The 115,343-nt window shown below is 68.9% G+C and carries 103 protein-coding genes, 5 tRNA genes, 1 pseudogene, 1 CRISPR repeat array and 1 riboswitch (1 of these 111 running past the window's edge); of the genes and pseudogenes, 81 read left to right on the plus strand and 28 right to left on the minus strand.

The window, feature by feature from the left end; translation table 11 throughout:
• The 5 genes from ABD798_RS02015 to ABD798_RS02035 form a co-directional block, all read left to right on the plus strand.
• Positions 1–12,150: amino acid adenylation domain-containing protein (locus ABD798_RS02015; protein ID WP_425549150.1), on the plus strand; the 12,150-nt coding region annotated here is incomplete at its 5' end.
• Positions 12,147–23,132, plus strand: coding sequence for an amino acid adenylation domain-containing protein (locus tag ABD798_RS02020; protein ID WP_344870720.1), 10,986 nt, complete (start codon positions 12,147–12,149; stop codon positions 23,130–23,132). The genes ABD798_RS02015 and ABD798_RS02020, both read left to right, overlap by 4 nt.
• Positions 23,129–23,347 carry an MbtH family protein gene (locus ABD798_RS02025; protein WP_344870721.1) on the plus strand — a complete coding sequence of 73 codons (219 nt, stop codon included), beginning with the start codon at positions 23,129–23,131 and terminating at the stop codon, positions 23,345–23,347. Before ABD798_RS02020 ends, ABD798_RS02025 begins: the two co-directional genes overlap by 4 nt.
• A complete protein-coding gene (locus ABD798_RS02030) occupies positions 23,344–24,288 on the plus strand; it encodes a TauD/TfdA family dioxygenase (protein WP_344870722.1) in 945 nt (314 codons plus the stop codon). The genes ABD798_RS02025 and ABD798_RS02030 overlap by 4 nt, the downstream gene beginning before the upstream one ends.
• A gap of 34 nt (positions 24,289–24,322) precedes the next feature.
• Entirely contained in the window at positions 24,323–25,471 is a 1,149-nt protein-coding gene (locus ABD798_RS02035; RefSeq protein WP_344870723.1) for a cytochrome P450, read from the plus strand.
• Here ABD798_RS02035 and ABD798_RS02040 read toward each other — a convergent pair.
• Entirely contained in the window at positions 25,461–26,483 is a 1,023-nt protein-coding gene (locus ABD798_RS02040) for a helix-turn-helix domain-containing protein (protein WP_344870724.1), read from the minus strand. The two genes, ABD798_RS02035 and ABD798_RS02040, sit on opposite strands and share 11 nt — an antisense overlap.
• A gap of 96 nt (positions 26,484–26,579) precedes the next feature.
• Between ABD798_RS02040 and ABD798_RS02045 the strand changes: the two genes are divergently transcribed.
• From ABD798_RS02045 to ABD798_RS02075, 7 genes are all read left to right on the plus strand, one after another.
• Complete coding sequence (locus tag ABD798_RS02045) at positions 26,580–27,461, plus strand: alpha/beta hydrolase (protein ID WP_344871081.1); 882 nt, start codon at positions 26,580–26,582, stop codon at positions 27,459–27,461.
• Between the two features lie 3 nt (positions 27,462–27,464).
• Entirely contained in the window at positions 27,465–28,607 is a 1,143-nt protein-coding gene (locus ABD798_RS02050) for a serine hydrolase domain-containing protein (RefSeq protein WP_344870725.1), read from the plus strand.
• A gap of 55 nt (positions 28,608–28,662) precedes the next feature.
• Positions 28,663–28,850, plus strand: a riboswitch (cobalamin riboswitch).
• Positions 28,851–28,875: 25 nt separating this feature from the next.
• Positions 28,876–30,375, plus strand: coding sequence for a CoA-acylating methylmalonate-semialdehyde dehydrogenase (locus ABD798_RS02055; RefSeq protein ID WP_344870726.1), 1,500 nt, complete (start codon positions 28,876–28,878; stop codon positions 30,373–30,375).
• Positions 30,376–30,381: 6 nt separating this feature from the next.
• Positions 30,382–31,515: an acyl-CoA dehydrogenase family protein gene (locus ABD798_RS02060; RefSeq protein WP_344870727.1), complete on the plus strand. Its 1,134-nt coding sequence runs from the start codon at positions 30,382–30,384 to the stop codon at positions 31,513–31,515.
• Positions 31,512–32,552, plus strand: coding sequence for an enoyl-CoA hydratase/isomerase family protein (locus tag ABD798_RS02065; RefSeq protein ID WP_425549151.1), 1,041 nt, complete (start codon positions 31,512–31,514; stop codon positions 32,550–32,552). The genes ABD798_RS02060 and ABD798_RS02065 overlap by 4 nt, the downstream gene beginning before the upstream one ends.
• Positions 32,552–33,430 carry a 3-hydroxyisobutyrate dehydrogenase gene (mmsB, locus tag ABD798_RS02070; protein ID WP_344870729.1) on the plus strand — a complete coding sequence of 293 codons (879 nt, stop codon included), beginning with the start codon at positions 32,552–32,554 and terminating at the stop codon, positions 33,428–33,430. Before ABD798_RS02065 ends, mmsB begins: the two co-directional genes overlap by 1 nt.
• The gene (locus ABD798_RS02075; RefSeq protein ID WP_344870730.1) at positions 33,427–34,197 is read left to right on the plus strand and encodes an enoyl-CoA hydratase; all 771 of its coding nucleotides are present in this window, start codon (positions 33,427–33,429) and stop codon (positions 34,195–34,197) included. The genes mmsB and ABD798_RS02075 overlap by 4 nt, the downstream gene beginning before the upstream one ends.
• On the opposite strand, the gene ABD798_RS02080 is transcribed toward ABD798_RS02075, so the two are convergent.
• Positions 34,184–34,816 (minus strand): VOC family protein, encoded by a 633-nt coding sequence (locus ABD798_RS02080; protein WP_344870731.1) that lies wholly within the window; start codon positions 34,814–34,816, stop codon positions 34,184–34,186. The genes ABD798_RS02075 and ABD798_RS02080 overlap by 14 nt on opposite strands.
• Positions 34,817–35,085: 269 nt before the next feature.
• Here ABD798_RS02080 and ABD798_RS02085 point away from each other — a divergent pair, with 269 nt between their 5' ends.
• Entirely contained in the window at positions 35,086–36,207 is a 1,122-nt protein-coding gene (locus tag ABD798_RS02085; protein WP_344870732.1) for an HNH endonuclease signature motif containing protein, read from the plus strand.
• A 208-nt stretch (positions 36,208–36,415) separates the two neighbouring features.
• Positions 36,416–36,807: a CRISPR direct-repeat array (repeat unit 25 nt; unit sequence CTCCCCGCGCAGGCGGGGATGGTCC).
• A 138-nt stretch (positions 36,808–36,945) separates the two neighbouring features.
• Here the strand turns inward: ABD798_RS02085 and ABD798_RS02090 are convergent.
• The gene (locus tag ABD798_RS02090; protein ID WP_344870733.1) at positions 36,946–38,151 is read right to left on the minus strand and encodes an MFS transporter; all 1,206 of its coding nucleotides are present in this window, start codon (positions 38,149–38,151) and stop codon (positions 36,946–36,948) included.
• 69 nt (positions 38,152–38,220) lie between these two features.
• On the opposite strand from ABD798_RS02090, the gene ABD798_RS02095 reads away from it, so the two are divergent.
• The 3 genes and pseudogenes from ABD798_RS02095 to ABD798_RS02105 all read left to right on the plus strand — a co-directional run.
• Positions 38,221–39,222 carry an ArsR/SmtB family transcription factor gene (locus tag ABD798_RS02095; protein ID WP_344870734.1) on the plus strand — a complete coding sequence of 334 codons (1,002 nt, stop codon included), beginning with the start codon at positions 38,221–38,223 and terminating at the stop codon, positions 39,220–39,222.
• A 4-nt stretch (positions 39,223–39,226) separates the two neighbouring features.
• Positions 39,227–39,940 carry a class I SAM-dependent methyltransferase gene (locus tag ABD798_RS02100; RefSeq protein WP_344870735.1) on the plus strand — a complete coding sequence of 238 codons (714 nt, stop codon included), beginning with the start codon at positions 39,227–39,229 and terminating at the stop codon, positions 39,938–39,940.
• A gap of 83 nt (positions 39,941–40,023) precedes the next feature.
• A pseudogene (locus tag ABD798_RS02105) lies at positions 40,024–40,155 on the plus strand (short-chain fatty acyl-CoA regulator family protein); the annotation flags it as partial.
• 62 nt (positions 40,156–40,217) lie between these two features.
• Here ABD798_RS02105 and ABD798_RS02110 read toward each other — a convergent pair.
• Positions 40,218–40,502, minus strand: coding sequence for a hypothetical protein (locus tag ABD798_RS02110; RefSeq protein ID WP_344870736.1), 285 nt, complete (start codon positions 40,500–40,502; stop codon positions 40,218–40,220).
• 3 nt (positions 40,503–40,505) lie between these two features.
• Here ABD798_RS02110 and ABD798_RS02115 point away from each other — a divergent pair, with 3 nt between their 5' ends.
• Together ABD798_RS02115 and ABD798_RS02120 are read left to right on the plus strand one after the other, a co-directional pair.
• The gene (locus tag ABD798_RS02115; protein WP_344870737.1) at positions 40,506–40,862 is read left to right on the plus strand and encodes a hypothetical protein; all 357 of its coding nucleotides are present in this window, start codon (positions 40,506–40,508) and stop codon (positions 40,860–40,862) included.
• Positions 40,853–41,146, plus strand: a complete 294-nt coding sequence (locus tag ABD798_RS02120; protein ID WP_344870738.1) for a hypothetical protein — start codon at positions 40,853–40,855, stop codon at positions 41,144–41,146. Before ABD798_RS02115 ends, ABD798_RS02120 begins: the two co-directional genes overlap by 10 nt.
• Positions 41,147–41,318: 172 nt before the next feature.
• Here ABD798_RS02120 and ABD798_RS02125 read toward each other — a convergent pair whose 3' ends face one another.
• Both ABD798_RS02125 and ABD798_RS02130 read right to left on the minus strand, forming a co-directional pair.
• Complete coding sequence (locus ABD798_RS02125) at positions 41,319–41,516, minus strand: hypothetical protein (RefSeq protein WP_344870739.1); 198 nt, start codon at positions 41,514–41,516, stop codon at positions 41,319–41,321.
• A gap of 27 nt (positions 41,517–41,543) precedes the next feature.
• Positions 41,544–41,726, minus strand: coding sequence for a hypothetical protein (locus ABD798_RS02130; RefSeq protein WP_344870740.1), 183 nt, complete (start codon positions 41,724–41,726; stop codon positions 41,544–41,546).
• Positions 41,727–41,738: 12 nt separating this feature from the next.
• On the opposite strand from ABD798_RS02130, the gene ABD798_RS02135 reads away from it, so the two are divergent.
• Together ABD798_RS02135 and ABD798_RS02140 are read left to right on the plus strand one after the other, a co-directional pair.
• Positions 41,739–42,215 carry a hypothetical protein gene (locus tag ABD798_RS02135; protein WP_344870741.1) on the plus strand — a complete coding sequence of 159 codons (477 nt, stop codon included), beginning with the start codon at positions 41,739–41,741 and terminating at the stop codon, positions 42,213–42,215.
• Between the two features lie 31 nt (positions 42,216–42,246).
• Entirely contained in the window at positions 42,247–43,212 is a 966-nt protein-coding gene (locus tag ABD798_RS02140) for a hypothetical protein (protein WP_344870742.1), read from the plus strand.
• Positions 43,213–43,270: 58 nt separating this feature from the next.
• Here the strand turns inward: ABD798_RS02140 and fusA are convergent, their stop codons facing one another.
• From fusA to ABD798_RS02155, 3 genes are all read right to left on the minus strand, one after another.
• Positions 43,271–45,295: an elongation factor G gene (gene fusA, locus ABD798_RS02145; RefSeq protein WP_344870743.1), complete on the minus strand. Its 2,025-nt coding sequence runs from the start codon at positions 45,293–45,295 to the stop codon at positions 43,271–43,273.
• 200 nt (positions 45,296–45,495) lie between these two features.
• The gene (locus ABD798_RS02150; protein WP_344870744.1) at positions 45,496–46,413 is read right to left on the minus strand and encodes an ABC transporter permease; all 918 of its coding nucleotides are present in this window, start codon (positions 46,411–46,413) and stop codon (positions 45,496–45,498) included.
• On the minus strand, positions 46,410–47,384 hold the full coding sequence (locus ABD798_RS02155) for a substrate-binding domain-containing protein (protein WP_344870745.1): 975 nt from the start codon (positions 47,382–47,384) through the stop codon (positions 46,410–46,412). Before ABD798_RS02155 ends, ABD798_RS02150 begins: the two co-directional genes overlap by 4 nt.
• A gap of 172 nt (positions 47,385–47,556) precedes the next feature.
• Here ABD798_RS02155 and ABD798_RS02160 point away from each other — a divergent pair, with 172 nt between their 5' ends.
• The 7 genes from ABD798_RS02160 (at position 47,557) to ABD798_RS02190 (ending at position 52,090) form a co-directional block, all read left to right on the plus strand.
• The gene (locus ABD798_RS02160) at positions 47,557–47,949 is read left to right on the plus strand and encodes a PAAR domain-containing protein (RefSeq protein WP_344870746.1); all 393 of its coding nucleotides are present in this window, start codon (positions 47,557–47,559) and stop codon (positions 47,947–47,949) included.
• A gap of 255 nt (positions 47,950–48,204) precedes the next feature.
• On the plus strand, positions 48,205–48,828 hold the full coding sequence (locus tag ABD798_RS02165) for a response regulator transcription factor (RefSeq protein WP_344870747.1): 624 nt from the start codon (positions 48,205–48,207) through the stop codon (positions 48,826–48,828).
• A gap of 38 nt (positions 48,829–48,866) precedes the next feature.
• On the plus strand, positions 48,867–49,742 hold the full coding sequence (locus ABD798_RS02170; protein ID WP_344870748.1) for an SDR family oxidoreductase: 876 nt from the start codon (positions 48,867–48,869) through the stop codon (positions 49,740–49,742).
• Between the two features lie 127 nt (positions 49,743–49,869).
• Positions 49,870–50,424, plus strand: a complete 555-nt coding sequence (locus ABD798_RS02175) for an NUDIX hydrolase (protein ID WP_344870749.1) — start codon at positions 49,870–49,872, stop codon at positions 50,422–50,424.
• A gap of 139 nt (positions 50,425–50,563) precedes the next feature.
• A complete protein-coding gene (locus ABD798_RS02180) occupies positions 50,564–50,815 on the plus strand; it encodes a hypothetical protein (RefSeq protein WP_344870750.1) in 252 nt (83 codons plus the stop codon).
• Positions 50,816–50,819: 4 nt separating this feature from the next.
• Entirely contained in the window at positions 50,820–51,665 is an 846-nt protein-coding gene (locus ABD798_RS02185) for a DddA-like double-stranded DNA deaminase toxin (RefSeq protein WP_344870751.1), read from the plus strand.
• Complete coding sequence (locus tag ABD798_RS02190) at positions 51,662–52,090, plus strand: Imm1 family immunity protein (RefSeq protein ID WP_344870752.1); 429 nt, start codon at positions 51,662–51,664, stop codon at positions 52,088–52,090. The genes ABD798_RS02185 and ABD798_RS02190 overlap by 4 nt, the downstream gene beginning before the upstream one ends.
• Here ABD798_RS02190 and ABD798_RS02195 read toward each other — a convergent pair.
• Entirely contained in the window at positions 52,078–52,458 is a 381-nt protein-coding gene (locus ABD798_RS02195; protein ID WP_344870753.1) for a hypothetical protein, read from the minus strand. The two genes, ABD798_RS02190 and ABD798_RS02195, sit on opposite strands and share 13 nt — an antisense overlap.
• Before the next feature lie 26 nt (positions 52,459–52,484).
• On the minus strand, positions 52,485–53,060 hold the full coding sequence (locus tag ABD798_RS02200; RefSeq protein ID WP_344870754.1) for a Pvc16 family protein: 576 nt from the start codon (positions 53,058–53,060) through the stop codon (positions 52,485–52,487).
• 152 nt (positions 53,061–53,212) lie between these two features.
• Here ABD798_RS02200 and ABD798_RS02205 point away from each other — a divergent pair, with 152 nt between their 5' ends.
• The 16 genes from ABD798_RS02205 (at position 53,213) to ABD798_RS02280 (ending at position 67,789) form a co-directional block, all read left to right on the plus strand.
• On the plus strand, positions 53,213–54,706 hold the full coding sequence (locus tag ABD798_RS02205; RefSeq protein ID WP_344870755.1) for a phage tail sheath family protein: 1,494 nt from the start codon (positions 53,213–53,215) through the stop codon (positions 54,704–54,706).
• A 28-nt stretch (positions 54,707–54,734) separates the two neighbouring features.
• Positions 54,735–55,193 carry a phage tail protein gene (locus ABD798_RS02210; RefSeq protein WP_086828364.1) on the plus strand — a complete coding sequence of 153 codons (459 nt, stop codon included), beginning with the start codon at positions 54,735–54,737 and terminating at the stop codon, positions 55,191–55,193.
• Complete coding sequence (locus ABD798_RS02215; RefSeq protein ID WP_344870756.1) at positions 55,190–55,570, plus strand: phage tail assembly protein; 381 nt, start codon at positions 55,190–55,192, stop codon at positions 55,568–55,570. Before ABD798_RS02210 ends, ABD798_RS02215 begins: the two co-directional genes overlap by 4 nt.
• A complete protein-coding gene (locus ABD798_RS02220; protein ID WP_344871082.1) occupies positions 55,567–55,725 on the plus strand; it encodes a DUF6760 family protein in 159 nt (52 codons plus the stop codon). Before ABD798_RS02215 ends, ABD798_RS02220 begins: the two co-directional genes overlap by 4 nt.
• 14 nt (positions 55,726–55,739) lie before the next feature.
• Positions 55,740–57,698 (plus strand): eCIS core domain-containing protein, encoded by a 1,959-nt coding sequence (locus ABD798_RS02225; protein WP_344870757.1) that lies wholly within the window; start codon positions 55,740–55,742, stop codon positions 57,696–57,698.
• 16 nt (positions 57,699–57,714) lie between these two features.
• On the plus strand, positions 57,715–58,167 hold the full coding sequence (locus tag ABD798_RS02230) for a phage tail protein (RefSeq protein ID WP_344870758.1): 453 nt from the start codon (positions 57,715–57,717) through the stop codon (positions 58,165–58,167).
• Positions 58,168–58,176: 9 nt separating this feature from the next.
• The gene (locus ABD798_RS02235) at positions 58,177–58,629 is read left to right on the plus strand and encodes a phage tail protein (protein WP_344870759.1); all 453 of its coding nucleotides are present in this window, start codon (positions 58,177–58,179) and stop codon (positions 58,627–58,629) included.
• A gap of 16 nt (positions 58,630–58,645) precedes the next feature.
• Complete coding sequence (locus tag ABD798_RS02240) at positions 58,646–59,443, plus strand: LysM peptidoglycan-binding domain-containing protein (protein WP_344870760.1); 798 nt, start codon at positions 58,646–58,648, stop codon at positions 59,441–59,443.
• Positions 59,440–61,335 carry a phage baseplate assembly protein V gene (locus ABD798_RS02245; protein WP_344870761.1) on the plus strand — a complete coding sequence of 632 codons (1,896 nt, stop codon included), beginning with the start codon at positions 59,440–59,442 and terminating at the stop codon, positions 61,333–61,335. The genes ABD798_RS02240 and ABD798_RS02245 overlap by 4 nt, the downstream gene beginning before the upstream one ends.
• A gap of 10 nt (positions 61,336–61,345) precedes the next feature.
• Positions 61,346–61,765, plus strand: coding sequence for a GPW/gp25 family protein (locus ABD798_RS02250; RefSeq protein ID WP_344870762.1), 420 nt, complete (start codon positions 61,346–61,348; stop codon positions 61,763–61,765).
• Between the two features lie 37 nt (positions 61,766–61,802).
• A complete protein-coding gene (locus ABD798_RS02255) occupies positions 61,803–63,746 on the plus strand; it encodes a putative baseplate assembly protein (RefSeq protein ID WP_344870763.1) in 1,944 nt (647 codons plus the stop codon).
• Positions 63,743–64,291: a phage tail protein gene (locus ABD798_RS02260; protein WP_344870764.1), complete on the plus strand. Its 549-nt coding sequence runs from the start codon at positions 63,743–63,745 to the stop codon at positions 64,289–64,291. Before ABD798_RS02255 ends, ABD798_RS02260 begins: the two co-directional genes overlap by 4 nt.
• Complete coding sequence (locus ABD798_RS02265; protein ID WP_344870765.1) at positions 64,275–66,020, plus strand: NADase-type glycan-binding domain-containing protein; 1,746 nt, start codon at positions 64,275–64,277, stop codon at positions 66,018–66,020. The genes ABD798_RS02260 and ABD798_RS02265 overlap by 17 nt, the downstream gene beginning before the upstream one ends.
• Before the next feature lie 15 nt (positions 66,021–66,035).
• Entirely contained in the window at positions 66,036–66,782 is a 747-nt protein-coding gene (locus tag ABD798_RS02270) for a hypothetical protein (protein WP_344870766.1), read from the plus strand.
• Positions 66,783–66,808: 26 nt separating this feature from the next.
• Positions 66,809–67,204 (plus strand): hypothetical protein, encoded by a 396-nt coding sequence (locus ABD798_RS02275; RefSeq protein ID WP_344870767.1) that lies wholly within the window; start codon positions 66,809–66,811, stop codon positions 67,202–67,204.
• 174 nt (positions 67,205–67,378) lie between these two features.
• Positions 67,379–67,789, plus strand: a complete 411-nt coding sequence (locus ABD798_RS02280; RefSeq protein ID WP_344870768.1) for an Imm1 family immunity protein — start codon at positions 67,379–67,381, stop codon at positions 67,787–67,789.
• 3 nt (positions 67,790–67,792) lie between these two features.
• Here the strand turns inward: ABD798_RS02280 and ABD798_RS02285 are convergent, their stop codons facing one another.
• Positions 67,793–69,487 (minus strand): cytochrome c biogenesis protein DipZ, encoded by a 1,695-nt coding sequence (locus ABD798_RS02285; RefSeq protein WP_344870769.1) that lies wholly within the window; start codon positions 69,485–69,487, stop codon positions 67,793–67,795.
• Between the two features lie 228 nt (positions 69,488–69,715).
• Here ABD798_RS02285 and ABD798_RS02290 point away from each other — a divergent pair, with 228 nt between their 5' ends.
• Positions 69,716–70,372 carry a fasciclin domain-containing protein gene (locus ABD798_RS02290; protein ID WP_344870770.1) on the plus strand — a complete coding sequence of 219 codons (657 nt, stop codon included), beginning with the start codon at positions 69,716–69,718 and terminating at the stop codon, positions 70,370–70,372.
• A 73-nt stretch (positions 70,373–70,445) separates the two neighbouring features.
• On the opposite strand, the gene ABD798_RS02295 is transcribed toward ABD798_RS02290, so the two are convergent.
• On the minus strand, positions 70,446–71,780 hold the full coding sequence (locus ABD798_RS02295; RefSeq protein WP_344870771.1) for an MFS transporter: 1,335 nt from the start codon (positions 71,778–71,780) through the stop codon (positions 70,446–70,448).
• A 91-nt stretch (positions 71,781–71,871) separates the two neighbouring features.
• On the opposite strand from ABD798_RS02295, the gene ABD798_RS02300 reads away from it, so the two are divergent.
• Entirely contained in the window at positions 71,872–72,813 is a 942-nt protein-coding gene (locus tag ABD798_RS02300) for an Lrp/AsnC family transcriptional regulator (protein ID WP_344870772.1), read from the plus strand.
• Here the strand turns inward: ABD798_RS02300 and ABD798_RS02305 are convergent, their stop codons facing one another.
• The gene (locus tag ABD798_RS02305; protein ID WP_344870773.1) at positions 72,814–75,075 is read right to left on the minus strand and encodes a choice-of-anchor D domain-containing protein; all 2,262 of its coding nucleotides are present in this window, start codon (positions 75,073–75,075) and stop codon (positions 72,814–72,816) included. It abuts the gene before it with no gap.
• Between the two features lie 152 nt (positions 75,076–75,227).
• Here ABD798_RS02305 and ABD798_RS02310 point away from each other — a divergent pair, with 152 nt between their 5' ends.
• The 13 genes from ABD798_RS02310 to ABD798_RS02370 all read left to right on the plus strand — a co-directional run bounded on the left by ABD798_RS02310 (position 75,228) and on the right by ABD798_RS02370 (position 85,499).
• Positions 75,228–76,532 carry a COG1470 family protein gene (locus ABD798_RS02310; protein WP_344870774.1) on the plus strand — a complete coding sequence of 435 codons (1,305 nt, stop codon included), beginning with the start codon at positions 75,228–75,230 and terminating at the stop codon, positions 76,530–76,532.
• Positions 76,533–76,779: 247 nt separating this feature from the next.
• Positions 76,780–79,614 carry a helix-turn-helix transcriptional regulator gene (locus tag ABD798_RS02315; RefSeq protein WP_344870775.1) on the plus strand — a complete coding sequence of 945 codons (2,835 nt, stop codon included), beginning with the start codon at positions 76,780–76,782 and terminating at the stop codon, positions 79,612–79,614.
• Positions 79,615–79,717: 103 nt separating this feature from the next.
• On the plus strand, positions 79,718–79,939 hold the full coding sequence (locus ABD798_RS02320) for a hypothetical protein (protein WP_344870776.1): 222 nt from the start codon (positions 79,718–79,720) through the stop codon (positions 79,937–79,939).
• Positions 79,940–80,140: a hypothetical protein gene (locus ABD798_RS02325; RefSeq protein WP_344870777.1), complete on the plus strand. Its 201-nt coding sequence runs from the start codon at positions 79,940–79,942 to the stop codon at positions 80,138–80,140.
• A 96-nt stretch (positions 80,141–80,236) separates the two neighbouring features.
• Positions 80,237–80,311: transfer RNA gene (locus ABD798_RS02330), tRNA-Ala, on the plus strand.
• 381 nt (positions 80,312–80,692) lie between these two features.
• A complete protein-coding gene (locus ABD798_RS02335; protein WP_344870778.1) occupies positions 80,693–80,920 on the plus strand; it encodes a hypothetical protein in 228 nt (75 codons plus the stop codon).
• 151 nt (positions 80,921–81,071) lie between these two features.
• A complete protein-coding gene (locus ABD798_RS02340; RefSeq protein ID WP_344870779.1) occupies positions 81,072–81,359 on the plus strand; it encodes a hypothetical protein in 288 nt (95 codons plus the stop codon).
• A gap of 26 nt (positions 81,360–81,385) precedes the next feature.
• Positions 81,386–82,132, plus strand: coding sequence for a hypothetical protein (locus ABD798_RS02345; protein ID WP_344870780.1), 747 nt, complete (start codon positions 81,386–81,388; stop codon positions 82,130–82,132).
• 13 nt (positions 82,133–82,145) lie between these two features.
• Positions 82,146–82,568, plus strand: a complete 423-nt coding sequence (locus tag ABD798_RS02350) for a hypothetical protein (RefSeq protein WP_344870781.1) — start codon at positions 82,146–82,148, stop codon at positions 82,566–82,568.
• A gap of 279 nt (positions 82,569–82,847) precedes the next feature.
• Positions 82,848–83,105, plus strand: a complete 258-nt coding sequence (locus tag ABD798_RS02355; protein ID WP_344870782.1) for a hypothetical protein — start codon at positions 82,848–82,850, stop codon at positions 83,103–83,105.
• Positions 83,106–83,114: 9 nt separating this feature from the next.
• Complete coding sequence (locus ABD798_RS02360) at positions 83,115–83,879, plus strand: hypothetical protein (protein ID WP_344870783.1); 765 nt, start codon at positions 83,115–83,117, stop codon at positions 83,877–83,879.
• A gap of 11 nt (positions 83,880–83,890) precedes the next feature.
• A complete protein-coding gene (locus ABD798_RS02365; RefSeq protein WP_344870784.1) occupies positions 83,891–84,313 on the plus strand; it encodes a hypothetical protein in 423 nt (140 codons plus the stop codon).
• 187 nt (positions 84,314–84,500) lie between these two features.
• Positions 84,501–85,499 (plus strand): RNA polymerase subunit sigma-70, encoded by a 999-nt coding sequence (locus ABD798_RS02370; protein WP_344870785.1) that lies wholly within the window; start codon positions 84,501–84,503, stop codon positions 85,497–85,499.
• Here ABD798_RS02370 and ABD798_RS02375 read toward each other — a convergent pair whose 3' ends face one another.
• The gene (locus ABD798_RS02375; protein ID WP_344870786.1) at positions 85,500–86,072 is read right to left on the minus strand and encodes a dihydrofolate reductase family protein; all 573 of its coding nucleotides are present in this window, start codon (positions 86,070–86,072) and stop codon (positions 85,500–85,502) included.
• A 119-nt stretch (positions 86,073–86,191) separates the two neighbouring features.
• On the opposite strand from ABD798_RS02375, the gene ABD798_RS02380 reads away from it, so the two are divergent.
• Positions 86,192–86,263 (plus strand) — tRNA-Asp (locus ABD798_RS02380).
• 6 nt (positions 86,264–86,269) lie between these two features.
• Here the strand turns inward: ABD798_RS02380 and ABD798_RS02385 are convergent.
• Positions 86,270–86,557 carry a hypothetical protein gene (locus ABD798_RS02385; RefSeq protein ID WP_344870787.1) on the minus strand — a complete coding sequence of 96 codons (288 nt, stop codon included), beginning with the start codon at positions 86,555–86,557 and terminating at the stop codon, positions 86,270–86,272.
• A gap of 40 nt (positions 86,558–86,597) precedes the next feature.
• Here ABD798_RS02385 and ABD798_RS02390 point away from each other — a divergent pair.
• The 6 genes from ABD798_RS02390 to ABD798_RS02415 all read left to right on the plus strand — a co-directional run bounded on the left by ABD798_RS02390 (position 86,598) and on the right by ABD798_RS02415 (position 90,236).
• Positions 86,598–86,670, plus strand: a tRNA-Gly gene (locus ABD798_RS02390).
• Between the two features lie 64 nt (positions 86,671–86,734).
• A complete protein-coding gene (locus ABD798_RS02395; protein ID WP_344870788.1) occupies positions 86,735–87,034 on the plus strand; it encodes a hypothetical protein in 300 nt (99 codons plus the stop codon).
• 24 nt (positions 87,035–87,058) lie between these two features.
• Positions 87,059–87,132 (plus strand) — tRNA-Glu (locus tag ABD798_RS02400).
• 15 nt (positions 87,133–87,147) lie between these two features.
• On the plus strand, positions 87,148–88,476 hold the full coding sequence (locus ABD798_RS02405; RefSeq protein WP_344870790.1) for an SDR family NAD(P)-dependent oxidoreductase: 1,329 nt from the start codon (positions 87,148–87,150) through the stop codon (positions 88,474–88,476).
• On the plus strand, positions 88,473–89,654 hold the full coding sequence (locus ABD798_RS02410) for a leucine-rich repeat domain-containing protein (RefSeq protein WP_344870791.1): 1,182 nt from the start codon (positions 88,473–88,475) through the stop codon (positions 89,652–89,654). Before ABD798_RS02405 ends, ABD798_RS02410 begins: the two co-directional genes overlap by 4 nt.
• A gap of 36 nt (positions 89,655–89,690) precedes the next feature.
• Positions 89,691–90,236: a hypothetical protein gene (locus tag ABD798_RS02415; RefSeq protein WP_344870792.1), complete on the plus strand. Its 546-nt coding sequence runs from the start codon at positions 89,691–89,693 to the stop codon at positions 90,234–90,236.
• A gap of 15 nt (positions 90,237–90,251) precedes the next feature.
• Here ABD798_RS02415 and ABD798_RS02420 read toward each other — a convergent pair whose 3' ends face one another.
• On the minus strand, positions 90,252–92,015 hold the full coding sequence (locus tag ABD798_RS02420) for an ATP-binding protein (protein ID WP_344870793.1): 1,764 nt from the start codon (positions 92,013–92,015) through the stop codon (positions 90,252–90,254).
• Positions 92,012–93,418, minus strand: coding sequence for a DUF2201 family putative metallopeptidase (locus ABD798_RS02425; protein WP_344870794.1), 1,407 nt, complete (start codon positions 93,416–93,418; stop codon positions 92,012–92,014). Before ABD798_RS02425 ends, ABD798_RS02420 begins: the two co-directional genes overlap by 4 nt.
• 33 nt (positions 93,419–93,451) lie before the next feature.
• On the opposite strand from ABD798_RS02425, the gene ABD798_RS02430 reads away from it, so the two are divergent.
• A tRNA-Trp gene (locus ABD798_RS02430) sits at positions 93,452–93,525 on the plus strand.
• Between the two features lie 2 nt (positions 93,526–93,527).
• Here the strand turns inward: ABD798_RS02430 and ABD798_RS02435 are convergent.
• Both ABD798_RS02435 and ABD798_RS02440 read right to left on the minus strand, forming a co-directional pair.
• Entirely contained in the window at positions 93,528–94,319 is a 792-nt protein-coding gene (locus ABD798_RS02435; RefSeq protein ID WP_344870795.1) for a hypothetical protein, read from the minus strand.
• A 49-nt stretch (positions 94,320–94,368) separates the two neighbouring features.
• Positions 94,369–94,779, minus strand: a complete 411-nt coding sequence (locus ABD798_RS02440) for a hypothetical protein (protein WP_344870796.1) — start codon at positions 94,777–94,779, stop codon at positions 94,369–94,371.
• Between the two features lie 466 nt (positions 94,780–95,245).
• Here ABD798_RS02440 and ABD798_RS02445 point away from each other — a divergent pair, with 466 nt between their 5' ends.
• Positions 95,246–95,518, plus strand: coding sequence for a hypothetical protein (locus ABD798_RS02445; RefSeq protein ID WP_344870797.1), 273 nt, complete (start codon positions 95,246–95,248; stop codon positions 95,516–95,518).
• A 257-nt stretch (positions 95,519–95,775) separates the two neighbouring features.
• Positions 95,776–96,414, plus strand: coding sequence for a DUF4097 family beta strand repeat-containing protein (locus ABD798_RS02450; protein ID WP_344870798.1), 639 nt, complete (start codon positions 95,776–95,778; stop codon positions 96,412–96,414).
• Here the strand turns inward: ABD798_RS02450 and ABD798_RS02455 are convergent.
• Positions 96,395–97,264 carry an alpha/beta fold hydrolase gene (locus ABD798_RS02455; RefSeq protein WP_344870799.1) on the minus strand — a complete coding sequence of 290 codons (870 nt, stop codon included), beginning with the start codon at positions 97,262–97,264 and terminating at the stop codon, positions 96,395–96,397. The genes ABD798_RS02450 and ABD798_RS02455 overlap by 20 nt on opposite strands.
• 73 nt (positions 97,265–97,337) lie before the next feature.
• On the opposite strand from ABD798_RS02455, the gene ABD798_RS02460 reads away from it, so the two are divergent.
• Positions 97,338–98,630 (plus strand): tetratricopeptide repeat protein, encoded by a 1,293-nt coding sequence (locus tag ABD798_RS02460; RefSeq protein ID WP_344870800.1) that lies wholly within the window; start codon positions 97,338–97,340, stop codon positions 98,628–98,630.
• Here ABD798_RS02460 and ABD798_RS02465 read toward each other — a convergent pair.
• The 4 genes from ABD798_RS02465 to ABD798_RS02480 all read right to left on the minus strand — a co-directional run bounded on the left by ABD798_RS02465 (position 98,627) and on the right by ABD798_RS02480 (position 101,719).
• Positions 98,627–100,009, minus strand: a complete 1,383-nt coding sequence (locus tag ABD798_RS02465; protein WP_344870801.1) for a methyltransferase domain-containing protein — start codon at positions 100,007–100,009, stop codon at positions 98,627–98,629. The genes ABD798_RS02460 and ABD798_RS02465 overlap by 4 nt on opposite strands.
• 66 nt (positions 100,010–100,075) lie before the next feature.
• The gene (locus tag ABD798_RS37170; protein ID WP_425549152.1) at positions 100,076–100,657 is read right to left on the minus strand and encodes a hypothetical protein; all 582 of its coding nucleotides are present in this window, start codon (positions 100,655–100,657) and stop codon (positions 100,076–100,078) included.
• A gap of 184 nt (positions 100,658–100,841) precedes the next feature.
• On the minus strand, positions 100,842–101,333 hold the full coding sequence (locus ABD798_RS02475) for a DUF3237 domain-containing protein (protein WP_344870802.1): 492 nt from the start codon (positions 101,331–101,333) through the stop codon (positions 100,842–100,844).
• Entirely contained in the window at positions 101,330–101,719 is a 390-nt protein-coding gene (locus ABD798_RS02480) for a nuclear transport factor 2 family protein (protein ID WP_344870803.1), read from the minus strand. Before ABD798_RS02480 ends, ABD798_RS02475 begins: the two co-directional genes overlap by 4 nt.
• Positions 101,720–101,815: 96 nt before the next feature.
• Between ABD798_RS02480 and ABD798_RS02485 the strand changes: the two genes are divergently transcribed.
• The 12 genes from ABD798_RS02485 to ABD798_RS02540 all read left to right on the plus strand — a co-directional run bounded on the left by ABD798_RS02485 (position 101,816) and on the right by ABD798_RS02540 (position 112,385).
• Positions 101,816–102,400: a TetR/AcrR family transcriptional regulator gene (locus ABD798_RS02485; RefSeq protein WP_344870804.1), complete on the plus strand. Its 585-nt coding sequence runs from the start codon at positions 101,816–101,818 to the stop codon at positions 102,398–102,400.
• Positions 102,401–102,443: 43 nt separating this feature from the next.
• Complete coding sequence (locus ABD798_RS02490) at positions 102,444–103,484, plus strand: hypothetical protein (protein ID WP_344870805.1); 1,041 nt, start codon at positions 102,444–102,446, stop codon at positions 103,482–103,484.
• Between the two features lie 177 nt (positions 103,485–103,661).
• Complete coding sequence (locus tag ABD798_RS02495) at positions 103,662–104,624, plus strand: terpene synthase family protein (RefSeq protein WP_344870806.1); 963 nt, start codon at positions 103,662–103,664, stop codon at positions 104,622–104,624.
• The gene (locus ABD798_RS02500) at positions 104,621–105,592 is read left to right on the plus strand and encodes a terpene synthase family protein (RefSeq protein ID WP_344870807.1); all 972 of its coding nucleotides are present in this window, start codon (positions 104,621–104,623) and stop codon (positions 105,590–105,592) included. The genes ABD798_RS02495 and ABD798_RS02500 overlap by 4 nt, the downstream gene beginning before the upstream one ends.
• A complete protein-coding gene (locus ABD798_RS02505) occupies positions 105,583–106,188 on the plus strand; it encodes an ABC transporter ATP-binding protein (RefSeq protein ID WP_344870808.1) in 606 nt (201 codons plus the stop codon). Before ABD798_RS02500 ends, ABD798_RS02505 begins: the two co-directional genes overlap by 10 nt.
• On the plus strand, positions 106,185–107,003 hold the full coding sequence (locus ABD798_RS02510) for an ABC transporter permease (protein ID WP_344870809.1): 819 nt from the start codon (positions 106,185–106,187) through the stop codon (positions 107,001–107,003). The genes ABD798_RS02505 and ABD798_RS02510 overlap by 4 nt, the downstream gene beginning before the upstream one ends.
• Before the next feature lie 247 nt (positions 107,004–107,250).
• Positions 107,251–108,765 carry a cytochrome P450 gene (locus ABD798_RS02515; protein ID WP_344870811.1) on the plus strand — a complete coding sequence of 505 codons (1,515 nt, stop codon included), beginning with the start codon at positions 107,251–107,253 and terminating at the stop codon, positions 108,763–108,765.
• On the plus strand, positions 108,752–109,519 hold the full coding sequence (uppS, locus tag ABD798_RS02520) for a polyprenyl diphosphate synthase (RefSeq protein ID WP_344870812.1): 768 nt from the start codon (positions 108,752–108,754) through the stop codon (positions 109,517–109,519). The genes ABD798_RS02515 and uppS overlap by 14 nt, the downstream gene beginning before the upstream one ends.
• Before the next feature lie 11 nt (positions 109,520–109,530).
• The gene (locus ABD798_RS02525) at positions 109,531–110,583 is read left to right on the plus strand and encodes a terpene synthase family protein (RefSeq protein ID WP_344870813.1); all 1,053 of its coding nucleotides are present in this window, start codon (positions 109,531–109,533) and stop codon (positions 110,581–110,583) included.
• Positions 110,584–110,693: 110 nt separating this feature from the next.
• A complete protein-coding gene (locus tag ABD798_RS02530) occupies positions 110,694–111,260 on the plus strand; it encodes a TetR/AcrR family transcriptional regulator (RefSeq protein WP_344870814.1) in 567 nt (188 codons plus the stop codon).
• Positions 111,253–111,834, plus strand: coding sequence for a hypothetical protein (locus tag ABD798_RS02535; protein ID WP_344870815.1), 582 nt, complete (start codon positions 111,253–111,255; stop codon positions 111,832–111,834). Before ABD798_RS02530 ends, ABD798_RS02535 begins: the two co-directional genes overlap by 8 nt.
• A gap of 20 nt (positions 111,835–111,854) precedes the next feature.
• Positions 111,855–112,385: an anthrone oxygenase family protein gene (locus ABD798_RS02540; RefSeq protein ID WP_344871083.1), complete on the plus strand. Its 531-nt coding sequence runs from the start codon at positions 111,855–111,857 to the stop codon at positions 112,383–112,385.
• Here the strand turns inward: ABD798_RS02540 and ABD798_RS02545 are convergent.
• The 3 genes from ABD798_RS02545 to ABD798_RS02555 form a co-directional block, all read right to left on the minus strand.
• The gene (locus ABD798_RS02545) at positions 112,372–113,799 is read right to left on the minus strand and encodes a hypothetical protein (protein WP_344870816.1); all 1,428 of its coding nucleotides are present in this window, start codon (positions 113,797–113,799) and stop codon (positions 112,372–112,374) included. The genes ABD798_RS02540 and ABD798_RS02545 overlap by 14 nt on opposite strands.
• A 282-nt stretch (positions 113,800–114,081) precedes the next feature.
• Positions 114,082–114,906: a lysozyme gene (locus ABD798_RS02550; RefSeq protein ID WP_344870817.1), complete on the minus strand. Its 825-nt coding sequence runs from the start codon at positions 114,904–114,906 to the stop codon at positions 114,082–114,084.
• A 3-nt stretch (positions 114,907–114,909) separates the two neighbouring features.
• Positions 114,910–115,343, minus strand: the 3' portion of a protein-coding gene (locus tag ABD798_RS02555; protein WP_344870818.1) for a hypothetical protein. 34 nt of this gene lie beyond the right edge of the window; 434 of the gene's 468 nt are visible here — the last part of the coding sequence; its start codon lies beyond the right edge, outside the window; the stop codon is at positions 114,910–114,912.

The following is a 115,343-nucleotide window of genomic DNA, read 5'->3' on the forward strand; positions in this document are numbered from 1 at the left end:
CCGTCGGTGATCGTGTCGTTGGATGCGATTCCGTTGAACACCAGCGGAAAGCTCGATCGGTCCGCGCTTCCTGCGCCGGTGTTCGATGTTGTCGGACGTGCGCCGAGGAACGAGACCGAGACCGTCCTGTGTGGACTGTTCAGCGATGTTCTCGGGCTCGGTGAAGTCGGGATCGACGACGACTTCTTCGCGCTGGGCGGGCATTCGCTGCTCGCGACGCGCTTGGTCAGCAGGGTTCGCGCGCTGCTCGGCGTGGAGGTGTCGATCCGCGCGGTGTTCGACGCGCCGACGGTCGCCGGAGTCGCGCGAGTGGTGGAGTCTGCTCAGCGTGGTCGTGCTTCGGTGACGGCTCGTCCGCGTCCTGACGTGGTGCCGTTGTCCTTCGCGCAGCAGCGGTTGTGGTTCCTGCACAAGCTGGAGGGCCCGTCGGCGACGTACAACGTGCCGATCGCGCTGCGCTTGACCGGGCCGCTCGATCATGATGCGTTGCGCGCGGCGCTGGGCGATGTCGTTGCGCGTCACGAGTCTCTGCGCACGACGTTCCCTGATGTTGACGGCACTCCGCGTCAGCAGGTGCTCAGTGATGTCGTCGTGGAGTTGCCGGTCGTCGTCACGGAGAGCCCCGAATCGCGGGTGGCCGAGGTGTTCCGGCACGAGTTCGACCTCGCGACCGAGCTGCCGATCCGCGCCGAACTGGTGCGGGCCAGCGACGACGAGCACGTGCTCGTGCTTGTCCTGCACCACATCGCGGGTGATGGCTGGTCACTGCGCCCGCTCGCCGACGACGTCGCGACGGCCTACACCGCGCGCGTGGAGGGCTCCGCACCGTCGTGGGCTCCGCTGCCGGTGCAGTACGCCGACTACGCGTTGTGGCAGCAGGAACTGCTCGCCTCGGTGCTGCCGGAACAGCTCGGGTTCTGGCGGTCCACTTTGGACGGACTGCCGGAGCGCATCGAGCTGCCGGTCGACCGGCCGTACCCCGCCGTGGCTTCCTACGACGGAGCCGAGGTGCGCTTCGGCTGGGATGCCGAACTGCGGGACGGTATCGCTTCACTCGCGAGGGAGACCGGCGCGAGTCCGTTCATGGTCGTGCAGGCCGCATTCGCCGTGGTGCTGGGCCGTTCGGGTGCGGGTGAGGACGTCGCCGTCGGCACCCCGGTCGCCGGGCGCACCGACAGCGCGCTGGACGAGCTCGTCGGGTTCTTCGTGAACACCCTGGTGCTGCGCACTGACCTCTCCGGTAATCCGTCCTTTGTGGACCTGGTCCGGCGTGTGCGTGACGCCGATCTGGAAGCCTTCGCGCGCCAGGACGTTCCGTTCGAGTACCTGGTGGAGGAGCTGAACCCGGTTCGTTCGCTGGCCCACCAGCCGTTGTTCCAGGTCATGCTGACCATGCAGAACAACGCCGCCGCCGACCTGGCCTTGCCGGGTGTGACCGTGGAAGCCGTCGACGGACCCGCGGGCGGTGCGAAGTTCGACCTGTCGCTGGTGCTCGCGGAGAACGGCTCCGGGATGACCGGCACCTTCGAGTACCGCACCGACCTGTTCGACCGCGTCACAGTGGAATCGTTGGCGCAGCGCCTGGAAGCCGTGCTCCGCGCGGTGCTCGCCGATTCCGCGACACGAGTGGGCGAGGTGGACCTGCTCGATCCGGCGGAGCGTCGCCGCTTGCTGGTGGAATGGAACGGGGCTTCTGCCCAGTTCCCCTCGGCGCCCATGCCGTCGCTGTTCGAGGCGCAGGTCTCGGCGACGCCGGATGCGATTGCCGTGGTGTGCGGCGATGAGCGGTTGACCTTCGCCGAGTTGAACGGTCGGGCCAACCACTTCGCGCGGGAGCTGGTTTCGCGTGGTGCCGGGCCGGAGCGGGTCGTGGCGGTGTCGCTGCCGCGCTCGGTGGATTCGATCGTGGCGATCCTCGCGGTGTTGAAGGCCGGGGCGATCTACCTCCCACTTGACCTGGATCTCCCGGCTTCGCGTGTGGAGCACATCCTGTCCGATGCCCGGCCGCACGTTGTGGTTGATGCGGTTCCCGCTGGCTCGTGCGTGGACAACCTGGCTCCTGTGTCCAGTGTGGACAGTGGTGCGTACGCGATTTACACCTCGGGCTCGACCGGTCGTCCGAAGGCCGTTGTGGTCGATCACCGCGCGTTGGTGAATCTGTTCCACAACCACATGGCGGAGCTTGCGCTGGAGGAGCCGGTCGCGGTCGCGTTGTCGGCTTCGTTGTCGTTCGACACGTCGTGGGAAGGCCCGCTGCTGATGGTCGGCGGGCATTCCCTGCACGTGATCGAGGATGACATCCGGCGCGATGCGGCGGCCTTGGCTGCGTACGTGGTCGAACATCGCATTGATGTGCTCGACCTGACCCCTTCTTTCGCGCAGCACGTGGTGGAGGCTGGGCTTCTCGACAATCCTCAGCACCAGCCGCGTGTTGTGCTGCTCGGTGGTGAGGCTGTCGGTGAGTCGTTGTGGCGGCAGCTCGCGGCGGCTCCGCAGACTGCGGGCTACAACTTCTACGGCCCGACTGAGTTCACCGTTGACGCTGCTACGGCTCGTGTTGAGGGTGATCGGCCGCTGATCGGTACGCCTGTGCGCAATACGCAGGCTTACGTCCTGGACACGGCGCTGAGGCCGGTTCCTGTTGGTGTACCTGGAGAGCTGTACCTTGCGGGCGCTGGCCTCGCTCGCGGCTACCTCGGCCAGCCCGGCCTGACCGCGTCGCGCTTCGTCGCTTCCCCGTTCGGTGGGCGGATGTACCGCACCGGCGACCTGGCGCGGTGGACCCGTTCCGGCCAGCTCGACTACCTCGGCCGCACTGACGACCAGGTCAAGCTCCGGGGCTTCCGCGTCGAGCTTGGCGAGGTAGAACACGCCCTCGCTTCTCACCCGGGCGTTTCACAGGCCGTGGTGGTGGTGCGCGAGAACCGCCTCGTCGCCTATGTGGTCACGAAGATCAACGCCTCTTTTGACGCGTCTAACTCCCTGAACGGGTCGTTTGGTGCGTCTGACGCGCTGAACGGGTCGTTTGGTGCGTTCAACTCGTCAAAGGGGCCGTTGGCGGAGGTGGTGCGGGGGTTTGTTGGGGAGCGGTTGCCGGAGTACATGGTGCCGTCGGTGGTTGTGGTGCTGGATGAGATTCCGGTTACTCGGAATGGGAAGGTCGACAAGAAGGCACTGCCGGAGCCGGTGTTCGAGACATCCTCGCGAGGTCCTCGGAGCGGTGTCGAGGACGTGCTGTGCGGTCTGTTCGCGGAGGTCCTCAACCTCTCGGACGTGGGCGTCGACGACGGGTTCTTCGACGTCGGCGGCCATTCACTGCTCGCGACGCGCCTGGTCAGCCGGGTGAGGTCGGTGCTCGGGGTCGAGCTGCCGATCCGCGCGCTCTTCGACTCGCCGACGGTGGCCGATCTCGCCCGCGTGGTGGGGCAGGCCAGGACCGCGCGCCCGGCGCTCGTCCCGATGCCGCGCCCGGAGGTGCTGCCCCTGTCGTTCGCGCAGCAGCGGTTGTGGTTCCTGTACAAGCTCGAAGGCCCGTCGTCGGCCTACAACGTGCCGACCGTGCTGCGCTTGAAGGGCGCGCTCGACGTCTCCGCGCTGCGAAATGCGTTGCAAGACGTGGTGGACCGCCACGAGTCGCTCCGAACGGTCTTCCAGGAGGTCGACGGCCAGGCGAGGCAGCGCGTTCTCGACGACGTCACGGTTGAGCTGCCGGTGTTCGACGGCGACGAGCGCATCGCCGAAATCTGCGCGCACGCCTTCGACCTCGCGACGGAGCCGCCGTTCCGCGCGGAGCTGCTGCGGACCGGTGCCGATGAGCACGTGCTCGTGCTCGTCCTGCACCACATCGCCAGCGACGCGTGGTCGATGCTGCCGCTCGCGGAGGGCATGACCACCGCCTACGCCGCGCGCGTCGCGGGAGAGCGGCCGCCGTGGGAGCCGTTGCCGGTGCAGTACGCCGACTATGCGCTGTGGCAGCGGGAGAACCCGATCGACGAGCAGATCGAGCACTGGCGGTCCACTTTGGACGGAGTGCCCGAGCGCATCGAACTCCCCGTCGATCGGCCATACCCGGCCGAGGCTTCCTACGACAGCGGTGCGGTGCGCTTCGAGTGGGGCCCGGAGGTCCGTGAACGCCTCGTCGACCTCGCCCGCGAGGCCGGGGTCAGCGTGTTCATGGTCATGCACGCGGCGGTCGCGGCCACCTTGAGCCGCATGGGTGCGGGCGAGGACATCGCGCTGGGCACGCCGACGGCGGGACGCACCGACGAGGCGCTCGACGGCCTCATCGGCTTCTTCGTGAACACCTTGGTGCTGCGGACCGATCTCTCCGGCGGGCCGTCGTTCACCGAGCTGCTGCGCCGGGTCAGGGAGACCGACCTCGCGGCCTATGCGCACCAGGACGTGCCGTTCGAGCAGGTCGTCGACGAGGTCCGCCCGGTGCGCTCGCTCGCGCACAACCCGCTGTTCCAGGTGATGATCTCGTTGCAGGACATCGCGTCGCCGGAACTGGTGCTGCCGGGCCTGGACGTGGAGGTCGTCACCGATCAGCCCGACTCGGCCAAGTTCGACCTGTCGTTCGTGCTCGCCGAGGACGCCTCGGGCGTGGTGGGCTCGCTGGAGTACCGGACCGACGTGTTCGAGCACGCCACCGCCGAGGACATCGTCACGCGGCTCGGCAGGGTGCTGACGGCGGTGCTCGCCGACCCCGCCATGAAGATCACCGACATTGACCTGCTCGATCCGGTGGAGCGTCGTCGCGTGCTGGTGGAGTGGGCCGGAACTCCCGCCGAGTTTCCGTCCGCGTCCCTGCCGTCGCTGTTCGAGGACCAGGTCGTCGCGTCGCCGGACGCCGTCGCCGTCGTCTGCGGTGGTGAGCGGTTGACCTTCGTCGAGTTGAACGGCCGGGCCAACCACTTCGCGCGGGAACTGGTCGCGCGCGGTGCCGGGCCGGAGCGGATCGTGGCCGTCTCGTTGCCGCGCTCGGTGGACTCCGTTGTCGCGATCCTGGCGATTCTCAAGGCCGGGGCGATCTACCTCCCGTTGGATCAGGATCTTCCGGCTTCGCGCGTGGAGTACATCCTGGAGGACGCTCGCCCGCACATCGTGGTTCGTGAGGTCCCGGCGGGAACGTCCGCCGACAACCTCCCTGCTGTGTCCAATGTGGACGGCGGTGCGTACGCGATCTACACCTCCGGCTCCACCGGTCGCCCCAAGGCCGTCGTGGTCGATCACCGCGCGTTGGTGAACCTGTTCCACAACCACATGGCGGAGCTCGCGTTGGAGGAGCCGGTCGCGGTCGCGTTGACGGCTTCGCTGTCCTTCGACACGTCGTGGGAAGGCCCGCTGCTGATGGTGGCCGGGCATTCCCTGCACGTGATCGAGGACGACGTTCGGCGCGATCCGATCGCCTTGGCGGCGTACGTGGTCGAGCACCGCGTCGACGTGCTCGACCTGACGCCGTCCTTCGCGCAGCACGTGGTGGAGGCGGGGCTCCTCGGCAATCCTCAGCACCAGCCGCGTGTTGTGCTCCTTGGTGGGGAAGCGGTTCACGAATCCCTGTGGCGACAGCTCGCGGCGGCTCCGCAGACGGTGGGCTACAACTTCTACGGCCCGACTGAGTTCACCGTTGATGCGGCCACGGCGCGCGTCGAGGGCGATCGGCCGCTGATCGGCACGCCCGTGCGCAACACCCGGGCTCATGTCCTGGACACGGCGTTGAGGCCGGTTCCCGTTGGCGTGCCGGGAGAGCTGTACCTCGCGGGCGCCGGGCTGGCCCGGGGCTACCTGAACCGGCCCGGCCTCACCGCGCAACGCTTTGTCGCTTCGCCGTTCGGTGGGCGGATGTACCGCACCGGTGACCTCGTGCGGTGGACTCGTGATGGCCAGCTGGACTACCTGGGCCGTACCGACGACCAGGTCAAGCTGCGCGGTTTCCGTATCGAGCTTGGCGAGGTGGAACACGCCATCGCCTCCCACCCGGGCGTTTCACAGGCCGTGGTGGTGCTGCGCGAGAACCGCCTCGTGGGTTATGTGGTCCCGAAGATCAACGCCTCTCTTGACGCGTCTGACGCGCTGAACGACCCGTTCAGTGCGTTAGACGCACCAAACGGGTCGTTTGGTGCGTTCAACTCGTCACAGGGGCCGTTGGCGGAGAGCGTGCGGGGGGTTGTGGGGGAGCGGTTGCCGGAGTACATGGTGCCGTCGGTTGTGGTGGTGGTTGAGGAGATTCCGTTGACGCGGAATGGGAAGGTGGACCGGAAGGCACTGCCTGAGCCGGTGTTCGAGACCTCCTCGCGGGCGCCGAGTACTGAGGCAGAGGTCGTCCTGTGCGGACTGTTCGCCGATGTGCTCAATGTCCCGGAGGTCGGCGTCGACGACGGGTTCTTCGACCTGGGCGGGGACTCGATCTCCTCGATCCAGCTCGTCAGCCGCGCGCGCTCGGCCGGAGTGGTGATCACACCGCGCGAGGTGTTCGTGCACAAGACCGTCGCCGCCCTCGCCGCCGCCGCGAAGTCCACTGTGGACGTCGCGGTCGCCGAGGACGACGGCGTCGGGCCGGTGCCGCTGACGCCGATCGCGGAATGGCTGCGTGAGACCGCCACGTCCGAGGAAGCCCGCACGTTCTCCCAGGAGATGGTGGTCGACCTCCCAGATAACATCGGCTACGACGATATCGCGCGGGGGCTGCGCACGATCGCGGAGCACCACGACGCGCTGCGCCTGCGGCTCGACGGTTGGGCGATGCGGGTCGAGTCCGGCCCGGGTGCGGTCCACCTGAGCACGGCGACGAGCGACTTCGAGACGGAGTTCGCCGCCGCGCGCGACCGGTTGGACCCGTGGTCGGGCGTGATGTGGCAGGCGGTGTGGTTCGAGCGGGAGAACCGGCTGCTGTGGGTGATCCACCACCTCGCGGTGGACGGTGTCTCGTGGCGAATCCTGTTGCCGGACTTGGAAGACGCGTGCCGGGGCGAAGCTCTCGCTCCGGTGGGGACGTCCTTCCGGCGATGGGCGCGGCTGCTCGCTGAGGAGGCGCCGCGCCGCACCGATCTGGACACGTGGCGCGCGATCGTCAAGGACGTCGAGCCGCTGCCGGGGATGAACGGCACCGAATCGGGCTCGCTGCGCCTGGTTCTGCCGGTCGAGGACACAGAGCCCCTGCTGGGCGTGGTGCCCGGCCGGTTCCACGCCGGGGTGCAGGACGTGCTGCTCGCCGGCCTCGCGATGGCGGTGCGCCGCGCGGTGCTCGTCGAGGTGGAGAGCCACGGGCGGCACGAGGACGTCATCGCCGGAACGGACCTGACCAGGACCGTCGGGTGGTTCACGAACGTGTACCCGGTCCGCCTCGACGTGGGGTCGGACCCCGATGTGGGCCGGATCGTCAAGCGGGTCAAGGAAGATCTTCGCGCGATCCCCGATCACGGGCTCGGCTACGGGCTCCTGCGCCACCTCAACCCCGGGACCGCGGCGGAGCTGACGGCCTCGGCCGACATCGCGTTCAACTACCTCGGGCGCTTCGAGACGGACGCGAGAACCGACACCGTCACTGACACCGAGGTCGAGCCGGACGACGCTCCGACGAGCAACCCGATCGAGCTCAACGCGTTCACCGAGGACACCGTGAACGGTCCGAGGCTCGTTGCCACCTGGTCGTGGCGAGGGATCGCCCTGAGCCGGGACGACATCGCGGAGCTGGCCGAGGCGTGGTTCGCCGCGCTGCGCCGGATCACCGCCGAGGGCACGGGCGGGCTCACCCCGTCCGATGTGCCGTCCGCTCGCGTCGACCAACGGCAGATCGAGCGCATCGAAGCGGCGTTCCCGCAGGTCGCCGACGTGCTGGCGGTGTCGCCGTTGCAGGAGGGACTGCTGTTCCACGCCCTGTACGCGGAGTCCGGCGACTACGTCGTGCAGCTCGTCGTGCGGCTGCGCGGAGCACTGGACGTCGCGCGGCTGCGACGCGCCGTCGACGCGCTGCTGCGGCGCTACCCGCACGTCGGCGCCGCGTTCTGGACCGACGGCGTCGACCGGCCCGTGCAGGTGGTGCCCGCCGAGGTCGAGGTGCCGTGGGAGTTCCTCGACGGTGACACGGACATCGACGAGTTCCTCCAGCTCGACCAGAACCGCCCCTTCGACCCGGTCCGGCCTCCGCTGCTGCGCTGCACCCTTGTCCGGGTCGACGTGGATGAGCACGTGTTCGTGCTGACCAACCACCACATCCTGCTGGACGGCTGGTCGATGCCGGTGCTCATGGGCGACCTCTTCGCTCTCTACCAAGGCGAAGCGCTGCGCCCGGTCGCGCCTTACCGCACCTTCCTGGAGTGGATCTCGCGGCAGGACCGCGCCGCCACCGACGCGGTCTGGCGCGCTGAACTGTCCGGAGTGGACGGACCGACGTTGCTCGCACCGCACGCGGGGGAGCGGACGCCGGTTCGAGCCGAGACACAGCTGGAGTTGCCCGCGGACCTGACCGCCGCTCTGACCCGCCGCGTGCGGGAGCAGGGGGTGACGCTCAACAGTTACGTGCAGGCGCTGTGGTCGGTCCTGCTCGGCGCGCTCACCGGACGCGACGACATCGTGTTCGGCATCACCGTCTCCGGGCGCCCCGCGCAGCTCGCCGGAGTGGAAACCATGGTGGGCCTGTTCATCAACACGGTTCCCGTGCGGGTGGAGATGCGCCCGGACATGACCGTGGCGGAACTGGTCGACAGTGTCCATAGTGGACAGACGAGGATCATGGGGCACGACCACCTCGGCCTCAGCGACATCCACCGCATCGCCGGGTACAGCGAGCTCTTCGACACCGTCATGGTGTTCGAGAACTACCCGATCGACTCGGAGTCCGTGCCCAGCGGCGACCTGGAGGTCGTCGACGCGCACGCCACCGACGCCCCGCACTACCCGCTGAGCCTGGCGCTGCTGCCGGGCGAGCGGCTGCGCATCGGTGCCCAGTACCGGTCGGAGCTGCTGGACCACGAGCTGGTGCGAGGGATTCTCGACAGCCTTCACCGCCTCGTCGAAGCCGTCGTCGCCGATCCGACCGTTCGTGTCGCCTCGCTGAGCCTGCTCGCGCCGGAAGAACGGCAGCGGATGCTGGTCGACTGGAACGACACGCGTGCCGACGTGCCGGAGGCGACGCTGCCCGCACTTTTCGAGGCGCAGGCCGCGCGCACGCCCGACGCGGTCGCCGTCGCTTCCGGAGCACGGCAGCTCACCTACCGCGAGCTGGACGGTCGGGCCAACCGCCTCGCGAAGTCGTTGGTGGAGCGTGGAGTCCGGCCGGAGTCGGTGGTCGCGGTGCGGCTGGACCGCTCGATCGAACTGGCCGTGGCGATGCTCGGCGTGATGAAGGCAGGAGGCGTCTACCTGCCGATCGATCCGGGATACCCGGCGGAGCGCGTGCGCTTCGTGCTCGACGACGCCGCCCCGGCCGCCGTGATCACCGCTGAGGACGTGCCCATCGAAACCGCTGACAGCCCCGGAATCCCGGTGCCGGTCAGCTCGGGCGCGTACGTGATCTACACCTCCGGCTCCACCGGTACACCGAAGGGAGTGCTCGTCACCCACGCCGGAGTGGCCAGCCTCGCGGCGCTGTTGAAGGGCGACATCGGCGCGGGGCCGGGCAGCCGTGTGCTCCAGTTCGCCTCCGTCAGCTTCGACACCGCCATGTGGGAGATCTGCATGGCGCTGCTCACCGGCGCGACCCTGGACGTCGTCCCCGACGAGCGCCGACTCGGCCAGCCGCTCGCGGAGTTCCTTGCCGAGCGCGGGATCACGCACGCGACGCTGCCCCCGGCCGCGCTCGCCGCACTCGACCCCGCAGAGGTTCCGCCCAGTGTGACCCTCGTCGTCGCCGGTGAGGCCGCGTCTGCCGAGCTGGTCCGCACGTGGTCCCTGGATCGTGTGCTGTTCAACTCCTACGGCCCGACCGAGACCACGGTCGACGTGACGCTGTGGCGCTGCACGCCCGATGTCGGCTCGGTCGTCCCGATCGGCACGCCGGTCGAGAACACCTCCGTCTACGTGCTGGATCAGTGGCTGCGTCCCGTCCCGGTCGGAGTGCCCGGCGAGCTGTACGTCTCCGGCTCCGGCCTCGCACGCGGCTATCTCTGTCGCCCTGGTCTGACCGCTTCGCGTTTCATCGCATCCCCGTTCGGCGGCCGCATGTACCGCACCGGCGACGTCGTCCGCTGGACCCGTTCCGGCCAGTTGGAGTTCGTTGGCCGCGCCGATGACCAGGTGAAGCTCCGTGGTTTCCGCATCGAGTTGGGCGAGGTGGAACACGCTCTGACTTCTCACCCCTCGGTGTCGCAGGCCGTGGTGGTTCTCCGCGAGAACCGCCTCGTGGCCTACGTGGTCCCGAAGATCAACGCCTCCCTTGACGCGTCTGACGCGCTGAACGGGTCGTTTGGTGCGTTCAACTCGTCAAAGGGGCCGTTGGCGGAGGGTGTGAAGGCGGCCTCGGCGGAGCGGTTGCCGGAGTACATGGTGCCGTCGGTTGTTGTGGTGCTGGATGAGATTCCGGTTACGCGGAATGGGAAGGTGGATCGGGGGGCGCTGCCGGAGCCGGTGTTGGAGTCGGTGTCCTCGCGGGCGGCGGAGACCGCGGTCGAGACCGTTCTGTGCGGGCTGTTCGCGGAGGTGCTCGGCGTCGCGGACGTGGGCGCGGACGACGGGTTCTTCGACCTGGGCGGGGACTCGATCTCCTCGATCCAGCTCGTGAGCCGGGCGCGCGCGGCGGGCGTGGCGTTCACGCCGCGCGATGTGTTCGTGCACAAGACGGTCGCGGGGATCGCCGCCATCGCGAAGTCCACTGTGGACGTTGTGGCTGACGACGGGGTCGGCGAGTTCCCCGCGACGCCGGTCATGCGGTGGCTGTTCACCACCGACGAGGTCGCGGACTTCTCGCAGGAGGTGCTGATCGGCCTGCCGGACGGCGCGGACTTCGCCGGGCTGGAGCGCGCACTGTCCATAGTGGTCGGACGGCACGACGCGCTGCGGATGCGGCTCGACGGCGCCACGCTCGAAGTTCTGGCGGAAGGACTCGTGCACCTGAGCCGGGCCACCGAGGACGTCGCGGCGGAGGTGGAGAAGGCGCGCGGACGGCTTGACCCGTGGTCGGGCGTGATGTGGCAGGCGGTGTGGTTCGAGCGGGAGAACCGGCTGCTGTGGGTGATCCACCACCTCGCGGTGGACGGTGTCTCGTGGCGAATCCTGTTGCCGGACCTGCAAGCCGCGTGGCAAGGCGACGAGCTTGACCCGGTCGGCACGTCCTTCCGGCGGTGGGCGCACCTGCTCGCCGAGGAAGCGAACAACCGCACGGATGAGATCGTGACGTGGCGGCGGTTGCTCGCCGATGTGCCGCAGCTGCTGCCGAGCACCGAGGCCGAGGCGGGATCGCTGCGCCTGGTGCTACCCGCCAAGGACACCGAACCGTTGCTGGGCAGGGTTCCCGGGGTGTTCCACGCGGGAGTGCAGGACGTGCTGCTCGCGGGTTTGGCACTGGCGGTGCGGCGGTGGCGCGGCAACGACGTGGTGCTCGTCGACCTGGAGAGCCACGGGCGGCACGAGGACCTCATCGCCGGAACGGATCTGACCAGGACCGTCGGGTGGTTCACCAGCGTTCACCCCGTCCGCCTTGACGCCTCTTCCGGCAATGCCGCCGCCGTGGTGAAGCAGGTCAAGGAGGACCTGCGCGCGGTGCCCGACCACGGCCTCGGCCACGGGCTGCTGCGCCACCTCAACCCCGAGACCTCGGCCGAGCTGGCCGCGCTGCCCGAACCGCAGATCGGCTTCAACTACCTCGGCCGGTTCCGCGCGACGACCAGCGCCGACCGGGCGTGGGAGCCGGTGTCCACAGTGGACGGCGAAGGCGGGGGCAGTGCGCCCGGTTCGCACCCGATCGAGCTCAACGCCACTACCGAGGACACCGAGGACGGCCCCCGCCTGGTCGCGGACTGGGCCTGGCACGACGGCGGGCTCACCAGGGCCGACGTCGAAGCGCTCGCCGACGCGTGGTTCGCCGCGTTGCGCGAGATCACCGAGCACAGCGCCGCCCCGGACGCGGGTGGCTTCACGCCGTCGGACCTCCCGTTGGTCGGGCTCAACCAGAAACAGATCGACAAGCTCCAGTCGAAGTGGAGGAAGCGGCGATGACGCAGTCAGAGATCGTCGAGGTGCTGCCAGTCTCGCCGTTGCAGGAGGGACTGCTGTTCCACGCGATGTTCGAGGACGGAGCCTCGGACGAGTACGTGGTGCAGGTCGTGCTGAGACTGCGCGGCCCGCTCGATGCCGACCGGCTCCGCACCGCCATGGGCGCGCTGCTGCGCCGACACCCCAACCTCGGCGCGGCGTTCTGGACCGAGGGGGTCGACGAGCCCGTGCAGGTCATCCCGCGCGAGGTCGAAGTGCCGTGGCAGTTCCACGACGGCGCGGCGGACCTCGCGGAGATCCTGCGCGCGGACAAGCACCGGCGCTTCGACCCGACCGAGCCTCCGCTGCTGCGCTGCACCCTGGTGCGGGTCGAGGCGAACGAGCACGTGTTCGTGCTGACCAACCACCACATCCTCATGGACGGCTGGTCGATGCCCGTCCTGCTCAACGATCTCTTCCTGCTGTACCAAGGAGAACAGCCGCCGCGCGTCACGCCCTACCGGAACTTCCTGGAGTGGATCGCGCGCCAGGACCGCTCCGCCACCGAAGCCGCTTGGCGGGCCGAACTGTCCGGAGTCGACGGACCGACGCTGCTCGCACCCGCGAAGTCCGGCGAGCCCGTGCGCGCGGAGCTGGGCGTCGACCTCTCCGCCGAGCTGACCGAAGGCTTGACCGCACTCGCCCGTCGCAACGGCGTGACGCTGAACAGCGCGGTGCAGGCCGTGTGGTCGGTGCTGCTCGGCGCGCTGACCGGCCGCGATGACGTCGTGTTCGGCACCGTGGTTTCCGGTCGCCCTCCGCAGTTGCCCGGCGTGGAGACGATGGTCGGGCTGTTCATCAACACCGTGCCGGTGCGGGTCGGACTGCGCCCGGGGACCACGGTCTCCGAGCTGATGAGCACTGTCCACGATGCACGGACAGCTCTGCTGGACCACGACTACCTCGGCCTGAGCGACATCCAGCGCGCCGCTGGGCAGAGCGAGTTGTTCGACACCGTCGTGGTGTTCGAGAACTACCCGCTCGGCTCCGGCGGTGAGAACAGCGAACTCCAGGTCGTGGAGTCCTACGGCACGGACGCGCCGCACTACCCGTTGAGCCTGGCGATCATGCCGGGACCGGAGCTGGGGCTTCGCGTCCAGTTCCGCGCCGAACTGCTCGAACCCGCCTTCGTGCACCGGGTTCTCGACCAGCTGCACCAGCTGATCCGGGACGCTGTCACGGCCCCGAACTCACCGCTGATCGCGATGCGCGTGGCTGAGCACAGCGCTCCGGACGCCCGTCCTGCGCGAACTCCGGTGTCGCTGCCCGCGCTGTTCCAGGAACAAGCCGCGCGCACACCCGATGCGGTGGCGCTGATCTCCGAGACCGAGGAGATCACCTACGCGGAGCTGAACGCACGCGCCAACGGCTTCGCCCGAGCCCTCGTCGCGCGCGGCGCAGGGCCGGAGTCCGTGGTCGCGGTGACGCTGCCGCGCTCGACGGACTCGATCATCGCGTTGCTGGCGATCATGAAAGCCGGTGCCGCCTACCTGCCGGTCGATCCGTCATACCCGGCTGAGCGCATCCGTTTCCTGATCGAGGACGCTCGGCCCGCACTGGTCGTCGACTCCGTCAGCGCCGACGCCGACCCGCGAGATCTCGCCGAGGTCGACCCCGCGCTACCCGCCTACGTGATCTACACGTCGGGCTCGACCGGCACGCCGAAGGGCGTTGTGGTTCCGCACACCGGGATCGCGAGCCTGGCCGGTGCGCAGGCTGAGCGACTGGGGCTCGGACCTGGCTCGCGCGTGGCGCAGCTGGCGTCCTCGAGCTTCGACGCGGCCGTCATGGAAACCCTGATGGCACTGGTCACCGGCGGCGCGCTGGTGATTCCGGCGCCCGGCGCGGTCGCTGGCGCCGAGCTGGCGGAGTTCCTGCGGCGCAACATGATCACGCACGCGTTGATCCCGCCGACGCTGCTCGCCAGCGTGCCCGAAACGGAGCTCGGCACGCTCGTCGTCGGTGGCGAGGCCTGTTCGGCGGAGCTGGTGCGGCGTTGGGCTCCGGGACGGCGGATGGTGAACGCGTACGGGCCGACGGAGATCACGATCTGCGCGACCATGAGCGCCGACCTCGCCCCCGTTGGCACCCCACCGATCGGCACGCCGGTGTGGGGAACCACCGTGCACGTGCTCGATTCGTGGCTGCGCCCGGTACCCACCGGAGTCACCGGGGAGCTGTACGTCAGCGGAGCCGGGGTGGCGCGCGGCTACCTGGGCCGACCAGGGCTGACCGCTGAGCGCTTCGTGGCTTGCCCGGGTGGCGGGCGGATGTACCGCACCGGTGACCTGGCGCGGTGGAACACCGAGGGGGAGCTGGAGTTCGTCGGCCGGGCTGACCAGCAGGTCAAGGTGCGAGGCTTCCGCGTCGAGCCCGGTGAGGTCGAAGCCGCGCTCACGGCCTGCCCCGGTGTTGAGCACGCCGTGGTGATCGTGCGGGATGACAGCCTCATCGGCTACGTGACCGGCAGCGCTACCTCGGCCGCCGTGCGTGCGTTCGCCGCGCGGCGCCTGCCCGCGCACATGGTGCCCGCGGTCGTCACGCTCGACGAGATCCCGTTCACGCCCAACGGAAAGCTCGACACCGTCGCGCTACCGGGGATGTCCGGAGCGAGCCGTGCGCCGAGGACTCCGGTCGAGACCGTCCTGTGTGGACTGTTCGCCGAAGTGCTCGGAGCGGACGAGGTCGGCATCGACGACGGGTTCTTCGCACTGGGCGGCCATTCCCTGCTCGCGACGCGCCTGGTGAGCCGCATCCGCTCGGCGCTGGACGTGGAGCTGCCGATCCGCGCGCTCTTCGACGCGCCCACCGTGGCCTCGCTCGCGCGCTCGGTGTACGACGCCGGAGCGGCCCGCCCGCCGATCACCGCCGTGCCTCGTCCCGAGGTGATCCCGCTTTCCCACGCGCAGCAACGGTTGTGGTTCCTGCACAAGCTCGAAGGCCCGTCAGCGACCTACAACATCCCGATCGCGCTGCGCCTGGTCGGCGACCTCGACGTGGAAGCCCTGCGCGCGGCGCTCCACGACGTGGTGAACCGGCACGAGGCACTGCGCACGATCTTCCCCGATGTCGACGGTCGTGCCCGCCAGCGCATCCTGAACGAGGTCGTGATCGACCTCCCCGTCATCGAGGACGCCGACCCGACGGAGAGCTTCACGCACGCCTTCGACCTCGCGACGGAGATCCCGATCCTGGCAGAGCTGTTCCGCCGCGACGGCGAGCACGTTCTCGTGATCGTGCTGCACCACATCGCGGGCGACGGCTGGTCGATGCGGCCGCTCGCCGACGACCTCGCCACGGCCTACGCCGCTCGCGTCGAGGGCGAAGCCCCGTCGTGGCGCCCGCTGCCCGTGCAGTACGCGGACTACGCGCTGTGGCAGCGCGAGAACCCGATCGACGGCGAGCTCGCCCACTGGCGGTCCACCTTGGACGGACTGCCCGAGCGCATCGAGCTGCCGACCGACCGGCCCTACCCCGCGGTGGCGTCCTACGCCGGTGACGAGGTGCGGTTCGACTGGGACGCGGGGCTGTGCGAAGGAATCGCCGAGCTGGCCCGCGAGTGCGACGCGAGCGTGTTCATGGTCGTGCAGGCCGCGCTCGCGGTGACGTTGAGCGGCCTCGGTGCGGGCACCGACATCGCGCTCGGCACCCCGATCGCCGGGCGTGCCGACGAAGCGCTCGACGACCTCGTCGGATTCTTCGTGAACACCTTGGTGCTGCGAACGGATCTGTCCGGGGCGCCGTCCTTCGCGGAGGTCGTCGAGCGGGTTCGCGAGAGCAACCTCGACGCCTACGCCCACCAGGACGTGCCGTTCGAGCACCTAGTCGACCAGCTCCGTCCGGCGCGTTCCCTGGCGCACCAGCCGCTGGTGCAGGTCGTGCTGGCCCTGCAGAACCTCGCGACGCCGGAGCTGGAGCTTCCCGGGCTGACGGTGTCGGAGCTGCCCGGAACGACCGGCGTCGCGAAGTTCGATCTGTCCTTTGTGGTCACTGAGCACGGCGAGGGCATGGCAGGCGCGGTGGAGTACCGCACCGATCTGTTCGACCGCGCTTCGGTGGAGCGCATCGTCGAGCAGCTGACCTCGGTGGTGCGGACGGTCCTGGCCGACCCGGAGCGCTCGGTGGCCGTGATCGACCTGACGCCCGCCGTCGAGCGCGAACGCCTCGTGCACGACTGGAACGCCACCACGACTCCGGTTCCCGGCGCGACCCTGCCCGAGCTGTTCGAAGCCCAGGCCGCCCGCACGCCCGATGCGCTCGCGGTCGGCGAGCTGACCTACCGCGAGCTGGACGAGCGCGCCAACCACCTCGCGTCAGTCCTGGCCTCGCGCGGCGTAGGACCGGAAGAGGTTGTCGCCGTCGCGCTGGAGCGATCGGTTGAAGCGACGATCGCGTTCCTGGCCGTGCTCAAGGCCGGTGGCGCTCACCTGCCGATCGATCCGTCCTATCCGGACGATCGCGTCCGGATGATGCTCGACGACGCCTCACCGCTGATCACGCTGAACTCCACCGACATCGCGACGATGCTGGCCGAGAACGCCTCCGTTGAGCCCATCGCGCCGGAGCTGGCGAACTCCGCCTACGTGATCTACACATCCGGCTCGACCGGTAAGCCCAAGGGTGTTGTCGTGTCCCACCAAGGCGTCGCGAGCCTGGCCGGTGCGCAGGCGGAACGGCTCGGCCTCGGCGAGGGGAGCCGAGTGCTCCGCCTGGCGTCGCCGAGCTTCGACGCGGCGGTGATGGAAACGCTCATGGCGCTGCTGACTGGGGCCACGCTCGTCGTGCCCGAGCCGGAGAAACCGCTGGCGGAGGTGCTGCGGGAGGAGAAGATCACGCACGCGCTCATCCCGCCGACGCTGCTCGCCACGGTGCCCGAGACTGATCTGCCGGAGTTCTCCACGCTGGTCGTCGGCGCGGAGGCCTGCCCGCCGGAGTTGGTGCGGCGCTGGGTTCCCGGTCGGCGGATGGTGAACGCGTACGGGCCGACGGAGATCACGATCTGCGCGACCCTGAGCGCCGACCTCGTTCCCGGTGAGGCGCCGCCGATCGGCACGCCGGTGTGGAACACCTCGGTCTACGTGCTCGACGCCTACCTCCGGCCCGTTCCCGTTGGCGTGACGGGGGAGTTGTACGTCGCCGGAGCCGGCGTGGCACGCGGCTACCTCGGCCGTCCCGGGCTGACCGCCGAACGCTTCCTCGCGTGCCCGTTCGGTGGGCGGATGTATCGGACCGGCGATGTGGTGCGGTGGAACTACGGCGGCCAGCTGGAATTCGTCGGGCGCGCTGACCAGCAGCTCAAGGTGCGCGGGTTCCGCGTCGAGCCCGGCGAGGTCGAGGCCGCGCTGCTGGACGCAGGCGCTCGGCAGGCGGCGGTCGCTGTCCGCGAGCGCATGATCGTGGCCTACGTGGTCGACGCGCCCGCCGACCTCAGCGAGCGGCTGACGAAGCGGCTGCCGGAGTACCTGGTGCCGGGTGCGATCGTCACGCTCGACGAGTTGCCCTTGACGCCGAACGGAAAGCTCGACCGGGCGGCGCTTCCCGATCCAGTGTTCGAGTCGTCCTCGCGCGGGCCGCGCACGGCGACGGAGACTGTCCTGTGCGGACTGTTCGCCGAGGTGCTCGGGCTCGGCGAGGTCGGCGTCGACGACGGGTTCTTCGACCTGGGCGGGGACTCCATCTCCTCCATCCAGCTCGTCAGCCGCGCGCGCTCCGCCGGGCTCTACCTCGCACCGCGTGATGTCTTCCAGCACAAGACGGTCGCCGCCCTCGCGGTGATCGCGACCACCGCGCCCCAGCACTCCGTTGAGGACAGTGGGGTCGGCGACGTGCCCGCGACGCCGATCATCGCGTGGCTCCAGGGCACGGGTGCGCCCATCGACACCTTCTGCCAGGCCATGGCCGTGGACCTGCCGGGCGTCGACTTCGACACCGTTGCCGCCGCGCTGCGCGTGGTCGCCTGCCACCACGACGCCCTGCGCATGCGCGTGGACGGTTCGAGGATCACCATCCCGGCTCCGACCGGTGAGGTGTACCTGACCAGGGCGAACAGCGATCCGGATGCGGAGTTCGCCGCCGCCCGGGACCGGCTCGACGTTGCGGCCGGAGTGCTGTGGCAGGCGGTGTGGTTCGAGGAGGAGCACCGCCTGCTGTGGGTGATCAACCACCTCGCCGTTGACGGCGTTTCGTGGCGGATTCTCGTGCCGGACCTCAAGGCCGCGTGCGCGGGCACCACCGAGCTCCCTCCGATCGGCACGTCCTTCCGCAGCTGGGCCACGCGCCTCGCCGAGCAGGCCACCAGTCCCGAACGGCTCGCCGAGCTGGACACGTGGAGGCGCCTGCTCGACGGCGCGGTGCCGCTGCGATCGGACAGGTCGAGCGACGGTGGCGCACTGCGCATCACACTGTCCACGGAGGACACTGAACCGCTGCTCGGGGCTGTCCCGGCCGCTTTCCACGCGGGTGTGCAGGAGGTGTTGCTCGCCGGGCTGGCCATCGCGTTGGAGCGCACGCGCGGCTCCGGCCCGACGCTCGTCGACGTGGAGGGCCACGGCCGCCACGAGCGCGCGGTGCCCGGCGTCGACCTGACCAGGACCGTCGGCTGGTTCACCAGCGTCCACCCCGTGCGGCTGGAAGCCGGAGCGGCCGACGTGGGCCGCACTGTCAAGCAGGTCAAGGAGAACCTCCGCGCCGTGCCGGGCAACGGGCTCGGTTTCGGCCTCCTGCGCCACCTCAACCCCGAGACCGCGCGGCAGCTCGACGCGCCGGTGGACATGGCCTTCAACTACCTCGGCCGGTTCACGCCGCAGTCCGGCGAGGGCGACGCGCTGCACGGCAACTCCGAGATCCCGTCGAAGTACGTCCTCGAACTCAACGCGGTGACCGAGGACCGTGCCGACGGGCCGCGCCTGGTGGCCGACTGGTCCTGGCCGGGCGGCTCGGTCACCGAAGCCGATGTCCGGGCGCTCGCCGAAGCGTGGTTCGACGCGCTGCGCGAGATCACCGCGACCGGGGGCGGCGGGCTCACCCCGTCCGACGTGCCGCTCGCCGGACTCGACCAAGCACGTGTCGAGCGGATCGAGGCGGCCTACCCCGGCCGGGTCACGGAGATCCTTCCGCTGTCCCCCTTGCAAGAGGGCCTGCTCTTCCACGCGGACCAGGGCGGCGACTACCTCGTCCAGGTCGCGCTGCGGCTCTCCGGCCCGGTCGAGGCGACGGCGTTGCGGAGGGCGATGGACGCGGTCGTGCGGCGGCACCCGAACCTCGGCGTCGCGTTCTGGGCGGCCGACGGCGAGCGCCCCGTGCAGGTCGCGCTGCGGGACACCGTCGTGCCGTGGGAGGACGTCGACCTCGAAGACCTGCCCGACGTGCTGCGCGAGGCTGAGCTGGAGGACGTCCTCGACCGCGACCGCCACACCGCGTTCGTCCCGGCCACCGCGCCGCTGCTGCGTTGCACCCTGGCGCGGCTCGCCGACGACGAGCACGTGTTCGTGCTGACCAACCACCACATTCTGCTCGACGGCTGGTCGATGCCGGTCCTGCTGAGCGAGCTCTTCCAGCTCTACCAAGGCGAAGAGCTGCCAAGAGCCACGCCTTACCGCGATCACCTGGCCTGGTTGTCCACACAGGACAGAGCTGTCACCGAGGAGGTCTGGCGCGCTGAGCTGGCCGGGCTCGACGGTCCCACACTCGTCGGCAGGTCCGCGCGGCCCAACGGCACGCGCGCACAGGCCGTCCGCGAGCTGCCAGAGCCGATCACCGAAGCCATCGGCGCACTGGCGCGGCGGCGCGGCGTGACGGTCAACAGCGTCGTCCATGCGGCGTGGGCGGTGGTGCTCGGCGGTTTGGCCGGGCGCGAGGACGTGGTGTTCGGCGTGACCGTCTCCGGCCGCCCGGCAGAGCTTGCCGGAGTGGAAAGCATGGTGGGCCTGTTCATCAACACCATCCCCGCACGGGTGCGGCTGCGCCCGGACGCCACGCTGGCCGAGCTGATCGACGCCGTGCAGGACAGTCAGGCCCGCGTGCTCGACCACCAGTACCTCGGCCTGCCGGACATCCACCGGGTCGCCGGACACTCCGAGCTGTTTGACTCCGTGGTGGTCTTCGAGAACTACCCGCTCGACGAGGCCACCGTCGGTGGGACCGGCGAGCTGAGCGTCACCGAGGTCATCGGCCACGACGCGCCGCACTACCCGCTGGGCCTGGCGATCGCGCCCGGAAAGCGCGTGAGCCTGCGGCTGGAGTTCCGCGCCGACGTGATCGCCCGCGACGTCGCCAAGCGGCTGCTCGACCAACTGGAACACGTGCTGGCCGCAGCGGTGAGCGACGACGGGAAACGTCTGTCAGCACTCGGTTTCGTGGACGCGGTCGCCGAGTGGAACGACACCGCGCGCGACCTCGACCACGCCACGTTCCCGGAGCTGTTCCGAGCCCAGGCCGCGAGCACTCCCAACGCGGTCGCGGTCGTCGGCGAGGAGGAGCTGACCTACGCGGAGCTGGACGCCCGCTCCGACGAACTCGCCCGGCGCATCGTCGAACGCGGCATCGGAGCGGAGCAGTGCGTCGTCTCGGTCATCCCGAAGTCGGAAGAAGCGGTGATCGCGTTCCTGGCCGTGCTCAAGGCCGGGGCCGTGTACCTGCACGTCGATGTCGGCCAGCCGGAGGAGCGCGTGGCCTTCCTGCTCGTCGACTCCGCCCCGGTGCTCGCGTTGGCCACCACCGCAAGCGCGCCGCTCGACCTGCCGACACTGCTGGTCGACTCGCAGGCGGAGTGCGGCGTCGAGCTACCGGCGGCGCCGCACCCTGCGAGCGCGGCGTACGCGATCTACACCTCCGGCTCGACCGGGCGGCCGAAGCCGGTGGTGGTGGCGCACTCCGGCTTGACGAGCATGGTCGGCACGCACGTCGAGCGGCTCGGACTGAGCGCGGACAGCAGGGTGCTCCAGTTCTCCGCGCTGAGCTTCGACGTCTCGATCGCCGACATGTGCATGACCCTCGGCGCGGGCGCGACGCTCGTCATGGCACCCGCTGAACGGCTCCTCCCCGGTGCTCCGCTCATCACAACCGTTGCCGGACAAAGCATCACGCACGTGATGATGGCGGCAAGCTCGCTGGCCGCCGTGCCGGAGGGCGGCATCGGCGCGGGCACCACGATCGTCACCGGCGGTGAGGCGTGCACGCCCGAGCTGGTCGGCAGGTGGGCTCCCGGGCGCGCGCTGCTCAACGCCTACGGGCCGACCGAAGCGACGGTGTGCGCCACGATGAGCGGGCCGCTGTCGGGGGCGGCGCCGATCGGGACGCCGGGGTGGAACACCACCGTGCACGTGCTCGACCGTTGGCTGAGACCCGTACCCGTTGGGGCGGAAGGAGAGCTGTACATCGGCGGAGCAGGAGTCGCGCGCGGCTACCTCGGCCGACCGGCGCTCACCGCACAACGCTTCGTCGCCTCGCCCTCCGGCGACCGGATGTACCGCACCGGCGACATCGTGCGCTGGCGCCGCGACGGCCAGCTGGAGTTCCTGCGCCGCGACGACGACCAGGTCAAGGTCCGCGGCTTCCGCGTGGAACTCGGCGAGGTCGAACACGCTCTGACCGCCCACCCGGGCGTGTCGCAGGCCGTGGTCATCCTCCGCGAGAACCGCCTCCTCGCCTACGTGACCCCCAAGATCAACGCCTCCTTCGGTGCGTCTGACGCGCTGAACGACCCGTTCAGTGCGTTAGACGCACCGAACGGGTCGTTCAGGGCTCCCAACGCACCAAATCGGCCGTTGGCGGAGGAGGTGCGGGGATTCGTCGGGGGGCGGTTGCCGGAGTACATGGTGCCGTCGGCGGTGGTGGTGCTGGATGAGATTCCGTTGACGCCCAACGGGAAGGTCGACAGGAGGGCACTGCCGGAGCCGGACTTCACGACCGTGTCACGGCGTCCGCGCACGCCGACGGAGGAGCTGCTGGCACAGCTGTTCTCCGAGGTGCTCGGTGTGGCGGTCAACGGCGTCGAGGACAACTTCTTCGACCTCGGCGGTCACTCGCTGCTGGCCAACCGGCTGGTGACACGGGTGCGCGCGGTCTTCGGCGTGGAGCTGCCCATCCGCGCGGTCTTCGAGTCGGGGACCGTCGACGCGCTCGCTCGCAGGCTGGAGGCGAACACCGTCGACTCCGCGATGGACGTGCTCGTGCCCCTGCGCGCCAAGGGAAATCGGCCCGCGCTGTTCTGCGTCCACGCCGCCGGTGGGATCAGCTGGTCCTACGCGAGCCTGCTGCGCCACGTCGGCCACGACACGCCGGTGTACGGAGTGCAGGCGCGAGCGCTCGCGGGACCGGACGCACTCCCCGCGAGCATCGAGGAGATGGCCGCCGACTACCTGGAGCGCATCCGCGAGGTGCAGCCCGAGGGGCCGTACCACCTGCTCGGCTGGTCCTTCGGCGGTCTCGTCGCCCACGCCATCGCCACGTTGGTGCAGAGCGAGGGCGGGCACGTGGGCGTGCTGGCCCTGCTCGACTCCGCGCCCACGCCGGAGGAGGACCGAGGCAGCGTGCCCAGGCCCGGTCGGCGCGAAGTGCTGCGCATGCTGCTCGACGACCTCGGCGAGAGCGATGTGTCCACTGAGGACACCGAAGAGGCGTTGGCGGCTCTGCGCGGCGGTGGTGGCCAGCTGGTCGACCTGCTGCTGGAGGAGAACTCGCTGGCCAACCTCGTCACCGGCTTCGCGCACAACTCCGACCTGCAGCAGGAGTTCGTGCCCGGAGTCTTCCGCGGCGAGGTGCTGCTGTTCTCCGCGACGGAGAGCGACGAACAGACCGGCGCATGGGAGTCCTATGTGGACGGTCATGTCCGGCAGCACCCGGTGAACGCCGCGCACCGTGACCTGCTCCGCCCCGAAGCCGTCGCGGAGTACGGACCGATCCTGGCCGAGGCCCTGAACTCGGCCGATGACAAGGAGAAGAAATGACGAACCCGTTCGAGGACGAGAACGGCACCTACCACGTGCTGGTCAACGACGAGAACCAGCACTCGCTGTGGCCGACTTTCGCCGACGTGCCCGAGGGCTGGCGCGTCGTGCTGGCTGACACCACGCGTCAGGCGTGCCTGGACCACATCGAGCAGAACTGGACGGACATGCGGCCGAAGAGCCTGATCGAGGCGATGGACGGGCAGAACAGATGAGCGCACTGACCCTCAGCGCCGAGGACCGCTCCGCCCTGGACGGCCTCGCCCGCGAACTGGCCGACGGCGGCGACGTCGACGGCGCCTGGGTGGAGCGGGTCCGCGAGGCATGGGAACGCGCGCCGCTCGCGCTGCGCCAAGGAATCCGGCGCTACCGCAGGCACTCCGGCCCGCAGGGCTCGCTGCTCGTGCGCAACCTCCCCGTGCGGGAGGCCGAGATCCCCGACACCCCGTCCGTCGCGGGATCGGTGCAGCGCACCACCACCGTGCCCGCCGCGTTGCTCGTGCTGGTGGCCTGCGGGCTCGGCGACCCGATCGCCTACGCCGCCGAGAAGTCCGGCGCGCTCGTGCAGGACGTCGTCCCCGTGCCCGGCCACGAGCACGTGCAGGGCAACACGGGCTCGGCGATGCTGAGCTTCCACAGCGAGAACGCCTTCCACCAGCACCGGCCCGACCACCTCATGCTGCTGTGCCTGCGCGCCGACCACGACCGCGTTGCCGGGCTGAGCACCGCGTCGGTCCGCGAAACCCTGCCCCTGCTCGACGAGGACACCACCAAGATCCTCTCCAGTCCGGAGTTCCTGACCGCGCCCCCGCCCTCCTTCGGCGGTGGCGACGGCTCCGAACCGCACGCGGTGCTGCACGGCTCGCCCGAGGACCCCGACCTGCGCGTGGACCTCGCCGCGACCACCGCGCTGACCGAGCAGGCCGAGGCCGCGCTAGCCCGGCTGCGCGAAGCCTTCGCCACGACCACGCGCTCGGCCCGGCTCGTCCCAGGCGACCTGGCCGTGGTCGACAACCGCGTCACCGTGCACGGCCGCTCGCTGTTCCGCCCGCGCTACGACGGCCGGGACCGCTGGCTCCAGCGCACCTTCGTCGCCGCTGACCTGCGGCGTTCCCGAGACCACCGCCCCGGCGACAGCCACGTGCTGACCCGCTGAACGCCCACACCACGACAACTCTGGGGGAGTACACGTGACCGAGTTCAGGGAAGTACAGGCCACCAGCGACCGCGAGCTGCTCGGCCCGCTGCCGCAGTTCATCGACCTCGAAGCCGGCTACGGCGTGCGCGAGGTGAAGAGCCCGACCGGGGACCTGCTGTGGCTGGTCAGCGACTACGAGCTGGCCAAGCAGGTCCTGCGCGACACCAGGTTCAGCCGCGCCGAGGCCGTCAAGCCCGACGCGCCCAAGGTCGCGCACGCCGCCCCGTCACCGGAATCCATGACCAGCATGGACGGCCCCGAGCACGCGAGGCTGCGGCGCATGGTCGCCGCGTCCTTCAGCCAGCACGGCATCGTCTCCATGGAACCGTTCGTGCTCGGCCTGACCGAACGGCTGCTCGACGCCATGGAGCGGCGCGGAGGCGTGGTGGACGTCGCGACCGAGTTCGCGACACCGCTCGCGCTGGGCGTGCTCAGCGAACTGCTCGGCGTCCCCGAGGCCGACCGCGAGCAGTTCACCGCGTGGGTGGACGTGCTCTTCGACCTCACCGTGGCCGACTCCGCCGACACCAGGAGCAAGCGCCTGCGGCTCGTCGCGTACATGACGCGGCTGATCAAGGCCAAGCGCCGCGAGCCGGGCGAGGGCCTGCTCAGCGAGCTGATTCAGGCCCGGGACAACGGCGAGGCGCTGACCGAGCGCGAGCTGGTGCACCTCGGGCTGACCCTGCTGATGGCGGGCTACGAGAGCACCTCAGGCCAGATCGCGATGACCGTGGCCGAACTGCTGCGCGAGCCCGACCGCTTCCAGGCGCTGGCCGCGAACCCCGACCTGGCGCCGGTGCTGGCCGAGGAGTACCTGCGCGTCAACCCGGCCGCCTCGATCAGCTTCCCCCGAGTGGCCACAGAGGACGTTCAGCTCGGGGACGTGTTGGTGCGCAAGGGAGAAGGCCTGATCGTCTCGCTGCTGGAGGCCAACCGCAACCCGGATGCCGTTCAGCACCTCGCCTTCGGCTACGGCGTGCACCTCTGCCTCGGCAGGCACCTGGCGCGCATGCAGCTGGCGTCCGCGCTGCGCGGGCTGGCGCGCCGGTTCCCCACGCTGCGGCTGGCGCCCGGCCAGGCGATCACGTGGAAGTCGGTCGAGGGCGCGCGCGGTCTGGCGAGCCTGGCGGTCACCTGGTGAACAAGCGCCACGTGGTGAGGGCGAGCCGGGCCCGCAGCAGGCCGGTGGGCGCGGTGAGGTCCACGCCGACCGCCTTGCCGATCTGGTCGAGCCGCCGGGCGACGCTGCTGTGGTGCAGGTGCAGCAGCTCGGCGGCTCGGCGCAGGGAACCGTTGGCGCAGTAGACCTCCAGCGTCTCCACGTCCTCCGGCGACAGCTGCGCGACGGCGGCGACGTCGGAGTTCTCGCGCACGAGCTCCGGCGGCAGTTCGGCCAGCAACGCCAACGCCCCGAGGTCGGAGTACGACACGACGGGTTCGCGCGTGCTCGTGAAGCGCAGCGCGGTGCGAGCCTGCCGCCATGACCGGCTCGGGCAGCCCGCCGCGCCGATCCCCGCGCGCACATCCTCCGGGAACCGTTGTGCGTCAACGGTTGTGGCCAGCAGAACGCCCACGTCGGCCAGCGGAGCCGCCTTCACCAAGTGCGCGGGGCAGATCAAGCCACCGATCCGGTCGAGCGGGAGTGACGTGCGCACGGCGATCACGCGCAGCGGCAGGTCGGCGCTGAAACCCAAGAGCCGCAAGGCTCGTGCGCGCGCGGCCTCCTCGCTGCCGGAGCTGATCACCAGCTCGATCAGCGCGGGATCGGCCATCGTGGTGCGGGCCGGGCCGTAGCGCTCAAGGACCGCGGCGACGGCGATGGCCAGCCGCTCCAGCACCAGATCGTCCAGCGGGCCGGGCTCGCCGGAGCGCTCCAGCCACACCACGCCGACCTCCTCCTCATCGAGGATGATCGCCGTGGTGGTGGAGGCGGAGCCCTCGGGAGCCGCGCGGCCGTCGGAACCCATGCAGATCACCCGCCCGGAGCCGTGCAACCGCACCCCGGCGACGCACTCCGCCAGGTTCGCCGAAGCCCTCGCGAGCGCGGGCAGGTCGACGCGACGGCGCATCAGCGTGTCGTAGAACATCACCACGCGCATCGCGCCCCCGGCCTCCGCGTCCAACTGCGACAACCGCTGCGCCAGTGCCTCCATGCGCTGGAGGGTATGCGACGAACGGCGCGCCGCGCAGGTGCTGCGCGCGACACCCGTCGGCTGCACTCCGCGCTCGGCGCCGCCAGGATTGTCGGCATGGACCCCGAGTTGGAAGCATTCCTCCCGCTGTTCCCCAAGGCGGACCTCGAAGACCCGCCCGCCGCGCGCAAGGGCCTCGCCGCGCTGGCCGCCTCGGTGCCGCCACCGGACACCACCGGCATGCACATCGAGGACGTCATGGTGCCCGGAAACCCCGACGTTCCGGTGCGGATCTACCGCCCGCAGAACGCACACGGCGCCGTCATCTGGCTGCACGGCGGCGGATTCGTCATGGGCGACCTCGACACGGAGCACACCTGGGCTACCCGTGTCGCGCAGAACTCCGACGCCGTCGTGATCTCTGTGGGCTACCGCCTCGCCCCCGAGAACCCGTTCCCCGCAGCGCTCGACGACGCCTACGCGGTGCTGACCTGGGCTGCGGAGAATCTTGATCCCGACCGCATCGCCGTTGGCGGGCACAGCGCGGGCGGAGGGCTCGCCGCCGCCGTGGCCCTGCGCGCACGAGACGAACGCGGGCCGCGCATCCGTTTCCAGCTGCTCAACCAACCCGGGCTCGACGACCGTCAGGAAACCTGGTCGGCGCGCGAGTTCACTGACACGCCGTGGATGAACCGCGCCAAGGTCACCGCGTCCTGGCGGCACTACCTCGGCGGAGCGCCCGCGACGCAGTACTCCTCACCCGCGCGGGCCACCGACCTCTCCGGCCTGCCGCCCGCCTACATCGCCACCGCCGAGTTCTGCCCGAACCGCGACGAGGACATCGACTACGCGGTGCGCCTGATGCGAGCGGGCGTCTCGGTCGAGCTGCACCAGTGGCCCGGGACCTTCCACGGCTCGCAGGCGATCCTGTCCGCCGAGGTCTCCCAACGCCAGAACGCCGAACTCGGCGCCGCCCTGCGCCGCGCCCTGGAGGGATGACCCATGTCGAAGATCAAGCTGATCGCATGCGGAACCGTTGCCGCACTGGGCCTCGGCGCAGGATCCGCCGCCGCGCTGCCCAGTGACTTACAGTCCACTTTGGACGCTGTGCACAGCGCGGGCATGCCGGGCGTGTTCGCCGAGGTGCGCGACGGGAAGGCCGTGTGGCGCGGAGCGTCCGGAGTCGCCGACCTCGCCACCGGCCGCCCCGTCGCCGCCGACATGCGCCACCGCGTCGGCAGCATCACCAAGACCTTCACCGCCGTGGCCGTCCTGCTCCAGGTCGAGAAGGGCCGCGTGCGGCTCGACGCGCCGATCGCGGACTACCTGCCGCGCCTGGTGCCCGGCGAACGCGGTCGCAAGATCACCGTGCGGATGCTGATCAACCACACCAGCGGCCTCGCCGAATACCTGCCCGTGGCGTTCCCGTCGCTGGCCGAGATGTCGCCGAAGAGCTTGGACGACAACAGGTTCCGGCGCTTCCGCGCGACCGAGCTGATCGCGATGGGCGTCAACGCCCCGCCCGCCGGGGAGCCGGGGAGCACGCCGGGCACGTACTCCAACACCAACTACCTGCTGCTCGGGCAGCTCCTGGAGAAGGTGACCGGTAGGCCCGCAGAAGAGGTGATCACCCGCACGGTGATCGAGCGCGCCGGGCTGCGGAACACCGAATTCCCTGACAGCCCAAGGGTTCAGGGGCCGCACTCCCGCATGTACGAGTCGCTGTTCGGCACGATCGACCCGCCACGCGACTACAGCGTCTACGACATGTCGTGGGTGAGCACCGGCGCCGCGCTGGTCACGACCATGGCCGACCTCAACCGCTTCTACGCGCGGCTGCTCAGCGGCAAGATCGTCAGCGCGGCGTCGCTGGAGCAGATGCAGCGCACGGTCCCGGTGATCAGCCTGGAGGGCAAGCCGATCGACTACGGCCTTGGCCTGCACAAGGTCACCACGAGCTGCGGCACCTTCTGGGGTCACGACGGCTCGGTGTGGGGGGCGCAGGCCCTGTCGCTGACCCGCGCCGACGGCGGGCGGCAGCTGTCCTACGCGCTGAACCTCGCGCACTGGACCAAGCTCGACCGTCTTGACGCGGCGCTGGAGAGCTTCACCCGGAAGGCACTGTGCGCTGAACGAACCCGGTGACGGGGCGCTGAGGGAAGCGGCCGAACGGGTGTGAGCTACGGCTCGGTCGACATAGTTGGACGTCCTACTATATGGTCCCCAACAGACCCGCGGTGCAGGGAAGCTGGTGCGAATCCAGCGTGGTCCCGCCACTGTGACCGGGGAGCGCGTCGTCGAAGGGCAAGGCCACTGGCGAGAGCCGGGAAGGCTGGCGGCGCGTGACGATCCGGAAGCCAGGATACCGGCCACGGGTGTCGTTCGTGTTGTCCACGAGGATGGAGCCACACGCATGCTTCCTGTGCGCGCGCATTTTGTCGACGGCAAGGAATTCCCGGGCACGTCGAGTCGGCTCGCCGACGTCTACGACCCCAACACCGGTTCGGTCCAGGCCCGCGTTCGCTTGGCGGACAAGGAAGACGTCGACGCTGTCATCGCCTCGGCGGTGACAGCGCAGGCGGAGTGGGCGAGGTGGAACCCGCAGCGCAGGGCCAGGGTCCTGCTGCGCTTCCTGGACCTGGTCAACCGCGAGATCGACTCGCTGGCCCGGCTGCTCTCCGCCGAGCACGGCAAGACCGTCGCCGACGCCAAGGGCGACATCCAACGCGGCCTCGAGGTCGTGGAGTTCGCGGCCGGAATCCCGCACCTGCTCAAGGGTGAGTTCACCGACGGCGCCGGGACCGGCATCGACGTGCACTCGCTGCGCCAGCCGCTCGGCGTGGTCGCGGGGATCACCCCGTTCAACTTCCCCGCGATGATCCCGCTGTGGAAGGCGGCCCCGGCCATCGCGTGCGGGAACGCCTTCGTGCTCAAGCCCTCCGAGCGCGACCCCTCGGTCCCGCTGCGCCTGGCCGAGCTGTTCGCCGAGGCCGGGCTGCCGCCGGGGGTGTTCAACGTGGTCAACGGGGACAAGGTCGCCGTCGACGCGCTGCTGCACGACGAGCGGATCCAGGCCGTCGGTTTCGTCGGCTCCTCCGAGATCGCGCAGTACATCTACTCCACGGCCGCGGCCAACGGGAAGCGCGCGCAGTGCTTCGGCGGCGCCAAGAACCACATGATCATCATGCCGGACGCCGACCTGGACCAGGCGGTGGACGCGCTGCTCGGCGCCGGGTACGGCTCGGCGGGGGAGCGTTGCATGGCGATCTCCGTCGCTGTCCCTGTCGGCGAGGCCACCGCGAACGCGTTGGTGGACAAGCTGATCGAGCGCATCCCCACGCTGAAGATCGGTGTTTCGCACGACGAGAACGCCGACTACGGCCCGCTGGTCACCGCCGCCGCGCTGGAGCGCGTCCGCGACTACATCCGGATCGGCGTCGACGAAGGCGCTTCGCTGGTGGTCGACGGCCGCGACTTCGTGTTGCCGGGCAACGAGAACGGCTTCTTCATCGGCCCGTCGCTGTTCGACGACGTGCGCCCCGGCTCGCGCATCCACCGCGAGGAGATCTTCGGACCGGTGCTCGCGATCGTGCGCGCGGCGGACTACGAGGAAGCCCTGCGCCTGCCCAGCGAGCACCAGTACGGCAACGGCGTGGCGATCTTCACCAGGGACGGCGACACCGCGCGGGACTTCACCAGCCGCGTCAACACCGGCATGGTCGGCGTGAACGTGCCGATCCCGGTTCCCGTCGCCTACCACACCTTCGGCGGGTGGAAGCGCTCCGGCTTCGGTGACCTCAACCAGCACGGTCCCGACTCGATCCGCTTCTACACCAAGACGAAGACGGTCACCTCGCGCTGGCCCTCCGGCACCCGGCAGGGCGCCAGCTTCGTCATCCCGACGATGAGCTGAGGCGGCGTGTTCGCGCTGACCGACGAGCAGCGGGAGATCGCCGACACCGCACGGCGCTTCGCCGCTGAGCACTTCGCGCCCCACGCGGTGCGCTGGGACCAGGAGAAGCACTTCCCGGTCGACGTCCTGCGCAAAGCCGCCGAGGTGGGCATGGGTGGCGTGTACGTGAGCGAGGACTTCGGGGGCTCCGGACTGTCCAGGCTCGACGCCGCATTGATCTTCGAAGGCCTCGCGACGGGATGCCCGTCACTTGCCGGATACCTGTCCATCCACAACATGGTCGCCTGGATGGTGGACCGCTTCGGCGACACCGCGCAGCGCGCCCGGTTCCTGCCGGGGCTGTGCGCCATGGACGACCTCGGCAGCTACTGCCTCACCGAGCCCGGAGCCGGTTCCGACGCGGGTTCCTTGCGCACCAAGGCGGTCCGCGACGGCGACCACTACGTGCTCAACGGCGTCAAGCAGTTCATCTCCGGCGCCGGAACGTCCACTGTGTACATCGTGATGGCCAGGACCGCCGACACCGGGCCTCGTGGGATCACCGCCTTCATCGTGCCGATCGAGTCGTTGTCCTTCGGCCCCAACGAGATCAAGATGGGGTGGAACGCCCAGCCCACGCGCCAGGTCATCCTGGAGGACGTGCGCGTGCCCACCGCCAACCGCCTCGGCGCGGAGGGGGACGGCTTCCGGATCGCGATGAACGGCCTCAACGGCGGGCGCCTCAACATCGGCGCTTGTTCGCTGGGCGGGGCGCAGAGCGCGTTGCACCGCAGCCTGGACTACCTCCGCGACCGCGAGGCGTTCGGCGCGCCGCTGCTGCGCGCCCAGGCTTTGCAGTTCCAGCTCGCCGACATGGGCACTGAACTGGAGGCCGCGCGGATGTTGTTGTGGCGCGCCGCTTCCGCGCTGGACGCGAAGGACCCGCGAGCGGTGGAGCTGTGCGCGATGGCCAAGCGCTTCGCCACCGACACCGGGTTCTCCGTCGCCGACCGCGCACTGCAACTGCACGGCGGCTACGGCTACCTCGCCGAGTACGGCATCGAGAAGATCGTGCGCGACCTGCGCGTGCACCAGATCCTCGAAGGAACCAACGAGATCATGCGCGTGATCGTCTCGCGCGGAATGACGGGGGCGGCATGATGACCACGGATGTGTTGCTGCGCAAGGAGAGCGGCCTTGGCCGGATCATCCTCAACCGACCGCGTGCGATCAACGCGCTGACCCACACCATGGTGCAGCTCATCGACGCCGCGCTGGTGGAGTGGGCCGACGACGCCGACGTGCGCGCCGTGCTGATCACCGGAGCGGGGGAGCGCGGCCTGTGCGCGGGCGGCGACATCGTCTCCATCTACGAGGACGCGCGCTCCGGCGGCAGTGCTTCGCTGGACTTCTGGCGCGACGAGTACGTGCTCAACGCCCGCATTGCCCGCTATCCCAAGCCTTACGTCGCGGTGATGGACGGCATCGTGATGGGCGGCGGGGTCGGCGTCTCCGCGCACGGCAGCGTCAGGATCGTCACTGAGCGCTCCGTCGTGGGGATGCCGGAGGTGGGCATCGGGTTCGTGCCCGACGTCGGCGGCACCTACTTGCTCTCGCGTGCGCCGGGCGAGCTGGGCACGCACATCGCCCTCACCACAGCACGTTTCGGCGCGGGTGACGCTGTCCACTGTGGATTCGCCGACCACTTCGTGCCCAGTGCTTCGCTGGATGACTTCGTGAGCGCGCTGAGCGTGGACGGGCTGGAAGCGGCGTTGTCGCTCGCTTCGGCGGCTCCCGCGTCTGCGCTGGTCGAGCAGCGATCGTGGATCGATTCCTGCTACGCGGCGGACTCCGTGCAGGAGATCGTCGACCGCCTTCAGGATCATGACTCCACGGAGGCGAAATCCGCTGCTGAGCAGATCCTCGGCAAGTCTCCGACGGCGTTGACCGTGACGCTGCGGGCACTGCGCCAGGCTCGGCGGCTGCCGTCCCTCGAGGAGGCGCTCGACCAGGAGTTCCGGGTGGCCAACGCCATCCTGCGCTCGCACGACCTCGCCGAGGGAATCCGCGCTCAGGTGATCGACAAGGACCGCGATCCCCGGTGGAAGCCCGCCACGCTCGCTGACGTGTCCACTGTGGACGAGTACTTCGCCGACCTCGGCGCGCGGGAACTCGGCCTGGCTCAGGGGGAGATCTGATGACGACGATCGGCTTCATCGGCCTCGGCAACATGGGCGCGCCGATGGCGGCGAACCTCGTGGCGGCGGGGCACCAGGTCACCGGCTTCGACCTGGTCGCCGCGCCCGACGGTCTGCGCCTCGCGGCGTCCGGGGAGGAGGCGGTCAGCGACGCGGACATCGTGATCACGATGCTGCCCAGTGGAAAGCACGTGCTGTCCTGCTACGCGGACCTGCTGCCCGCCGCGCGCCCGGGAACGCTGTTCGTCGACTGCTCCACCATCGACGTCGCCGACGCGCGAGCTGCGGCGGACGAGGCGGTGAAGGCCGGGCACCACGCCCTCGACGCCCCGGTCTCCGGTGGTGTGATGGGTGCTTCGGCGGGCACGCTGACCTTCATGGTCGGCGGTCCCTCCGAGGTGTTCGACCGCGCCGAGCACGTGCTGTCGGTCATGGGCCGCAAGGTGGTCCACTGTGGACAGTCAGGCAACGGTCAGGCCGCGAAGATCTGCAACAACATGATCCTCGGCGTGTCGATGATCGCGGTCAGCGAGGCGTTCGTGCTCGGCGAACAGCTCGGCCTCACCCACCAGGCGCTCTACGACGTCGCGTCCACGGCGTCCGGGCAGTGCTGGGCGCTCACCACGAACTGCCCCGTCCCCGGGCCCGTGCCGACCAGCCCGGCGAACAACGACTACCGCCCCGGCTTCGACGCCGCGCTCATGGTCAAGGACCTCGGCCTCGCCGCCAGTGCCGTGACCGCGAACGGCGTTGACGCCGCGCTCGGGCTGCGCGCCGCCGAGCTGTACCGGGCCTTCGCCGAGAACGGCGGTGCCGGGCAGGACTTCTCCGCGATCGTCTCCGCCATTCGCCAGCGCTCCCAAGGAGAAAACCGATGACCGAGACCATCATCGTCGACCGCAAGGACCGCGTCGGCCTGATCACGTTGAACCGCCCCAAGGCGCTCAACGCCCTCACCCTCCAGGTGATGCACGAGGTCGTCGCGGCCGCCCAGGAGTTCGACCGCGACCCCGGCATCGGCGCCATCCTGATCACCGGCTCCGCCAAGGCTTTCGCGGCGGGCGCCGATATCAAGGAGATGCAGCCGCAGTCCTATTTGGACGTTTACCTCAGCGACTGGTTCGCCGGGTGGGACGCCCTCGCCCGCGTCCGCAAGCCCACCATCGCCGCCGTCGCGGGCTACGCGCTCGGCGGAGGCTGTGAGCTGGCGATGCTGTGCGACATCCTGCTGGCCGCCGACACCGCGAAGTTCGGCCAGCCCGAGATCAAGCTCGGCGTGATCCCCGGCATCGGCGGCTCGCAGCGGCTGACCCGTGCGGTCGGCAAGGCCAAGGCCATGGAGCTGTGCCTGACCGGCCGCATGATGGACGCCGAGGAGGCGGAGCGGGCCGGGCTCGTGTCCCGCGTCGTGCCCGCCGATCGCCTCCTCGACGATGCCCTGGAGACCGCCGCCACCATCGCGTCGATGTCCTTGCCCACGGCCATGATGGCGAAGGAGGCCGTCAACCGCGCCTTCGAGAGCTCACTGGCTGAAGGCATCCTCTTCGAGCGACGGCTGTTCCACGCGACGTTCGCGACCGCCGACCAGAAGGAAGGAATGGCCGCCTTCGTCGAGAAGCGCGCGCCCCACTTCACTCATCGCTGAGCGGGAGGTTGCGGAGTTGGTCACGCCACTCCGCAACCTCGTCGTCCAGCTCCATCGACACTTCGATCAACATCTCCAGCGCCTGCGCTTTTTCTTGTGTCGACGCGCTGTCGCCATGCCGTTTCAGCCCCGACTTCAGCGCGCGCTGAGCGGCCCTGTCGTCGTTCTTGAACTCACGCAGAATCCGTGCGTTGTCGAGCGCTTTCGCGAGTCCCGCGAGCTTCTTCGAGCCCCCGTACTCAAGCTCCATCGGCTCGTCCCGCTGAATGAAGACGATCGAATTGCCCGACGGGTCGACGATCGTGAACCGTGATGCCCCGGGCCGGTACCGAGTGATCCTCGGCAGTCCCTTCGCGAGGACCTTCCCGTACACCTCGCGCATCGCCGCCACGAACGTCGCGTGATAGGCCGCGACATCGTCCACCATCACCAGGCAGCCACCCGTTTTCTCCGCCGCCGGATCGACGCTGTCGGAAGCGCGGCCGTAGTGGATGTCGAAGCCGCTCCAGCGGAAAGCGAAGTACAGGTACGGCTTCCTCTGCTCGTAGATCGTCTTGAAGCCGAGCGCACGCCAGAAGGCGAGCGTTTCGTCCGGGTGGACGCAGGACAGCAGGGGCACGGTCGTCTCGTTGGGCTGGACACCGTCAGGCACAGGTAGGGCTCCTCTCGGTTGCCGCCGCAGTGTGCCAAGTTTCTTGAGTTTCCGCCTATGCAAATTTGCATGTAGGTGTTGCGGCCGGTGCCGGTTGGTTCGGCTTGGGACGGGTCCAGCGCGGTTGGGTTAGCTTGCCTGGCTTTCTGTTCTTGGTGAGTCGCTTTTCTTTGTGGCGCTTGGGAATTCACCCTCTAGAGCCATGATCGTCTATTTTGCGGGAGTAGAATTGTGTTATGCCCCCTGATGATCCCGATGAACTCCTGCACGCCGCCTACACCGCGATCGGTAAGGCAGTAGCCGACTTCTCCACTGTCCTGTTGGGTTACGTTTCTGATCTTGATGCGTGTGATCGTGAGTATGCCGAGAACATGCTCATGCCCCTGCTCCGCGTAACCCGCGCCAAAGCCAACCGCCTGCTGGACCGCGCTACCGACCTCACCGCACGCCCTCTTGTGTTGAAGGCCTTGGTGGAAGGCCGTGTCGATGAGGGCAAGGCGTTGATGATCCTGGACCTGCTACGGAATCTCTCGGTCGTGCATGCCGCTATCGCTGAGGAGGCGTTGTTGGCGCACGCGTCGGTGAACAACTACACCGCGACCCGTCGGTATGCGATCCGCTACATCCACCGTCTCGATCCGACGGCTGCTGAGCGTCGTCATGAGGAGAAGCGGAAGGCCCGGTTGGTGGAGAAGGTCCCCCTCGATGACGGTATGGCGTTGTTGCGGTTGTTGATGACCGCCCACGACGCCGCCCTGGCTTTCGACCACGTCGATCGCATCGCCCGCTCCCTGCCCAAGGACGATCGGACCTTGGACCAGAAGCGCTCCGATGTCGCCAAGGACCTGCTGCTCGGCAGGGACACCCCCACCCCAGCGGGCAAGACCACCGTCTACCTCACCATGCCCATCACCTCAGCCCTCGGCTTGACCAAGGACCCCGGCATGCTCGGTGGCTACGGCCCTCTTCCTCCCCGCATCGCCCGCGAGATCGCCGCCGACGGCGTCTGGAAGCGGATCTTGACCGACCCCGTGACCGGCATGGCCGAGGAGATCAGCGACGCCTACCGGCCCTCCGCCAAACAGCGAGAACTCATCAACGCCCGCTACCCCACCTGCACCGCGATCGGCTGCAACCAACCCGCGCGCCGCTGCGATCTCGATCATTGCCGCCCGTTCGACGGCACCAACACCACGATCAAGAACCTCCGCCCGAAGTGCAGGCACCATCACCGGATGAAGACCCACTCCAACTGGAAGTGCCGCAACCTGCCCGACGGCACCCACGAATGGACCACCCCACGCGGCAAGACTTATGCCAGCGAGCCCGTCCCCATCGCCGAACCCGCCCCCTTCTAGACATCCGAGCCCGCGCCGCGACCGAGAACGTCGCCCACTCCCGCGCCCCAGAAGCTTCGGCTTGTCTTGCCCGCACGTCCTCACCGCGACAGCTGGCCATTCCGTGCGCCCGTGCATCAACTGGACCAGTCGCGAGACTTAGACTGCTCCACCGAAATCCATGTAAAACGCCCGCACCCGCCCGCAAACCACCAGGTCAAGAAGGGTCCTCCCCGCGCAGGCGGGGATGGTCCCAAGGTGATCAAGCGCTGCTACCAGTCGCTGGCGTCCTCCCCGCGCAGGCGGGGATGGTCCGGACCGCGCGCCGGTGCTGTGGGACGAGCTGTGGTGCTCCCCGCGCAGGCGGGGATGGTCCCTCCAGCGCTGCGGCTAGCCCGGGCAGGATGAAGTGCTCCCCGCGCAGGCGGGGATGGTCCCAGCCCGGAGAACGCGCCGGTGACGTACGGGTGGTGCTCCCCGCGCAGGCGGGGATGGTCCGTACCCCGAGGTCATCGGCCTGGCCGGAGCCATGGTGCTCCCCGCACAGGCGGGGATGGTCCCCACAACAAGCACGCCGCGCCCATGCCCGCGCTGTCCTCCCCGTGCGAACGGGGGTGGTCCGCCCTGGAACTGGATCCATAACCTCTGGGGCGGTCCTCCCCGTGTGAGCGGGGGTTTGTTGTCGTTAGCGACCGCTGGGACGGGGGTTTGGGGGTCTTGAAGACTGGCGAACCCGACGGCCGGGACCCAACCACGCGGTCAGGGCGCTGTCACGGATCGTGCGGTGGCGAAGCCGGTCGTGGAGATGGTGTGCCACACCAGGGCTACGCCGACCGCCTGGATGGCCGCGGCGACGACCCACACGACGTCCAGGCCCAGGGAACCGGCGACGAAGCCACCGGCGAGCGCGCCGAGCGGGGCCATGCCCCACGTGAGGGCGCGGTGGCTGGTGAGGACGCGGCCGAGCAGAGCAGGGGGCGTGAACCGCTGTCGGCTGGACTGCGAACCGACGTTCCACACGAACGACGCCGCCATGTGCACGCCGAGCACCACGGCCACGAAAGACCAGTGCGCGGGCACGATGCCGACGAGGAGCTTGCAGGCGATCTCAAGGGTGACCGCGACGCGCATGGCCGCCGGAGGACCGAGTCGCGCGATGACCCGGCTCGCCATCGCCGCGCCGCCCGCGAAGCCCACAGCGGTGCAGGCCAACAACAGTCCGTAGCCCCTGGCGTCGAGCCGCAGCACGTGTTCGACGTAAAGGGCCAGCGTGGCGAAGCCCATGAACCACGCGAAGGACGCGAACGACACCGCGACGGTGATGGAGCGGAGCAGCTTGATCGCGACGAGGTGCCGCAGGCCTTCCCGGATCTCCCGCAGCGGGCGGCCAGGCGGCCTGGTGGTGGGGGCACCGCGCAAGCGGAACGACAGCAGCACCGCGATCACCGTTGCCGCCGCGGCGATCCACCCGACCGCAGCCTGGCTCCAGACGACGAGGAAGCCAGCGAGCGGGGGGACGAGGAAGCGCACGACGCCGAAGTCGATCAGGAGCAGTCGCGAGTTGGCCGCGTCGAGCGCGTCGTTGGGCACGATCGACGGGACCATCGCCGCCCTCGTGCTCTCGGTGATCACCTGGCCGGCCACCAGCACGAAGGCGATCGCGATCAGGACGGGCAGCGACAGAAGCCCGGTGTGCACGGCAAGTGCCATGGCGATGCACGCGAGCGCCTGCACGGTCAGGGCGGCGGCGAGCAGTGAGGCTCGGCGAACCCGGTCGATGATCACGCCGACGAGCAACGGGAACAGCACCCAGGGCAGCTGGCTGGCCGTGGTCGCGAGCGACACAGCCTGCGGATCACTGGTGATGCGCGCCGCGAGGAGCGGGACGACGGCCAACAGCATGCCCTCACCGCAGGACGCGGCCAGCGCGACGCCTTGCAGGTCACGCCAAGTTGTGTTGCACACGGACACATGGTTGCGTCGGTGCCCGCCCGACCGATCACTTGAGCCAGGGCTAAAACGTCTGGAGGACCGATGCGGCGATCCGTGGAACTCACGGGTGGCGTGGCCGAACGAATGCGGTTCTCGGTGTCGCAGCTGTGGGAGACCGTGGCGGGCCTGCGCCTGCTGACGCGGGACCGGACCGCTGTCCACGACAGGTGGATCGGCTGGGCAGGCGAACGGCTGGCGCGACTGGAGCGGGAACCGCGCTACCGCCTGCTGCACTGGCTCATCACCGCAGCGCCGACGGTGCCGGAGTTCCTCGTTGTGACACCGGGCCTGCGCACAGTGCCAGTGGAAACCGAGCTCGCCGCCGTCAGCGAAACGCCCGCCGAGCGCGTGCGCGACTCCATCACGTGGACCTTCGGCGACCGGGATCTTCCGCGCGCCGCGCGGCGGGTCGTCGAGCACCCGGAGGAGTCGGCCGCAGAGCTGGCGGAAGTGCTCGCGGAGTGCCACAGGTTGATCATCGAGCCGATCTGGCCGCGCCTGGCCGGGGTCCTCGAAGGCGACGTGGAGTGGCGCGGCAAGCACCTCGTCGAGTTCGGGTTGCCGCACGTGGCGCCCGGTTTGCACGACTCGATCAGCTGGCGTTCGGGCTCGCTGGTGATCGGCGATCCCGAGCAGGCGGAGACGCTGTCCGCGCACGATCGCGACGTCGTGCTCATCCCGTCGGCCTTCCTGTGGCCCGACGTCTACCTGCGGCACACCCCGCACCGGATCGCTTTGTGTTACCCGGCAAGGGGATTCGGCGCGTTCTGGCACCGAACCGAAGCGGTCTCCGACGGAGCGCTCGACGCCGTCGTCGGACGGACGCGCGCCCGGCTGCTGCGCACGCTCGACCGGCCGAGGACGGTGTCCGAGCTGGCCAGCCTGCTCGCCGTCACCAACGGAGCCGTGTCGCAGCACCTCTCCGCGTTGCGGGCAGCAGGTCTTGTGGTGAGCAGGCGCAGCGGCAAAGAGGTCACCTCGCTGCGCACGGCACTGGGACACGCACTCGTGGATGGACAGTTGCCGGGATTCTGGTACGAGTAGGGGTATGCACAGCTACGACGGGCTCGCCGAGGCGTACGCGGCGGAGAACGAGACCAGCCTCATGAACGCCCACTACGAGCGCCCCGCCATGCTCGACCTCGCGGGAGACGTGGCCGGGCGGCGCGTCCTCGACGCGGGCTGTGGCGCGGGGCCGCTGTTCGCCGCACTCCGCGAGCGCGGAGCGAACGTGAGCGGCTTCGACGTGAGCGCGGGGATGCTGGAGCAAGCCCGGCGCAGGCTCGGCGACGACGCGGACCTCAAGGTCGCTGACCTCGCCGACCCGTTACCCTACGCCGACGATTCCTTCGACGACGTCGTGGCGTCGTTGGTGCTGCACTACCTGGAGGACTGGGCGCCGGTGCTGGCGGAGGTGCGGCGTGTGCTGAAGCCAGGAGGACGACTCATCGTCTCCGTCGACAACCCGTTCGCGATCATCCTGCTCCAGCACCGAGCCGGGGAGAAGCCGAACTACTTCACGACAGAGCGGCGCGACGAGGAGTGGGCGATCGGTGGCCACACCGCGAAGCTGACCTTCTGGAACCGGCCGCTGCACGCGATGACCGACTCGTTCACGGCAGCTGGGTTCCGGATCGCCAAGATCCACGAAGCCAGGCCGGTGGCCGCCGCGCGGGAGCTGTTCCCGGAGGACTTCGACAGTCTCGACGCCTTCCCTGGCTTCCTCTTCTTCGTGCTCGAAAGCGCTGCTGAGAGCCCATGACCAGAACAGGTGAGCTGACACGGCGAGCGCGGCGCGGTCCTCGTCACCGTCCACAATGGCCTGACAGATCGCTCGCCGCAGGCAAGGTGTGCGAGCGCCCGGCCTGCCCGCAGCGCGCGTTCCCCGCGATCGGCAAACCATTGCGTGTGGACGAGAACAGCAGTACGGCGCTGCCCTGTCCGCCCGCGGATCGGCACTTGCCTGAACGTCCATAAACGTCCGTGGCGCCAAGCCGTTGAGTTTCGATCACGGCGATCCCGGCCGCACCGCGCCGACCCTAACCTCTGATCTCCGCCACCGCACAGGAGGTCCAGCAGGTGAAGATCCGCGCCAAGGACGGGGACGTCTTCCACATCAACGAACACCACGTCATCCGCCTGTACCGCGCGGTCAACCGGGACAGGATCGGCACCTCGACCGGCACCCACGTCGTCCTGCTGGCCGAGTTCAGCGACTGGAACGGCCTCGCGGAGAAGGCGATCGTGTCGAAGGCCGTCTTCAGCCACAACAGGATCGAGTGGAAGAAGAAGGGCACCGAGCTGTTCCCCTCCGAGGCGGCCACGTCGTGCGGCTCACCGGCCCGGAGATCCAGGCGCTGGCCTCCTACCTCAACGACGTCGACATCGCGATCCCCGTGCGCCAGCGCACCGCGGACTTCTCCAGCGCGCTCACCGTGATCGAGGAGATGAAGGCCAGGCCGAAGTCCGCGAGGCTGAACCTCCAGTGGCCCGCCAGGCTGGCGTCAGGGGTGAAGCACAAGGCCGGATCGACGGGTGATGACCACTCCGAACACTTCGTCTGGGGGCCGGGCGGAGACCTGGAGTACCCGCACCGAGATCGAAGAACAAGCGGCACTTCGACTTCTCCAACGACATCACGGTTGATCGTGCCGGGACGTTGCCGGAGGACGACGTGGTCCTGACCGTGCTGGAGAAGGTGCTCAAGGCCGTCGTCTACGGCGAGGACATCGCCGCTCCGGCTCCGGTCAAGGAGAAGAAGCAGCAGCAGAGCTCCGAGTCCGATGACCAGGCCGGACAGGTCGAGGACGTCGTGGTGATCGACCCCCTCTACGTCGCCTACGCCGAGAAGAACGAGGTCGACGCGGCCTGGGTGGCGGAGGTGGCGACGGAGTTCGGCATCTCGCCCCAGGAGATCGCCGGGTGGGCGCTGGAGGGACTCGTAGAGCTGCGGAACATCGACGTGTGAGAGCCGGGGGTGTCCGGGCGCCACTGTCCATTGAAGACGGTCGGCGCCCGGGCTCGTCCTCAGCGCCCGAACGTCCACCAACCTCGACAACAGCGCAGGAGGTCCAGCAGGTGAAGATCCGCGCCAAGGACGGAACAACCTTCCACATCAACGAACACCACGTCATCTACCTCTACCGCGCCGTCAACCGGGACAGGATCGGCACCTCGACCGACACCCACGTCGTCCTGATGACGGACTTCCGCGACTGGACCGGCCTCGCCGAGAAGGCGAAGGAGTCGGGGGCGGAGTTCAGCCACGCCAAGATCGTGTGGAAGCGGAAGAAGGAAGAACTGTTCCCCGCCAAGGCCGCGAACATGGTGAAGCTCACCGGGCCGGAGATCCAGGCGCTGGCTTCCTACCTCAACGACGGCGTCGAGGTCTCGATCGCCAAACGCCAGCGCACGGCGGACTTCTCCAGCGCGCTCGCGGTGATCGAGGACCTCAAGCGGGTCGCCGTCAGCACGGTGCTGGACTTCCCGTGGCCGGCCAGGTTCGCCTTGGGCGTGAAGCACGAGGACGGATCGACCGGCCGAAGCACACCGAGCACTTCGTGTGGGGTGAGGGAGGAACCCTGGAGTACCCGCACATCCACTGCTTCGTCAAACCCGACGGCACGCTCTACGAGGCGCTCGCCACGCTCAAGCCGCTGGCGGGCGAGGAGGACAAGCGGCACTTCAAGTTCCTCAACAACCTCACCGTCCCGCGCGAGGGCACGCTGCGCGAGGACGACGCCGTGCTGACCGTGTTGGAGAAGGTGCTCAACGCTGTCGTCTACGGCGAGGACATCTCTGCCCCGCCCCCGGCCAAACCGACCAGGCGGCGCGGCAAACAGCAGGACACCGCCGAGGACGACCAGGTCGTCCAGCCGGTCCAGCCCGCCGTGGTGGTCCACGCCCGCTACGTCGCCTACGCCAAGAAGCACTCGGTCGAACTGCCGTGGGTGACCGATATCGCGACGAAGAACAACATTCCGCCCGAGGACATCGACGAGTGGTCCATCGCGGATCTGAAGTCCCTGCCTGCCTAGAACGTCGACAACAGCACAGGAGGTCCAGCAGGTGAAGATCCGTGCCAGTGACGGAACCGTCTTCCACATCAACGAACACCACGTCATCTACCTCTACCGCGCGGTCAACCGGGACAGGATCGGCACCTCGACCGGCACCCACGTCGTCCTGCTGAGCAAGTTCGCCGACTGGAACGGCCTCGCCGAGACGGCGAACGATTCGGGGGCGGAGTTCAGCCACGCCAAGATCACGTGGAAGAAGAAGGGGAGCGAGCTGTTCCCGGCGAAGGCGCAGAGCATGGCGAAGCTCACCGGGCCGGAGATCCAGGCGCTGGCTTCCTACCTCAATGACGACGTCGAAATCGCGATCCCCGTGCGCCAGCGCAGCGCGGACTTTTCCAGCGCGCTCGCGGTGATCGAGGATCTCAAGCGGGTCGCCGTCAGCACGGTGCTGGACTTCCCGTGGCCGGCCAGGTTCGCCTTGGGCGTGAAGTACAAGAGTGGATCGAGGGGGGACCACCACACCGAGCACTTCGTGTGGGGTGAGGGCGGAGACCAGGATTACCCGCACATCCACTGCTTCGTCAAACCCGACGGCACGCTCTACGAGGCGCTTGCCACGCTCAAACCGGTGAACGGCAAGGACAAGCGGCACTTCAAGTTCCTCAACAACCTCACCGTCCCGCGCGAGGGCACGCTGCGCGAGGACGATGCCGTGCTGACGGTGCTGGAGAAGGTGCTCAAGGCCGTGGTCTACGGCGAGGACATCGCCGCCCCGGCTCCGGCCAAACCGCCCAGGCGTCGCGGCAAACAGCAGCAGAACGCCTCCGAGGAAGAGGAGGTCGTGGCCGTCGAGGTGGTCGCGCCGATCGACGGGCACTTCGTCAAGTACGCCCTGACGCACGGGAAGGATCCCGCCTGGGTGGCGAGGCTGGCAACGGGGGCCGGGATCGAACCCGAGACCATCCACACCTGGGAGATCTGGAACTTCGAGGCACTGGAGGACAACGAGGTGTGACGCTGGGGGTACCCGTGTGCGGGTGGCCCCGCTCGTTGATGAGCGGGGCCACCTGAACTCACTTCGGCGCGAGCGCGAAGCCGGCGGGCTTGGCGGTGAAACTGCCGCGCCCGTGCGTCCGGCTGCGCAGGCGGTCGGAGTACCCGAACAGCTCGGCCAACGGCACCGTCGCGGTGATCGTCACCGTGCCGGAGCGCGATGCCGACGCCGACACCTGGCCGCGCCGCATCGCCAGGTCGCCGAGCACCGTGCCCATGGCGTCCTCGGGAACGGTGACCGCGACCTCGGACACCGGCTCCAGCAACGCCATCTTGCTGGCGCGCAAGGCTTCCCGGAGCCCGAGCCGGCCAGCGGTCCGGAACGCCAGCTCCGAGGAGTCCTTCACGTGCGTCGCGCCATCGGTGAGCGTGACGCGCACGCCGGTGACGGGATGGCCGCCGAGCGGCCCGTCCGCCAGCGCGTCCCGGCACCCGGCCTCGACCGCGCGCACGAACTCGCGAGGCACCGCGCCGCCGACGACGGCCGACTGGAACACGAACTCCTCCTCTTCCGCGGGCTCGACATCGAGGACGATGCGAGCGAACTGGCCGGAACCGCCGTCCTGCTTCACGTGCTTGTACTCCAGCCCTGCCACCCCGGACAGCACCGTTTCCCGGTAGGCCACACGGGGGCGACCGACGGAGATCTCCACGCCGTAGGCGCGACGGATCTTCTCCACCGCGACCTCCAGGTGCAGCTCGCCCAAGCCGGACAACAGTGTCTGCCCGGTCTCGGAGTCGGTCCGCACGACCAACGACGGGTCTTCGTCGGTCGTGCGCAGCAACGCCGTCGCGAGCCGGTCGGTGTCAGCGGCCGACCGCGTCTCGATCGCAACGGAGACAACGGGATCAGCCACCACCGGCGGCTCGAAGAGCACCGGCGCCGAGCGCGCGCAGAGGCTCGCCCCAGCACGCGCGTTCTTCGGGCCCACCACCGCGACGATGTCGCCCGCCACGGCCCGCTCGACCTCCGTGTGCCGGTCGGCCTGGACCCGGAGGATGCGCGAGATCCGCTCGGACTTCCGCGTACCGGCGTCGAACACCTCCGCTCCCTTGTGGACAGTCCCGGAGTACACGCGAAGGAACGTCAACCGCCCCGTCGGCGCCACGACCACCTTGAAAGCCAAGGCGGACAACGGCGCGTCCAGGTCGGCTGGTCGCTCCTGCTCCTCGTCGGCCCACACACCGTGCACCGGCGGAACGTCCACAGGGGACGGCAGGTACGCGATGACGGCGGCCAGCAAGGGCTCAATTCCACGGTTGCGGTAGGCCGAGCCGCACAGCACGACCAGGCCCTCACCGCTGTGGGTCAGCTCGCGCAGCGCCGAAGCCAACGTCGAAGCGGACATCTCCTGCTGTGCGCAGAACTCCTCCAATGCGGCCGAATGTCGTTCTGCCACAGCCTCTTCGAGTACGCGACGCCGACGCCGGGCCTCGTCGAGCAGTGCGTCCGGAACCGGGCCCTCCTCGAAACCGCCGTCGTCGGACCAGAGCAACGCGCGCATCTGGACCAGGTCGACGACACCGGCGAACTCGTTCTCCTGGCCGATCGGCAGCTGGACCACCATCGGCGCTGGGTGCAGGCGCTCGCGGATCGACTCCACGGCAGCGTCCAGATCAGCTCCCACGCGGTCCATCTTGTTGACGAAGGCGAACCTCGGCACACCGTGACGATCAGCTTGGCGCCACACGGATTCGCTCTGCGGCTCCACGCCCGCCACGGCGTCGAAGACCGCGATCGCGCCGTCCAGCACGCGCAGCGACCGCTCCACCTCGTCGGAGAAGTCGACGTGCCCGGGGGTGTCGATCAGGTTGATCTGGTGACCGTCCCACGTGCAGCTCACCGCCGCGGCGAAGATCGTGATGCCGCGATCGCGCTCCTGCGAGTCGAAGTCGGTGACCGTCGTCCCGTCGTGCACCTCGCCGCGCTTGTGCGTGGTGCCCGTCGCGTAGAGAACGCGCTCGGTGAGCGTGGTCTTGCCGGCGTCGACGTGCGCGAGGATGCCGAGGTTGCGGATGGTGGTCAGGGGTTGGTTCGTACGCACGGCACTGGGCCTTTCACGGTGAATCGTCAGACCAGGTCAGCGCGATTCACGGGACGAACTGCGACAAGAGTGCGTTCGTCACCGAGTCCAGTGCGGGCCGCGCGGCCAGCACCGGATCACCGAAGACACCAGGATCACCTGGGAACGCGACCGGAGGACGACAGCTTCGCGAGCGAACACGAGCGTCTCCTCTCCAACAGTCACGGTGAATTCCGGGACACTGTAGCCGATCCCGCGCGACTGGCAAGGCCAATTCCGGCGGAGAGCGCCAGCAGCACACCCCACGCCAGCGGAGCCCAGTCGCTGCCCCAGCCCGCCTGGTGCACGCCCGCCGAGATCACCGCACACAGCACCGACCCCAGGCACGCGCCGAGCACCGAGCGCTGCCCGCCGACCACCACGGCCGTGACGCACGCGAACAGAAAACCTTGGCCGCGCGTGACGTCCGCGCCCGCGAACCTGATCGTCTGCATCACGCCGACCAGGGCTGCGGCCAACGACGTCGTGGCGAACAGGACGAGCCGCACGCGCACTGTCGGCACTCCGAGCAGACGCGCCGCCTCGCGATTGCCGCCGAGCGCCTGAACCCAGTTGCCGAACCTGGTGCAGGACAACACAAACGCCGCCGCTCCCGCGAACACCGGCCACCACACCGTCGGAGCGTCGATGACCACGGCCGCGTCCGTGGATCGCATCGTCACACCGCTCGTCCCCGTGATCGCGCGGGACAACCCCAGCGTTGCCCCCGCGACCAACAACATCGACACCAAGGTCACCAAGAACGACGGCAGTCCACTAAGGACAGTCAGCACTCCGTTCAGCAGTCCTGCCGCCACGCCCACCGCGAGCGCCAGCAGCGCAGCCAACCACAACGGCGCGGTGAAGTAGCCGTGCGCGATCGCCGTGGTCATCGACGCCGCGCCGAGCACCGCGCCCGCCGACAGGTCGAACTCGCCCGCGATCACCAGCAACGCCAAGGGAACCGCGACGACGCCGATCTCCGAAGCCTGAACAATCCACTGTGGACTCAAAACGAAGCCTGGCCCGCACAACGCGGTGAACAGCACCAGCAGCGCGACGACTCCCGCGCCCGTCGCAAGCTCCGGTCGCCTCGTCACCGCGCCCCGCGAATGCCGCCGTCACGGTTGTGCGCCAACACAGAAGCCGCATTCGCACGGTCCACGACCAGTGGCCCGGTGCGCACCGGCGTGGTCGGCCGCAACCCGTGGGAGATCTGCTGCACCGCGACCTGAACCCCGTAGTAGCCCTGCAAGTACGGCTGCTGATCCACCGCGAACAGCAGCTTGCCGTCGCGAACAGACTCAAGGACTCCCGTGGAGAGGTCCGTCGTCGCGACCCGCACCTTGTCCGCGCGCTTCACCGAGTCGACCGCGCGCATCGCCAGCTCAGCGAAGCCCGAGCCGAGCGTGAAAACGCCGTCCACCAACGGATCTGCGGAGAGCGCGCCACTGATCGCCTGCTGAGTGGCAGTCGGGTTCGTGGCCTCCGCGCTGGCGAGGGTGATCTCCGTGACGTGGCTCAGCGCCGTGCGCAGACCCGCGCAGCGCTGCGCCATGACCGGGCTCCCCGGCACGTGGTTCACGCACACCGCCCGGCGCACACCGGCTTCGGCCATGCGCTGCCCGGCCAGCTCGCCCACGCGCTGCTCGTCCTGCCCGACGTAGGCCGTGGCTCCCACCTTCTGCCACGACGGCTCACCGCTGTTGACCAGCACGACCGTGACGCCCGCGTCGACGGCCCTGCGGATCTCCGGGTCCTGCTGGTCCGGGTAGTAGTCGCCCAGCGCGATCGCCGAGACCTTGTTCGCGACCGCGCTCCGCGTCAGCCGCACCAGCTCCGCGCCCAGCTCTCCGCTCGCCGCCGGGGCGAGGTAGTCCACGCGCACCCGCAGGTCCGCCGCCGCGCGCTCCGCCCCCGACTTCACCGCTCCGAAGAACGGGTCCGACAGCGGCCCGGCGATCACCGCGACCGTGATGCCTGCACTCGGGTCGGGCGGCGCCTGGTGGCGGGGCGTGCAGGCCGACGCGGCGAGAGCGGTGATCAACAAGAGGGTGACGGGCGTGCGCACCGGGAGGACGTTAGCGCGCTGATCTTGTTCCGACGCGCAGTGGTCCGCCCCGGTTCCGCAGCGGGAGTTCGGTGGTGCTCGAAGACCAGCCGACCCGCGAGGCGCGGATGTGCCCATGTGGCTGCCCTTGGGAACAGGGTGATGGGCGCGGCGCGGAGTTAGCGTGGCGCTCGTGAGCAAACCAGTCGCGAAGATGGGGGACCGGGTCGCCGGGACGGACATCCACGTCGTGCTCGTGCCGTCCTCGGGCGGGCCGGTGCCGACGCCGATGTCCCTGCCGTTCGCGGGCACGATCACCGGCGGCTGCTGCACGACGGTGCTCGTCGGCGGCCAGCCGATCGCCACGGTGGGCAGCGAGGCGACCAACGTCCCACCGCACGTCGCGCCGAACGGCACCTTCCAGAACCAGCCGACGAACAAGGGCTACGTCCTGCTGGGCAGCATGACGGTGCTCGCGGGCGGCAAGCCGGTCGCTCGCATGGGCGACAGGGTCATGACCTGCAACGATCCCGCGCCCATGCCGACGGGCACGATCATCGCGGTCGGGCAGGTCCTCGCGGGCTGAACCCTGGGCAACGGCCAACCACCGTCCGCCCTGCAAGCGGTTGAGCTGTGTTCCGGTCACGGTGTCGCCGGGGGTCAGGGTGTCTTCAAGACCGGCAAACCCCGCTGTTGATCATCGTTGACCGCCACAAACCCTGCGGTCCTGATGATGTACCCGACAGGCCCTAGGGACCCGCCTGGGGTCGGACCCCAGGGCTCGGGCCCAGCCGGTGCGCGAGCCTTCTCTGGAGACGAACTCCCGAGGAGGTGGGTGACCATGACCGTCCGGACCCCCGTGTACGTGCACGCGTCCGATCCGATCCTGCGGACCGGGCTCGCCGCGGCGCTGCGCGGCCAGCCGGGCATGCTGGTCGTGGACCACGCGGCCGTCGACGGCTCGGTGATCGGCGTGCTCGCCGCGGAGCGGATGGACGACGAGGTGACCGCCGAGCTGCGCAAGCTGCACGCCACCGGCTGCCACCGCGTCGTGCTCGTGGTGACCAAGATCGACAGCGTCGACCTGCCCGAGGCGGTGGACCTCGGAGTGTGCGCGGTGGTGCGGCGCGGAGAGGCCAGCGCGGAGCACCTCGCCGACGTGGTGGGCCGGGCCTCGCGCGGGGAGGCCGCGCTGCCGCCGGAGATGCTGGCGCGGCTGCTCAAACAGGTGGCGCGCATGCAGCGCAACATGATCAGCAACGGCGCCGGGTTCAACGGGCTGTCCCGCCGCGAGGCCGACGTGCTCCGGCTGGTGTCGCAGGGCCTGGAGACCAAGGACATCGCGACGCGGCTGTGCTACTCCGAGCGCACGGTCAAGAACGTGCTGCACGACGTGACCTCGCGCTTCCACCTGCGCAACCGCTCGCACGCCGTCGCCTACGCGATGCGCGAAGGCCTCATTTAGGGCAGGAGGTGACCGCAGGCCGTCCTAGCCTTCGGCTCATGAGCGATGAGCCGGAGAAGGTCCTGGTCACTGGGGCGACCGGGCTCGTGGGGCGGCACGTGGTCGAGCAACTCCGCCGAGCCGGGGTGCCCGTGCGCGCGCTGACCCGCACCCCGGCGACGGCCAACCTGCCCGCGGAGGTCGAGGTCGTGCAGGGCGACCTCACCGAGCCGGCCGCACTCGCCTCCGCGTTCGCGGGAGTGGACCGGCTCTACCTCTTCGCGGTGCCCGAAACCGCTCGCGAAGTCGTTGCGCTGGCTCACGAAGCGGGCGTGCGCAGAGTCGTCGTGCTCTCCGCCGCAGCCGTCACCGTCGGCCTCGACACCTACCACCACCCGCTGGTGGAGCAGGCGGTGATGGACTCCGGTCTGGAGTGGACGATGGTGCGGCCGGGCGAGTTCATGACGAACATGCTCCAGGTCTGGGCCCCGTCCGTCCGGGCCGAGCGGGTGGTCCGCTACCCCTTCGCCGACCAGGTCGGAGTGCCGGTGCACGAAGCGGACGTGGCGGCCGTCGCTGTCGCGGCGCTCTTGCAGGACCGGCACGTCGGCGCGATCTACACCCTCACCGGGCCCGCGCAGATCACCTACCGCCAGCAGGTGGCGGCCATCGGCGCGGCGCTGGGCGAGGAGGTCCACTACGAGGAGGTCACCCGCGAACGCGCCCGCGACCTGCTCAAGGCCCAGGGCGGAGCGGCAGCCGCCAGCGCCGACATGCTGCTCGGGTTCGTCGACTACGGCGGCGCGGAGAGCACAGACCAGGCAGAGGACCACTCCGAGCTGCTGCGCCCGTGGCCCGGCGTTCACGACGCAACCGGCCGCCCCGCCAGAACCTTCGAGGAGTGGGCCCGCGACCACATCGCCGACTTCCGCTGACGAGAGCTCGCCGTGGTCGCGCTGACAGGTGATGTGTGCGCCAGATGGCCAGTGTGGGAGCGGGCTGGGTATTCGACGAAGCAACAGTCAAGCTCCGTCAGCATCGCCTGGCGGTAGCGTTGAACCCGTGCCCCTGAACCAGAACCAGCCTGAACTGACTCGATGGACGATCCACGGCGAGCGAGTCGTTGACGACACGAGGCGCCTGCGCTTGAGCATCGCGTCAGTTGAACTCCCTGACGGAGTCGCATTCGAGCAGTACGTACTTAGGATTCCCAAGGCCGCGATGATGCTCGTTGTGGACGACAGTGACCGCGTCCTCATGATGTGGCGGCATCGATTCATTATCGATCGATGGGTGTGGGAACTGCCCGGCGGATACGTTGACCCGGGCGAGGAACCCGCTGTTACTGCGGCCCGGGAAGTCGAAGAAGAGACTGGTTGGCGACCGCGCGGCATCGAACAATTTCCATCTTTTCAGCCCATGGTCGGAAGTGCGGATGCGGAGAATCTAATCTTCCTCGCCCGAGGAGCGGACTACATTGGCGAACCGAAGGATATAAATGAGGCCGAGAGAGTGGCTTGGGTTCCGCTGGACTCGATCCGCGCAAGAATCGAGAAAGGTGAAATCGTGGGAGCGGCCTCGCAAATCGCCCTGCTTCATTTGCTGGCTTCCCGCTAGGCGCGAGGGGTTGGAACCCCATTTTCGCCCATGATTCGAACCGCGCCCTTACGAGCCCAAGCGTGAGCCGGAGGCGGCGCAGCAGGGCACCGCAGAGACCTACAGGCCGCGCTGACGGGGGGACATCGTGGAGTCGTCGGTGGGTGAGGTACGGGAGATCCTGCTTCAGCTCGCGTCGATCACGCAGGAGAAGATCGGCGAAGCGGAGAGCCTGCGAACCGGGGCCGAGGCGGCACATCAGGAACTGGTCCTGGTCTGGGACGGCTCGCGCCATGAGGCCGCCTACACCGCGCAGGCGTCTTGCGCGAGCGCCGTGGACGACGTCCGCGACGGGGTGTCCCGGCTGCACCGTGCGGCGGAGGTTCTGACCTCCGCCGCGCACCGGATGTGACCCGATGTCGTCTTTCTCCGAGGTCTCCGCCAGGCTGGTCGCGGCCCGTGACAGCCTGTCCCCAGGGCAGCTTCGCGAACTCGCCCGAGCTATCCGGGACGAGCTCCGGCCCGCGCTCGCACAGGTCGCCGCCGGGAGCGAGCACTACGACCTTCACGACGCGCTCGGCCTGCTCGGCAGCGCGGCGGATGCCTTCGAGGACGCGGCGAACAAGATGGACCTCACCGCCGAGCGCATCGTGTTCTATCTCGCCGACGTCTTCGCCGCGCCCAGCATCGGCGAGCCCATGCCGGTGCCCGAGCCGCAGGACCGCATCCCGGCTCGGCGAAGCTCCTCGATCCCCCACCCTTCGACGTTGCCACCGAAGTTGATGGCCCAGACCCTCGACCCGGCTTGGGCTCGCACGCACCAGGCGAAGCTTCGCGACCGCCCAGACGACACGGGACCCACGACCGGTTTGGTGTTCTTCTCCGACTTCACCGAAGGCGTCATCGGCAGCGGCTCGCCTGCGCCCGTTCGTGAAGGGCATGAGGACTCCGAAGTGGACCGCGCCGAACGCGAGACCATCAACACCTCTGGATTGATCCTGGCGAACTCCGAACACTTCCCCGCTAGGCCAGATGAGACAAGCTTCTTCGTTCAAACGCACGTTGAAACCAAAGTTGCCACCGTGATGCGGCAACGGGGGATCACCTATGCCGCCGTCGTCATCAACAACGTCAGCGTATGTGACGGAAAGCGAGGCTGTCGGGTGGCGGTGGCCGCGATTCTCCCCGAGGGGTATACCCTTGTGGTCTGGGAACGTGGCGCCGATGAGCCCGTCATCATCAAAGGAAAGGCGCTTCCATGATAGTCGTCACGGCACTCATGCTGAACAAACCCTACTTTGCTGACTCGCTCGACGAAGCGGAAGCCCTCATTGATGACGTGCTCAGTGGGAATTACTGGCAGAACATGACCAAGCTGTACATGGCAGACCGGCGCGCGGTGGACGGCTTCTATCCAGAGCACCAATTCGGCCTTGGCACCGACAGGTACGGTAGGTTCGCCGCTGCTCACTACGTCACAGACAGCGGAGATGGAATGGTGCGTCAGTCGCTCAATCCGGCGCCGCCCGCCGACGCGCCACGGATTATCTGCGACGCCGAAAGTGAAATATTCTTTCCTGCGAGCGCCGTCATCTCGCATGCGGCAGCCAAGGAAGCCGCAATGGAATACTGTCGCACCGGCGCGTTGCCCACAAACCTAATCTGGCAACCGTGCTACTGGTGCTGACGCGCGAAACCCGGCTTCGTGGTGATGCCTGTTGAAGCGAAAGAGGCCCCTTCGCTTGAGAAGCGCGCTGCCACGCCCTTGGGGACGGAGAGGAGTCCGGCGCCGAGGACGCGCTCGGCGGAGTCACGTAGGAGGGTCAGTAGAGGCCATTCCGTTGGTATCGGAGCGGTGGGACACGGTGATGTCCGCGGCATGAGCGAGTCGACGATGGCGGTGCGGACCGCCGCACCAATGGCTGCGGCGTCGATCTGGTGCTTGTCGGCAACGGCGTGGGCGAGCTGGTCCACTGCTGCTTCGAGGTCGGTGACCATGCCGCGCGTGCCGTATGCGTTGGCGTCGGCGAGACGCAGGAGATCAACGCGGCGCACCTGGATCTCGGGGTAGACGGCGGATTCTAGCTGGTGGGCGGAGTGAGGCGGGGGGCTCGCGAGGTCGTGGAGTGGGTGCCCTCGGTGAGGTGGACGCGGCGGCGCGGGATGGGGCCGGTGTGCACGGGGCGGCGTTCGGAGCCGAGGTCCAGGGTCTCGACGGCGGGGGAGAGGCCGCTGTCCACGTCGGGCACGAGCGGGCCGACCACCGCGATGCCGATACCGGGTTCCTCCAGCGGCACCCCGACGGACAAGATCGTCGGCATGCCCGCCTGCAACGGCAGCGGTAGTGATTCGAGGGACGCCAGCGCGCGCAGCACGAGCTCCAGCAGCTGGTGCTCCTCCTCGGGCCGCGAAGCCGCGACGCACAGCCGGTAGGTCAGCCGGAACCGTCGAACGGGCTGGCGCCGCGCCACGACCTTGCCGTGCGAGTCGCGGACGTCCGTCCAGTCGGTGCCGCCTTGCTCGGCCCGGATTCCCAGCAGCAGCAAGGAGATCACGGGCGAGGAAGCGTCCTCCGGCGGGCCGAGCGAGACGCGGGCGCGGGAGCCCAGCGTCGACTCCAGCACGGCCCGCAGCGCGGCGTCGATGTCGGTGATCACCTCACTGAGGGTGCACCGGCGTTGCGTGCCTGGTGGACGGTCCGGCTTGCCCGATCGGGCAGGACGGGGTGCCCGCGCGACGGGCTGGAGAGCACCTGGGGAGTCCGCGTCGCCGCTGTGAAGCTTGCGACTGAGACAAACCGGGAGGACCTATGCCGAACTACTTGGCGCCAGGGGTGTACGTCGAAGAGGTGTCCTCGGGCTCCAAACCGATCGAGGGCGTTGGAACGGCCGTGGGCGCGTTCATCGGCTTCGCTGAGAAGGGGCCCGTGAACGAGCCCGTGCTCGTCACCAACTGGACGCAGTTCACCCAGGCCTTCGGCGGTTTCGTCGACGGTTCCTACCTCGCGCACTCGGTGTACGGCTACTTCCTCAACGGCGGCGGGCGCGCCTACGTGGTGCGCGTCGGCGCGGAAGGTCCGCGCGGAGCCGTCGCGCAGCTGCCCACCGGCGCGGACACGCCGCCGCTGACGTTGCGCGCGCGGGCCGGGGTCGACGCGGAGATCTCCGTCGCGGTCGAAGAGTCCACAAAGGACACTTTCAAGCTCGTCGTGAAGAAGGCGGGCAAGGTCGAGGAGACCCACGAGAACCTCAGCACCCGCAGGGGTCCCGGCTTCGTGGTGACCGCGTTGCGCCAGCGCTCCAAACTGATCGAGGTCGAGGAGCAGCAGGCGGGCAAGCTCGCCGCCCCGGTGACCGGCACGGAGGTCGTGCTCGCGCACGTGGACGCGGCGCCGGCGGTGTCGGCGCGCGACTACATCGGCGACGCGGCCGACCGCACGGGCTTCGCCGGGCTTGAGGCCATCGACGACGTGACCATGCTGTGCGCGCCCGACCTCATGGCGGCGCACCAGCGCGGGCTGCTCGACGAGGACGGCGTGAAAGCCGTTCAGGAAGCCATGATCGCGCACTGCGAGCTGATGTCCGACCGCGTCGCGATCCTGGACAGCCCGAAGGGCCTCAACGCCCAGCAGGTCAGGAAGTGGCGCACGGACTTCGCGGGCTACGACTCGAAGTACGCGACGATGTACTGGCCGTGGGTCAAGGTCGTCGACCCGTTGTCCGGCAAGACCAACGAGATCCCGCCGAGCGGGCACCTCGCCGGGGTCTGGGCGCGCAGCGACGCCACGCGCGGCGTGCACAAGGCCCCCGCCAACGAGCAGCTGCGCGGCGTCGTCGCGCTGGAGCTGGCGATCACCAAGAGCGAGCACGACGCGCTCAACCCGATCGGGCTCAACTGCCTGCGCTCCTTCCCCGGCCAGGGCATCAGGGTGTGGGGCGCGCGGACGCTCTCCAGCGACCCGGAATGGCGTTACCTCAACGTGCGCAGGCTTTTCAACTACGTGGAGAAGTCCATTCTCCAGGGCACGAACTGGGTGGTCTTCGAGCCCAACGACCCGAAGCTGTGGGACTCGGTCAAGCGCACGATCACCATGTTCCTGCGCGGGGTCTGGCGCGACGGCGCGCTCTTCGGCCGCACCCCCAACGAGTCCTTCTACGTCAAGTGCGACGAGGAGAACAACCCGCAGGAGAACCGGGACAACGGCATCCTCACGGTCGAGATCGGCATCGCCCCGGTCAAGCCCGCCGAGTTCGTCGTGTTCCGCATCTCGCAGTACGCCGAAGGTGCAGGGCTCGAAGAATGAGAGACAAGCAGCGTAAGGGGAACCAACGATGATGGGACTGGGCCCGAACCAGAACCAGGACGCGCTCACCGCCGCCAGGTTCTCCATCACGGTGGACGGCTACGAGCTGGCCTGCTTCACCGAGCTGACCGGCATCACCACCCAGGTGGAGCCGGTGGACTACATGTACTCCTCCGACCGCGAGGTCGGCTTCAAGAAGCTGCCCGGCAGCAAGAAGCCGCCGACGGTGATCCTCAAGCGCGGCAAGACCGGCGGCATGCAGCTGTGGGCCTGGCACGAGGCCGTGCTCACCGGCAACATCGTCGCCGCGCGCAAGAGCTGTTCGCTGGTCATGTACAACTTCGACGGGCAGCCGGTCGCGCGGTACTACCTGGAGAACGCCTGGCCCTCGAAGCTGGAGATCGGGGCGCTGAAGGCGGGCTCCAACGACGTGCTCACCGAGTCGGTCACCATTGTGTGCGAACACATCCAGCGGGTGGCCCCATGAGCTCGGCGCTGCGCACGGAATACCCGTTCACGCTGCCGCGCGGCTACGTGGACGACGCGGGCACGACGCACCGCGAAGGCGTCATGCGGCTGGCGACGGCGCGCGACGAGCTGACCCCGCAGACCGATCCGCGAGTCCGGCAGAACCCGGCCTACCTGACCGTGCTGTTGCTGGAGCGCACGGTCACCAAGCTCGGTTCTCTGTCCGCTGTGGACACCTTCGTGGTGGAGAGCCTGTTCGCCTCCGATCTCGCGTTCCTCCAGGACCTCTACCGCCGGATCAACCAGGAGGGGCACACCGAGGCCACGGTGAGCTGTCCCGGCTGCGGCAACGACTTCTCGGTGGACGTCGCCGGTGATGCCTCGGGGAGATCCTGACGTACGCGGCCGACCGGCTGTGGGAGGAAGTCGCGTACGTCGCCTATTACCTGCACTGGCCTTTTGAGTCCATTGTGGACATGGAACACCCGGCCCGGGTCCGGGTCATCCAGGAGATCGGCGCGATCAACGGCCGACTCAGCGCCGTTGAGTGAGAAGGGAGTTCGCCATGCGCTGGTCGTGGCCTTGGGCGTCCAAGCGGTCGCGCGAGCGCGTCATCGCGGCGCCGCCGCGAGTGCGCCAAGCGTGGCGACACCTGCCCGCGCTCGGCCTGACCTTCAAGCGCGCGGCACCCCTCGTGGGCCTGTCGGAGCTGAGGGTGATCCACCCCCTGATCCATGCTCCGACATCGAGCGCGAAATCCTCCGACGCGCCAAGGGGAATCGTCGAGGGCATCACCACCGTGGTTCCCGTGCAGGCGGACGAGCAACCGGTGCAGCTCGTCGAACTCCCGCCGCCGGTGCACCGCGTCGTGCCGGTTCGGCGAACACCAACGATCCCCGAGCGGCTGGTGCTCGCCGAGCCGCGCTTCGTCGGTGAGCCAAGGGAGCCTGAGCAACCGCACCGACCACCTGCCTGGCTCAACCCGACTCCGTTCATGCCACTGCCGGAGGCGCCGCCGCCCGAGCCCGCTCCACGTCCGCAAGCCCGTCCTCGGCGCAACCTCGGACAGTCACGCAGGCTGGGCCTCGGCGCGCCGATCCCACAGGTGCCCGCAGCGGACGAGGAAGAGGAACCCGAAGCGGCACTCCCCTTGCACCAGCAGCTCCTCCGAGTGAAGCCGCCCACCGTCGAGCGGGTTCCGCCGGACCTGGCCGCCCGTGTCACGGCAGCGCACGGGACCGACGTCTCGGACGTGACTGTCCACAGAGGACCGGAGGTCTCCGCTGAAGCCGCTTCGCGTGGCACGCGCGCGTTCACCCGGGACGGCACGGTGTTCCTGCCCGCCGAAGCCGGGCCGATCGACGCGCCGGAGGTGCGCGGCCTGCTCGGGCACGAGCTGACCCACGTCGTCCAGCAGCGCATGCTCGGTCCCGCGTTGCCGGAAGAGAACTCCGCACACGGGCTTTCCCTTGAACTGCAAGCCATGCAGGGTGGCGAATGGGCAGCGGGGACCAAAGCGCAGCCGCCGGAGCTGCGCCATGCCCCGCCGCGAGAGCGCACGACAGCCTCCAGCGGCGCGGTGCAACACGAGCTCCCGCACGACAAGATCATGGAGATCGCCCGGGGCCTGGCCAAGAGCGAGCTGCGCGACCGGGACGACTACACCGAACCGGATCACGGGCAGGTCGAGCGCTGGTTCGAGACCGTCCGCGATGCCGGTGGTGTTACCGCGCACAAGGACATGGACGACCACGAAATCCGTGCCATGGCGAAGAAGCTCGTCGATGCCGCGATTCGCATGGAGGGCACCGGCCGGGCTCCGTCCTTCGCCGAGGTCGACAGCATGCAGAGGGTGCTGAAGCACTACCTGGACGAGGACTCCGCCGACAGCGGCGCCGCGCCCGTCGAGAAGTACGAGTCATGGTCGGACCTGCGGCGCGGCGTGGCGGCCCACCTGCTCACCCCGTTCAACGACGGCGAGCGTGATATGGCGGAAGCCGTGCTGGGCAAGGGGATGAAGAAGCTCGGGCTCGGCGGGAAGTTCTCCACGCCCGAACAGGAGAAGCCGACGGCCGCGAGCTGGACCGCGCCCTGGGCGGAGAAGGACGACCCGAAACCGGCGCCGAAGGCGCACGAGTCCTGGGGTGAGCTGATGGGCGACGCGGGCAGTTCGGTCGCCAAGTCGCTGCTCCAGCCGTACGGGATCGACCTCTCCGAGTCCGAGGACAGAACCCTGAGGGACATGGCTTCGCACCCGAGCAAGACCGCGCACTGGTTGTGGGACAACGCTCGCGGCATGGCGAAGGCCCGTTCGACGAGTGCCTGGTCGGACTGGGAACCGTCCCCGGCGGAGGAGACCGAACACGCGGTGGAGACCGCCAAACGCAACAACGGCAAGAACGAGATGGCCGACATGAACTTCGACCAGCTCGTCCACCAGATCTACCAACGGGTTCGCAGCGCACTGCGCGAGGAACTGATCGTCGGCCGTGAACGGGCCGGACACCTGTCCGACCCGCGCTAGCTGGAAGGAGAACACTATGGCAATCGGCGCCGACGCTCGGATCGCGATGGCCAACCGGTTCGAGGTGATCATGGACCACGGGGCGCACAACCTCGGCAGCTGGTCGAAGGTCCAGGGCCTCGACGTGAGCTGGGACGTGGTGGAGTACCGCGCGGGTGACGCGGGCAACGACCGCTGGTACTTCCCCGGCAACACCAAGTACCAGACGATCAAGCTCGAACGCGCCGCGTGCGAGGAGTCGAAGAAGGTGCGCGACTGGCTGTCGGCCACCTCCTTCAAGCACGGCAGCCACGGCGGCTCAGTGGTGCTCTTCGACGCCAGCGGCAAGAAGGTCATGGAGTGGGAGCTGCGCGACGTGATGCCCGCCAAGTGGGGCATCGCCGGCTTCGAGGCCATGCAGAGCAAGGTCGCGCTGGAGACCCTGGAGCTGATGCACCGCGGCTTCCTCGACGACCAGATCAAGCTCTGAGGGGGCGCGATGTCCTTGGCCAGCAACGCCCGCGTCGGCATGGCGATGCGCTTCCACGTCGCCGTCGACGGCATCGACCTCGGTGGCTGGCGCAGCTGCAAGGGGCTCTCGGTCACCTTCGAGACCGACGCCTTCGTCGACGGCGGCAACTACGAGTCCAAGACCTACCTGCCGAAGTGCCTGGACTACCCGCCGGTGACCCTGCAACGCGCGATGACCTCCGCCGACTCCTCCCGCGTGCAGGAGTGGCTGGCCGGACTCGTCGACGACTGGATGAACGGCTACGGAGTCCACAAAGGAGGGACGGCGCGCATCACCCTGCTGGACGCCAAGGGGGAGAAGGTGAGCAGCTGGTCGCTGCGCAACGTGCTGCCCAAGAGCTGGCGCGGCCCGGAGCTGGACGCCAAGGGCAGCGAGGTCGCCATCGAGCAGCTGGAGCTGCTGCACCAGGGATTCCTGTGACCGGGAGGAGAAACCGATGCTGGAGGCTTTGACCGGGCTCGCCGAGGGCCGCGTCCCCGCGCAGCTGGTCTGCCGCATGCCGCCCTCGATGGGGATCGTGCTCTTCGACTTCAACCCGGAGCAGATCGTCCTGGAGCGCACCACGGAGGTCATCACCCACCCCAACTCCTCGGCGGGTGCGTCCCCCGCGTACTTCAAGAAGTCCGACGAACCCAAGATCAACCTCAACGGCCTGGTCTTCGACGGGCCGGACACCAAGGCCAAGTGCGACCGGCTGCTGAACTGGCTCACCCCCAGCGGTGGACTCCTGGACGGCCTGCTCACCGGGGCCATGCCGCTGTCGATGAAGGCCGTGACCGGCAAGCTGGGCGTCGGCAAGCGGGTCGGAGGGCTCACGCTCTCGCCGTTCCGCGACTACACGACGAAACTGCCCAGGCTCACCTTCAACTGGGGGCCGCCGATCGCCGGGTTCTTCTACGACGTCAACCTGCTCAGCGTGAACATCACCTACACCCGGTTCAGCAAGCTCGGAATCCCGGTGCGCGCCAAGGTGAACCTGAGCTTCCGTGAGATCCGCAGCATCCTCTCGACGCTGCCCACCAACCCCACCTCCGGCGGCCCGCCCGGACGCGCGGGGCACTCCGTTTCCGAGCGGGAGACCTTGCCGGGCATCGCGGTGGAGCACTACGGCAGGCCGGGGGACTGGCGCCGCCTCGCCGAGGCCAACGACGTCGAGGACCCGATGCGCGTGCGCCCCGGCGACTCCCTCTACCTGCCCAATCCCGAGGAGCTGCACGAGAGGGGCGAGTCGTGATCAACCCGCTCAGCCTGCTCGGCAACACCGCCGACGGCGTCAGCGTCCGGGCCCGCGTGGAGATCGGGCAGATGCTGCCGCTGGGCCTCAGCTCGGAGGTGGAGGAGCGCATCCGCCGCGTCGTCGTGGACAACGACCGCAACCTGCCGGGGATGTTCGAGATCACCTTCGACGACTCCGAGGGCTGGCTGGTCGACCGCAACGGCTTCGGCATCGGCAGCTCCGTGTCGATCTACGACGGCCGCACCGACAACGAACTGATCAGCGGCGAGATCACCTCCATCGAGGCGAAGTGCTCCGCCAACGCGACCCTGACCGTGCTGCGCGGCTACGAGAAGGCGCACCGCATGCAGCGGGCCAAGCGCTCCAGGACCTTCGTGTACACGATGGACTCAGTGGTGGCGCTGCAGATCGCGGCCGAGTACGGCCTCAAGATCGGTTTCGTCGAGCCGTCGCGGCGCGTGCACGCGCACCTCGCCCAGGTCGGGCAGACCGACTGGGACTTCTTGCAGTGGCGCGCCAGCGAGATCGGCTTCGAGACCGGGGTCTCCGGCGGCTCGTTCTACTTCCGCAGGCCGGTGCGCCCCGGCGGCGTCCTGATCGGCGTCGCCAGGACGCTCTTCGGCAGGCAGACCGCGGTGGAGTTCAAGAAGGACCTGCTGACCTTCTCGCCCAGGATGACCGGCGCGGCGCTGACCCCCGAGGTCGAGGTGCGCGTGTGGGACCCGTGGGCCTGCGACGTCCGCGTCGGCAAGGCCTCGCTGCGCGCCACCACCGCGAAGATCGCCGACGACTCGCCGGAGGGCCTCGCCAAGATCTTCGCCAGGTCGTCGCTGTTCTCGCTGGCGATCCCCAAGGCGGTGAAGGTGCCCAAGCTGCCGGTGATCGGCACGCACCGCGCGGCTCCGCCGCCGAGCCCCGTCGCGCACGTCGTCACCGACCAGCCGGTCGCGGGCGGGCTGGGCGGTGCGGCGGCCGCCGAGGACCTCGCGGAGAGCATCGCCGACCGCCTCGTCTCCTGCTACGCCGAGGCGGAGGGCAGGGCGCTGGGAAACCCGCTGATCAACGCGGGCGGCCTGGTCAAGGTCTCCGGTGTGCCACGGCAGTTCCAGGGAACGTGGTCGGTCACCGGCGCCAGGCACATCTTCGACGACTCCGAGGGCGGCTACGTCACGCACTTCACCGTCTCCGGCAGGCAGGACCGCTCGCTGCACGGGCTCACCACGAGCACCCTTCCGCGCGCCCCGCGCATCGACGGCGTCGTGTGCGGAGTGATCAGCAACGTCAACGATCTGTTCCGCCGCAACAGGGTCAAGGTGACGCTGCCGTGGCTCGCGCCGGACTTCGAGACCGACTGGGCGCGCGTGGTGCACCCGGGTGCGGGGGTGAAGAGCGGCACCGTGTTCATGCCCGAGGTCAACGACGAGGTCCTGGTGGCCTTCGAGCACGGCGACGTCCGACGGCCCTACGTGCTGGGCGGGCTGACCAACAGCATGACCGAGTTCGACCTCGGCGGGCCTGCCGTCCGCACCCTCGGGGTGACCGGGTCCGTTGTGCGGCGCGGGATCGCCAGCCCCACGGGAAACCAGCTCGTCTTCGAGGACGACCTGCTCACCCTCTCCTCGAAGGTGAGCCTGGGCAGCGGGGACGTCGGGCTGTCCATGGACCGCGTCCTGGGCAACGTGACCGTCAGCGCCAAGCCCGAGGTCGGGGCGGGCGGCACCGTCGTCATCGACTGCGGCAACGCGGGCGCCGTGCAGATCAAGGCCGGTACCGGTGGCGCCGTGACGGTGGACGGCGGCGAGTTCCTCACCCTGTCCGCGCGCGCCGCCGTCCGCATCGCCAGCGACGGGATCGTGGAGATCAAGGGCACCGCGATCAAGCTCAACTGAGGAGGTGGCGATGGGCGAGCAGCAGCTGGACCGGTTCATCGGAGCGGGCTGGGCCTTCCCGATGGGCGTCGGCCCGACCGGCGGGATCGCGTTGGTGCGCCGGGAACAGGAGCTGGAGCAGGCGATGCGGCTGATCCTGTCGACCTACCCGGGGGAGCGGCCGATGCGACCCGCCTTCGGCAGCAGGTTGCGGGACTTTGTCTTCGAGCCCGTGGACACCCGCACCGCCGCCGAGCTGGCCCAGGAGGTGCGGCAGTCGTTGCTGCGCTGGGAACCCCGCGTGGACGTGGCCGACGTGACCGTGACCCCCGACCCGGAGGACCCCTCCGTGCTCTACCTGGACATCCAGTACGTGCCCAAGGGCACCAACGACCCCCGCAACCTGGTCTTCCCGTTCTACACCATTCCCGATGACGGAACCGACTACTGAGATGACCGACTGACATGACCACGTGGGGGGACCTGCCGTGACGCTTCCCGTGCCCGACCTGGACGACCGGCGGTTCCAGGACCTCGTCGACGACGCCAAGCGCCTCGTCATGCGGCGCTGTCCGGAGTGGACGGACCACAACGTCTCCGATCCCGGCGTGACGCTGATCGAGACCTTCGCCTACATGACCGAGGTGCTGCTCTACCGGCTCAACCGGTTGCCGGATCGGCTCTACGTCAAGTTCCTGGAGCTGATCGGCGTGCGGTTGTACCCGCCTGTCGCCGCGCGCGTCCCGGTCACGTTCTGGCTGTCGGCCCCCGCGACCACACCTCTGATCATCGAGTCCGGCACCGCCGTCAGCACCCTCATCGGCGGCAGTGACGAGCCGGTCGTGTTCACCACGACACGTGATCTGGAGATTGTGCCGTGCGAGCTGAAGTCCTTGCGCACCAAGAGTGCTCACGCGGAGGAGTCCGTAGATCGTCTTGCATCGCTGCGCCTCGGCGAACAGTGCGAGGTCTTCTCCGCGCGCCCGGAACCGGGTGACCAACTGTTCGTCGTGCTCACCGAGCCCGCGCCGAGCTGCGCCGTCCGGCTCGGGATGGTCTGCGTGACCGAGGGCGTCGGCGTCGACCCCGCGCGGCCGCCGTTGGTGTGGGAGGCATGGGACGGTTCGGAGTGGGTGGAGTGCACGGTGACCGGTGACGACACCGGCGGGCTCAACCGCTCCGGCACGGTCATCGTGCACGTGCCGGACAACCACGACGTCGGCGTCATCGAAGGCGAGCGCGGCGGATGGCTGCGCGCCAGGGTCGTGGAGACCGAGAGCGGGCAACCTGCCTACAGCGCTTCGCCCGTGCTGCGCGGCTTGGAGGTCGGCACGGTCGGCGGGACCGTCGAATCGGTGCACGCCAAGACCCTCCACGACGAGGTGTTGGGGGAAGCTGAAGGTGTTGCGGGGCAACGGTTCCAGGTCGGCAGCACGCCGATCCTCGTTGACGCGGGCGATGTGGTGCTCGACGTTGCCTCCGAGAACGGTTGGGTGGCGTGGGACCGCGTCGAGCACTTCGCCGACAGCGGCCCGGAAGACCTGCACTACGTGCTCGATCCCTCCGGCGGCGTGGTGGAGTTCGGGCCGCTGCTGCGTCAGCGCGACGGCAGCGCTCGGCAGTACGGCGCCGTGCCCTCGCCCGGGGCGACCGTGCGAATGGCTCGTTACGCCACGGGCGGTGGTAGGCGCGGCAACGTCGTGCGCGGCGCCGTCCAAGCGCTGACCTCCGCCATCCCGTTCGTCGCGGCGGTCGAGAACCTCGTTGCCGCACAAGGGGGAGTGGACGGCGAAACCGTTGAGCAGGCGAAGGCGCGGGGTCCGCAGACGCTGCGCAGCCGCGACCGCGCGGTCACCACCGAGGACTACGAGCTCATCGCGACCGCCGCCGCGCCCGAGCTGAGCCGCGTCCGCTGCATCCCCGACACCGAGCACGAAGGCGGCCTCCGCCTGCTGGTCGTGCCCTCCGTGCCGAACCCGTTGGGGCGATTGCGGTTCGAGGACCTCGTGCCGCGACAGGACACTGTGGACAAACTCGTCCGGCGGCTCGAAGAGGTCCGCGTCGCAGGCGTCCGCGTGGTTGTGGAACCCCCGCTGTACAAGGGCGTCACCGTCGTGGCGCGGCTGCTCGCGATGCCGTACTCCGACGTGGACAAGGTCCGTGACGAGGCGATGACCACCCTGCACCAGTTCCTCAACCCGCTCTCCGGCGGCCCCGACGGCACCGGCTGGCCCTTCGGGCGACCCGTCCACCAGGGCGAGGTTTTCGCCGCGCTGCAACGGCTGCGCGAGGTCGACCTCGTCGCCGAGGTCCGGCTCTTCGGCGCCAACCCCGTCACCGGCGTGCGCGGCAGCGAGACCCAGTGGATCGAGTTGGAGGCCAACAGCCTCACGTTCTCCTACGAGCACCAGATCAAGGTGGAGCGGCGATGACGCGCGGAGTCGTACCGGGGCTTCGAACCCCGCACCCGCTGGGCGGATTGCTCCCCGCGGTGTACCAGGAGGACGAGTTCGCCATGCGGTTCACCGCGGGGCTGGACGACGTCCTCGCGCCGGTGATGTCCACAATGGACAACTTTGTGTCCTATGTGGACCCGTTGCTGACCCCTGACGACTTCCTCGACTGGCTGGCCAGCTGGCTCGGCGTCGTGCCCGACCCCCGGCTTCCCGAGGACCGGCGCAGGCGCGCGCTCGCCGCCGCCATCGGCCACTACCGCTGGCGCGGCACCCTCACCGGCATCCGCGACCAGCTCGCCACCCTCACCGGCCACCCCGTCGAGGTCGTCGACAGCGGCGGCGTGCTCGGCGCCATCTCCCCGGGCGAACCGCTCCCCGGCGAGGCCAGGCCGTGGATCGTCGCGCGCATCCCCGCCCGCGCCGCCGCCGACCGCGACCTGGTCGAGTCCGTGCTCGCCTCCGTCAAGCCCGCGCACGTGCCCCATCGAGTGGAGGTGGTCGAAGATGCTCGTCTGCCGTAAGTGCGGCTGGGCCAACACCGGCCAGGACACCTTCTGCGGCTCCTGCGGCGGATTCCTGGAGTGGACCGGCGAGCACGTCAAGGCCCCCAAACGCCCCGAACCCGTCGTGGAGGAGCCCGAGCCGCCGAAGCTCGGCTTCTGGCAGCGGGTCAAGGCCAAGATCCACGAGTGGACCTACGTCGACGTCGGCTCCCGCCCGCCCGTCGAGACCGCCGCCACCCCCAAGCCCCCCGGCCTGCCCGGCGCCCCCAAGCCCCCTGGCCTGCCGGGCGCCCCCAAGCCGCCCCCTCCTCCCGGTGTTCTCCAGCCGCCCGCGCCTCCCGGCGTTCCCAAACCCCCTGCGCCTCCCGGCGTGCCCAAACCCCCTGCGCCTCCTGGCGTGCCCAAACCTCCGCCACCGCCCGGCGTGCCCAAGCCTCCCGCGCCGCTTGGTGTCCCCAAGCCTCCTGCTCCTCCCGGCGTTTCGAAACCTCCGGGGCCTCCTGGCGTTTCTCAGCCTCCCGCGCCTCCCGGCGTGCCCAAACCTCCTGCGCCGCCCAGCATTCCGAAACCTCCGGCGCCACCTGGCGTGCCTGCGCCGCCCAGCATTCCCCAACCTCCGGCGCCTCCAGGAGCGCCCAAGCCTCCGTCACCGCCAGGCGTTCCCGCACCGCCGAGCGCGCCCGGTGTCCCCACCCCACCGGCACCCTCCGGCGAACCCGAACTCCTGGCTTCACCCGGAATGCCGAAGCCCGCCAGAGATGACGCACTCCTCGCCCGCCCGCAGGTGCGCGCTGCCGAGGAGGAAACCGATGACGACGCGGTCGATGACAACACTGAGGAGCGCAAGGCCGCTGCCGCCGCCGCGCTGGTCGCACCCGTGCGCGACGACGGCCCGCCCAACGAGCCAGAAGCCCTTCTCCCGCAGATGCCTCGCAAGGTGGCCCCGGTCGCCAAGCGCCCGACCCGCGAGGCCCGGCCCGGCGACCTGATCTGTGGCGAGTGCGGTCAACCGAACACACCTACCCGCAAGTTCTGCAACCGTTGCGGCACAAGCCTCGCCGACGCCGAGGTCGTGCGCGCGAAGTGGTGGCGCCGCCTGTGGAGCTTCCTGTTCCGCCGCAGGACCCGCAAGGCGGGCGCTCGCCCCGGCAAGAAGGGGGAGCGCAGGCAGGGCCGGTTCAGGGAAACCGTCCTGCCGAAGTTGCGCATGGCCAGCGGTGTGGTGCTGCTGCTCATGACGCTCACCTACGCGTTCTACCCGCCCGCGAGCCAGTGGGTGAACGGCCAGGTCGATGCCGCCAAACGGCGCGTCCTGGCGTGGATCTCGCCGGAGTTCGCCCCCGTCCGCCCCACCTCCGCCACCGCGACCGCCCAGCTGCCCGGGCGCGAAGCCGTCGCAGCGGTCGATGCCTACACCAACACCTATTGGGCCGCTTCAGAAAAAGCCGTATCGCCGGCGCTGGTGCTGGCCTTCAAGGAGCCCGTCGACCTGGATCGCATCCTCGTCACCTCCGGCGCGAAGGGCGACTTCCTCGGCAATCACCGGCCCAAGCGGCTGCACCTCGTCTACTCCACCAACCAGGCCGAGGACGTCGAGCTCAAGGACACCCCCGAACCGCAGCAGAGCCCGCTGAAGCTCGGCAAGGGCGCGACCTCCGTGCAGGTGCACGTGACCGACGTGTTCCGTTCGATCAGCGGCCACGACGTAGCGCTGACCGAGCTGGAGCTGTTCACGCAGAAGAAATAGCCGAGAGAGGAAGCCATGGGCACCGTTCACTTCGAGGAACTCAAGCAGAACGCGACGACCAACCTGGCCACCACGCAGGCCTTCCAGCTCCCCGCCGACCTCGTCACCAGGCTGGAGCAGTCCCTGTCCCTCCAGACGACGTGGGACCGCTACGCCGACCTCGTCGACCACGCGCTCACCCACGACGCGAGAGCGGTGCTCACCTACGACCACGGCTCCACGATCGCGGTGGTGTCCGCGCAGTACTGGGCGAGCGTCCGCGACATGCTCCGCTACGCGATCGACCAGCTGGAGTCCCTGCGCGACACCTTCCAGACCCTCGTCGCTTGGTTCACCGGCAACCCCGGCTTGGACGACGACCTCCAGATGTGCCAACGCATCCTGGCGCACTGCGAACGCCGCATCACCGCGCTGAGGCGGTTGCTGTCCGACTGGCTGCTCAAGGACCGCGAGGCCGACGACGACACCGACACCGACACCGACACCGACACCGACACCGATGATTCCGATGACGACTCCGACACTGATGACGATGACGACGACGATGACGACGAGATCAACCGGCAGATCGCGGATCTCGACAGGGAAATAGCCCACCAGTCATCCGAAGCGGATCGGCTGGGCCGCAAGGCCGACTTCCTGCTCCTCCCTCCTGACCAGCAGAACCTCGCCCGACTCCAGGAGGAAGGCGAGGGCGACGACGACAGTGACACCGACAGTGACACCGACGGCGGAGGAAAAGGGAAAGAGAAGAAGGACTGAAACCGAAGCAGCGGAAGGAAAACGTCATGGAGAACACCGCCCCAGCCTTCGGTCAGCCCGAAGCGCTCAACGCCCACGTCGAAGTCCTCAAGTACGTCGAAGCGACCATGCGCTACCACGCCGAGAGCTTCGAGCACCTGCGCTTCACAATCCACCAGGTCGACTCCGCCGTCGTCGAACTCGGCGACCTCGACGACCTTGACGAGGACGGGTGGCAGCAGACCCTCACCGCCTACCAGACCGCGCTGGCCCACCTCGAAGCGTTCGCCAGCAGCACCACCGAGATCCGCGAGTGGTTCAAGGAGCACCAGTCCGCCTTCGCCGACGAGATCGCCCAGTACGAGACCGTCACCGCACAACTGTCGACCTGGCGCACCCACCTGACCCGCCAAACCACCCTCTGCGAGCCCCACCCAACCTGACCCACCGCGCGACTCACCAAGGTCCACCAGTCTTCAAGACCACCCAACCCCCACCCCAGCCGTCTTCAACGACGGCAAACCCTCCCGGGGCGCCGAGTTGGTGGTCTTGAAGACCCCCAACCTCCAGCGCCGCCGTGAGGCATGTCGCGGACAGGGGCGTTCTACGCTGTCGGGATGGTCCTGAGAGCCTGGTATGACCCGGACGACGACAACGAGCCGATCATCGTCGGTTCCGCGCAGGACCTGGACGCCCTCCTCGATCGGCTGGCGGTGGACGGGGCCTTGGTCGACGTGCCGCCGCTGATGCAGCTCTCCCGCCGAGACGCCGAAGGGTGGGCGGTGCTGCACATCGGCGTCAACGGTGATCGCGGTGTGCTGACCCACACCGACGGTACGGGCTCCTACGTCACCACCGACCGCACCGACGCGACTGCGACAACGATCACCTACGACTACATGGGGCACCTCCGCGAGGTCCCGGGCAACGCAGAGATCCCGTTGCCCGAGGTTCGCGAGGCCGCCCGCGAGTTCGTCAGCACCAACGGCGCCCGTCCCACGCGCGTCCACTGGCGCGCCGAGGAGTGAAGCTCAGCCGAAGGTGAAGGAGTAGGCCTGAACACCCGAACTGACCGTCGCGGTGATCGTGCCTTCTTGAACCTGTTGCGCGGCAAGGAGTTGGTAGGAGTTGGGCGTTCCGTTGACGGGGATGGTCACGGTCTGGCCGTCGCGAGTGTAAGTGAGTGTGCCGGAGCCGGAGAGCACGATCCGAACCTCCTTGGCGCGGTAGTTCAGCCGGATGCGGCCGTCCGCGCCGGTGGGCGTGATGTTCTGGCTGGCGAGGGTCCAGTCCCCGTCCAGCGCGAAGCTGTCGCGGGCCTGCTTCTCCGGGAGGCGGAAGGACTTCTCGCCGCTGGTGTAGGTCTCGGTCCCGGCGAAGTTGACGCGTTTGGTGGAGCCGAGGTAGGTCTCCTGCGTGATGCCGGTGACGTCCGGGGTCCGGTCGACGAGCCCGGTGGCCGGGGGCAGCGCGCGACCCGGGCCGGCGTCGGTGAGCAGTTGCCGGATGAGCTTCTCCGTGGTGGCGTAGTCGCCCTCGCCGAACTTGATGTGGCGCACGGTTCCCTGAGCGTCGATGAGGTAGTGCGCGGGCCAGTACCGGTTGCGGTAGTTGGTCCACGTGGCCAGCGAGTTGTCCAGCGCGACGGGATAGGTGATCCCGAAGTTCTTCGCGGCAGCCGCGACGTTTCCGGCTTCCTTCTCGAAGGCGTACTCCGGCGAGTGCACGCCGACGACGCTGAGGCCCGCCTCGCGGTAGAGCTTGTCCCACGCGGTGACGTGGGGCAGTGAGCGCTGGCAGTTGATGCAGGAGTAGGCCCAGAAGTCGAGCAGCACGACCTTTCCGCGCTGCTGCTTCAGGTCCACACCCGAGGAGTTGAGCCACTGCGTGATGCCGGTGATGTCCGGCGCGGTACCGCAGCTCTCCAGGACCGGCGCGCCGTCGGAGCACTTGTCGAGGTCCTTGTTCTGGTCGTTGACCAAGCCGCCGAGGTTGAGCGCCTTGCGGACCTCCTCGGAGTTGTTCACCTGCGCCTGCAAACCGCTGGTGTAGTCGGGAACGAGGCGTTGCAGCAGCTGCGGCAGGTTGAACACCAGGCCGAAGGACAGGGCCAGCATCAGCACGCCCGCGGTGATGCGGATACCGCGCTGGCGCTTGCGGAAGGCCTGCACGCGCTCGGTGATCCGACGCCCGGCCAGCGCGAAGACGAGCAGCGGGGTCGCGGCGCCGAGCGCGAAGGCGACGGTCAGCACGACCGTGTCGACGCCGACCCGGCCGGTGGCCCCGGCCACGGTGATGGCCGCCAGCACCGGTCCCGCGCACGGCACGTACACCGCGCCGAGCGCCAGCCCGAGCCCGAAGCCGCCGCGGTCGGGGTCCGGGCTGCGCTGGGGGAGCCAGGAGAACGGCTTCTCCAGCAGGTGCTCGAACCTCGGCACGATCAGGCCGATGCCGATCAGCGCGAGCACGACGATGCCCGCCCAGCGCAGCACGTCTTGGGGCAGGCCGAGCACCGACAGCAGCAGCGAGCCGAACAGGGTCACCAGCGTGAAGCTGAGCACCAAGCCCGCGATTACCAGGTACGGGCGCGCCGGCGAGGGAGCGGAGGACTCGGTGCGGGCGCTCTGCGCGCCACCGGAGAAGAAGATCACGGGCAGCACGGGCAGGATGCACGGGGAGATGCCGGTGACCAGTCCGCCGATCAGGCCGATCAGTGCGAGGGTCATGACCGGCATTCGCCGCTCGCGCCGTCGCGGATCGGTGCGAGCGCTCAGATCACGAAAAGGTCACGAACGGTGGATTGAGCAAACCGCATTCCGGCGGGCGGCGAATGCGGGGTGTTCCACGGGAAAGCGTCCACATCGGACAGCCCGATCAACACGATCAGGTGAATTCCTTTGTCTGGCAACGCATCGTGGATCAGTCATGCCCGACGCACAAGGAGAACTCCAGCCATGAACCGCACCGTCACCCGCTCCGTCCTCGCCGCCGGCGTCGCCTCGATCGCTCTGTTCACCGCGGCCTGCGGCTCCGGTGACACCGCGGGCGGTGCCTCCTCCTCCCCCGCCGCCCCGCCCGCTCCCGCCACCTCCTCCTCGGCGAGCACGATGGCCGACCCGGCCCGTGACCTGGTGGGCACCGGCTGTGCCGACTACGCCGCGAAGAACCCGCAGGGCAAGGGCTCGGTCACCGGCATGGCCGCCGACCCGGTCGCGGTCGCCGCGAGCAACAACCCGCTGCTCACCACCCTGGTCAGCGCCGTCTCCGGCAAGCTGAACCCGAAGGTCAACCTCGTCGACACCCTCAACGGTGGCGAGTTCACCGTCTTCGCGCCGGTGGACTCCGCCTTCGCCAAGATCGACGCCGCGACCATCGAGAAGCTCAAGACCGACGACGCGCTGCTCACCAAGATCCTGACCTACCACGTGGTGCCCACCCAGATCGCGCCCGACAAGATCGCCGGTGACAAGACCACCGTGCAGAAGGGCGCCGTCAAGGTCACCGGCAGCGGCAACTCGCTGAAGGTCAACGACGCCAACGTGATCTGCGGTGGCGTGCACACCGCCAACGCCACGGTCTACCTGATCGACTCCGTCCTGATGCCCAAGTAGCCAAGGGCGAGGCGCCGGGGCGGTGCGTTCTGTGGAGTTCCGGCCGCCCTGACAGCTCGTCCCCTCTCCCTCATCAGGGGAACAGGCGGGAGACCTCACCGGTCTCCCGCCTGGATGGCTTCATGGCGGCGGTGAGCGCCAGAACAACGCTGATCAGCGCGATACAGACGATCAGCACCGCCTGCGTGCCCGACCGGAAGAAAACGCTGCCCAGCAAGGCAACTCCGACCGTCGTGCCGAGCTGCTGCACCGCGTTCAGCAATCCGGACGCCGAGCCGGTCTCGTGCTGGGCGACGCCGGAGAGGGCGTTGCCGAAGAACGGCACGGTGAACACACCCAGGCCGAGCCCGGTGACGAACAGCGGCACCACGGTGAGCGACAGAGCGAGCCCCACCAAACCCATCAGCGTCAAACCCAGGCCGACGCGCATCACCTTCGCGCCGTAGCGCGGCACGAGCACCGCCCCCGCGACCCACGAACCGAGCGCGAGTCCGACCGACCACGGCAGCAGCGTGAGCGCGGTGGTGGACGGGCTCTCGCCCCGCGTGAGTTGCAGGAACAGCACGAGCACGAACAGCAGGCCGCTCATCACCGCGAAGAACGCCAACGAGCCAGCCAGTGACGCGGCGAAAGCCCTGCCACGGAACAAACTCGGCTCAACGAGCGGATCGGCTCGGCCGCGCTGGTGAAAGGCGAACCCGACCAGTACAGCGAGCCCGACCAGTACAGCGAGCCCGAACAGCCACGCGGGTCCTCCCGACACCAACGGGAACACCACCAGGCTGATCCCCAGCGACACCACCAGGGTTCCACCCACGTCCAGCCGTGGCCGGGTGGGCGAGCGGTCCTCCAGGATCAACGGCGCGACGGCCAGCACCGCCAAGCCGAGCGGAACGTTGATCAGGAACACCGGCCGCCACCCCAGCCCGTCGGTGATCACGCCGCCCACCACCGGCCCGCACACCGAGGACAGCGCCATGACCGGGCCGATCGTGCCCAGCGCCTTGGCGACCTCGGCCCCCGCGAACATCGCCCTGATCAGCCCGAACGTCTGCGGAATGATCAGCGCCGCGCTCGCGCCCTGCACAGCCCGCGCCGCGAGCAGCACCGCACCGGTCGGCGCCCACGCGCACACGGCGGAGCAGGCCACGAAGACGAGCACGCCGACGACGAACACCCGCCTGCGGCCGAAGATGTCGCCGAGCCGCCCGCCAGTGATCAACAGCACGGCGAACGGGAGCGTGTAGGCCGCGCTCAACCACTGGAGCGTGGCGTCGCTGACGGCGAGATCCGTGCGGATCGCAGGCCCCGCGACGGGCATCACGGTGCTGTCGACCAGGTTCATCGCCTCGGCGAGCAGCAACGCGGCGAGCGCGGGCCACCGCCAGCGGTAGGGCTGACTTGTCATGTCCGCGAGGCTACGAACGCGAGACGTTTCTAGCCTCAAATCACCCTGGGGGTGACGGATAGTGCCACCAGGGCCGGTCTAGCATCGGAATATGCCACTCGATGAGTTGGACCGCGCGCTGATCCACGCCCTGCACGTCGACGGCCGCGCGCCGTTCAACCAGGTCGCCGCGGTGCTCGGAACGTCGCAGCAGACCGTGACCAGGCGCTACCGCAAGCTCCGCTCGGAGGGCGTGCTGCGCGTGGTCGGCATGACCGACGCCCGCCGCCTCGGCCAGGTCGAGTGGTTCCTCCGGCTGCGCTGCACCCCGGACACCGCGCAACCGGTCGCCCAAGCGCTGGCGCGGCGGCCGGACACCTCGTGGGTGCAGCTCACCTCGGGCGGCACCGAGATCTCCTGCGTCGTCCGCGCCCCGGAGCGCAACGCGCCGCAAGCCCTGCTGCTGCACCAACTTCCGAAGACGCCCCGGATCGTGTCCGTGTCCGCGCACTGCCTGCTCCGCTCGTTCGTCGGCGGCCCGGTCGGCTGGCACGGCCGCGCGAACGTGCTCACCGACGATCAGATCGCGCAGCTGACGCCGACCTTCGACGCGGGCGCAGGCGCGGCGGCGGACGACGAACGACTGCTGGCCGCGCTGCAACAGGACGGCCGCACCACCTACGCGGAGCTGGCCACCACGACCGGAATGTCCGAGCCGACCGTGCGCCGTCGCGTCAACCAGTTGCGCGGCAACGGAATCCTCTACCTGGACATCGACATCGACTCGGCGGTCCTCGGATTCCACGCCCAAGCGATCCTGTGGTTGTCCGTGCGCCCAGCGCACCTGGTCGCCGTCGCCGAAGCCCTTGCGCAGCAACCAGAAGTGGCGCTCGTCGCGATCACCACCGGCTCGACCAACCTGCTCGCCAAGGCCGTGTGCCGCGACATCGACGCGCTCTACACCTACTTGACCGAGCGCGTCGCGTCGATCGAGGCGATCGAGCACTTGGAGACCGCTCCGGTGATCCGAACCGTCAAACGCGCCGCCACGTGATCACCGGCGAGACACGAGGTCCGGGGGAGCGACAGAACCAACCTGCACGAGCACCGTTCGCTCAGCACGCACAGGCGGAGAACCAGCCACAGACACGGCGACAGCAGTGCGAATTCCCGCCGTACCACCGCGAAAAACCAACATCGGCACCCGAAAAGCGCCATCAGCGCCAGCGATCGCACCGACCTTCTCCGGCCCGCCCACCAACGTGACCGTCACGGCAGCGCCAGGCGGGAAACCAGTGCCCGCCACGGTCACCACGGAGCCAGGTCGCCCCACGGCGGGGGTCACGGTGAGCGTGCTGGGCACACCAGTGCCGACCAACAGCACGAGCGCGCGAGCCCGGTCAGCGGAGTGCTCGATCTGAAGCACAGCGTGCCGCGCCAACGCTCCGAGCGGTTGGTGTCGCACCGTGATCGCGCAGCTCCCGCGCGCGGGAACGCTCGCGCAGTTCGACGTGAACGCATAGTCGCCGGGGTGGCCGCTGTCGGTGAGCACGGACTTGGTGATCCGCACCGCAGTATCGCCGGTGTTGCGCAGCTCGACTGATTTCACCGCGCCCATCGTCCCCACCAACGCCGTCCCGAAGTCCACTGTGTACGGACTGATCTCCAGCGCGCCAGGCCTGCTCGGAACACCCGGATCTCCCGGGTCGCCGGGGTCGGGATCGCTGACCGTGCCGGTGAGCTGCACCGTAACCACACCGCCGCCGCCCAGAACGACCTCCAGCCTGCCAGTGCTCGTACCAGGTGTCGTGCGCCGGAACCGTACGGACACAGCGCATTCTTCGCCCGCGTGCAGCGTGCGCGCCGAACACGTCTCGGTGGGGTAGACCTCGAAGTTGCCCACAACACGCGTGCTGCTGATCGTCAACGGCCCAATTCCGTTGTGCCGAAACGCAACAGCAGCGGGCGTGCTGCCGTTCAATGACATCGAGCGCGGATCAGGAGTCAAGCTCGGAGTGAACGTGCGCAAGAACGCGTCCTCGGTGCCGTTGTCATCGCCGGACACCAAATCGCTCGCGGCGGAAACGAAAACGACCGACGAGCCGTTGGACGCGATCTGCGGCGCGCTGCTCGTCCCGTTTCCCGGGCACGTCGAGTTCGCCGGAGCGCAGTTCTGGCGCGTGCTCGGCGAAGTCAACGCGCCAGGCAATCGCGGAAGCCCAGCTCGCTCCCGCTGCTCGTCCTGCACGAGGTCGCGGGTGACGATGCTCGCCGGAGCCTCTGGAACCGAAGCTCCGTCGTGCACGTTCGGCGCCGCGGTCGCGAACGAGACGTAGCGACCGTCCGCCGACAACGAAGGCGCCGACCCGTCCACGACCGCGCCGGAGGTATCGCGCGACACAGTGATCGTGGCGCCGGAAGCACGGTCGAACACCATCGCACGCCGATCCGAGGTGAAGGCGATCTTCTTTCCATCACCGGAGATCGCTGAATCCGCGTGCGTGCCGGTCGAGTGCACCAGGGCCGGAGGGCCGCCGTCCAACGACAGCGCCATCACGGCCTCTTTCTCCCCTTGCAAGCCGACGATCGCCGTAGCCTGCTTGCCGTCCGCAGAAAGCGAGTGTGAGCTTACGCCCGTAGCCGTGCTGCCCTCCGGAGCCATGGCGACGGTCTCGACGCGGGTCGGCGGGAGGATGTGTCCCGCCGGGTCCTTGTCCAGCCGCGTGAGTGCGAGCTTGGCCAGCGTGTCGCTCCCGCCCTGAGCCCGCCGGGGACCGAAGGAGAAGGACAGAACGGGACGCCACACCCACAACACGACGCTCGCATCAGCGCTCAGGACCGGTGCATGGGTATCGCCGTACTGCGATGAGGACAGCACCGCGCGCCCCACGAACGTGCACGCGCCACCGTTGCCCCGGTCGCACACCACGACATCAGGGCTGGAGTCGTTGTCGGTGGTGCCGAGGTTGCTCGCATTGGTCTCGAAGGCGACGTAGCGGCCGTCAGCAGAGATCGACGGCAGGCTGCTCGGGCCGTCGGCGGGCTCGGCGATCCCTTTGCTCATCAACGTCACCACGCCGGTCCTGGTGTCCCGCACGTACACGTCGGACCGACCCGCGACGGCGAGCGGGGTGAGCGCCGCGGTGCTGCTGAACGCGACGAAACGCCCGTCCCCGGACACATCGAAGTCCACAGTGGACGGACCGAGTCGCGTGGTGACACCGGGCGCGACCGCGCCGAGCGCGGAGGGGACCGGCAGTACGGACAGGGAGAACACCAGCGTCACGACCAGCGCGACCGGGACGAAGCGACGCACAACCGACCTCCTCGCACAGCGGCATCGACGCTATCCGCGCGACCGCGCCGCGCCGGGCACGCGCGGATGCCCGGAGGGGCAGTTCTCGCTGCCCGTCGGGGTTCCTCGCTCGCCGGTGCCCGAGACGGGCGCTTCGGTGCACTGTGCACCGCATGGGTGTTTCCGTGTCGCTGGCCACCGCCGAGCTCTCCGTTGAGCCGGGCGAGCCAACCGTGTGCGAGGTCGTGGTCGTCAACACCGGCACCGTCGTCGACCACCTCGACCTCTCCGTCGTCGGCGATCTCGACGGCTGGGCGAGGGTCGAGCCCGCCACGCTGAACCTCTTCCCCAACCAGGAAGCGACCGTCGAGCTGATCTTCTCGCCGCCGCGTTCGGCCGAGGTCCTCGCTGGCTCGGTCGTCTTCGGCGTGCGTGTCGCCTCCCAGGAGGACGTGGACGGCTCGGCGGTCGCCGAAGGCGTGGTGACGGTCAACGCCTTCACCGAGCTGGACGCGGAGCTGGTGCCGCGCACCGCACACGGCCGCCGCACGGCGCGTCACGAGCTGGCAGTGGACAACCGGGGCAACCAGCCGGTGCTCGTGCAGGTGTTGGCTGACGACCCCGACGACCAGCTCAAGGTGCGGGCCTTGCCGGAGTCCTTCGAGGCTCCGCCGGGCAGCGCCACCTTCCTGAAGATCAAGGTCCGCCCGCGCCGCCGTTTCCTGCGCGGGCCGAACCGGACGATCCCCTTTCAGGTCCACGTCTTCGCGGCGGACGACCGGGTCGAGCTCGACGGCACGATGGTGCAGGAGCAGCTGCTGCCGCAGTGGTTGCTGCCCGCACTGCTCGCCATGGTGACCGGTGCGGCGACCCTGCTCGTCCTGTACTTCACCGTGCTGAAGCCGAACGTCACCACCGCCGCCCGGGAAGCGGCGGCGGGAGCGGCCAAGAACGCCGTCGACGGGCACCGCGCCGAGCTGGCTCCGACGCTGGCGGCGGTGCAGCGCAAGGCCGACCAGGCCGATCGGCTCGCCGAGGTCGCGGCCAAGGCGGCGGGCGTGGACCCGAAGGTGATCGAGGACATCCAGGCGAGCCCCACGCCCACCCCGACCCCCGCTCCCGGCGCGGGGACGGCCACCGGCGGGCTCGCCACGGACTTCCGGATCCAGACCTCGGTGCAGCCGGGCAAGTCCGGGACAGCGGTGAAAAAGGTGGAGGACGATCGGGTGCTGGCATTGACCGACATCATCCTGCAGAACCCGGGCGCGGACACCGGCACACTCGAACTGCGGCGCGGCGAGAATGTGTTGCTGAGGGTGAACCTGGAAAACTTTCGCGATCTTGACTACCACTTCGTCCGGCCCATCGAGTTCGGGCCGAAGAGCCAGGTCGTGCTGTCGGTCGACTGCCGCAACCCCACCACGGCGCCGTGCACGGCGGCGGCCTACTTCACCGGGAACACCAGGCCCGCGGCCTAGGGCCGCTGTAGCGCTGAGTGAATTCACGCGCGTGTTCTGCTCTGTTCGAGTGGTGAATGCGTATCGATTCGAAGACCCGTTCGTGTCCGAATCGATGCTTGTTCCGGAGTCCGCGCGGCGGCTATTTTTGGAAGCCCTCGTGAAACAATCGCGCCCCGAGTTCCGGAAAGAATGCTTTCCGCTGAACGGGGTGGATCTTCAGCGCGAAGAACGGTAATGGGAGGCGTTGTGGGACCGGCGGTGCACCGTGCGCAGTGACGGAGTGGTCGACGCTGGTGCCGTCGAGGGTGGCCGCCCCCGGTTCGTCGGCCGCGAGGCCGAGCTGGAGCAGATGTCCGAGGCGCTGGCCAAGGTCGTCTCGGGCGTGCCGCAGACGGTCTGGGTGGTCGGCGCCGCCGGGATCGGCAAGACCACCTTCGTCCAGCGCGCGCTCTCCGCCCTCGACGTGCCCGAGTTCACCGTGCTGGACGCCACCGGTGACCCGGGGGAGTCGGTGCTGGAGTTCGGCCTGGTCGACCAGATCGCCTGCCGCGTCGACCCCGTGCTGCTGCGCTCGGTCCCGTTGCTCTCCGGCGCCGCGCCCGGGACCAGCCCGTTCGCCGTCGGAGCGCAGCTGCTTGAGGTGCTCTCCGTCCTCCAGGCCGACCGCCCGGTCGCCGTGGTCGTCGACGACGTGCACTGGGCCGATCCGGGCTCCGCGCGCGCACTCGGCTTCCTGCTGCGCCGCATGCGCGCCGACCAGATCCTCACCGTGCTCATCCGCCGCGGCCGAGCCGGCTACGACCCGGAGAGCGCGCTGCACCAGCTCGAACGCAGCTGCCCCAACGCCACCACCATCGAGCTGTCCGGGCTCAGCGGCCCCGACGTCGGCGCGCTGTCGCTGGCGATGCGCGGGGAGGAGCTGGCGGAGGCCACCGCCGAGCGGCTGCGCGCGCACACCGGCGGAAACCCCTTGCACATCAGGACTCTGCTGCACGAGCTGCCCGGGGACGCCCTCGACGACGACCGGCTCGCGCTGCCCGCGCCCAGCTCGCTGCTGACCGCCGTGCGCGCCACGCTGGAGCGTTTACCGGGTCAGACGCGCGCTCTGCTGGAGGCGCTGGCCGTGCTCGACGAGGTCAGCCCGCTCGCGCGCGTCGCCCACGTCGCCGGGATCGCCGATGCCACCCTCGCCGTGGCGGCCGGACTGGAATCCGGCCTGCTCAGCCACGCTTCCAGGGAACCCTCGCGCCCGCTGCGCATCTCCCACGGCCTGCAACGCGAAGCCATCTACGACCTGATCCCGCCGCGCCGCCGCGTCGACCTGCACGAGCGCGCCGCCGCCGTCAGCGATCCGATCAGCCGCTGGGCTCACCGCGTCGCCGCGGCCGCGGCCACCGACCCCGGCCTGGCCCGCGAACTCGAAGCCGCCGCGCACAGTGCGGGCAACCTCGGCCAGCACATGCTCGCCGCCCGCTACCTGCGCTGGGCCGCCGACCTCTCCAGCGAGCGCGCCGACCACGAACGGCGGCTGCTCACCTGCTGCGTGCACATGGTCTTCGGCTCCGAGCGCTCCTCCGCGCTCGCGCTGCGCCCCCAAGCCGAACGCTGTTCGGTCAGCCCGCTGCGCTCCCTCGCGCTCGGTCTCATCGCGCTGTTCTCCGAGGGCGACCGCGCCGCTGCCACCCGTATGCTCACAGACGCTTTGCAGCGCTGCGGTGAACACGACGGGTGGGCCAGGGCCGTCTCCGCCGCGGGTCTGTCCGGCGCGCACATGTGGTCCGGCGCCGCGCACGCCGCCATCGAACCCGGACGGCTCGCCCTGCGACTGGGCGGGTTGCCCGTGCGGCTGGCCGACTTCGTGCGCGTGTTCATCGCCGTCGCCCGCTGCCGCGTCGACGGCATGGACAGCGGCCTCGCCGAGTTCGCCGACATGCCCGCCGACGCCGCCGAAGTGCCGCCCGAGCAACTGGACTCGCTCATCTGCCGTGGCGCGATCCGCACCATGCTCGGCCGCTTCTCCGAGGCCGGGACCGACCTGCGCACCGCCGTGCTGCGTGGGCGCGGCGGCGTCTACACCATGTCCGGGGCCAGCCCGCACTCCTACCTCGCGGCCATCGGCTACGTGCAGGGGGAGTGGGAGGACGCCTCCATCCTGGCCGACCAGTCGCTGTCGCTGGCCGACCCCGACGAGCACCCGCACAACCGCGCGCTGCGGCACATGGTCGCCTCGTTCGTGCCTTCCGGGCGCGGCGACTGGAGCACCGCCACCGACCACGTCCGCACCGCGTGGGCCAACGCCCAGCTGCTCGGCAACCCCCAGGACCTGCGCTACGCCGTGATCGCCGAAGCCACGTTGCACCAGGCCAAGGGGCGGCACACCGAGATGCTGGCGACGCTGCGCGCGCTGCGGCACGACGAATCCACCCATCGCAACGGCACCCACACCTGGTGGGAGCTGTGGTGGCGGCCGCTGCTCGTGGAAGCGCTCATCGCCACCGGCCTGCGCGCCGAAGCCGCCGAACAGCTCGCCGTCCTGCGCGGGCGCGCCGCCGGAGTGGACTACCTCGCGCCGACGATCGTGCGCCTCGATCTCGCCCTCGCCGGGGGAGCGGGTCCCGGGTGGGTCGGCGACCGCGTCGACGAGCTCGCCCGTCGCGGCCCCCGGCGCTGCTTCCTCCAAGCGCAGCTGGAGTCCGACTTCGGCAAGGGGCTCGCCGAGACCGGGCAGCTGCGCCGTGCCGTGCCGTACCTGACCAGCGCCCGCGACCGCTTCGCCGAGCTGGGCGCCGCCCCGTTCGAACAACGCGCGATCGCCCTCATCGACAAGCACGCGCCGAGCCTCTCGCCCGCCGTCGCCGGGCTCGCCGAAGCCCCCGTTCCCGGGTTGTCCCGCCGCGAGGGCCAGGTGGCGCACCTGGTCAAGCTCAACCTCACCAACCGGGAGATCGCCGCCCAGCTCTACGTGACCACCAAGACCGTCGAGTACCACCTGGCCAACGTCTTCCTCAAGCTCGGCGTCGCCAACCGGCGCGAACTGCGCGAACGGCTCGCCGCCGCGCCGCCCGCGCCCCGTGCGAGCGCGGAAAGCCTTCCCCGGTAACGAGAAACCCTGCGCCTTCGGCTGCCCGTTCAGGCATCCCGGCGGCGGCGGGGGCTCGCGAGAATGGGTGCTGTAACCGCTCTCCCCAACGGAGGAGGTGCCTGTGGCATCCCTGGAGCAACTGCCTCAAGAGGTGCGGGACAGACTGAGGGAGTACGGCGTCGAGGACCTGTCCGTGTTCCAGCGGCAGGCCGCCACCACCGAGGCGCTGCTCGCGGTGGTCGAGGAGCAGGTCACCGCTCTGCGCCAGGAGGCCGAGGCGGTCAGCACGCGGATCGAGTACCTGCTGTCGGTGCTGCCGCAGTACGCGGGCGGAGCGCTGTAGATGATCCAGTTCGCCGACCTGCCGCAGGACCTGCGCGACCAGCTCGCCGAGGCCCTCGGCTTCACCCCGACCCCCACCGCCGACATCGCGCCCCTGCTCCGGCAGCACCTCCAGGCCATGCGCGAGGCCACCCACGACCTCCTCACCCAGGCCAAGAACCTCCAGAGCGTCACCGCGGGCCTGCGCATGCGCCGCGGCTGAGCCTGCGGTGCTCCAGCACGGCAGCGACCACGAAACCGCCGGTGCCACCGATCGCCAGCGCCCAGGCACACCAGGCCGACCCGTTACGCTCCAACCGGTCCCGTAGCGCAGAGGCAGGCGCCCCGTTCTGGCAGAGCGGACACGCCGGTTCGAATCCGGCCGGGACCACCACGCAGTCCTCATACAAACCGCAGACCGTACGAACTCTCGTACGGTCTGTGCCTCGTTCGTCATGTTGTGTAACCACGTTGTCGAACGGGACCGTGAGCGCGGTCGTCGGCCTGCTGTTCTCGGTGTACTGCACCTCCCCGGTTGCGCACACCGATCCACGCCGCAGCTGGGCAACGTGCGGCTCGAGCTGCTTGACGAGCGCACCCAGCTCTTCGTCGGCGACGTAGAGCAAGGTGACCGTTCCCCGCGGCGCGGCGTGCTGGTTGGCGAGCAAGCTCCGCTTGGCGAGATCTAGTCCGCGTCGGGCGTCTCAAGCAACAGCGACCGACCGGCCATCAGAGCGAGCAGTAACGGCCTTGCGAGGAGCGGCGATCTGGAAGCTTGTTGACCACCTTGAATATCTCGCCCGGCGTGGCATCTCGTCGTGTCACCGGTGCTGCAAGTCCTGGTGAAAGCCTGTCATCTCACCGAGCTACCCATGCCGACCTCGTTGATGTACGGCAAATCCACGACGCAGCAAGCCTGTTCGGCTACCGCCATGCTGCTGATGATGACGATTTCCCGTTCTGGATCAAGGAGAGCGAGCGCGTGCGAGGGCGGTGGCGCTGAACCGCGCCGTAAGCCCTGAGGTGCGAAGGGCTTGCGGCCTCACTCGGATGGCTGTTCGCGCCAACTAGGCCACGCGCGTGAACCGTTCTGAAAGCCTCCGATTTCGCTGCTCTCCCGCTGTAGCGTCCCCAGCTGCACTAGATCATCTGCCGTGGCGAGCGAGAACTCGGGGGACTACTGCATGTACGGAAGCGTCGGGGACCTGCGCTCCCAGCTGCTTCAGCTTGTCGAGGAGCTACCCATCTCCGTAGTGCTGCAGAACAAGACCGACGCTCTTGCCGCAGCCGGCGAGCTGTCCGAAGCCTGGCGCTCCACTCGCGAGACCGACGCGGCCGAGGTCATCAGGTTCATCCACCAGGCCGTCGATCAGCTTGAGGGTGTCGGGGAGCGGTTCGCCACTGTCGGAGACCTCGTGTCCGCCTACGCCAACGGCATCTAGGCCGCTAGGTGGCGAACGTTGGTGAGGTGGCCGAGCGGCTTCACGCCGCACTGCAGGACCTCCGCCCGGATGAGCTGATCGCTTCAGCTGCGCGCCTGCGCGAGGAAGTCCTCGTTGTTCTCGCCGCAGCCGCGGCCGACAGTAACCGACCGGAGCTCCTGGAGGCGGTCGAGCTGCTGGCGGGTGTACCGGATGAACTCGAAGCTGCCGCTGCGCTCTACGAGCAGGCTCGCGGCGGAACCGAGGAGTACATCCAACGGCACAGTCGCGCGGGAAGTTCGGGCGTACTCCCCGGCGCCGCCGAGTACGAGGTTGCAGCGCCGTCCTCCAGCTCAAGCACCGCACCGAAGACCGACACGATTACGACATCTCCAGCCGCGACGAAACCCAGTACCACCAAAGCTTCTGCGGTCCCGCCGAGGCCCGCTGGCTTCGGCTGGACAACCTCCACCAACTACCGCAAGACCTTCACCGACGCCCATCCGGAGACTGCGGGCAAGGTGGTCGTGCACCACGCGGTTGAGCAGCAGGTGCTCAAGTACTTCCCGGGCGTCGTGCAGACGGAGGAGATGCACTCCCTCGAAAACCTCCGTGGCATCCCCAAGGGCCCCACCAACAACCTGGTTCACCTCAGCGCTATCCGCAAAGCCTGGAACCGCTTCTACAAGCCGTTCCGGGACAGCAACACCGTTCCCAGCAAACAACAACTGCTCGATTTCGCTACCATGATCGACGATCAGTACGGCACGTCGTTCAACCCCAACATCCGGTGAGAAGCAGGGACAGATGAAGTATTACACCGTCGAACCGGAGGTCGCTGGCGACTTCGGCGACAACACCGTCTTCGACCGCACCGTCCAACCAGCAGCTGTCACGCGCCTCGAGTACCGGTTCACCAACTGGCTCGGCGATGCCATCCTGGAGTGCACTCCCTGCTTCATCGTCACCGAGACGCTGGCCGAGGCGATCGCCACCGCCGGTCTCAGCGGAGCGAGGTTCGATGATGTCGAGATCAGCCTGTCCCCCGAGGGCGAAGAGCTGATCGAAGAACCGCTCCCGGCCTGGAAGTGGCTCCGCTTCACCGGTGCACCCCACGGCGACGACTTCGGCTTGGACAAGAGCATGCTCGTGGTGTCCGAGCAGGCCCTGAAACTGCTGCGTGAGCACGGCTTGGAGTATGCGGATGTCGAGGAAGCTGCTCCTCTCTAGAGGAACCTCCATGACCGGCTGCCACTGAGGTTCGTAACAACGAGGACTGGTCGTTCCGTGGCATGCTCTGTCGAGCAGGATCGACAGACTGGAAGCCGATGGCATCACAAGCGCTGAGGCTCGAGTGCCGTGAGTCGTCACCGGGATGGTTGTTCGCGCCAACTAGGCCACGCGCATGAACCAGTCTGAAAGCCCCCGATTTCGCTGTTCTCCCGCTGTAGCGTCCCCGGCTGCAACGCATCGTCTGCGGCTGCGAGCAAGAACTCGGGGGACTCCTGCGTGCACGGAAGTGTCGGTGATCTGCGCGCCCAGCTGCTTCAGATCGTCGAGCAGCTGCCCGCCGCGGTAGTCCTCCAGAACAAGACCGACGCCCTCTCCGTGGCCGCCGAGCTGGCCGAAGCCTGGCGCTCCAGTGGCGACACGAGCGTCGCCGAGGTCGTCGGGTTCATCCACCAGGCCGTCGATCAGCTCGAGGGCGTCGGGGAGCGGCTTGCCTGTGCCGGAGACCTGGTGTCCGCCTACGCCAACGGCATCTAGGCGGCCGGGATGACGAACGTTGGTGAGATAGCCGAACGACTTCGCGCCGCGCTGCAGGGCCTCCGCCTGGAAGAGCTGAAGACCTCCGCCGAGTACTTGCGTGAGGAAGTCCTCGTCGTTCTCAGCGCGACCGCGGCCGAGAGCAGCCAGCCGGAACTGCTGGAGGCCGTCGAGCTGCTGGCAGGCGTGCCCGACGAGCTCGAAGCCGCCGCCGCCCTCTACACGCAGGCTCGCAGCGGAACCGAGCGATACATCCAGCGCCACAGCCGGGCTGGACGTGGAGGCGTTCTCCCCGACGCTCCGGTAACTCCCGCAGCGGAGCCGTCCTCCGGCACAAGCGTCGCGCCGACAGTAGACGCGTCTACGACGCCTCCAGGCAAGACGAAACCCAGCAGCACCAAGGCGTCGCCGCGCACGGGCAAGCCCGCCAGCTTCGGCTGGACGACCTCGACCAACTACCGCAAGACGTTCTTCGACGCCCACCCCGACACCGAAGGCAAGGTGGTCGTGCACCACGCCGTCGAGCAACAGGTGCTCAGAATTTTTCCCGGCGTGGTGCAGACCGAGGAGGTTCACTCCCTGGAGAACCTGCGAGGTGTTCCGAAGGGGCTCATCAACAACCGAGTGCACCTCAGCGCAATCCGCATCGCTTGGAACGATTTCTACAAGCCCTTCCGCAAGAACCGCACTCTTCCCACGAAACGGCAGCTCCTCGACTTCGCTACCATGATCGACGACCAGTACGGCACGTCGTTCAACCCGAGCATCAGGTGAGGCGTCCAGCCATGGGGTACTACATCGTCCAGCCCGAGGTCGCTGGCGACTTCGGCGACAACACCGTCCTCGACTTCAGCGTCGAACCGGCGGTGGTGACGCGCTTGGAGTACCGCTTCTCCGACTGGCTCGGCGACGCCGTCCTCGAATGCACCCCCTGCTTCATCGTCACCGAAGCGCTGGCTGCCGCGATCACCGAGGCTGGTCTCACCGGGGTCGAGTTCGACGAGTTGGAGGTCAGCCTCTCGCCCGAGGGCGAAGAGCTGATCGAGGAACCGTTGCCTCGCTGGAAGTGGCTGCGCTTCACCGGCAAGGCGCACCAGGAAGACCTGGGTGTCGACGAGGACTTCATGCTCGTGGTGTCCGAACGAGCACTTGCTGTGCTGCGCGAACACGGACTGAACAACGCCCGCGTGACCGAGGCACTCCAATAGCTGGGGTGCGAGCCGCGACCAGCAAGCCCTGTGGCCACACCTCGGCCATGTCCAGCAACCGCCGCACGGGGCGGGAGGGGTTTGCAAGAGCCTCGACGAGGACCGCATCTGCCCCGCACCGATCAGAAATCCTCCACCAGCCGTCAGTTCTGGCAGGCCCCGCACACCGGAGGAAGGATTGGTGACCATGACCGACGCCAAGTCGCTGGGCGCCGACGAAGCCGCGTTCATCGCGGTGGCCCGCTCGGGTGACACGGCGCGGTTCGCGCTCATCACCGAGCGCCACCGGCGTGAGCTGCAGGTGCACTGCTACCGGATGCTCGCCAACTACGAGGACGCCCAGGACCTGACGCAGGAGACGTTCCTGCGCGCGTGGAACAAGCGGGAGTCCTTCAAGGGCCATGCCGCCCTGCGGACCTGGCTGTACCGGATCGCGACGAACGCCTGCCTCGACTTCCTGGAGAAGCGCACGCCCGTACCGTTCGAGCTGCCGGACCCCGGCGCCGACATGCCGCACTTGCAGCCGTACCCCGACCTGATGCTCCCCGAAGACCCGCAGGAATCGGTGGTGGCTCGGGAAACGGTCGAACTGGCGTTCATCGTCGCCGTCCAGCACCTGCCACCGAGACAGCGAGCGGTGTTCATCCTGCGCGACGTCCTGGGCTGGCCGGCGTCGAAGACCGCCGACGCCCTCGAACTGACCGTCGCCTCCGTGACCAGCGCGCTGCAACGGGCGCGCGTGACCATGCGCGAGCACCTGCCCGGCCGCCGCCTCGACTGGCGCAGCCCCGCCGCACACGAGCTGTCGAACGACGAGCGGGCCGCGGTGAAGGCCTACATCGACGCCCATGAGCGCAACGACCTCGACCTCTTGACCTCCCTGCTCCGCGACGACCTGCGCTTCGCGATGCTGCCCGGGGCGGGCACCGTGACCAGGACAGCCAAGGACGCGGTGGACGGCTGGGTCTCAGGTGGGCTCTTCCAGCGCGGTCACGACGACTGGCGCGGCGTCGCCACAACGGTCAACCGCATGCCCGCCGCCGCGCTGTACCTGCGCACCCCCGGCGAGCGGGAGCACCGGCTGTTCGCCATCGCGGCCCTGCACGTCGTCGACGGGAAGATCGCCGAGCTCACCGGGTTCGACGCCACCGGCAAACCCTGGCTGGGCTTGGCCCGGACACTGTGATCACACCGACGACGGCGTCGTCTCGTACCGCGTCATCACCACGCCGCCCGGAAAGCTCCGCGTCTGCACCAGGTTCAGGTTCACCCGGCTCTCCAGCGCGGTGAAGAACGGCATGCCACCGCCCACCAGGACGGGGTGAGTGACGATCTCGTACTCGTCGACGAGTCCGGCACGCATGGCCGCTGCGGCGAGCGTCGCGCCACCGACCCGCATCGGCCCGCCGTCCTCGGCCTTGAGCCGGGCGATCTCCGCGACCGCGTCACCGGTGACCAGGCGCGCGTTCCAGTCGAGCTCGCCGATCGTCGAGGAGAACACCACCTTCGGCGTGTCCCGCCAGTTCCGCGCGAACTCGCGCTCCGCAGGAGTGGCGCCGGGGCGCTGGTCGCCGGTCGGCCAGTGGGAACTCATCGTCTCCCACAGCTTCCGCCCGTAGAGGAACATCTCGATCCTCAACTCCTGGTCGAGCCACCACCGGAACAGCTCATCGCTCGACACACCCCAGCCGATGTCGCCGCCCGCCGCCGCGACGTAGCCGTCCAGGGACACGTTCATGCCGTAGACCAGTTTCCGCATCGTGCCAACCTCTCGTGAGTCGATCTCACACGTACAGACGGTCGCGGCGCGGAAACCTCATCGGTGCGCGATCGACCCCCGTGATCAGGACTAGAATTCCTGGTGGAGCTCGTCGTGCGGGTCCCGTAGCGCAGAGGCAGGCGCGCCGCTTTGTCAGAGCGGAGACGTCGGTTCGAATCCGGCCGGGACCGCAGTCTTCACGAGCCGCCGCGCGCAGTGGTCGAGCGAGCCAGCAACGCCCACTTCACGTCGGGGTCTTCCTTCCACTCGTCGAGGTTGCGCGGGCGTCGGAGAGCGGCCTCGTCGGTGACCTCACGCAGCCGCTTTCGCACGTGCTCCGGCTCGACGTGCCCTTCGCCGGGAGGCGCTTGCCTGGAGAGGCCCAACAACCACGCCCCGAGCAGCGTGACGTCGTCGTGAGTCAGCCGCGACGTTCTCGGCTCCCGCCCGCTCAACAGGATCTGGTGGCGTTGAAACCACGTCACGAGCACACTGGCTAAGGTTCCCAGCGAACGCCTGTCGTAAGGTCCCGTAGCGCAGAGGCAGTCGCGCCCCTTAGCCTAAGGGGAGTACGCCGGTTCGATTCCGGCCGGGACCACTCTCTGCTCTGATGCGAGAAGTGAGACTCGTGGGTTTCTTCGTCGTCGAGCCAGAGGTCGCCGGTGAACTGGGACCGGAACCGTCTTCGATCCCAGTGGTCGTGCGCTCAGAGTGACGCGTCTGGAGTATCGCTTCACCAGCAGCTCGCCGACGCAATCAGGTGTGAGCTTACGGGCGTTGAGTGCGACGAGCTGATCGAGGAGCCGTTGCCGAACGGGAAGTGGCTGCGGTTCACCGGCAAAGCGCATCGTGAAGACCTGGGTCTCGACGAGAACTGCATGGTCGTGGTGTCCGAGCGAGCACTGAAACTCCTGCGCGAGCACGGGCTGAAATACGCCGATGTGCTCGCGGCGATCGGCTAGAGTTCGCGGCGAAACCGGTCACGGGGTCCCGTAGCGCAGAGGCAGGCGCACCCATCTACTCAAGGTGGAGAACGTCGGTTCGAATCCGGCCGGGACCACAGGGAGAGACGGGCATGAGCGGCATCACCGACGCGGAGCTCACGGCGTTCCACGACACCGTCGCCAGGCTGCGCGCCCTGCCCGAGGACGACCCGATGCGGCGGCAGGCCGAGCGGGTGGCGGAGTCCTTCGTGCGGGACGGGCGGCAGCGCCGCAGGAATCTCCGCGCCTCCGAGCGCGCTGCGACGGATGCCGAGATCGAGGCGGCGACCGCGACCGGAGCGCGCGAGCGGCGTGAGGACGCGCCGCTGGAGATGCCGACGGCGACGGAGCCCGCGGTGTTCACCAGGACGCGCCACTGCTACGTCTGCAAGGTCGGCTACCGCGAAGCGGACGCGTTCTACCACCGGCTCTGCCCTGCCTGCGCGGCGCTGAACACCGAGCGCCGCAACGCCCGCACGAACCTGGCCGGGCGCCGCGTGCTGTTGACCGGTGGACGCGTCAAGATCGGGTTCCAGCTCGCGCTGATGATGCTGCGCGACGGCGCGGAACTGCTTGTCACCACGCGGTTTCCGCACGACGCGCTGCGCCGCTTCGAAGCCGCGCCGGGCAGCGAAGCCTGGATCGACCGGCTGCGCATGGTCGGCATCGACCTGCGCGACCCGCGCCAAGTGCTCGCGCTGTGCGACTCCCTCCGCGACGAGGGCGAACCGCTGGACATTCTGATCAACAACGCCGCGCAGACGGTGCGCAGGCCGCCGGAGGCCTACGCGGCGCTCGCGGAGCGCGAAGTGGGCGCGCTGCCCGCCGCCGCGCGTGTCGCGGCAGGCTTCCGGCCGATGTTGTCAGCGGGGGAGCCAGACGCGCTCGCGCTGGTTTTGGCGGAGGTCGACGAAGCGGGCCTGCTGCCGGACACCTCGCCGGTGAACTCCTGGTCGGCGCGGATCGGCGAGCTGGACCCCGCCGAAGTGCTGGAGACGCAGCTGGTCAACGCGCTCGCGCCGACCCTGCTCTGCGACCGGCTGCTGCCACTGCTGCTGGCCTCACCGCACCCCCGCCGCTACGTCGTCAACGTGACCGCCGTCGAAGGGCGCTTCGAGGTCCGCAACAAGATGCCCGGCCACCCGCACACCAACATGGCCAAGGCCGCGCTCAACATGCTCACCCGCACCAGTGGCCCGGAGCTGAGCCGCGACGGGGTCTACATGTGCGCGGTGGACACCGGCTGGATCACCGATGAGAACCCGGCGCCGAAGAAGAAAGCTTTGTCCGACAAGGGATTTCGCACGCCACTGGACATTGTGGACGGAGCCGCCCGCGTGTACGACCCGATCGTGCGCGGCGAGGCGGGCTCCCCGGTCGCGGGCGTGTTCCTCAAGGACTACCGGGAAGCGGCGTGGTGAACCGACCGCACGCTGACCTCGAACCGCTGCTGTCCTGGCTGCGCACGGGCGTGACCCCGTCGGAGCGCCTGGACTTCGCGGCCGGCACGGCCCTGCCTGACGGGCGGCTCGACCTGTGCAAGCAGGCACTGGGCCCGAGCGGAGCCGAACTCGTCGCTTCCGCGTTGCGGCCGGGCGTTGTGCGGCACCTGCTCATGGGCACCGACGGCCTCGGCGACGAGGGCGCGGCCGGGGTCAGCGAGCAGGCCGTTCAGCACCAGGTCGAAACGTTGTACTTGGGCTGCAACGGAATCACGGCAGGCGGAGCTTGCCGGATCGCGGACAACCTGCGCATGTCGCCGCAAGCGGGCAGGGTCACCGGCGTCTGGCTCAAGCGCAACCCGCTGGGGGAGGGAGCGGGGGACGCGGCCGCGGCGCTCGTGGAGTCCGCGCGCTCGCTGCGCACGCTCGACCTCGTCCAGACCGGCCTGGACGCCGCCGGGCTCGCGGTTCTCGTGGACGCGCTGATCACCGCGCACGCGACCGGACGGCGCGTCGAGCGCCTCTACGTCGGCGGCAACCCGTTCGGTCCGGCCGGAGCCCAGCACCTCGCCCGCCTGGTCGCGGCCGGAGCGGTCGACGAGCTGTACGTCTCCGCCTCCGGACTCGGCGACGAGGGCGCGAACCTGCTCGCCGAAGCCCTCGTGCCCGACCGGGCGCCCCGGCGAATCTCCCTGGCCAGCAACGGAATCGGCCCCTCGGCAGCCGCCGGACTCATCGCCGCAGCGGTCCCCACCGGTGTCGAGCTGTGCGACCTCGGCCGCGTGCGTGCCGCAGGAGCCCTTGGCGCTCAGGACAACCAACTCGACGAAGCCGCCACGGCCACCATCGCCGAAGCACTGGGAGCCGGACCGCACCGGCTGCGCCACCTCGTGCTGACCGACACCGGCATGCGCAGTCGTGAAGCCCACCGCCTGCTCGACGGAGCGCGGAAAGCGTTGAGCCCTACCAGATTCCGGCTCGGCAAGGGCATCGCCACCAGCGTCAAACAGCGACTCGACGCGCTCAGCGCCAGCGTCCCCCGAAACCCCGAGGTGTCGCCCGACGTCGCCGCCGTGCAGAGCGTGCACCGCCAACCGCCACCTGAACATTCCGCCAGCAAGGAAATCGGTGGACCTGCCGACAGGGGCACGTCGTAGGGTTCGCAGACACGGTCGGCGGTGAAGGAACGGTGAATGGCGGGACTGTACAAGATCTGGCAGCGGGCGGAGGTCTCGCGCAGGCTCGACATGTTGTCGGGCTTCGTCGCGATGTGCGTGACGGGGGACGACGACGCGCGCAGCCGTCTCGCCCAGCTGGTTGCCCGCGCGGACGCGGCCCTCTCCGCTTCGCCCCCGGATCTGGCGGCCGCCTCGGCGCACCTGGACGAACTCCTCCTGTGGGCTGAAACGGAGTGGGCCGACCACCCCTACCGCCCCCTGGAAGCCCGGCCTGACGAGGCCGACCGGCAGACGCGCGACTACGCCAAGGATCTCAGGTTCGCCGCACTGCCGGTCCGCTTCCGGGACGAAATGGGCCGCATCGAACTCAGCCTTGAGGTGCGGTTCCTGGCCCTGTGCCGCCGACCGGAGTTTGACTGCCGGACCCGCCAGGACATCTTCTACGTCGCCGGGCGCGCCGCGATGGCCCTCGATCTCGGGCACTTGGAAGCGGCAGAGCGCGAGATCCGGCGCATGGAGAGGGTGGGTGCCGCGCGGCCACGGGAGAGCCGCTGCGGCTGATTCGCCGTTCCGGGGTCAACGCGGCATCTTCGCGAACGTCTCGACCCAGAACTTCTGCCGGTCCGCGCCCACACCGACCAGGTACGTCGCGCGCAGCTTCGGCGGCAGCAGCGCCACCAACGCGGTGACCGCCTTGCGGTGCTTGCGCAGCTGCGACAGCTCAGCGTTGGCGATCACCTGGTGCACGACATCGCTGTCGTTGGTGCCCTCGCTGGACTTCGCCGCGCGCGCCAGCCGCGCCTCCCACGCCCGCAGATTCCCCGCCAGCTCGCGCAGTCCGGTCACCTGGCGCTTGTTCAGCCGGTCGATCAACGCGCTCAACGGCACCGGCGCGTACTCGCCGTCACCGAGGTAGATCGTGCCCAGCTCCAACGGCAGCCCGCGCTCGTGCAGCTTGATCAGCCGCTCCAGCGTGCGCTTGGTGATCCACGCCCGGCCCTCGTCGTCGATGTCGTGCTTCCACCACTCCAGCACCGTCTCCGCGACCGGGCCGTAGCGCGAGATCAACCACTCGTTGGCCGGGATGTCCTCGGGCTCCACGACCAATGAGGCCGTGAACCGCGTCGCCTGCGCGATGTTGTTGCGCGCCACCAGGAGCTTGCGGCCGAGGTGGTACGGCGGGTTCTGGATGGCGACCTGCGCGCGCAAGTTCTCGATCTTGTGCCCGGCCAGCGACCACTCCTGCGTGATCTCCATCAGCTTCGCGAACGCGGCCTTGTCCTTGGGGCGGTTGTACTCGTCCCACACGATCGCCTTCGGCTCGCGCCCGGTGAACACCTGTGCCAGCAAGGTGTTCAGCGAGCCGTTCGCCGTCGGGATCGGCGCGCAGAGGTCCTCCACGTTGGTCACCGGCAACGAGAAGTACAGCGGCGCGCGCCCGATCTCCCCGCGCACGGTCTCCCGCACGACCTGCGTCTTGCCGCAGCCGGGAGGGCCTTGCAGCAGCACGCTCCACCGGTTGCGCACCGCCGCCCGCACCACGCGGCGCACCGGGTCGTCGATCGTCGCGGGATTCGACACGCCCAGCAGGCTCGCGATCCGGTCCAGGATCTCGCCGGTCCGGTTCTGCCCGCCGCGCTGCTCGACCAGCCGCAGCCGCTCGCCGTTGACCAGCGGAAGCCCCCAGCGCAGCGGGAAACCCTCGCGCGCGTTGGCGAGGATGTGATCGACCGTGCGCGGGGACAGCATCTCGCGCAGCTCGGGGTCGAGCGAAGCCCACATGGTGAACACGCCGTCGAGCTGCCACTCCCGGTACTTCGCGGCGAGCTTCTGCCGCCACGCGGTGTCGTTGGCGCTCACCCGCACCGTCACCATGCGGTCGAGGATCGCCAGGTCGCTGCGCCGCGTCGAGGTCTCGGCCAGCGACTCGTTGTCGGTCAGGAACACCCCGATGCAGCCCAGCGCGCGCAGGTCGTGCTCGCCGAGCGTCCAGTCACAGGCGATCTGCATCAACTGCGACTGGATCGTCTCGCCCGCCTGCAACGAGTCGTCGATCAGCAGCACGAACTTCCGGCCCGGCTTCAGCTGGTCCATCACCAGCTGCCGCAGCACCAGCTCACCGCTGCGCGGGTCGCGCACCGGCGTGTTGATCAGCAGATCGTCCGGGGTCAGGTTCGCCGCGGGCACGAACACCAGCTCGACATCGGGGTAGGCCTGCGCGATGTGCGAGAAGAACGTGGCCGTCTTGCCGATGCCGTGCGTGCCGAAGACCTGCCCGGTCTGCCCGATGTCGATCATGGCGTCGATGAAGCCCGCCAAGCGGGAACGGTCCTCGGTCATCGGGTGCTCGTCCTCTCCGGAACGCGGACGCGGTGGCAGTCCATCTGCGGGGTGTGGGCGTCGGGCCAGTCGTCGCCGCCCTCGGTGATCAGCCAGATCCACTTGTCCGGCTCGGCGGGAGTGACGTGCGGCGCGCATCCGTCGGTCAGCACCACGACCGCGTCCGGCTTCTCCTCAAAGCGTTGTCCCGCAACGACTGTACGGCCTTCGACGTAGTCGACGACCGCCTGGAAGCTCGTGCCGCCACCACCGAGCACGCGCTCGCCCGGCTTGAACGGCATCACCACGGCGTCGAAGGACAGCCAGTGCGCCTGCACCCGGTCGATCTCGCCGACCAGCTCCGTCAGCCACTCGATCACCCGGTACGGCATCGATCCCGACGTGTCGTAGGCGATCACCAGCACCTTGTCGCGCTCCGGCCCGCTCCGCGACAGCAACGGGTCCAGCCCGAGCGCGGCCAGCACCGCCCCGCGCTTCTTCGGGTACACCAGCCGCTCACCCGCGCGCAGCTTCGACGCGAGCACGTCGACGAGCCAGCGCTGCCACCAGTCGACCTTGCCCGTGCGCGCCGTCCTCCCGCGAAGCGCACCGGCACCGAGGCTGCCCCAGATGCGGCTCGCGCGCTCCGAGCTGCCATCGGTGCGGTCCATCAGGTCCAGCAACTCCGACTCCGCCCCGGTGTGTCCGCGCCGCGCGCCCAACAGCGAGTTCAGCAGCACCGAGGAGCTCACCGCGTCGATCGTCTCCTGATCCACCGGCACCGCGCCGTCGAACAGGTGCAAGCACACAGGCGTAGGAACCGGAGGATTGCGCATGCGCTTCAGCTCCGCGTACACGCCGAGATCGGTCCGCACGAACTCCGCGTAGTCGAGCGCGGTCAAGCCTTGGCGCGCCACATCCGCCACGTAGTCCGCGTGCACCGTCCTCGGGTCGATCCCGACCCGCTCACCGCGCAGCAGCGGCAACTCCGCGCGCTTGAGCCGAACCATCACCACGTGGTTGATCGCCACCTCGGCCGCCACCGTGAACACCGGGTCCGCGCGCAGCTCCGCATCGGCGAACAAGTGCCTGTGCACCAGGTGCCGCGCCTCGTGGAACAGCACGAACTTCACGCCGCCCAAGCCGATGCCGACGAAGAAGTCCGGGTTGTAGATCAGCAAGCAGCTGCCGTCCCCGCTGGACACCACCGCCGCCGTCTCGATCGCCGTCGTCGCGATCTGGTGGTGGCACTTGGCGTACAGCCACGACGCGACCGCCGAGTCGGTCAGCCCGAAGTCCAGCAGCGCCGCGTCCTTGAGCCGCTCCGCCTCGGCGAGCACGTCGGGATCGGCCGGGCGCCAGCGAACCAGGGCCCGGCGATCCGCCAGGTCCACCACGTGCGGGCGCCGCAGGCCGTGGTCCATCGTCCCTCCTCGACTGCTCGTACGATCTTCGCGGCGGGCCGTAGCGCAGCGGCAGACGCGCCGGTCTCCAGAACCGGAACACGCTGGTTCGAATCCAGCCGCCCGCCGCCTACGAGTGCGCGATTGCTCCGCAGGTCGACACCAGCTCCGGCACGGTCCCCGTGAACGTCGGCAGCAACTGCGCCAGCACCGCCCACGCCTCCACGTTCCCGCTCAGCTCCTGCCGCACCAGCGGAGCGAGCACGTCCAGCGCTTCGACCATCCGCTTCGGGAACAGGCGCGGCCCCAACTCCAGGACGCGCAGCACGTTCCGCGCGGGCGTCCACGCCTGCGCGTACTCGCCAGGACCATCGACGATCCCGGCTTGGCGAAGCCGATGGCTGAACTTCGGGTGCGACCCGAACTGCGCACGGACCTCGGCCGGGCAGTCGATGCGCACGGTCAACGCCCACCGCGCGTACCCCGGCAGCGCCTCCGCACGATCCGCCGCCGCGATCTCCGGCCAGTCCGCCGTGACGACCGCTCCGGCCGCACGGTCTCCTTCGTGCTTGGTCGTCACCCCGCGCAGACGGCCGATGACGTCGGTCGCGGGTTTCGCGGCGAGGTAGCTACCCCGGAACGGCAGCGGACCGGCGGCGCCACCGAACGGCGTTCCGCGCGCGATCTCCCGGCGGATCACCCCGTCTGCGGCGGGATGGTTGAAGACGATCTCGTTGATCGCCGGATCGTCCTCCTGCAACATCCACAACAGCACCGAGGCCGGGACACCGCTCAGCCGCTGGGGCATCAGGTGATCGGGCACCGGAGTGGCCGCGGCGAGGCCGAGCCGGGCTCGCACCCGCTCGGCGTCCTCCGCCGCGACCAACCCCAGAAGCACCTCGAACTGCCTGTCACCGCCCACGCGGGGATTCTGTCAGCACGCCCGATTCATGCGCACGGGATTTCGGTGGCTACTGCGACACAACGCGACCCGAGTACCAGGACTTGCCCTCGTAGTGGAAGCTGACACCCAGCCCACCGAAGATCACGAACTGCCCGCTGCTGGCCAGCCGTCGTCCCGGCTGCACCACCGCTTCCGCCGCGTTGTAGGGGAAGAGATTGGACGGATTGATCCCGACCAGCTTCTCGCCCGGGTTCGCCCCGGACAGCACCACCTCGAACCAGCCACCCGGCCAACGCAGGATGTCCAGGTGCCGCCCCGCGACGCGGTTGGACCACACCACGTCGTAGTTCATCGCCGGAAACGCCTGCTGCAAAGGGATGCTGGTGACAGTGGGGGCCGCCGAGGCCGCCGGACTGATCGACGCCGCCGCCAGGGCGACAGCCGCGACCCCGACCACTTTCTTGATCACGTTTCTCATGAGCCCAGTCTCGGAGCGGCGAGCGCGGCGGGCCTCAAGCTGCTGGAGGACCGCCGTGTCCACCGGTCGCACGATGGCCGCGCGTCCCCTCGGCAGATGCCGCGGTCAACAAGCCCGAGGGCCGAGCACTGGCCGCACAGCTGCGCCAGATCGCCGTCGATCTGCTGGTGGCCCGCTCGCGCTGATCACGCGCGTTCTCACGGGAACCGGGCTCCTGACCGTCACGAGGAGCTGTGATTTTCGGGGCGGTGTGCGGATTCATCACATTCCGCGACACCGGGAGGGGTCCCCGGCACGTCGAATACAATTCACGGATTTTCTTTGATGCATTCCGCTGGCATGCGTTCGCGATTCACCCAAATGCAGGTATCTTCTGCGGGTTGTTATCACCATGATGGGTGGCGAAATCGGAGTTCGGGATCTAATTCTCCATGTGAGGACTGCCTTTCATGGCTGGGGAGGAACTATGGCCAAGGTTCGCCTGACAATTTCCTGTATCGTCGCAGCGTTGGGCTTCGCGCTGGTGGGAGTGTCCGCCGAAGCGGCTCCGGCCACTCCGGTCACCAGTACTTCCGTGACCGCGCAGGGGAGCTGGCACTACATCAGCACCCACTACTACAAGGCGCTCTCCTCATTCAATGGAAGTAATTACATCAAGAGGATGTGGCCCGCCTACACTCACTATGAATGCAGGATGAAGCCGGACACCTACTACGAGCTGTGGGTGCACAGGGCCTAGGAATTGTGCCAGGATGGGCATGTCGTTGTCTTCGTGGATTGCCGCGACATGCCCATCCTGTCGCGGAGGTTGGGGTGTCTTCAAGACCGGCGAACCCTCCTGTTGATCATCGTTAACCGCCGCAAACTCGCGGGACGGCGCCCAGCCTCAGTCGGCTGGAGGACCGGCGTGTCCACCGGGCGGATGATGGCGCGGGGGACGGCGCTGGGCACGGTGGTCACCGAGGCCGTTCCCGGAGTGAAAGAGCGTTGACAGAGATGAAGAAGCTGGCCGGCGTCGTGCTCGCCGTGTCCTTCGCCGTGATCGGCTCCGGCTGCGCGGTGGTGAACAAGGCGACCGAAGAGATCGAGAACCAGAGTGACGAGTTCGGTGCCGAGATCAAGTCCGTCGACCTGAACAACCTCGTCGGCACCATCACCGTCACCGGAACCACCGGCGGCAAGCTGACCGTGAAGCGGGCACTGACCCAGCAGAGCACGCGCAAGTCGCACGCCAAGGTGGACAAGAGCGGCAGCGCGCTCAAGCTCGTCGGCGAATGTTCCGGCATGGGCGGCGACTGCAAGGTCGAGTGGGACATCGAGGTGCCCAAGGGCGTCACGGTCAAGGTGGTCAACAAGGCGGGCGATGTGACCCTGAAGAACATCGACGCCAAGGAGATCGACGCGCGCAGCAAGCTCGGCGACGTCACCGTGGACGCGACCGGCTCCTTCGACAAGCTCGACGCACACTCCGAAAGCGGCGAGATCACCGTGTCCGTTCCCGGCGGCAAGTCCTACACCGTGACCGCGAAGGCCAAGGAACGCCGCGGCAAGACCGACATCCAGGTGCAGAACGGCTCCGGCCCGGCGATCAACGTCAGCTCGGAGCGCGGCGACGTCACGGTGAAGAACGCCTGACCGCACTGGACGAGCTCGTGCGGGCTGTGTGCTCCAGCATCGCGGAGGCGAGCGTCGCCCACGCAGCCTTCGTGAGGTCCTGGCCGACTCCTTCGAGCGGAAGCAGCCGGGCGCCGGGGATCTCCGCGGCCAGCGCAATCGCGTTGCCGTAAGGGAAAAACCCATCGGCGGTGCCGTGCACGACCAGCGTCGGCACTGCCAGCTCGCCCAGGCGCTCGCGCCACCGCGCTCCCGGATCGGTGGCCGCGATGTTGAAGAAGGACGCCATGTCCTTGGCACGCTTGTGCGTCTGCTCCGCGACCTCGCGCACGGCGGCCTCATCGAAGCCGTCCTCCGGAGACCTGGCGCGCGCCGCACCGACCAGGTACTCCACCACGGCAGTCCGGTCCGCCCAGTCCGGGCGCGGAGTGCCGGTCACGTACACCATTACCTCGGCGGAGTGCTCGGGCAAGTCGGCGTCGTTGGGGCCGTGCGCGGTCGGCCGGGTCGACACCAGGGTCAGCGAGGCCACCCGCTCCGGGTGGTCCAGCGCGGTGAGCTGCGCGATCCACCCGCCGACGATCCTGCCAGCGACGTGCGCCTTCCCGAGCCCGAAGGCGTCGAGCAACCCGACCACGTCAGCGCTCAGATCACGCAGGTCGTACCCGGGCGCATCGGGCGGATACGCCACCGACCGCCCGTGATCGCGCAAGTCGTAGCGCAGCACGAACCTGCCCCCTGCGGCCAATCGCGCGCACAGCCCCGCATCCCATGACGACATCGGGCCCGCGCCGACCAGCACCACCGCGGGGTCCTGCTGCACACCGAAGGACTCGACCGCCAGCTCGATCCCACCGACTTCAACGAACATCTCCACGCTCATGTCTAACCGACGAACGGGAACGTCGCCTGCGGACACGTCCCGCCGCGTAGGGTGCGCGGGCATGGAGGCCGCTGATCTTGACTACCGGGCAAGGACCTTGTCCGGCTGCATCCCTCCGTCGCTGGTTTCCCGCTTCCTGGAACTCGGCCACGGGGACGAAGTGGAGTTCCAGGCCACCCGTGGCGAGTGGTTCTGCGCACGTGAATGGGCACGGCTGCTCGGTGAGCAGGGGCGGCATGCGGAGGCGTTGACGGTGCTCGCTCCCTACGTCGCTACGGGCTGGTGGCCGGCCGCGCAGGCACAGGCGGAACTGCTGGAGAGCTGGGGGAGGGCAGCCGAGGCGATCGAGCTGGCCCGGCAGCACACCAGGGCAGGGCGGTTCCCGCAGGCGTTCCTCGGGCGACTGCTCGCCCGGCACGGACGCCAGGACGAGGCGATCGAGCTGCTCAGCGCCGGAATCGACGAGCCGCTGCTCGCCACCGCGCTGGTCGAGGTCTCCGAGGGAGCGGGCAGGGACGAGGACATCGCCGCGCTGCTGGCCGCGCGCATCCCGGCCGAGCACCGCTGCGACGGTCCGTGGTGCTGCAGCGGGCTCGACCCGGACACGGCGACCGGCCTGCTCGCCACCATCCGCGAACGCCAGGGCCGCATCGACGAGGCGATAGCCCTGCTGAACACCCAGAACTTCACCTCAGAACAGCTCGCCGGCCTGCTCGCCAGACATGACCGCCTCGACGAACTCCGTGAGCACGCGGCCTCCGAGCACCACGGGTACGCCGCGCGTCGGCTGGCCGAAGTGCTGGAAGAGCGCGGTGACCTGGACGGCGCGATCTCCGTCTACCAGCAGGCGATCGACTCACCGGAGGGCCAGTGCCACGGCTCGGTCCACCTGGCGCAGCTCCTGGCCCGGCACGGCCGAGGCGAGGAGGCGATCGAGGTGATGCGCGCGCTCGCGGACTCTCCCGATGGCGCCGAGGACTGGATCGTCGGCATGCTGTGCGAGCTCTACGCCGACGAGGGCCGCGCTCGGGACGGCCTGGCCTACCTCGACACCCTCAAGGCACGCCACGACGGCGAGGAGTATTGGGACCTCTTCAAGTCGCGGATCCAGCTGATGGCCGACTGCGGATCGCTCGACGAAGCGATTGAGCAAGCGCGAACGCACCCCGAGGGCGATACCTCGTTCGCGTTGTGGACCATCTCCGACCTCCTCGCCGAGAACGGTCAGCTTGAGGAGGCCGTCGCGGTCCTGGAAGCACACGACTCGGCCAGATCCGGCCCTCTCGCAGACCACCTCATCACCCTCGGCCGGGTCAAGGACGCCGTGGCACTTCTGCAACAGCGTGAGTCCTAGCCGGCGCGAGCGCGCTTCCTCCGGCTCGTCGGTGTGCCTGGTTCGAGGTAGCGCGGCGGAAGCCCGATGACGACGAACCGTTCGACGAGGTCGGCGACCTCAGGGGTCAACTCGCCGCGGTGCACGGCCGCGAGGGTTTCCTCTCGCACCGTTCGCGCGGGAGCGTGATAGCCGAGCATCGCCGCATTCTCGAACGCGTACCAGACGGAGGGGAACTGAAAGGTCAGCTCGTGCCGACCGTTCTCTGAACGGGCGCGGTAGAGCGGGTTGACCGCCAGCTCGGCGGCGGCGTGCGGCCACGTTCCCTCGGGGCGTGGTGGCGGGAGCTGAACGGGCTGAGCCGCGGCGATGAGGGTGAGCCACTTGGTGTGGCGGGAATCCGCGCCTGCGGGGTCGACCTTCGCGGGGGTGTTCTCCAAGTAGGACCGCACGAGTTCCTGCTCGTCGACCAGGACGTGCTGGAGGTCGTCGACCAACCGCAGGTACTCATCAGGGGCGAGCTCGTCCCCCTCGTTCGGTTCCACGAGCCGGTTGCCCACCCTGGTCAGCAGCAGAGGCCCGTCGGGAGCGCACCGGCGGAACTCGCGCAGGCACAACTGCTTGTCCGGCAACAGGTGGAAGGCATCGGAGCACAGCGCGGCGGAGAAGGTCCCGTCTCCGAAGGGAAGCGGGTCACCGGCGTCGGCGCACACGAACTCCGCGTCCGGGGCGATGAAGTGGCGTGCCACCCAGAGCTGGAAGAAGTTGCGATCGACACCGACAACGCGACCCGGTCCTGGCAGGCTGTGCGCGAGGTGGCCGAATCCGCACGCGAGGTCCAGTACCGGTCGGCCGTCCTCGGGCAGCACGGTCAGGGCAGCCAGCGCCGCGACGTGCCTCGGTTGGCCGAAGCGGTAGAGGAAGTAGGCCAGCAGCTCCCCGTCGATGCCCTGTGAACGCTCGTAGAACAACCGCATCCACTGCTCAGCGGTCTGCGACGTCCGGTCCTCGGCGAGCAGCCGCCGGACGGTGCGCCGCCGTGCCGCGAGCGCGAGGGTGCGCAGCAGCGGCAGGCCGAGCAGCCGCCGGCCACCGGGCACGGGACGCCGCCTGAAGGTCAACCTCGGCGGGAACGCCAGCAGCCGCACCAGCGCCTCATCACCCCGGCCCGCGCGAACCAGGTCGACCAGTTCGGTCACCGCCGGGCCGGGGACCTCCTCAAGACCGGTGGTGTGCTCCTGGACCGGAACGCGGCCGTGCCGGATCACCGGAATCCCGTCGAGCACCGGGTAGGTGTGCCGACCGCACTCCACCAGCCCGAAACCCGGAGAAGCCGAACCGGTTTCTCGAAAGCTGAGCGGTTGGGCGCAGAGCGGGCACAGCAACGATTCGTCGAGCACGACGGAAGACTCCTGCGACCACGTAGCGAACGATCACTCCGAGCGGTAACGATTCACCGCACGCCCCTATCGAGTGACGCCTTGGACGTGATCACCCGCTTGTCGGCGATCATGCGCCCGAGCACTCCACGCGGTGTCGCGGAGCAGCCGCAGCCCGTTGAGACCGACCACCACCGTGGAGCCCTCGTGACCGAGCACGCCCAGCGGTAGTGGCAAGGTGCCGAACAGGTCCCACAGCACCAGCCCGGCGATGAACGCTCCGGCCAGGACCAGGTTCTGCACCACCACACGGCGTGCTCGCCTGGACAGCGCGACCACTGCGGGCACAGCGGCCAGCTCATCGCGCACGACCACGACGTCCGCGGCCTTCAACGTCACGTCCGAGCCGACTCGGCCCAACGCCGACGGCGCCGAAAGCGGCGACGGACATGCCGTGCCCGTACACGGGTTGAACGTCGCCAACGCGTCACCGAGCACGAGGAAACCGGCTGGCCACGGTGACACCAGTTCGATGGGCACGACCGCGCCGCCCTGACCGGTGGTGGGGTCGGGGGAGACGAGCACCAGCGGGAAGCCGTGCTCCGCCTCGGCCGGAGCACGGAAAACCCTTGAAGCGTAAGCAAGTCCGGCGTCGATGACTCGAATCACCGAGCAGCCCGGTGACCTCCGTGCCGGTGCGCACCTCGATTCGTCCGGAGGCGAGCGCGCGCTCCCGCACGACGTGGTCGAGCAAGCCGCGACTGCACGTGAGGATGTACTGCGTGGACGGCAGGCAGCGGTCGATATGCGTTCGGAACTGATTGATCTGATCAGTGAGCGTTCCCGTCGCGCGCTACAGAACCCGGTACATCCGGTGATCGATCCGGCCTGTGCCGTACTCGCCGTGGCCGACCACGACCAGTCCGGACAGCCATGAGTAGCGTTCGTCGGAGGTCTCGAACCTCGGTGTCGGCCGCACGTAGCTCTCGTCGATCGACAGCCGTTCCCCGGCGGCCAGCCGCTGCCGGCCGTCGGAGGGGAACCGGAGCACTCCGTTCGACTCGTAGTGGATGAGGACGCCGTCGTGGGTGCGCAGGGTCGCGCGCACGTCCATGCGGCTGACCCCGTCGGCGCCCAGCCACACCCAGTCGCCGCCCCCGGGCAGCATTTCGCCGCGGAAACCCGGCCCGGTGAAGCGGCCCCCCTTGACCACGAAGGTCATCCGGGTGCCGAGCGGCGTCGAGATCATCTGGGCCGGCTCCAGGTCGATGCTGAGGTCGCAGAGGTGCTCGACCGGCAGCGCGTCCAGCACCGCCCGATCGAACAACGGCGTGGCGGCGTTCACGCGCGCTCACCTCCGAACGCGGCCTTCAGCTCGGCGAAGTCGAAGAAGGTGTCCTTCCGCGAGACGAGTCCATCGGGTGCCACCTCGACGACGTCGAGGCAGTGAACGCCCTTGCGCTCTTCGCCGGGCCGCTGGAACGTCAGCGTCCAATCCAGCACCCAGTGGCCGGTGCCGTACAGCGTGCGCCGCTCGTCGAAGCCGAAGCCCGGGTAGAGCTCGAAGACGTGCGCGAACTCCTCGCGCAGGGCCTCGCGGCCGTGGACCGCGGTGCCGCGTCCGTGGGCCTGGAACTGCGAGTCGGGGGTGTGCAGGGCGACGATCGCGTCGACGTCGCGCGCCCCCCATGCGGCGAAGTACCGCTTCGCGATCTCGGACAGGTCCTGCATCGTCGAGTCACTCCTCTGGTCGTGGGATGCCGACGCTAAGGGATACGAGCGTACGTGGCAATACGTATGGTCGTATTTTCCGATACGATCGTATCCATGACTCGGACAGGCGACGCCCGCCGCGGCGCGATCGTCGATCGCGCCATGCACATCGCCTCGGTCGAAGGTCTCGAAGGCCTGACCCTCGGCCGCCTGGCAGAGGCCCTGCGCACCAGCAAGAGCGGTATCCAGACGCTCTTCGGCACCAAGCAGGAACTCCAGCTCGCGATCATCGCGGCCGCGTCACGGGTCTTCGAACGGGATGTCAGCCTGCCCGCCCAGCAGCAGCCCGCCGGGCTCGCGCGACTGCGGACGCTGATGTCGCTGTGGATCGACTACCTGAAGACCTTCGAAGGCGGATGCCTCTTCGTCGCCGCCGCCAGCGAACTCGACGACCGGCCCGGCCCCGTGCGGGACGCGGTCGCCGAAGCGGTCGCCCGCGCCTGCGCCCTGCTCCGCCACGACGTCGAACTCGCCCTGCGGCTGCGCGAGCTCCCCGAGGACACCGACGCCGAGCAGCTCGTCTTCGAACTGCACGCCATGGTGCTCCAGGCGAACCACGATCGTCAGCTCCTCGGCCGCGACGACGCCCTGATCCGCGCCCACAACGCGGTGAACCGCCTCCTGCGCACCGGGTCGTGACGCGGGACGCTTACCGGCGATCTCGCGGGGTACTCGGTCACGCATGCAGAAGACCGTTGTGCTCGGTCTGCTCGCCGATCCCGGGCTGGCCACAGACATCGTGGAGGACCTCGCGGAAGACCTGCCGCGGCGACTGCGGCGTGAGGTGAACGCAGACGTGGAGTGGCGAGTGGTGTCCATCTGCGACCACTTCGCCGCCGACGAGCACGGCACCGTGCGGCACGCGGTGGAGGCCGTGCGTGATCAGGTCGCCGACGAGCGCTGCGACCTCTGGGTGTGCCTGACGGACCTCCCGCGCAGGACCGGTACCGACCCCGTGGTCGCCGACGCCAGCTTCGCCGACGGGCTGGCCGTGGCCTCGCTCCCAGCGCTCGGCAGCCTGGGCCTGCGCCGCAAGACCGGAGAGGTGATCACCGCCGTCGTCGCCGAGCTCACCGACCGTGAAGTCCCGATGAAAGGCCTCGCGCGGCGGCTGGACTCACCGACCGACGACATCGGCGTGCGGTTCGTGGCCCCCGGTCTTCGCGGCCGACTGAGGCTGCTCGCCGGCATGGTCAGGGCGAATCGGCCGTGGAGGCTCGCGATGGGGCTGTCCAGCGTGCTCGTCGCCGCGCTCGGCACGGGCGCCTACACGTTGATCAGCCCGACCATGTGGTCGCTCGGTGCCCACTCCAGCGTGGCCAGGTTGGTCGCGGCGATGCTGCTGTCCATCACCTCGATGGTGGTGTGGCTGATCGTCACCCACCAACTGTGGGAACGCCGGTCCGACGCGGTCGGCAAACAACGGGCGCGGCTGTACAACGTCACCACCGTTCTCACCCTCGTGCTGGGGATCTCCACGCTGTACCTGGCGCTGCTCGTGCTGGTGCTCGCGGCTGCCGCGCTCGTGCTCGAACCGTCCGTGATGGGGGCGCAAGTGGGCCACCCGCTGACCGGCGGCGACTACTTCGGCCTGGCTTGGCTCGCCGCGTCCGTGGCGACCGTGGCCGGGGCGTTGGGTGCGCGACTGGAGAGCGACGACGCGGTGCGCAACGCCGCATACGGTCACCGCCAACAGCAACGCCGCGAGAAACTCCGGAAATGACCCCGCAGGCCTCCAGCTCGCCGGGGAACCCAGCTGGGAGATGTCCACGCAACGACCGAGAATTCGCTATCCAGCAAGGAAAACCCTGTCCGAACGCGGCCACGACCACTCGTTCGAGTGATCAACTTCTTGCTACGCTCCGGCGTCCTCGCACGACGCCGTTCAGTGAGGAGCGGAGTGGAACTGGCCTTGCCCTTGCCGAGCGCTCTCTTCGGAGCCGCGTCCGTGCACCCCGACGGCGCGTGGGTGCGCGCGCAGCACGAGCAGTGGTCCGGGCAGCGCCCCGGCGACGTGGTCGAGGCGTGCCTGCACATCGCGCCGCACGTGCCCGCGGAACGGGTGCTGGAGCTGGCGTTGCTGACCACGATGTTCACCGGGGTCGACGACCTCTTCGAACAGGCCGATCCCCACACCGGGCTCGCCGCCTACGTCGCCGTCATCCGCGCGGGCCGCTCGCCGGCCGACGGCAGCCCGAACCTGCTGGAGTTCGGGCGCGTGGTGGAGCGCACGCGACGGGCTTTCGGGCCACAGCTGTACCCCCGGGTCGTCACCGCCTTCGAACAGTGGGCGCTGTGCGTGGCATCCGGGGCCGCCGCGGCCTCCGGCTGGGACGACCTCGACTCCTACCTCCGGTTTCGACGGCAGGACTTCGGTTTCGACGCCATGCGCGTGGCCTCGGAGTACGGCGCCGGTGTCGATCTCACCGACCTGGAGAGCTCGCCGCTGCTCGATGATCTGCACACCGCCTGCTACGAGCACGCGCTCTTCGTCAACGACCTGTTCTCCTACCGCAAGGAAAAGCAGGCCGGAGACGGCAGGAACGCCGTGAGCGTGCTCGTCGCCACCGAGGCCATGACACCCCAGGACGCGATCAACGCGGTGTGCGAGCGGATCACCGCCGCCGAGAACGCGTTCGGCACGCAGGCCCGACTGCTCACCCGGGACGGTCCTGAGCTGCGTGCAGATGTCGTCGAGTACGTGCGCTGGTGGCGACAGGTGCTGGGCGGCAACATCGCCTGGTCCTTGACCACGCCGCGCTACAACGGCGTCCGGCACCCCGCCGCCAGCTCGCTGCCCACCCACATGGTGCTGCACCCCGAACGCACCGAATACCGCTACGCCACAACGGTACCGTCATGAGCGGCGCCCTCCAACGAGCAGTCCCGGCAGTCGGCGTGGAGCTGGCCCTGTGCCTGCCCGAGACACTTTTCGGATCCGCATCCGTGCATCCCCAGGCATCCTGGGTGCGCGCGGAGTACGACGAGTGGATCGGCCGCCCCGGCGCCAGTTCCCGCGCAGCCGTCGAGCAGTGCCTGCACATCCTTCCGCACGCACCAGCGGAACGCGTGCTGGACGTGGCGCTGTTGCTGTCGCTGTTCGGCGGGCTCGACGACCTGCTCGAAGTCGACCCGCACACCGAACTCGCCGCGTACTTCGCGAGCCTGCGCACCGGCCACGCGTCGACTGAGTCGAAGCCGGAGCTGGAGGTCCTCGCACGCGGCATGCGGCGCGCGCGGCACGCCCTCGGGCCCCACCTGTTCGCCCAACTGCTCTTCGGCGTCGAACAGTGGGCGAACAGCATGGCGCCCACGGACTCCGGCTGGGACGACCTCGACTCCTACCTCCAGCTCCGGCGGCCGGACTTCGGCTTCGACGCCATCCGCGTGATGATCGACCACGGCGCGGACGTCGATCTCAGCGAGCTTCGGGCGTCTCCGTTCCTGGAGGAGCTGCTCACCACCTGCTACGAGCACGCGCTGTTCGTCAACGACCTGTTCTCCTACCGCAAGGAAACCCAGGCCGGAGAAGGCAAGAACGCCGTCAGCGTGCTCATCGCCACCCAAGGCATGACACCCCAGGCCGCCGTCGACGTCGTGTGCGAGCGGATCACCAGCGCCGAGCGGAACTTCGCCGCACTGGCCGACCGCGAAGCACACCGCCACACCGCCGAGTACGTGCACTGCTGGCGGCACGTGCTCGCCGGGAACCTGGCCTGGTCCATGACCACGCCGCGCTACAACGGCGTCCAGCACCCCGCCGCCAGCTCGCTGCCCACCCACATGGTGCTGCACCCCGAACGCACCGAATACCGCTACCGATGCGGGTGAGGGACGTGCACCACTCCTACCGCCGACGCGTGGTGCTGCGCGGCATCAGCATCGAACTCCAGCCCGGAGTGCTCGCCGGGATCGTCGGCGAGAACGGCGCGGGCAAGTCCACGCTGCTGAAGATCCTTTCCGGCGAGCTGCGACCCGACCGCGGCACCGTCCACCACGGCGGACGCATCGGGTACTGCCCGCAGGAGGTCGTGCTCAACGACTCCCTCACCGTCCGCCAGCACCTGGAGTTCTTCAAGACCGCCTTCGGCCTCGCGGACCTGCGCCGCGCCGAGGAGATCATGGAGACGCTGAACTTCGCCGCCTACCTCGACGAACGAGCCGGCGTGCTCAGCGGCGGGACCAGGCAAAAGCTGAACCTCACCCTCGCACTCATGCACGACCCGCAGGTCCTGCTGCTGGACGAGCCCTACCAGGGGTTCGACTGGGACACCTACCAGCGGTTCTGGGAGCTCGCCACGAAGCTGCGCGATGCCGGGCGCTCGGTGCTGACCGTCTCCCACCTCGCCCACGACGCCGAGCGCCTCGACGAACTCTGGCAGCTGCGCGAAGGCGTGCTCGACGCGCACACCGGGACATCGGAATGAGACAGCAACTCACCTGGTTCGCCACCGCCACCCGGTGCGCGCTGATCGAGCACGCCCGCAACCGCTTCGCCATGGTCCTGGTCGCCCTGTTCCTCCCCGCGTGGGTCTCCCTCATCCACCTGGCGATCCCGCACGCGCCCGTGCCCTTCCGGCTCGCCGCCACCGGAGAACTGCTCACCCCGCACGGCAACGAGCTCACCCAGATCTCCGGAGCCCTCAACGCCGTCTGCATGATCACCGGCTTCATGATGTTCGCCGCCGCCTTCGCCAGCGGCCGCTTCGACCGCCGCCTCGCCATGGCCGGCTACCCCCGCACCCACCTCGCCCTGGCCAAGCTCGCCGCCCTCGCGCTCATCAGCATCGGCGTCGTCGCCTACGCCACCGCGGCCATCTGGGCCTGGACCCCGCCACGACAACCCCTGCTGGTCGCCACCGCGCTCTTCAGCGCCGCCATGACCTACGGCGCGCTCGGGGTCACCTTCGGCTCCCTGCTCAACAAGGAGGTCGAGGGCATGTTCGCCATCATGATGATCAGCGTCGTCGACATCGTGCTGCAGAACCCCCTCATCAGCTCCGGCGCCGACAGCCCCTTCGTGCCCTACCTCCCCGTCTACGGCGCCGTCCAAGCCGCCACCGCCGGCGCGTTCTCCACCTCCACACCACTGCGCGGCCTCGGCATCCAACTCGCGTGGTTCACCGCTGTCGCCGCGATCGCACTCGTGGCCTTCCACCGACGCACCCGCAACGCCTTGCCCCCGACAGCCACCGCCGAGCTGCCCGGACCACCGCCGCAATCGCGCTCGCGGTCCGGGTGATCGAGAGCACGGCCGTTCGCGCCGGTCGAAACATTGTTCGACCCTCTGAGCCGCGAGGCTTCTCCGTCGAGCGAGCTTTCCGGACAAAAGGGACTCGTTGCCGGCGGCCGGGGTTCTTGCTTCGCCACTAACGATCTCCGCGACCGATAAATGAGGGTGACTCACGTAGGTGGACTCGCTTGTGCGAAGGGGCGATGAAACGCCGTGGGTTTGCTTTGTGCGGAGTCGTTGAGACTACGATGCGGCGATGGGCGCAGCACGGGGCGAACGTTCGAAGATCGGCCGGTCCGCGAAGCCGGACACAGGCCGTGGCATTCCGACAGCGCCCGGCGCGCTGCCTCTCATCGGCCACGCGATCACCTTGTTGCGAGACCCGTGGTCGTTCCTGAAGTCGCTGTCCACGCTGGAAAGTGACCTGGTTCGAGTCCGTCTCGGCCCACTGAGCATGATTGCCATCTGCGATCCCGCCCTGACCCATCACGTGCTGAGCAACGATCGCGTGTTCGACAAGGGCGGTCCGATCTACGACGCCATTCGCGCGATGCTGGGTGACAACATCTTCACCGCTGCTCACGGTGAACATCGGCGGCAACGCCGACTGGTCCAGCCCGCCTTCCACCCCAACCGCATGCCCGGGTACGCCGCCGCGATGACCTCGGAGGTCGAGGCCGTGATCGGCCGGTGGGCCGATGGTGCCGACATTGACGTGACACAGGAGATGCTGCGCGTCACCACCCGGAGCTTCCTCGCGGCGATGTTCTCCGACAGCGTGGAACCGGCCATTCTCGATCAGACGCTCGATGATTTCATGACTATCGCGCGTGGCCTGTACCAACAGATGTTGTGGCAGCCGCTGCCACGGTGGCTTCCCTTGCCCGGCGGTCGTCGCTATCGCAATGCGAGAATGCGACTTCGGCAGACCGTCACCCGCATCATCGCGCAACGTCGGAGCAGCGACCGGAACTACGACGATCTCTTGTCGAGTTTGCTGGCAGCGCGAGACGACGACATGACCACCGGCACGGGCACCCAGTTGAACGACGAAGAAATCTACAACCAGATCGTCGTGTTCTTCATCGCGGGCTCCGAAACCACCGCGGGCGCACTGGCTTGGGCACTGTTGCTGTTGTCGACGCACAAGGAGGTGTTGCGACAGACACAGGCCGAAGTGGACCGGGTGGTAACCGAGGGCACCGCCCACTACGAACACGTGCCCGAGCTGGTCACGACCACTCGTGTGGTGACCGAAGCGATGCGCTTGTACCCGCCGGGCTGGATGTTCACCAGGACCCTGGCCGCGGACACCGAACTCGGTGGTCACCTGCTGCGCAAGGGAACCAATCTCATCTACAGCCCGTACCTGCTCCACCACCTCGACAGCCAGTTCCCTGAGCCGCACCGGTTCGACCCGGGCCGATGGGCGGACAGATCGCCGAAGGACCGTGGCAGCGCCTACCTCCCCTTCGGCGCGGGGCCAAGGGTCTGCCCGGGACAGAGCTTCGCGATGACCGAAGCCGTTCTCGCGCTGGCCACGGTGGTTCGGCGCTGGCAGCCGCACACCCGCGCCGACCAGCCCCTGCGCTCCGTCCTCGCCGTCGCCATGCGCCCGGCCAAGTTCCGGATGCGCGTGAGCGCGCGAGCGATCGCGACGACAACGCCGTCAGGCACACCGACAGCGCCTTCGACCGACGACAACGCCACCACGACCATCACGTCGGGGGACGGTCGCTGCCCCGAAAGAGGCGATCGTGCCCAACCATGACCACGTCGTAGCGGGCGACGTCCCGCGCCATCCCGAAAACGTCTTACCTTTGGTGAACGCCGACCGGCTGCTCCCTGTGCCCCAGCACGTAGCGGTAATCCTGGACGGCAATCGGCGCTGGGCCGAAATGCATGACGCACCGGCTGTGAAGGCATATCGTCTCGGTGCCGCGCGGGTGCGGGAATTGATGATCGCCTGCGACGACGCGCAAATTCCTTTCGTGACGGTGTGGGCCCTGTCCAGGGACAACCTGCGGCGCGGAGCGCCATCGGTACAGGTGATCGCGCAGGCTGTGGCCACCGAACTGGTCGCGATGGCGGAAACGCGACGCTGGCGAATCCGCCTCCTGGGGTCGACGGCCGACCTGCCCGCCGAGGTGGCCCGGATCGTGCGGGAAGTGGAGCGCGGCACCGCGGACTGCGCGGGGGCCGTGTTGAACGTGGCGGTGGCCTACAGCGGCAGAAGCGACATAGCCGCGGCGGCCAGTGCACTGCTCACCGACGCCCGGACCGCGCATCCGGACGCCGCCGAGGTGGAGCAGCGCCTCGCGCGAGGTCTCTCCACCGCCGGACAGCCGGACATCGACCTGCTGATCCGCACCGCGGGCGAACAACGACTGTCCGACTTCATGCTCTGGCAAGCGGCCCACGCCGAGCTGTACTTCACCGAGACCCTGTGGCCCGACTTCGAGAGCAAGCACTTCGAGCTGGCACTGCACTGGTACGGCCAACGGCAGCGCCGTTACGGCGAGTGAGGATCGATCGCATGACCGGCACCGCGAAGTTCTCCCTTCCGGTACTCACCTACCCCTATCCCCGTCGAGTCCACCCGGAGACGGGCGAAGCCGAGCAGCACATGCTCGGCTGGCTTGACGGCCACGGCCTGATCCGCAGCCCGAAAGTCCACGAGGCGTTCCTGCGCACCGGCTTCGCGGGACTGGTCGGGGAGGAGTACGCGGCAGCCGACAGCGCGGGCCTGCGCGTGGTCGCCGACTTCTACGGGTGGATGTTCGTCATGGACGACTTCGTCACCGATACTGCCGCCTTCGGCAAAGACCTCGGCAAGCTCGCCGCGTTCACCGCCTGGATGCGAGAGCTCTGCGACAACCCCACCGATCGCGCTCATCTGGCGATGGGGCAGGCCGCCACCGAGAACATGAGCGGCCCCGCGCGGGACTTCTGCCACCAGATCGCCGCCGCTGCCGCCGACCTCTTCGGAGTTGTCGCAGAACGCGCGACACCAGCGCAGTACACGCGGCTCGTCGCGGAGATGAGCTACTTCTTCCAAGGCATGCAATGGGAAGCCGGACATCACGCGGCCGGAACTCTGCCCACGCCCGACGAGTACGTGATCGGCCGTCGCATGACCAGCGCCACCCCGGCAGGCCTCGCCCTTCAAGACATCGCCGCCGGCTACGAAGTGACAGCCAACGATTACCACCATCCCCGGCTTCGACAGCTGCGGGCAATGACGGCGAACATCAACTCCTGGTGCAACGACATCTTCTCCTACGGCAAGGAGAGCGGTTCTTCTGACGCCACCGTGCTCAATCTCCCCGCCAGCCTCTTCCGGCACCACGGGTACAGCGAGCAAGACGCCATCGACGAAGCCGCCCGCCGCCACAACGACGAGATCGCGAACTACCTCAACGCCGAAGAAGCCGTGGCGAAGGACGCCGGCCCCGAAGTCCTCCGGTTCCTCGAAGCGATGCGCATGATGCAGCGCGGGTTCTACGACTGGGGCCTGATCACTTCTCGGTACAACGTGCGCCACTACTACGCGAACTGCCCGGCTCCGACCACGGCATCACCCCGGTAGGCCTCGCCACCGAGGCGGTCGAGCGACCTCCGCCACGCCTTGTACCCGTGGCTGTTCCTTGACAGCCAAAGCTAAGGGGCTTAGCTTTTTGGGCATGCAAGGTAGCCAAGGTGCCTAGGGCGGGACTGTCGACCCGGGCGGTGGTGAGCGCCGCTCTCGACCTCATCGACGAAGGAGGTGTGGAAGGCCTGACGTTGGCCGCGCTCGCGCAGAAGGTCGGGGTGGCCGCGCCCTCGCTCTACAAGCACGTGGCCGGCCTGGGGGAGTTGCGGACGTTGATCGGGGCGCGGGTGCTCGAGGACATGACCGATCGGTTCACCGCGGCGGTGCTCGGCCGCAGCGGCGACGACGCCGTGATCGCGCTCATGCACGCCTATCGCGACTACGTGCTCGACCACCCGCGCCGGTATGCGGTCATGCCACTGGATCCGTTGCACGAGCCAGCTCTCGCCGACGCCGGCGGGAGGCTCATCGGCGTGGTGCTGGCCGCGTTGCGCGACTACGCGCTCACCGAATCACAGGCAGTTCAAGCCGTCCGGCGGCTTCGCGTGGTGGCGCACGGGTTCGCCTCCCTTGAGGCGAACGGAGGGTTCGGATTGCCCGAGGACCTCGATGAGACCTACGCACAGCTGATCACGGCGGTGCTTCCGAAAAAGGCTGGAGAGCTCGATGTCTAGATGGTTGTTAGTCCTTTCCGGACTGCTGTTCCTGCTGTACCCGGTTCTGCGGCCCTGGCACGACGAGACGACCGTGGACGGAGCCCGCGCGGCGATGGGGTCGACGGCATGGGTGCTCGCGCACCTCGTCGCGATGCTCGGGTTCGTGCTCGTGCCGATCGCCCTGCTCGGTCTGCGGGAGCGGCTCGGGACCACACCGACGATCGTGATGTGGCTCGGCGCCGGGTTGGTGTTGCCGTACTACGGCGCCGAGGACTTCGGGCTGTTCGCGGCGGCAAGCCACGACAGCGACCTGCTCGCGGTGGCGGAAACGCTGCGCTACAACGCCTTCGCGGTCACGCTCTTCGGCATCGGACTGCTGGCGCTCGCGGTGGGCGCGGTGCTGGTGGCGGTGAAGGACCGCAGCGCGGTGTTGTTCGCGGCGGGCTTCGTGCTGTTCCTGCCGCAGTTCTTCACGCCAGCGCCGATGCGGATCGCGCATGGCGTGCTGATGCTGGTCGGACTCCTCTGGTTCGCCTTCAAGAACACGGCCGCCAAGCCGCAGCACGTGCCCGCCACCGGAACCAGCGTCTGAGCGTGGGCACGAGCACGAAGATGACCGAACGCCGACCCGCCGCCCCGGCATCGCGCGCGGTGCTGGTGGCCGCGCTGCTGTTGACCGGGCTGATCGCTGGGCTGTTCTACGCCTACGCCTGCTCGGTGATGCCGGGCCTGGCGCGCAGTGACGACCGGACGTTCGTCGAAGCGATGCGCGGGATCAACATCGCGATCGTCAACCCCGTGTTCATGCTGACCTTCCTCGGCGCACCACTGCTGACGGCCGTCGCGGCGCTCCTCAGCCGGGGAACGCGGTCACTGCCCTGGCTCGTCGCAGGACTCGCGTGCCTGCTGGCGATGGTGGTCATCACCGGAGCAGCGAACATCCCACTCAACAACGCACTGGAAAGCGCCGGTGACGACCACGCGACCGCACGCGCCCGATTCGAGAACGCATGGGTCCTCTGGAACCTCCTGCGCGCCTTGGTGAGCACAGCGGGATTCGGCTGCCTGGCCGCCGCGATGGCGGGCCTGGCCGGGCAGCGGCACAGCTCGTCGCCGGGAGCAGTTGTTGCTACTCGCTGCTGAGGTACTTGGTGAGGATGTGTTCGGCGACCTTGTCGACCAGCTTCGTGCGCTCGGCGTCCCGGGGCACGTCACCGAACATCCCGCGCGGGGTGTTCAACCCGCCGGAGATCACCAACGCCGCCTTGCTCTGCAGCGAACCGCGCAGGGCGATGACGAGCTGCCTGTAGCTGTCGGTGTCCTTGCACAACAGGGCCGGCCGCCCCGCGACGGTGATCGCTTTGCTGCCCGGCTCGGCACACATGGCGGCTCCCGGGGACAGTGGGCGGACAGCGAGGTAGAAGCCGACCGAGAAGTCCTTGTGGCCGCCGACGCAGTGGTTCGTGTCAGCCACCACGACAGGCTCCGCGGTGCCGATCGCGCGGATGCCCTCGGCGAGCAGCGCGCAGGCCGCGTCCACCGCGTCCGGCTGCCCGGCCGCAGTGAGATTGGCCTGGACCCCGAGGTGGGCGGGCATCGCTCTGGCAGCTCGGCAGGTCTGCGGGGTCACTTCAATGAGGACCTGGCACTCCGGGTCGGTCGGCTCGTCGCGGGAGCCGGTGGGGAAGCCCAGTGTCAGCGGGACGCGAGGCGCGGTGGGAGGTGCGCCGGGCAGTGCCGATCGCAGTCTGTTCGCGGTGTCGAGGGCGTTCGGACACGTCGGTGCCGAGGCGAGGACCACAAGGAAACCGAGTTCCGGCCGCGCGCCAGGAACGCTGTCCTGAGCCCAGTTGACGTGGCAGCGACCGTCTCGCTCACCCTGGACGCCCTGCACGCCGTCGAGCTGAGCGGTCGTGAAGCCCTGCTGGCCCTGGAGGAGCGTGACCGGATCACGGCCGAAGCCGGTCGACACGGTGATGGCGTCCTTCTCTCCTGCGGTGGAGCACTCGTCCTCGGTCGAGGCACTGATCTTCCTCGGTGCGGTGCTCACACCCAGGGCGCGCTGCGTCAGCACACAGAGGTCCCATTCGGACAGTCCCTTGCGAGGCTGTCGTACCAACGCGCCCGGGTTCTTCATCGCCTCCGCGACAACGGCCGCCGCCGCGCGTGCCAGGGTGCAGCCGGCGAGCGACGGTTCGTCCGCGGGGGTGCGGATCTGGAGTGCGACGGTCGGGGAGAGCGGCAGGCTGACCCGGCATGTGGATTCCTCGGGGTAGACCTCGACCACCTGGTAGGCGATGAGCCCGCCCACCGTCAACGGCTCCGCGTAGCGTCGTTCCGCATGGTCGAACCCGCTCCGAACCCCGACAAGGACCTGGCTCGCGGGGGTGCTCGCCGTGGCGGCGTCAACCGCGCACAGATGTGGGCTGACCAGGTAGGGCTCGCTGGCTTGGAAGGCGGTCAACGCTGTGTGGTTGATGAGCTTGCACGGATCGAGCTGCGTGCTCGCCCAGATGGCCGCGTCCTCCGGCTGTGCCGCCGCCTTGTCCGGAACCACAGTCGTCTCGGCGCACCCACCGAGACTCAGAGCCACCACCGCAAGGGCCACAAGGCCGCGCCACCCAGTCACACATCCCCCATCCCCGGTCAGGACAGGGATAGCGCCGACCGGGGACACCGGACAAGCCTTTCGCGAGAATTCGACACGTCGTCTTGAGTCGGGCCGATGTCGCCACGAGGCGGCGGTTGCCTGCCACCCCGCGCACCACAGAAGCTGGGTCAGCTCAGGTTCCCGGCTTCGAAACCGATGCGGTGCAACCACTGCAACGCCCTCCCTACGTCAGCCTCGCGCCAGCAGCTGGAGTCGTTGGTAGGAGCCGTTGAATGCGTTCTGGTCGATCGGTTTCTCGGAGTACTGCCAGATCGTGTGCACCGACCACGCGTGCGGCAGCGGACCGACCTCGGTGTTGTAGCGCGCCACCCACAGCGGGTTGGTGCTGCTGAAGTCACCGCCGTTGCCCGTGCACTTCGACCACCAGTTGGTGCTGGTGTAGATCGCCGGGTAGCGGCCCGTGCGCTTGTGGTAGGCGTTGGAGAAGTCCTTGATCCAGGACACCATCGCGGACGGGCTGAGGCCGTAACACGTTGCGCCGTAGGGGTTGTACTCGATGTCCAGGGCGCCGGGCAGGGTCTTGCCGTCCCGGGACCAGCCGCCGCCGTTGTTGACGAAGTAGTTCGCCTGGACGGCGCCGCTGGACTTGTTCGGCAACGCGAAGTGGTACGAGCCGCGGATCATGCCGATGTTGTAGGAACCGTTGTACTGCTGGGCGAAGTACGGGTTCTTGTACCCGGTGCCCTCGGTGGCCTTGACGTAGGCGAACCGCTTGCCCGCGTTCCACTGCGCCGCCCAGTCGACTGCCCGCTGGTGTCCGCTGACGTCGATCCCGGCGACGGACGCCCCGGTGCGAGGATCGATCGGGACCTCCTCGTGGGTGCGTGGCCGTTGCGGCGAAACGCCCTCGTGCTTGGCGATCTGCGACCCCATCGGGGTATCGCCGGCAGCCGCGTCGGCGGCGAGCTCGTGTCCATGGCCGGGTGTGGAGAGCACCGAGGTGAACGTGACCGCGAGCAGCGCCGCGAGGGTCGTTCGGATCGTGCTGTTCATGGGTCACCATGTCCTGGTCGTGAGCGCGAGCGCTTGGCCCGCGACTCGCTGGAGCTGTTCGCTCACGTAGTGGATGCGGGGGCTGTCCGTGGTGGCCCACAGGATGTTTCCCAGGCGCAGCAACGGAACCGCGACGCGTCGAAGCACCGTCTGCGCGTCCCAGCAATGCGCGGCACCGGGCGCCGAGACGGTGAAAACGCGGCTCGCGAGAAGGTCGTGCACGGAGACCTCGACCAGCCGCTGCGCGGTTCGCGTGAGGTTCACCAGGTCCCCGACCGCGGTGGTGTACCGGCACTCGAACAACTCCTCGGCGGCATCGGCGCACGTGCGCAACGCCGACCTGGCCGCGAACAGGCGCTGGGTCAGCGACTCCGGCCCGACAGCGGCGAGCGCGAACTCCGCCTCAGCGATCACGCGGCCAGCCTCTCCGTTCAGGC

It is taken from the genome of Allokutzneria multivorans (genome assembly GCF_039537405.1).
Classification (GTDB): Bacteria; Actinomycetota; Actinomycetes; order Mycobacteriales; family Pseudonocardiaceae; genus Allokutzneria; species Allokutzneria multivorans.

What these genes read in the sequence shown, in the direction of transcription:
- ABD798_RS02550 (WP_344870817.1), bottom strand. Translation starts at nt 114,906, where the DNA reads ATGAACAGCACGATCCGAACGACCCTCGCGGCGCTGCTCGCGGTCACG.
- ABD798_RS02165 (WP_344870747.1), top strand. Translation starts at nt 48,205, where the DNA reads ATGACCGTCCGGACCCCCGTGTACGTGCACGCGTCCGATCCGATCCTG.
- ABD798_RS02490 (WP_344870805.1), top strand. Translation starts at nt 102,444, where the DNA reads ATGCAGAAGACCGTTGTGCTCGGTCTGCTCGCCGATCCCGGGCTGGCC.
- ABD798_RS02325 (WP_344870777.1), top strand. Translation starts at nt 79,940, where the DNA reads ATGATCCAGTTCGCCGACCTGCCGCAGGACCTGCGCGACCAGCTCGCC.
- ABD798_RS02510 (WP_344870809.1), top strand. Translation starts at nt 106,185, where the DNA reads ATGAGACAGCAACTCACCTGGTTCGCCACCGCCACCCGGTGCGCGCTG.
- ABD798_RS02455 (WP_344870799.1), bottom strand. Translation starts at nt 97,264, where the DNA reads ATGTTCGTTGAAGTCGGTGGGATCGAGCTGGCGGTCGAGTCCTTCGGT.
- ABD798_RS02055 (WP_344870726.1), top strand. Translation starts at nt 28,876, where the DNA reads ATGCTTCCTGTGCGCGCGCATTTTGTCGACGGCAAGGAATTCCCGGGC.
- ABD798_RS02450 (WP_344870798.1), top strand. Translation starts at nt 95,776, where the DNA reads ATGAAGAAGCTGGCCGGCGTCGTGCTCGCCGTGTCCTTCGCCGTGATC.
- ABD798_RS02270 (WP_344870766.1), top strand. Translation starts at nt 66,036, where the DNA reads ATGGGCACCGTTCACTTCGAGGAACTCAAGCAGAACGCGACGACCAAC.
- ABD798_RS02040 (WP_344870724.1), bottom strand. Translation starts at nt 26,483, where the DNA reads ATGGAGGCACTGGCGCAGCGGTTGTCGCAGTTGGACGCGGAGGCCGGG.
- ABD798_RS02045 (WP_344871081.1), top strand. Translation starts at nt 26,580, where the DNA reads ATGGACCCCGAGTTGGAAGCATTCCTCCCGCTGTTCCCCAAGGCGGAC.
- ABD798_RS02515 (WP_344870811.1), top strand. Translation starts at nt 107,251, where the DNA reads ATGGGCGCAGCACGGGGCGAACGTTCGAAGATCGGCCGGTCCGCGAAG.
- ABD798_RS02420 (WP_344870793.1), bottom strand. Translation starts at nt 92,015, where the DNA reads ATGACCGAGGACCGTTCCCGCTTGGCGGGCTTCATCGACGCCATGATC.
- ABD798_RS02275 (WP_344870767.1), top strand. Translation starts at nt 66,809, where the DNA reads ATGGAGAACACCGCCCCAGCCTTCGGTCAGCCCGAAGCGCTCAACGCC.
- ABD798_RS02485 (WP_344870804.1), top strand. Translation starts at nt 101,816, where the DNA reads ATGACTCGGACAGGCGACGCCCGCCGCGGCGCGATCGTCGATCGCGCC.
- ABD798_RS02025 (WP_344870721.1), top strand. Translation starts at nt 23,129, where the DNA reads ATGACGAACCCGTTCGAGGACGAGAACGGCACCTACCACGTGCTGGTC.
- ABD798_RS02230 (WP_344870758.1), top strand. Translation starts at nt 57,715, where the DNA reads ATGGCAATCGGCGCCGACGCTCGGATCGCGATGGCCAACCGGTTCGAG.
- ABD798_RS02365 (WP_344870784.1), top strand. Translation starts at nt 83,891, where the DNA reads ATGGGGTACTACATCGTCCAGCCCGAGGTCGCTGGCGACTTCGGCGAC.
- ABD798_RS02020 (WP_344870720.1), top strand. Translation starts at nt 12,147, where the DNA reads ATGACGCAGTCAGAGATCGTCGAGGTGCTGCCAGTCTCGCCGTTGCAG.
- ABD798_RS02050 (WP_344870725.1), top strand. Translation starts at nt 27,465, where the DNA reads ATGTCGAAGATCAAGCTGATCGCATGCGGAACCGTTGCCGCACTGGGC.
- ABD798_RS02300 (WP_344870772.1), top strand. Translation starts at nt 71,872, where the DNA reads ATGCCACTCGATGAGTTGGACCGCGCGCTGATCCACGCCCTGCACGTC.
- ABD798_RS02425 (WP_344870794.1), bottom strand. Translation starts at nt 93,418, where the DNA reads ATGGACCACGGCCTGCGGCGCCCGCACGTGGTGGACCTGGCGGATCGC.
- ABD798_RS02525 (WP_344870813.1), top strand. Translation starts at nt 109,531, where the DNA reads ATGACCGGCACCGCGAAGTTCTCCCTTCCGGTACTCACCTACCCCTAT.
- ABD798_RS02205 (WP_344870755.1), top strand. Translation starts at nt 53,213, where the DNA reads ATGCCGAACTACTTGGCGCCAGGGGTGTACGTCGAAGAGGTGTCCTCG.
- ABD798_RS02030 (WP_344870722.1), top strand. Translation starts at nt 23,344, where the DNA reads ATGAGCGCACTGACCCTCAGCGCCGAGGACCGCTCCGCCCTGGACGGC.
- ABD798_RS02240 (WP_344870760.1), top strand. Translation starts at nt 58,646, where the DNA reads ATGCTGGAGGCTTTGACCGGGCTCGCCGAGGGCCGCGTCCCCGCGCAG.
- ABD798_RS02065 (WP_425549151.1), top strand. Translation starts at nt 31,512, where the DNA reads ATGATGACCACGGATGTGTTGCTGCGCAAGGAGAGCGGCCTTGGCCGG.
- ABD798_RS02540 (WP_344871083.1), top strand. Translation starts at nt 111,855, where the DNA reads ATGACCGAACGCCGACCCGCCGCCCCGGCATCGCGCGCGGTGCTGGTG.
- ABD798_RS02370 (WP_344870785.1), top strand. Translation starts at nt 84,501, where the DNA reads ATGACCGACGCCAAGTCGCTGGGCGCCGACGAAGCCGCGTTCATCGCG.
- ABD798_RS02415 (WP_344870792.1), top strand. Translation starts at nt 89,691, where the DNA reads ATGGCGGGACTGTACAAGATCTGGCAGCGGGCGGAGGTCTCGCGCAGG.
- ABD798_RS02375 (WP_344870786.1), bottom strand. Translation starts at nt 86,072, where the DNA reads ATGCGGAAACTGGTCTACGGCATGAACGTGTCCCTGGACGGCTACGTC.
- ABD798_RS02310 (WP_344870774.1), top strand. Translation starts at nt 75,228, where the DNA reads ATGGGTGTTTCCGTGTCGCTGGCCACCGCCGAGCTCTCCGTTGAGCCG.
- ABD798_RS02190 (WP_344870752.1), top strand. Translation starts at nt 51,662, where the DNA reads ATGATAGTCGTCACGGCACTCATGCTGAACAAACCCTACTTTGCTGAC.
- ABD798_RS02445 (WP_344870797.1), top strand. Translation starts at nt 95,246, where the DNA reads ATGGCCAAGGTTCGCCTGACAATTTCCTGTATCGTCGCAGCGTTGGGC.
- ABD798_RS02460 (WP_344870800.1), top strand. Translation starts at nt 97,338, where the DNA reads ATGGAGGCCGCTGATCTTGACTACCGGGCAAGGACCTTGTCCGGCTGC.
- ABD798_RS02350 (WP_344870781.1), top strand. Translation starts at nt 82,146, where the DNA reads ATGAAGTATTACACCGTCGAACCGGAGGTCGCTGGCGACTTCGGCGAC.
- ABD798_RS02405 (WP_344870790.1), top strand. Translation starts at nt 87,148, where the DNA reads ATGAGCGGCATCACCGACGCGGAGCTCACGGCGTTCCACGACACCGTC.
- ABD798_RS02085 (WP_344870732.1), top strand. Translation starts at nt 35,086, where the DNA reads ATGCCCCCTGATGATCCCGATGAACTCCTGCACGCCGCCTACACCGCG.
- ABD798_RS02210 (WP_086828364.1), top strand. Translation starts at nt 54,735, where the DNA reads ATGATGGGACTGGGCCCGAACCAGAACCAGGACGCGCTCACCGCCGCC.
- ABD798_RS02500 (WP_344870807.1), top strand. Translation starts at nt 104,621, where the DNA reads ATGAGCGGCGCCCTCCAACGAGCAGTCCCGGCAGTCGGCGTGGAGCTG.
- ABD798_RS02170 (WP_344870748.1), top strand. Translation starts at nt 48,867, where the DNA reads ATGAGCGATGAGCCGGAGAAGGTCCTGGTCACTGGGGCGACCGGGCTC.
- ABD798_RS02235 (WP_344870759.1), top strand. Translation starts at nt 58,177, where the DNA reads ATGTCCTTGGCCAGCAACGCCCGCGTCGGCATGGCGATGCGCTTCCAC.
- ABD798_RS02185 (WP_344870751.1), top strand. Translation starts at nt 50,820, where the DNA reads ATGTCGTCTTTCTCCGAGGTCTCCGCCAGGCTGGTCGCGGCCCGTGAC.
- ABD798_RS02360 (WP_344870783.1), top strand. Translation starts at nt 83,115, where the DNA reads ATGACGAACGTTGGTGAGATAGCCGAACGACTTCGCGCCGCGCTGCAG.
- ABD798_RS02265 (WP_344870765.1), top strand. Translation starts at nt 64,275, where the DNA reads ATGCTCGTCTGCCGTAAGTGCGGCTGGGCCAACACCGGCCAGGACACC.
- ABD798_RS02250 (WP_344870762.1), top strand. Translation starts at nt 61,346, where the DNA reads ATGGGCGAGCAGCAGCTGGACCGGTTCATCGGAGCGGGCTGGGCCTTC.
- ABD798_RS02260 (WP_344870764.1), top strand. Translation starts at nt 63,743, where the DNA reads ATGACGCGCGGAGTCGTACCGGGGCTTCGAACCCCGCACCCGCTGGGC.
- ABD798_RS02100 (WP_344870735.1), top strand. Translation starts at nt 39,227, where the DNA reads ATGCACAGCTACGACGGGCTCGCCGAGGCGTACGCGGCGGAGAACGAG.
- mmsB (WP_344870729.1), top strand. Translation starts at nt 32,552, where the DNA reads ATGACGACGATCGGCTTCATCGGCCTCGGCAACATGGGCGCGCCGATG.
- ABD798_RS02225 (WP_344870757.1), top strand. Translation starts at nt 55,740, where the DNA reads ATGCGCTGGTCGTGGCCTTGGGCGTCCAAGCGGTCGCGCGAGCGCGTC.
- ABD798_RS02075 (WP_344870730.1), top strand. Translation starts at nt 33,427, where the DNA reads ATGACCGAGACCATCATCGTCGACCGCAAGGACCGCGTCGGCCTGATC.
- ABD798_RS02290 (WP_344870770.1), top strand. Translation starts at nt 69,716, where the DNA reads ATGAACCGCACCGTCACCCGCTCCGTCCTCGCCGCCGGCGTCGCCTCG.
- ABD798_RS02295 (WP_344870771.1), bottom strand. Translation starts at nt 71,780, where the DNA reads ATGACAAGTCAGCCCTACCGCTGGCGGTGGCCCGCGCTCGCCGCGTTG.
- ABD798_RS02285 (WP_344870769.1), bottom strand. Translation starts at nt 69,487, where the DNA reads ATGACCCTCGCACTGATCGGCCTGATCGGCGGACTGGTCACCGGCATC.
- ABD798_RS02440 (WP_344870796.1), bottom strand. Translation starts at nt 94,779, where the DNA reads ATGAGAAACGTGATCAAGAAAGTGGTCGGGGTCGCGGCTGTCGCCCTG.
- ABD798_RS02280 (WP_344870768.1), top strand. Translation starts at nt 67,379, where the DNA reads ATGGTCCTGAGAGCCTGGTATGACCCGGACGACGACAACGAGCCGATC.
- ABD798_RS02095 (WP_344870734.1), top strand. Translation starts at nt 38,221, where the DNA reads ATGCGGCGATCCGTGGAACTCACGGGTGGCGTGGCCGAACGAATGCGG.
- ABD798_RS02505 (WP_344870808.1), top strand. Translation starts at nt 105,583, where the DNA reads ATGCGGGTGAGGGACGTGCACCACTCCTACCGCCGACGCGTGGTGCTG.
- ABD798_RS02215 (WP_344870756.1), top strand. Translation starts at nt 55,190, where the DNA reads ATGAGCTCGGCGCTGCGCACGGAATACCCGTTCACGCTGCCGCGCGGC.
- ABD798_RS02535 (WP_344870815.1), top strand. Translation starts at nt 111,253, where the DNA reads ATGTCTAGATGGTTGTTAGTCCTTTCCGGACTGCTGTTCCTGCTGTAC.
- ABD798_RS02480 (WP_344870803.1), bottom strand. Translation starts at nt 101,719, where the DNA reads ATGCAGGACCTGTCCGAGATCGCGAAGCGGTACTTCGCCGCATGGGGG.